At 34.2% G+C, this 115,343-nt stretch carries 124 protein-coding genes, 2 pseudogenes and 2 other annotated features (2 of these 128 running past the window's edge); of the genes and pseudogenes, 92 read left to right on the plus strand and 34 right to left on the minus strand.

Features of this window, described 5'->3' with window-relative positions; all coding sequences use genetic code 11:
- The 8 genes from cydD to BGI23_RS09595 form a co-directional block, all read left to right on the plus strand.
- Positions 1-174, plus strand: the 3' portion of a protein-coding gene (gene cydD / locus BGI23_RS09560; RefSeq protein ID WP_070805793.1) for a thiol reductant ABC exporter subunit CydD. Its footprint begins 1,542 nt before the window's first position; 174 of the gene's 1,716 nt are visible here — the last part of the coding sequence; its start codon lies beyond the left edge, outside the window; the stop codon is at positions 172-174.
- 2 nt (positions 175-176) lie between these two features.
- Positions 177-1,901 (plus strand): thiol reductant ABC exporter subunit CydC, encoded by a 1,725-nt coding sequence (gene cydC, locus BGI23_RS09565; protein ID WP_070805794.1) that lies wholly within the window; start codon positions 177-179, stop codon positions 1,899-1,901.
- A 162-nt stretch (positions 1,902-2,063) separates the two neighbouring features.
- The gene (locus BGI23_RS09570) at positions 2,064-3,212 is read left to right on the plus strand and encodes a hypothetical protein (protein ID WP_070805795.1); all 1,149 of its coding nucleotides are present in this window, start codon (positions 2,064-2,066) and stop codon (positions 3,210-3,212) included.
- 106 nt (positions 3,213-3,318) lie between these two features.
- Positions 3,319-5,880, plus strand: a complete 2,562-nt coding sequence (locus BGI23_RS09575; protein WP_070805796.1) for a glycosyltransferase — start codon at positions 3,319-3,321, stop codon at positions 5,878-5,880.
- A 19-nt stretch (positions 5,881-5,899) separates the two neighbouring features.
- A complete protein-coding gene (locus tag BGI23_RS09580) occupies positions 5,900-7,030 on the plus strand; it encodes an aminotransferase class I/II-fold pyridoxal phosphate-dependent enzyme (protein ID WP_070805797.1) in 1,131 nt (376 codons plus the stop codon).
- Entirely contained in the window at positions 7,023-7,589 is a 567-nt protein-coding gene (locus BGI23_RS09585) for an acyltransferase (RefSeq protein ID WP_070805798.1), read from the plus strand. Before BGI23_RS09580 ends, BGI23_RS09585 begins: the two co-directional genes overlap by 8 nt.
- A 184-nt stretch (positions 7,590-7,773) precedes the next feature.
- Positions 7,774-7,995 carry a hypothetical protein gene (locus BGI23_RS09590; RefSeq protein ID WP_000459099.1) on the plus strand — a complete coding sequence of 74 codons (222 nt, stop codon included), beginning with the start codon at positions 7,774-7,776 and terminating at the stop codon, positions 7,993-7,995.
- A 90-nt stretch (positions 7,996-8,085) separates the two neighbouring features.
- Positions 8,086-8,532 carry a DUF6376 family protein gene (locus tag BGI23_RS09595; RefSeq protein WP_000695229.1) on the plus strand — a complete coding sequence of 149 codons (447 nt, stop codon included), beginning with the start codon at positions 8,086-8,088 and terminating at the stop codon, positions 8,530-8,532.
- Between the two features lie 35 nt (positions 8,533-8,567).
- Here BGI23_RS09595 and BGI23_RS09600 read toward each other — a convergent pair whose 3' ends face one another.
- The 3 genes from BGI23_RS09600 to BGI23_RS09610 form a co-directional block, all read right to left on the minus strand.
- The gene (locus BGI23_RS09600; protein WP_001089868.1) at positions 8,568-8,906 is read right to left on the minus strand and encodes an EamA family transporter; all 339 of its coding nucleotides are present in this window, start codon (positions 8,904-8,906) and stop codon (positions 8,568-8,570) included.
- A complete protein-coding gene (locus BGI23_RS09605) occupies positions 8,899-9,240 on the minus strand; it encodes an EamA family transporter (protein WP_000805122.1) in 342 nt (113 codons plus the stop codon). Before BGI23_RS09605 ends, BGI23_RS09600 begins: the two co-directional genes overlap by 8 nt.
- 143 nt (positions 9,241-9,383) lie before the next feature.
- Complete coding sequence (locus BGI23_RS09610; protein WP_070805799.1) at positions 9,384-10,385, minus strand: S66 family peptidase; 1,002 nt, start codon at positions 10,383-10,385, stop codon at positions 9,384-9,386.
- A gap of 206 nt (positions 10,386-10,591) precedes the next feature.
- On the opposite strand from BGI23_RS09610, the gene BGI23_RS09615 reads away from it, so the two are divergent.
- Both BGI23_RS09615 and BGI23_RS09620 read left to right on the plus strand, forming a co-directional pair.
- Positions 10,592-11,545 (plus strand): D-alanyl-D-alanine carboxypeptidase family protein, encoded by a 954-nt coding sequence (locus BGI23_RS09615; RefSeq protein WP_070805800.1) that lies wholly within the window; start codon positions 10,592-10,594, stop codon positions 11,543-11,545.
- Positions 11,546-11,788: 243 nt separating this feature from the next.
- Positions 11,789-12,391, plus strand: a complete 603-nt coding sequence (locus tag BGI23_RS09620; RefSeq protein ID WP_172801680.1) for a nitroreductase family protein — start codon at positions 11,789-11,791, stop codon at positions 12,389-12,391.
- Between the two features lie 108 nt (positions 12,392-12,499).
- Here the strand turns inward: BGI23_RS09620 and BGI23_RS09625 are convergent, their stop codons facing one another.
- Positions 12,500-12,670, minus strand: coding sequence for a hypothetical protein (locus tag BGI23_RS09625; protein WP_011040231.1), 171 nt, complete (start codon positions 12,668-12,670; stop codon positions 12,500-12,502).
- A 676-nt stretch (positions 12,671-13,346) separates the two neighbouring features.
- Here BGI23_RS09625 and entFM point away from each other — a divergent pair.
- Positions 13,347-14,627 (plus strand): enterotoxin EntFM, encoded by a 1,281-nt coding sequence (gene entFM / locus BGI23_RS09630; RefSeq protein ID WP_070805802.1) that lies wholly within the window; start codon positions 13,347-13,349, stop codon positions 14,625-14,627.
- A 97-nt stretch (positions 14,628-14,724) separates the two neighbouring features.
- Here entFM and BGI23_RS09635 read toward each other — a convergent pair whose 3' ends face one another.
- Positions 14,725-15,489: an alpha/beta fold hydrolase gene (locus tag BGI23_RS09635; protein WP_070805803.1), complete on the minus strand. Its 765-nt coding sequence runs from the start codon at positions 15,487-15,489 to the stop codon at positions 14,725-14,727.
- Between the two features lie 239 nt (positions 15,490-15,728).
- Between BGI23_RS09635 and BGI23_RS09640 the strand changes: the two genes are divergently transcribed.
- The 3 genes from BGI23_RS09640 to hitS all read left to right on the plus strand — a co-directional run bounded on the left by BGI23_RS09640 (position 15,729) and on the right by hitS (position 19,313).
- The gene (locus tag BGI23_RS09640) at positions 15,729-17,489 is read left to right on the plus strand and encodes an ABC transporter ATP-binding protein (RefSeq protein ID WP_070805804.1); all 1,761 of its coding nucleotides are present in this window, start codon (positions 15,729-15,731) and stop codon (positions 17,487-17,489) included.
- Between the two features lie 88 nt (positions 17,490-17,577).
- Positions 17,578-18,255 (plus strand): envelope stress response regulator transcription factor HitR, encoded by a 678-nt coding sequence (gene hitR, locus BGI23_RS09645; protein ID WP_048557535.1) that lies wholly within the window; start codon positions 17,578-17,580, stop codon positions 18,253-18,255.
- Positions 18,252-19,313: an envelope stress sensor histidine kinase HitS gene (hitS, locus tag BGI23_RS09650; protein WP_070805805.1), complete on the plus strand. Its 1,062-nt coding sequence runs from the start codon at positions 18,252-18,254 to the stop codon at positions 19,311-19,313. Before hitR ends, hitS begins: the two co-directional genes overlap by 4 nt.
- Before the next feature lie 36 nt (positions 19,314-19,349).
- Here hitS and BGI23_RS09655 read toward each other — a convergent pair whose 3' ends face one another.
- Positions 19,350-19,934: a DUF3139 domain-containing protein gene (locus BGI23_RS09655; RefSeq protein WP_070805806.1), complete on the minus strand. Its 585-nt coding sequence runs from the start codon at positions 19,932-19,934 to the stop codon at positions 19,350-19,352.
- Positions 19,935-20,130: 196 nt separating this feature from the next.
- Here BGI23_RS09655 and BGI23_RS09660 point away from each other — a divergent pair, with 196 nt between their 5' ends.
- The 4 genes from BGI23_RS09660 to BGI23_RS09675 all read left to right on the plus strand — a co-directional run bounded on the left by BGI23_RS09660 (position 20,131) and on the right by BGI23_RS09675 (position 23,389).
- The gene (locus tag BGI23_RS09660) at positions 20,131-20,850 is read left to right on the plus strand and encodes a 3-ketoacyl-ACP reductase (RefSeq protein WP_000818985.1); all 720 of its coding nucleotides are present in this window, start codon (positions 20,131-20,133) and stop codon (positions 20,848-20,850) included.
- A gap of 312 nt (positions 20,851-21,162) precedes the next feature.
- Entirely contained in the window at positions 21,163-22,035 is an 873-nt protein-coding gene (locus BGI23_RS09665) for an aminoglycoside 6-adenylyltransferase (protein ID WP_070805807.1), read from the plus strand.
- Between the two features lie 117 nt (positions 22,036-22,152).
- Positions 22,153-22,980, plus strand: a complete 828-nt coding sequence (locus BGI23_RS09670) for a peptidoglycan-N-acetylglucosamine deacetylase (protein WP_070805808.1) — start codon at positions 22,153-22,155, stop codon at positions 22,978-22,980.
- A gap of 94 nt (positions 22,981-23,074) precedes the next feature.
- Positions 23,075-23,389 carry an SdpI family protein gene (locus tag BGI23_RS09675; protein WP_070807291.1) on the plus strand — a complete coding sequence of 105 codons (315 nt, stop codon included), beginning with the start codon at positions 23,075-23,077 and terminating at the stop codon, positions 23,387-23,389.
- Positions 23,390-23,436: 47 nt separating this feature from the next.
- Here the strand turns inward: BGI23_RS09675 and BGI23_RS09680 are convergent, their stop codons facing one another.
- Complete coding sequence (locus BGI23_RS09680) at positions 23,437-24,045, minus strand: NUDIX hydrolase (protein ID WP_070805809.1); 609 nt, start codon at positions 24,043-24,045, stop codon at positions 23,437-23,439.
- Positions 24,046-24,127: 82 nt separating this feature from the next.
- Here BGI23_RS09680 and BGI23_RS09685 point away from each other — a divergent pair, with 82 nt between their 5' ends.
- The 14 genes and pseudogenes from BGI23_RS09685 (at position 24,128) to BGI23_RS09750 (ending at position 38,535) form a co-directional block, all read left to right on the plus strand.
- Positions 24,128-24,769: a pyridoxamine 5'-phosphate oxidase family protein gene (locus BGI23_RS09685; RefSeq protein WP_070805810.1), complete on the plus strand. Its 642-nt coding sequence runs from the start codon at positions 24,128-24,130 to the stop codon at positions 24,767-24,769.
- A gap of 230 nt (positions 24,770-24,999) precedes the next feature.
- Positions 25,000-25,231, plus strand: a binding site (T-box leader).
- Between the two features lie 114 nt (positions 25,232-25,345).
- Positions 25,346-25,577, plus strand: a binding site (T-box leader).
- A gap of 154 nt (positions 25,578-25,731) precedes the next feature.
- Positions 25,732-27,027 carry a homoserine dehydrogenase gene (locus BGI23_RS09690; protein ID WP_070805811.1) on the plus strand — a complete coding sequence of 432 codons (1,296 nt, stop codon included), beginning with the start codon at positions 25,732-25,734 and terminating at the stop codon, positions 27,025-27,027.
- Positions 27,020-28,078 (plus strand): threonine synthase, encoded by a 1,059-nt coding sequence (gene thrC / locus BGI23_RS09695; RefSeq protein WP_070805812.1) that lies wholly within the window; start codon positions 27,020-27,022, stop codon positions 28,076-28,078. Before BGI23_RS09690 ends, thrC begins: the two co-directional genes overlap by 8 nt.
- The gene (gene thrB / locus BGI23_RS09700) at positions 28,075-28,968 is read left to right on the plus strand and encodes a homoserine kinase (RefSeq protein ID WP_000612677.1); all 894 of its coding nucleotides are present in this window, start codon (positions 28,075-28,077) and stop codon (positions 28,966-28,968) included. Before thrC ends, thrB begins: the two co-directional genes overlap by 4 nt.
- Positions 28,969-29,077: 109 nt before the next feature.
- A complete protein-coding gene (locus BGI23_RS09705) occupies positions 29,078-29,287 on the plus strand; it encodes a DUF6366 family protein (RefSeq protein WP_000712285.1) in 210 nt (69 codons plus the stop codon).
- 211 nt (positions 29,288-29,498) lie between these two features.
- Positions 29,499-31,796 carry a glycoside hydrolase gene (locus BGI23_RS09710; protein WP_070805813.1) on the plus strand — a complete coding sequence of 766 codons (2,298 nt, stop codon included), beginning with the start codon at positions 29,499-29,501 and terminating at the stop codon, positions 31,794-31,796.
- Positions 31,797-32,000: 204 nt separating this feature from the next.
- Entirely contained in the window at positions 32,001-33,002 is a 1,002-nt protein-coding gene (locus BGI23_RS09715) for an LCP family protein (protein ID WP_062821945.1), read from the plus strand.
- Between the two features lie 69 nt (positions 33,003-33,071).
- Positions 33,072-33,536, plus strand: a pseudogene (locus tag BGI23_RS09720) (sensor histidine kinase); the annotation flags it as partial.
- A gap of 100 nt (positions 33,537-33,636) precedes the next feature.
- A complete protein-coding gene (locus BGI23_RS09725) occupies positions 33,637-34,458 on the plus strand; it encodes a peptidoglycan-N-acetylglucosamine deacetylase (protein WP_000416558.1) in 822 nt (273 codons plus the stop codon).
- Between the two features lie 14 nt (positions 34,459-34,472).
- Positions 34,473-35,129, plus strand: coding sequence for a YkyA family protein (locus BGI23_RS09730; RefSeq protein WP_070805814.1), 657 nt, complete (start codon positions 34,473-34,475; stop codon positions 35,127-35,129).
- 159 nt (positions 35,130-35,288) lie between these two features.
- Complete coding sequence (locus tag BGI23_RS09735; protein ID WP_000119508.1) at positions 35,289-35,969, plus strand: MgtC/SapB family protein; 681 nt, start codon at positions 35,289-35,291, stop codon at positions 35,967-35,969.
- A 100-nt stretch (positions 35,970-36,069) separates the two neighbouring features.
- Positions 36,070-36,594: a GNAT family N-acetyltransferase gene (locus tag BGI23_RS09740; protein ID WP_083322696.1), complete on the plus strand. Its 525-nt coding sequence runs from the start codon at positions 36,070-36,072 to the stop codon at positions 36,592-36,594.
- Between the two features lie 267 nt (positions 36,595-36,861).
- Positions 36,862-37,068, plus strand: coding sequence for an alpha/beta-type small acid-soluble spore protein (locus BGI23_RS09745; RefSeq protein WP_000113545.1), 207 nt, complete (start codon positions 36,862-36,864; stop codon positions 37,066-37,068).
- A 237-nt stretch (positions 37,069-37,305) separates the two neighbouring features.
- Positions 37,306-38,535: a bacillibactin exporter BcbE gene (locus tag BGI23_RS09750; RefSeq protein WP_070807292.1), complete on the plus strand. Its 1,230-nt coding sequence runs from the start codon at positions 37,306-37,308 to the stop codon at positions 38,533-38,535.
- A 53-nt stretch (positions 38,536-38,588) separates the two neighbouring features.
- On the opposite strand, the gene BGI23_RS09755 is transcribed toward BGI23_RS09750, so the two are convergent.
- The gene (locus BGI23_RS09755) at positions 38,589-39,203 is read right to left on the minus strand and encodes a LysE/ArgO family amino acid transporter (RefSeq protein ID WP_044790733.1); all 615 of its coding nucleotides are present in this window, start codon (positions 39,201-39,203) and stop codon (positions 38,589-38,591) included.
- Between the two features lie 84 nt (positions 39,204-39,287).
- On the opposite strand from BGI23_RS09755, the gene BGI23_RS09760 reads away from it, so the two are divergent.
- Positions 39,288-39,455, plus strand: coding sequence for a DUF3933 family protein (locus tag BGI23_RS09760; RefSeq protein WP_070805816.1), 168 nt, complete (start codon positions 39,288-39,290; stop codon positions 39,453-39,455).
- A gap of 105 nt (positions 39,456-39,560) precedes the next feature.
- Here BGI23_RS09760 and BGI23_RS09765 read toward each other — a convergent pair whose 3' ends face one another.
- Positions 39,561-40,526, minus strand: a complete 966-nt coding sequence (locus tag BGI23_RS09765) for a patatin-like phospholipase family protein (RefSeq protein WP_070805817.1) — start codon at positions 40,524-40,526, stop codon at positions 39,561-39,563.
- A gap of 87 nt (positions 40,527-40,613) precedes the next feature.
- Positions 40,614-40,760 (minus strand): YjcZ family sporulation protein, encoded by a 147-nt coding sequence (locus BGI23_RS09770; protein WP_000540425.1) that lies wholly within the window; start codon positions 40,758-40,760, stop codon positions 40,614-40,616.
- 224 nt (positions 40,761-40,984) lie between these two features.
- Here BGI23_RS09770 and BGI23_RS09775 point away from each other — a divergent pair, with 224 nt between their 5' ends.
- From BGI23_RS09775 to BGI23_RS09790, 4 genes are all read left to right on the plus strand, one after another.
- Positions 40,985-41,737 carry a YwqG family protein gene (locus tag BGI23_RS09775; protein ID WP_070805818.1) on the plus strand — a complete coding sequence of 251 codons (753 nt, stop codon included), beginning with the start codon at positions 40,985-40,987 and terminating at the stop codon, positions 41,735-41,737.
- A 145-nt stretch (positions 41,738-41,882) separates the two neighbouring features.
- Positions 41,883-43,043, plus strand: a complete 1,161-nt coding sequence (locus BGI23_RS09780; protein WP_000520870.1) for a transglutaminase domain-containing protein — start codon at positions 41,883-41,885, stop codon at positions 43,041-43,043.
- A 105-nt stretch (positions 43,044-43,148) separates the two neighbouring features.
- Positions 43,149-43,346, plus strand: coding sequence for a DUF4083 domain-containing protein (locus tag BGI23_RS09785; protein ID WP_061658198.1), 198 nt, complete (start codon positions 43,149-43,151; stop codon positions 43,344-43,346).
- Between the two features lie 31 nt (positions 43,347-43,377).
- Complete coding sequence (locus BGI23_RS09790; RefSeq protein ID WP_070805819.1) at positions 43,378-43,839, plus strand: NUDIX hydrolase; 462 nt, start codon at positions 43,378-43,380, stop codon at positions 43,837-43,839.
- Positions 43,840-43,888: 49 nt separating this feature from the next.
- On the opposite strand, the gene nadE is transcribed toward BGI23_RS09790, so the two are convergent.
- A complete protein-coding gene (nadE, locus tag BGI23_RS09795; protein WP_070805820.1) occupies positions 43,889-44,707 on the minus strand; it encodes an ammonia-dependent NAD(+) synthetase in 819 nt (272 codons plus the stop codon).
- 271 nt (positions 44,708-44,978) lie between these two features.
- On the opposite strand from nadE, the gene BGI23_RS09800 reads away from it, so the two are divergent.
- The 4 genes from BGI23_RS09800 (at position 44,979) to galT (ending at position 50,190) form a co-directional block, all read left to right on the plus strand.
- Positions 44,979-46,859, plus strand: a complete 1,881-nt coding sequence (locus BGI23_RS09800; protein WP_070805821.1) for an FtsX-like permease family protein — start codon at positions 44,979-44,981, stop codon at positions 46,857-46,859.
- Between the two features lie 116 nt (positions 46,860-46,975).
- Positions 46,976-47,263 carry an AbrB/MazE/SpoVT family DNA-binding domain-containing protein gene (locus BGI23_RS09805; protein WP_000648330.1) on the plus strand — a complete coding sequence of 96 codons (288 nt, stop codon included), beginning with the start codon at positions 46,976-46,978 and terminating at the stop codon, positions 47,261-47,263.
- Positions 47,264-47,537: 274 nt separating this feature from the next.
- Positions 47,538-48,488 carry a serine protease gene (locus tag BGI23_RS09810; RefSeq protein WP_070805822.1) on the plus strand — a complete coding sequence of 317 codons (951 nt, stop codon included), beginning with the start codon at positions 47,538-47,540 and terminating at the stop codon, positions 48,486-48,488.
- 211 nt (positions 48,489-48,699) lie between these two features.
- The gene (galT, locus tag BGI23_RS09815) at positions 48,700-50,190 is read left to right on the plus strand and encodes a UDP-glucose--hexose-1-phosphate uridylyltransferase (protein ID WP_070805823.1); all 1,491 of its coding nucleotides are present in this window, start codon (positions 48,700-48,702) and stop codon (positions 50,188-50,190) included.
- 110 nt (positions 50,191-50,300) lie between these two features.
- Here the strand turns inward: galT and BGI23_RS09820 are convergent, their stop codons facing one another.
- A complete protein-coding gene (locus BGI23_RS09820; RefSeq protein ID WP_001259915.1) occupies positions 50,301-50,609 on the minus strand; it encodes an ArsR/SmtB family transcription factor in 309 nt (102 codons plus the stop codon).
- A 107-nt stretch (positions 50,610-50,716) separates the two neighbouring features.
- Between BGI23_RS09820 and BGI23_RS09825 the strand changes: the two genes are divergently transcribed.
- On the plus strand, positions 50,717-51,652 hold the full coding sequence (locus BGI23_RS09825; RefSeq protein WP_070805824.1) for an aldo/keto reductase: 936 nt from the start codon (positions 50,717-50,719) through the stop codon (positions 51,650-51,652).
- Positions 51,653-51,671: 19 nt separating this feature from the next.
- Positions 51,672-52,847, plus strand: coding sequence for an MFS transporter (locus BGI23_RS09830; RefSeq protein ID WP_070805825.1), 1,176 nt, complete (start codon positions 51,672-51,674; stop codon positions 52,845-52,847).
- A gap of 186 nt (positions 52,848-53,033) precedes the next feature.
- On the opposite strand, the gene BGI23_RS09835 is transcribed toward BGI23_RS09830, so the two are convergent.
- Together BGI23_RS09835 and BGI23_RS09840 are read right to left on the minus strand one after the other, a co-directional pair.
- Positions 53,034-53,258, minus strand: coding sequence for a hypothetical protein (locus tag BGI23_RS09835; RefSeq protein WP_000162601.1), 225 nt, complete (start codon positions 53,256-53,258; stop codon positions 53,034-53,036).
- 84 nt (positions 53,259-53,342) lie between these two features.
- A complete protein-coding gene (locus tag BGI23_RS09840; protein ID WP_000426320.1) occupies positions 53,343-53,690 on the minus strand; it encodes a DUF4257 domain-containing protein in 348 nt (115 codons plus the stop codon).
- Positions 53,691-53,886: 196 nt separating this feature from the next.
- Between BGI23_RS09840 and BGI23_RS09845 the strand changes: the two are divergent.
- The 5 genes and pseudogenes from BGI23_RS09845 to BGI23_RS09865 all read left to right on the plus strand — a co-directional run bounded on the left by BGI23_RS09845 (position 53,887) and on the right by BGI23_RS09865 (position 58,999).
- Positions 53,887-54,415, plus strand: a pseudogene (locus tag BGI23_RS09845) (DinB family protein).
- Positions 54,416-54,597: 182 nt separating this feature from the next.
- Positions 54,598-55,647 (plus strand): ribosome small subunit-dependent GTPase A, encoded by a 1,050-nt coding sequence (gene rsgA, locus BGI23_RS09850; RefSeq protein ID WP_070805826.1) that lies wholly within the window; start codon positions 54,598-54,600, stop codon positions 55,645-55,647.
- A gap of 204 nt (positions 55,648-55,851) precedes the next feature.
- A complete protein-coding gene (locus BGI23_RS09855) occupies positions 55,852-57,834 on the plus strand; it encodes a HAMP domain-containing methyl-accepting chemotaxis protein (protein WP_070805827.1) in 1,983 nt (660 codons plus the stop codon).
- A gap of 199 nt (positions 57,835-58,033) precedes the next feature.
- A complete protein-coding gene (locus BGI23_RS09860) occupies positions 58,034-58,339 on the plus strand; it encodes a hypothetical protein (RefSeq protein WP_000539567.1) in 306 nt (101 codons plus the stop codon).
- Between the two features lie 291 nt (positions 58,340-58,630).
- Positions 58,631-58,999 carry a DUF3979 family protein gene (locus tag BGI23_RS09865; RefSeq protein ID WP_000965086.1) on the plus strand — a complete coding sequence of 123 codons (369 nt, stop codon included), beginning with the start codon at positions 58,631-58,633 and terminating at the stop codon, positions 58,997-58,999.
- Between the two features lie 38 nt (positions 59,000-59,037).
- Here BGI23_RS09865 and BGI23_RS09870 read toward each other — a convergent pair whose 3' ends face one another.
- Positions 59,038-60,078, minus strand: a complete 1,041-nt coding sequence (locus BGI23_RS09870) for a YkvI family membrane protein (protein ID WP_048552123.1) — start codon at positions 60,076-60,078, stop codon at positions 59,038-59,040.
- Positions 60,079-60,319: 241 nt separating this feature from the next.
- On the opposite strand from BGI23_RS09870, the gene BGI23_RS09875 reads away from it, so the two are divergent.
- From BGI23_RS09875 to BGI23_RS09885, 3 genes are all read left to right on the plus strand, one after another.
- Entirely contained in the window at positions 60,320-60,763 is a 444-nt protein-coding gene (locus BGI23_RS09875) for a Dps family protein (protein ID WP_000105198.1), read from the plus strand.
- Positions 60,764-60,920: 157 nt separating this feature from the next.
- On the plus strand, positions 60,921-61,376 hold the full coding sequence (locus tag BGI23_RS09880) for a DUF3939 domain-containing protein (RefSeq protein WP_000488187.1): 456 nt from the start codon (positions 60,921-60,923) through the stop codon (positions 61,374-61,376).
- Positions 61,377-61,604: 228 nt separating this feature from the next.
- Positions 61,605-62,549 (plus strand): alpha/beta hydrolase, encoded by a 945-nt coding sequence (locus BGI23_RS09885; RefSeq protein ID WP_070805828.1) that lies wholly within the window; start codon positions 61,605-61,607, stop codon positions 62,547-62,549.
- A 45-nt stretch (positions 62,550-62,594) separates the two neighbouring features.
- Here the strand turns inward: BGI23_RS09885 and BGI23_RS09890 are convergent, their stop codons facing one another.
- A complete protein-coding gene (locus BGI23_RS09890; protein WP_070805829.1) occupies positions 62,595-63,596 on the minus strand; it encodes an LLM class flavin-dependent oxidoreductase in 1,002 nt (333 codons plus the stop codon).
- 105 nt (positions 63,597-63,701) lie between these two features.
- On the minus strand, positions 63,702-63,893 hold the full coding sequence (locus BGI23_RS09895) for a DUF3896 domain-containing protein (RefSeq protein ID WP_000805519.1): 192 nt from the start codon (positions 63,891-63,893) through the stop codon (positions 63,702-63,704).
- Between the two features lie 177 nt (positions 63,894-64,070).
- On the opposite strand from BGI23_RS09895, the gene BGI23_RS09900 reads away from it, so the two are divergent.
- A complete protein-coding gene (locus BGI23_RS09900) occupies positions 64,071-65,543 on the plus strand; it encodes a flavin monoamine oxidase family protein (RefSeq protein WP_070805830.1) in 1,473 nt (490 codons plus the stop codon).
- A 75-nt stretch (positions 65,544-65,618) separates the two neighbouring features.
- A complete protein-coding gene (locus BGI23_RS09905) occupies positions 65,619-66,203 on the plus strand; it encodes a GNAT family N-acetyltransferase (protein ID WP_001068756.1) in 585 nt (194 codons plus the stop codon).
- Positions 66,204-66,227: 24 nt separating this feature from the next.
- On the opposite strand, the gene BGI23_RS09910 is transcribed toward BGI23_RS09905, so the two are convergent.
- The gene (locus BGI23_RS09910) at positions 66,228-67,130 is read right to left on the minus strand and encodes an aldo/keto reductase (protein ID WP_070805831.1); all 903 of its coding nucleotides are present in this window, start codon (positions 67,128-67,130) and stop codon (positions 66,228-66,230) included.
- A 162-nt stretch (positions 67,131-67,292) separates the two neighbouring features.
- On the opposite strand from BGI23_RS09910, the gene BGI23_RS09915 reads away from it, so the two are divergent.
- On the plus strand, positions 67,293-68,243 hold the full coding sequence (locus BGI23_RS09915; RefSeq protein WP_070805832.1) for a CobW family GTP-binding protein: 951 nt from the start codon (positions 67,293-67,295) through the stop codon (positions 68,241-68,243).
- A gap of 97 nt (positions 68,244-68,340) precedes the next feature.
- Here BGI23_RS09915 and BGI23_RS09920 read toward each other — a convergent pair whose 3' ends face one another.
- Both BGI23_RS09920 and BGI23_RS09925 read right to left on the minus strand, forming a co-directional pair.
- Positions 68,341-68,811 (minus strand): GNAT family N-acetyltransferase, encoded by a 471-nt coding sequence (locus BGI23_RS09920; RefSeq protein WP_070805833.1) that lies wholly within the window; start codon positions 68,809-68,811, stop codon positions 68,341-68,343.
- Between the two features lie 135 nt (positions 68,812-68,946).
- Positions 68,947-69,897 (minus strand): metal ABC transporter substrate-binding protein, encoded by a 951-nt coding sequence (locus BGI23_RS09925; RefSeq protein WP_070805834.1) that lies wholly within the window; start codon positions 69,895-69,897, stop codon positions 68,947-68,949.
- Positions 69,898-70,163: 266 nt separating this feature from the next.
- Between BGI23_RS09925 and BGI23_RS28375 the strand changes: the two genes are divergently transcribed.
- Together BGI23_RS28375 and BGI23_RS09935 are read left to right on the plus strand one after the other, a co-directional pair.
- Positions 70,164-70,313, plus strand: a complete 150-nt coding sequence (locus tag BGI23_RS28375) for a hypothetical protein (protein WP_000540925.1) — start codon at positions 70,164-70,166, stop codon at positions 70,311-70,313.
- Positions 70,314-70,428: 115 nt separating this feature from the next.
- The gene (locus BGI23_RS09935) at positions 70,429-71,088 is read left to right on the plus strand and encodes an oxidoreductase (RefSeq protein WP_001042744.1); all 660 of its coding nucleotides are present in this window, start codon (positions 70,429-70,431) and stop codon (positions 71,086-71,088) included.
- A 29-nt stretch (positions 71,089-71,117) separates the two neighbouring features.
- On the opposite strand, the gene namA is transcribed toward BGI23_RS09935, so the two are convergent.
- Positions 71,118-72,155, minus strand: a complete 1,038-nt coding sequence (namA, locus tag BGI23_RS09940) for an NADPH dehydrogenase NamA (RefSeq protein WP_070805835.1) — start codon at positions 72,153-72,155, stop codon at positions 71,118-71,120.
- A 133-nt stretch (positions 72,156-72,288) separates the two neighbouring features.
- Here namA and BGI23_RS09945 point away from each other — a divergent pair, with 133 nt between their 5' ends.
- The 6 genes from BGI23_RS09945 to BGI23_RS09970 all read left to right on the plus strand — a co-directional run bounded on the left by BGI23_RS09945 (position 72,289) and on the right by BGI23_RS09970 (position 77,159).
- Positions 72,289-72,741: a methylated-DNA--[protein]-cysteine S-methyltransferase gene (locus tag BGI23_RS09945; RefSeq protein WP_070805836.1), complete on the plus strand. Its 453-nt coding sequence runs from the start codon at positions 72,289-72,291 to the stop codon at positions 72,739-72,741.
- Between the two features lie 25 nt (positions 72,742-72,766).
- A complete protein-coding gene (locus tag BGI23_RS09950; RefSeq protein ID WP_070805837.1) occupies positions 72,767-73,756 on the plus strand; it encodes a DUF2628 domain-containing protein in 990 nt (329 codons plus the stop codon).
- An 83-nt stretch (positions 73,757-73,839) separates the two neighbouring features.
- Complete coding sequence (locus BGI23_RS09955; RefSeq protein ID WP_070805838.1) at positions 73,840-75,501, plus strand: peptide ABC transporter substrate-binding protein; 1,662 nt, start codon at positions 73,840-73,842, stop codon at positions 75,499-75,501.
- Between the two features lie 58 nt (positions 75,502-75,559).
- Positions 75,560-75,976 (plus strand): FosBx1 family fosfomycin resistance bacillithiol transferase, encoded by a 417-nt coding sequence (gene fosB, locus BGI23_RS09960; protein WP_070805839.1) that lies wholly within the window; start codon positions 75,560-75,562, stop codon positions 75,974-75,976.
- 13 nt (positions 75,977-75,989) lie between these two features.
- Positions 75,990-76,535, plus strand: coding sequence for a short-chain dehydrogenase (locus BGI23_RS09965; protein WP_070805840.1), 546 nt, complete (start codon positions 75,990-75,992; stop codon positions 76,533-76,535).
- A gap of 12 nt (positions 76,536-76,547) precedes the next feature.
- Positions 76,548-77,159, plus strand: coding sequence for a phosphoserine phosphatase 1 (locus BGI23_RS09970; RefSeq protein WP_070805841.1), 612 nt, complete (start codon positions 76,548-76,550; stop codon positions 77,157-77,159).
- Positions 77,160-77,214: 55 nt separating this feature from the next.
- Here the strand turns inward: BGI23_RS09970 and exsB are convergent, their stop codons facing one another.
- The gene (exsB, locus tag BGI23_RS09975; protein ID WP_044790759.1) at positions 77,215-77,775 is read right to left on the minus strand and encodes an exosporium protein ExsB; all 561 of its coding nucleotides are present in this window, start codon (positions 77,773-77,775) and stop codon (positions 77,215-77,217) included.
- A gap of 181 nt (positions 77,776-77,956) precedes the next feature.
- Between exsB and cotH the strand changes: the two genes are divergently transcribed.
- From cotH to BGI23_RS10015, 8 genes are all read left to right on the plus strand, one after another.
- Entirely contained in the window at positions 77,957-79,033 is a 1,077-nt protein-coding gene (cotH, locus tag BGI23_RS09980) for a spore coat protein CotH (protein ID WP_000937983.1), read from the plus strand.
- A 105-nt stretch (positions 79,034-79,138) separates the two neighbouring features.
- Positions 79,139-79,756 carry an NUDIX hydrolase N-terminal domain-containing protein gene (locus BGI23_RS09985; protein ID WP_000216929.1) on the plus strand — a complete coding sequence of 206 codons (618 nt, stop codon included), beginning with the start codon at positions 79,139-79,141 and terminating at the stop codon, positions 79,754-79,756.
- Positions 79,757-79,860: 104 nt separating this feature from the next.
- A complete protein-coding gene (gene uptA / locus BGI23_RS09990; RefSeq protein ID WP_000881205.1) occupies positions 79,861-80,463 on the plus strand; it encodes an undecaprenyl phosphate transporter UptA in 603 nt (200 codons plus the stop codon).
- 96 nt (positions 80,464-80,559) lie between these two features.
- Complete coding sequence (locus BGI23_RS09995) at positions 80,560-81,939, plus strand: putative polysaccharide biosynthesis protein (RefSeq protein WP_070805842.1); 1,380 nt, start codon at positions 80,560-80,562, stop codon at positions 81,937-81,939.
- A 335-nt stretch (positions 81,940-82,274) separates the two neighbouring features.
- Positions 82,275-83,216 (plus strand): magnesium transporter CorA family protein, encoded by a 942-nt coding sequence (locus BGI23_RS10000; protein ID WP_000932396.1) that lies wholly within the window; start codon positions 82,275-82,277, stop codon positions 83,214-83,216.
- A 198-nt stretch (positions 83,217-83,414) separates the two neighbouring features.
- Positions 83,415-84,311 carry a permease gene (locus BGI23_RS10005; protein ID WP_070805843.1) on the plus strand — a complete coding sequence of 299 codons (897 nt, stop codon included), beginning with the start codon at positions 83,415-83,417 and terminating at the stop codon, positions 84,309-84,311.
- A 3-nt stretch (positions 84,312-84,314) separates the two neighbouring features.
- Positions 84,315-85,184 carry a TIGR03943 family putative permease subunit gene (locus BGI23_RS10010; RefSeq protein WP_000488049.1) on the plus strand — a complete coding sequence of 290 codons (870 nt, stop codon included), beginning with the start codon at positions 84,315-84,317 and terminating at the stop codon, positions 85,182-85,184.
- Positions 85,185-85,379: 195 nt separating this feature from the next.
- Positions 85,380-85,886, plus strand: a complete 507-nt coding sequence (locus BGI23_RS10015) for an acyl-CoA thioesterase (RefSeq protein WP_000141167.1) — start codon at positions 85,380-85,382, stop codon at positions 85,884-85,886.
- Between the two features lie 126 nt (positions 85,887-86,012).
- On the opposite strand, the gene BGI23_RS27275 is transcribed toward BGI23_RS10015, so the two are convergent.
- Positions 86,013-86,099, minus strand: a complete 87-nt coding sequence (locus BGI23_RS27275) for a YjcZ family sporulation protein (protein ID WP_000505094.1) — start codon at positions 86,097-86,099, stop codon at positions 86,013-86,015.
- A 160-nt stretch (positions 86,100-86,259) separates the two neighbouring features.
- Here BGI23_RS27275 and cls point away from each other — a divergent pair, with 160 nt between their 5' ends.
- From cls to BGI23_RS10035, 4 genes are all read left to right on the plus strand, one after another.
- Entirely contained in the window at positions 86,260-87,444 is a 1,185-nt protein-coding gene (gene cls / locus BGI23_RS10020) for a cardiolipin synthase (protein ID WP_000680142.1), read from the plus strand.
- Between the two features lie 30 nt (positions 87,445-87,474).
- Complete coding sequence (locus BGI23_RS10025; RefSeq protein ID WP_000340559.1) at positions 87,475-87,933, plus strand: spore coat protein; 459 nt, start codon at positions 87,475-87,477, stop codon at positions 87,931-87,933.
- Between the two features lie 186 nt (positions 87,934-88,119).
- On the plus strand, positions 88,120-88,299 hold the full coding sequence (locus BGI23_RS10030) for a hypothetical protein (protein WP_001045960.1): 180 nt from the start codon (positions 88,120-88,122) through the stop codon (positions 88,297-88,299).
- A 101-nt stretch (positions 88,300-88,400) separates the two neighbouring features.
- Positions 88,401-89,021 (plus strand): NAD(P)-dependent oxidoreductase, encoded by a 621-nt coding sequence (locus BGI23_RS10035; protein ID WP_070805844.1) that lies wholly within the window; start codon positions 88,401-88,403, stop codon positions 89,019-89,021.
- A gap of 24 nt (positions 89,022-89,045) precedes the next feature.
- Here BGI23_RS10035 and BGI23_RS10040 read toward each other — a convergent pair whose 3' ends face one another.
- From BGI23_RS10040 to BGI23_RS10050, 3 genes are all read right to left on the minus strand, one after another.
- Positions 89,046-89,528 carry a DUF456 domain-containing protein gene (locus tag BGI23_RS10040; protein WP_048552152.1) on the minus strand — a complete coding sequence of 161 codons (483 nt, stop codon included), beginning with the start codon at positions 89,526-89,528 and terminating at the stop codon, positions 89,046-89,048.
- A gap of 1 nt (position 89,529) precedes the next feature.
- On the minus strand, positions 89,530-90,837 hold the full coding sequence (locus tag BGI23_RS10045; RefSeq protein WP_000353746.1) for a hemolysin family protein: 1,308 nt from the start codon (positions 90,835-90,837) through the stop codon (positions 89,530-89,532).
- Between the two features lie 208 nt (positions 90,838-91,045).
- Positions 91,046-91,915: a hypothetical protein gene (locus BGI23_RS10050; RefSeq protein WP_000055302.1), complete on the minus strand. Its 870-nt coding sequence runs from the start codon at positions 91,913-91,915 to the stop codon at positions 91,046-91,048.
- Positions 91,916-92,159: 244 nt separating this feature from the next.
- Between BGI23_RS10050 and cbpA the strand changes: the two genes are divergently transcribed.
- The 4 genes from cbpA (at position 92,160) to BGI23_RS10070 (ending at position 95,528) form a co-directional block, all read left to right on the plus strand.
- Positions 92,160-92,807, plus strand: coding sequence for a cyclic di-AMP binding protein CbpA (gene cbpA / locus BGI23_RS10055; RefSeq protein WP_070805845.1), 648 nt, complete (start codon positions 92,160-92,162; stop codon positions 92,805-92,807).
- 442 nt (positions 92,808-93,249) lie between these two features.
- Positions 93,250-94,587 (plus strand): branched-chain amino acid transport system II carrier protein BrnQ4, encoded by a 1,338-nt coding sequence (gene brnQ4 / locus BGI23_RS10060; RefSeq protein WP_014297788.1) that lies wholly within the window; start codon positions 93,250-93,252, stop codon positions 94,585-94,587.
- 66 nt (positions 94,588-94,653) lie between these two features.
- Positions 94,654-94,983, plus strand: coding sequence for a chaperone CsaA (csaA, locus tag BGI23_RS10065; RefSeq protein ID WP_001263033.1), 330 nt, complete (start codon positions 94,654-94,656; stop codon positions 94,981-94,983).
- A 17-nt stretch (positions 94,984-95,000) separates the two neighbouring features.
- Positions 95,001-95,528, plus strand: coding sequence for a DUF1572 domain-containing protein (locus tag BGI23_RS10070; protein WP_016717285.1), 528 nt, complete (start codon positions 95,001-95,003; stop codon positions 95,526-95,528).
- Here BGI23_RS10070 and BGI23_RS10075 read toward each other — a convergent pair.
- On the minus strand, positions 95,501-95,806 hold the full coding sequence (locus tag BGI23_RS10075; protein WP_041184102.1) for a hypothetical protein: 306 nt from the start codon (positions 95,804-95,806) through the stop codon (positions 95,501-95,503). The genes BGI23_RS10070 and BGI23_RS10075 overlap by 28 nt on opposite strands.
- A gap of 1 nt (position 95,807) precedes the next feature.
- Complete coding sequence (locus BGI23_RS10080; protein ID WP_000770750.1) at positions 95,808-96,107, minus strand: hypothetical protein; 300 nt, start codon at positions 96,105-96,107, stop codon at positions 95,808-95,810.
- Between the two features lie 88 nt (positions 96,108-96,195).
- Between BGI23_RS10080 and spoIIP the strand changes: the two genes are divergently transcribed.
- From spoIIP to BGI23_RS10105, 5 genes are all read left to right on the plus strand, one after another.
- Positions 96,196-97,350, plus strand: coding sequence for a stage II sporulation protein SpoIIP (spoIIP, locus tag BGI23_RS10085; protein WP_001079296.1), 1,155 nt, complete (start codon positions 96,196-96,198; stop codon positions 97,348-97,350).
- Between the two features lie 223 nt (positions 97,351-97,573).
- Entirely contained in the window at positions 97,574-98,071 is a 498-nt protein-coding gene (locus tag BGI23_RS10090) for a GNAT family N-acetyltransferase (protein WP_044790771.1), read from the plus strand.
- A gap of 11 nt (positions 98,072-98,082) precedes the next feature.
- Positions 98,083-98,823 (plus strand): M15 family metallopeptidase, encoded by a 741-nt coding sequence (locus BGI23_RS10095; RefSeq protein WP_070805846.1) that lies wholly within the window; start codon positions 98,083-98,085, stop codon positions 98,821-98,823.
- Between the two features lie 23 nt (positions 98,824-98,846).
- On the plus strand, positions 98,847-99,293 hold the full coding sequence (locus BGI23_RS10100; protein ID WP_070805847.1) for an NUDIX hydrolase: 447 nt from the start codon (positions 98,847-98,849) through the stop codon (positions 99,291-99,293).
- A gap of 186 nt (positions 99,294-99,479) precedes the next feature.
- Complete coding sequence (locus tag BGI23_RS10105) at positions 99,480-100,955, plus strand: amidase family protein (RefSeq protein ID WP_070805848.1); 1,476 nt, start codon at positions 99,480-99,482, stop codon at positions 100,953-100,955.
- Between the two features lie 40 nt (positions 100,956-100,995).
- Here BGI23_RS10105 and BGI23_RS10110 read toward each other — a convergent pair whose 3' ends face one another.
- Complete coding sequence (locus tag BGI23_RS10110) at positions 100,996-102,213, minus strand: MFS transporter (protein WP_070805849.1); 1,218 nt, start codon at positions 102,211-102,213, stop codon at positions 100,996-100,998.
- A gap of 273 nt (positions 102,214-102,486) precedes the next feature.
- On the opposite strand from BGI23_RS10110, the gene BGI23_RS10115 reads away from it, so the two are divergent.
- The 4 genes from BGI23_RS10115 to BGI23_RS10130 all read left to right on the plus strand — a co-directional run bounded on the left by BGI23_RS10115 (position 102,487) and on the right by BGI23_RS10130 (position 105,584).
- Entirely contained in the window at positions 102,487-102,915 is a 429-nt protein-coding gene (locus BGI23_RS10115) for an NfeD family protein (protein WP_000741991.1), read from the plus strand.
- Between the two features lie 2 nt (positions 102,916-102,917).
- On the plus strand, positions 102,918-103,886 hold the full coding sequence (locus BGI23_RS10120) for an SPFH domain-containing protein (protein WP_000226264.1): 969 nt from the start codon (positions 102,918-102,920) through the stop codon (positions 103,884-103,886).
- A 324-nt stretch (positions 103,887-104,210) separates the two neighbouring features.
- Positions 104,211-104,801, plus strand: a complete 591-nt coding sequence (locus BGI23_RS10125) for a histidine phosphatase family protein (protein ID WP_070805850.1) — start codon at positions 104,211-104,213, stop codon at positions 104,799-104,801.
- A 6-nt stretch (positions 104,802-104,807) separates the two neighbouring features.
- Positions 104,808-105,584: a Cof-type HAD-IIB family hydrolase gene (locus tag BGI23_RS10130; RefSeq protein ID WP_070805851.1), complete on the plus strand. Its 777-nt coding sequence runs from the start codon at positions 104,808-104,810 to the stop codon at positions 105,582-105,584.
- A 7-nt stretch (positions 105,585-105,591) separates the two neighbouring features.
- Here the strand turns inward: BGI23_RS10130 and BGI23_RS10135 are convergent, their stop codons facing one another.
- On the minus strand, positions 105,592-106,053 hold the full coding sequence (locus BGI23_RS10135) for a DinB family protein (protein ID WP_000498022.1): 462 nt from the start codon (positions 106,051-106,053) through the stop codon (positions 105,592-105,594).
- A 171-nt stretch (positions 106,054-106,224) separates the two neighbouring features.
- Between BGI23_RS10135 and alr the strand changes: the two genes are divergently transcribed.
- Positions 106,225-107,400: an alanine racemase gene (alr, locus tag BGI23_RS10140; RefSeq protein ID WP_041184210.1), complete on the plus strand. Its 1,176-nt coding sequence runs from the start codon at positions 106,225-106,227 to the stop codon at positions 107,398-107,400.
- Between the two features lie 21 nt (positions 107,401-107,421).
- Here the strand turns inward: alr and BGI23_RS10145 are convergent, their stop codons facing one another.
- Genes BGI23_RS10145 through BGI23_RS10155 form a run of 3 tightly spaced genes read right to left on the minus strand, consistent with a single transcriptional unit; the run spans position 107,422 to position 109,917 of the window.
- Entirely contained in the window at positions 107,422-108,135 is a 714-nt protein-coding gene (locus tag BGI23_RS10145) for a class I SAM-dependent DNA methyltransferase (RefSeq protein WP_070805852.1), read from the minus strand.
- Positions 108,128-109,015, minus strand: a complete 888-nt coding sequence (locus BGI23_RS10150; protein WP_070805853.1) for a GNAT family N-acetyltransferase — start codon at positions 109,013-109,015, stop codon at positions 108,128-108,130. Before BGI23_RS10150 ends, BGI23_RS10145 begins: the two co-directional genes overlap by 8 nt.
- A 23-nt stretch (positions 109,016-109,038) precedes the next feature.
- Positions 109,039-109,917 (minus strand): nitrate reductase, encoded by an 879-nt coding sequence (locus tag BGI23_RS10155; RefSeq protein ID WP_070805854.1) that lies wholly within the window; start codon positions 109,915-109,917, stop codon positions 109,039-109,041.
- 385 nt (positions 109,918-110,302) lie between these two features.
- On the opposite strand from BGI23_RS10155, the gene BGI23_RS10160 reads away from it, so the two are divergent.
- Positions 110,303-111,511 carry a macrolide family glycosyltransferase gene (locus BGI23_RS10160; protein WP_070805855.1) on the plus strand — a complete coding sequence of 403 codons (1,209 nt, stop codon included), beginning with the start codon at positions 110,303-110,305 and terminating at the stop codon, positions 111,509-111,511.
- Between the two features lie 167 nt (positions 111,512-111,678).
- Positions 111,679-112,524: a YitT family protein gene (locus BGI23_RS10165; RefSeq protein WP_000755131.1), complete on the plus strand. Its 846-nt coding sequence runs from the start codon at positions 111,679-111,681 to the stop codon at positions 112,522-112,524.
- Positions 112,525-112,570: 46 nt separating this feature from the next.
- Here BGI23_RS10165 and pdxR read toward each other — a convergent pair whose 3' ends face one another.
- Complete coding sequence (gene pdxR / locus BGI23_RS10170; protein WP_070805856.1) at positions 112,571-113,971, minus strand: MocR-like pyridoxine biosynthesis transcription factor PdxR; 1,401 nt, start codon at positions 113,969-113,971, stop codon at positions 112,571-112,573.
- A 131-nt stretch (positions 113,972-114,102) separates the two neighbouring features.
- Between pdxR and BGI23_RS10175 the strand changes: the two genes are divergently transcribed.
- Together BGI23_RS10175 and BGI23_RS10180 are read left to right on the plus strand one after the other, a co-directional pair.
- A complete protein-coding gene (locus BGI23_RS10175; protein ID WP_070805857.1) occupies positions 114,103-114,525 on the plus strand; it encodes a GNAT family N-acetyltransferase in 423 nt (140 codons plus the stop codon).
- Between the two features lie 147 nt (positions 114,526-114,672).
- Positions 114,673-115,343, plus strand: the 5' portion of a protein-coding gene (locus tag BGI23_RS10180) for a metallophosphoesterase (RefSeq protein WP_070805858.1). It continues 457 nt past the right edge of the window; 671 of the gene's 1,128 nt are visible here — the first part of the coding sequence; its start codon is at positions 114,673-114,675; its stop codon lies off the right edge, out of view.

Genomic DNA, 115,343 nt, shown 5'->3' on the forward strand with positions numbered 1-115,343 from the left:
ATGTTACGTCTGTTTGAAGGTAAGTTAGTATTTCTTGCAACACATCGTCTTCACTGGATGAAACAAATGGATCATATTCTTATTTTAAATAAAGGGAAAATGATAGAAAGCGGAACGTATGAAGAACTTGTAAAGAATGAAGCATTACATTTTCGCAGGAAAGAGAGGGGATAGAGATGAGTAACTGGATTAAACCGTATATAGAGCAAAATAAAGGTAGAATGACTGTAACTATTTTCCTTGGTCTTCTTGGAGTTAGTTCAGGTGCGATGCTTCTTTTCATTTCAGGTTATTTAATCTCTAAATCTGCTCTTAGACCAGAAAATGTAATGGCTGTATATGTTCCTGTCGTTGCAACACGTGCGTTTAGTATAGGACAAGCGGTATTTCATTATGTAGAGCGTTTAGTTGGACACGATGTTGTATTACGCATATTAGAAAAGATGAGAACGAAACTATATGGGATAGTAGAGCCACAGGCATTATTTTTCCGTTCACGATTTCAAACGGGCGATATGTTAGGCGTATTATCCGAAGATATAGAGCATTTACAAAACCTATATTTACGTACAATATTTCCTAGCATATTAGCATTAGTTGTATATAGCATATTCGTACTTGTTATCGGTACATTTGACGTAGTGTTTGCACTTATTGCAGCATGTATGTTGGCTACTATCGTTTTTCTTCTTCCATTTATATCATTACTTTTAATGAAGAAACATCATGTTACTTTAAAACAAGGAAGAAACCGTTTGTACCAACAACTAACAGATGCTGTTTTTGGATTATCTGATTGGCAAGCAAGTGGTAGAAAAGATGAATTTATTGATAAGTATGTAGAGCAAAATGCTCAGTTGTTAAAAACGGAAAAAAGAATGAAGCGCTGGAATCATATTCGGGACAGTATTATTCAATTAGTAGTGGGTATTGTAGTTGTTTCAATGATTATATGGACTGGAAATGAGGCGGCGAGTGAACAGATTGCTCCTACCGTTATTGCGGCTTTCGTCTTAATGACGTTATCTGTCACAAACGCGTTAATTCCTCTGTCAGATGCTATCGATCGAATTCCATCATATGTAGAATCCGCTCATCGTCTCAATCAAGTAGAAGGTAATGGTGTTTTACAGGATGAAAAGGAATTACCTAGAGATAAAGATTATGTTGCACCAAAACATATAGACATTGAATTAAATCATGTATCGTATAGTTACCCACATAGTAATGAATTTGTATTGAAAGACGTATCATTACAAATAAAAGCAGGAAAAAAAATCGCCATTTTAGGAAGAAGCGGAACTGGAAAATCTACTTTGTTAAAATTGTTAACAGGTGCACTAAGCCCATTACATGGTGAAGTTTTATTGAATAGTGAACATGCTCATACGAATCTTTTATCAAAATATATTTCTGTATTGAATCAAAAGCCGCATCTATTCGATACGACAATTGGAAATAATGTTCGAATCGGCAAACCAGAGGCTACGGATGAAGAGATATGGAAAGCTTTAGAGAAAGCACAATTAGCTTCGCATATTGCTACTCTTCCAGATGGATTACAAACAAAAATGCATGAAATGGGAAAAAGGTTTTCTGGCGGGGAGAGACAACGAGTTGCTTTTGCTAGAACGCTAATGCAAGAAGCACCAATCATTGTACTTGATGAGCCGACGATAGGCTTAGATCCAAAGACAGAATTGTCTTTAATAGAAACAATGTTTTCTGCAACGGAAGAAAAGACAGTAATTTGGATTACGCACCATCTTGTAGGAATTGAACATGTAGATGAAGTTATCTTCCTTGATCGTGGTAAAATTGTGATGCAAGGAAGTCATGAACAACTTCTGAAAGAAAATGAGAAGTATCGAAAGCTTTATGAGTTAGATAAAGGAATATAGTTTGAATAAGTAATAATTGTGAAAATAGCTACGCCTAATGGTGCAGCTATTTTTGTTTTGAAATGAATATTCTATTCTTCTTTCATGTTGGATTGCAGATGTATATGATTGTTACGAATGAAAAATGGATTTCATATTATACATATAATGGAGGGGATATACATGAAGGAGCAGTATAAAATTATTGTTTTCTGTGATGAATTATCAGGGGGAAGGATTCAAAATGCATTAGACAAAAATAAATGTAAAACAATCGTTCATGTTGTAGACGTTTCAGCTATTGTTCAAATAGAAAATTCTTTTCAATATATAGTCATTTGGAGAATGGACGCAGAAAAACTTACAAATGAATTGATAAATAGGGGCGTGCAAAGTTCAAAAATTATTAATTTAATAAAATACATGTATGAATGGAGGAATAAATTAATTTCTATCTATCAAATAAATCCGGATCTTATGTCTTTATATATTGCTATGAAAAAAGCAAAGAGTGATCCAACGTATGAATTGTTTGCGACGGGCTTGTCTTATCCGCATTGTGGCATAAGTACGGAGATCCTCTCAAAAAAGTCAATAAAATTTACACTTCCATCGCAAGACCTGTACTATGATTATTTAATAGCGTCACAACTGCTATCAAACGATCATTCCTTTCAATATTGTTTGATAGGAATAGCCTATTTCTCTTTTTACTTTGACATGTCGTTATCATCTGAAGCATATAGAATTCACAAAGTATATTATCCATTGTTTCAAGACGGTCATCATACTGTAGTGCATTCTCCTCTACCCACTGATGGATTCTCACATCTAGATACCCCGAAACCACTTTCTTCTATTTTTAATTTGCATTTTGAATATATTTTATTAGACGAACTAAAAGATGAATCATTGATATTGCCCTGGATAAATGCTGAATGGAATATCACTCCTCTTCACATTCCTTTTGAAGAACACGGAAAAATAAGAGCAGCTTCACATGCTAAATTGTCATATCCTCATACTTTAGTTGAAAATAAAACAATTTTTAAAACATATTTAGAATTACTTTTAAAACATGATATAAAACCACTAATTGTTGTATTCCCTGTTACTTCACATTATTTCAATTGTAGTAGTAAGAAATTAAAAGAAGATTTTTATAAAGTTATAAACGACTTTCAAGCTCAATATTCTTTTGAAATTATAGATTTATTTGATTCACCATTATTTTGTGATGAAGATTTTTATGATAGTGATCATTTGAATAAAAAAGGTGCAAATAAAATGTCCATGTTATTAAATATGTTTATTCAGGAACGAAAAGTATGATATTTCGTTTCATGTCTGCATAAAAGTATATAGGCTCCATTCGGTTAAAGTGATGTGATTTTTGTGTCGCGTATATAAATAATATGCGAAGAGGTGAGAGAGTAAAATGAAAACTCGTATTGAAAGAACTGAAGAGGTGGTAGATCAACTTCCTTTGGTAAGTGTTTTAATTCCTACATATAATCGTCCTCGCTTTTTTGAAGAGGCGTTATGTAGTGTGCTGGAACAAACGTACCCTAATATAGAAATTATAGTTGGAGATGATAGTACGAATGACGAAACAGAAAAGGTGTTACAAAAATACTTATGTGATCATTCAAATATTATTTATATAAAAAACAGTTCAACTCTCGGACAATTTGAAAATGCACTCATGTTATTTCATGAAGCGAACGGTGAGTATATAAATTTTTTAATGGATGATGATATCTTTCATGTGGATAAAATTGAAAAAATGATGAAGTGTTTTTTCAATGATTTAGATAATGAAATTAAGCTTGTAACATCTCATCGTCAAGTAATTGATGAAAAAGGGAAAGAACTACGACATATTTATTCAACTGTCCGTTTATTTGAAGAGGATACGATTATAGAGGGAACAGAATTAGCAAATAGGGTAATTGTGGATCAAAAAAATTATATTGGAGAACCGACAACAGTTTTATTTCGTAAAAATGATTTACAAGAACCGTATGGGATTTTTGATAAGAGGAGGTATCTTTGTAACGTAGATATAGCTTCATGGTTATCTTTATTAAGTAAAGGAAAAGCAGTATATATAGCAGAGACACTTAGTTACTTTCGATTACATCCAGATCAACAGTTAAATGAATCTAATAAAATGATGGATGGGTTAGAAGATTTTTCACACAGTATTATAGCAGGCGAAAAATATGGTTTCTTATCCAGTGAAAAAGAGTTAGACAAAGCAATAACTAATTTTCTAGATTATGCAAGAAGGATAGTTCCATCATCGATACTATATACATTAGACTATTACCAAAAAATTAGAGCGAAGAAAATAAACATAGAAAAGAAAAAACAACATATAAATAATAATTCTTCTTTACCGAAAGTAAGTATACTTATTCCTGCGTACAATAGACCTTATTACTTGGAATTAGCACTCAACAGCGCTCTCAATCAAACATATGAAAATATTGAAATTATTATTTCTGACGACAGTACAAATAATGAAGTCAATGCTATGATTCAACCGTACTTACGTGAATATGAGTGTATTACATATGTTAAAAATGAAACGCCGTTAGTTGCCGAAAACTTTAATAAGTGTGTAGAACTTGCGAATGGGGACTATATAAACTTTTTATTAGATGATGATTTATTTCATCATGAAAAGATCGAGAGAATGATGAAATACTTTTTGACGTTAGAAAATATTTCATTTGTGACGTCATATCGTGAACTGATTGATGAGAATGGAGAGATATTACCACCTTCAACATTAAATATGAAAATCGCGAAAGAAACTACACTTTTTGAAGGAAAAGAATTAGGGAATTATATGTTAAAAAACTTGAAAAATGTAGTTGGTGAGCCGACAACTGTTTTATTTAATCGGAATTTGTTTGACGGGAAGTTTGGATATTTTAAAGGGAAGGCTTATTCTGCTATTAATGACATTGCAACTTGGCTAGACATGATGAGGAAAGGAAAAGTAGTTTATATACAAGAACCTCTTAGTTATTTTAGACAACATAGTGGACAAAATCAAAAACAAATGCATTTTATTTTAATGACAATTGAAGAATGGATTGAATTAATTATTGATGCATATAATAGTGGGTTTTTAAGTTCTGAAAGAGATTATAAAGAGAGCTTATCCTATTGTTTAGAGAATGCGGGATTTATAGTTAAGGATGCAGTAAGAAATGGAGAACTAGATCAAATTTATAATGAAAAGATTAAAAAGGGGTTAAACAAACTAGTTGCCCATATGTTTGAGAAAGAATGTTGTTATTGTCAATATTGCAATCAACAATTTGAAAAATTTTCACCTTGGCCGGCAGATTATGATTTTCCAAAATATAAATTTGAGATGTGGAATAAAGATACAGGGATATGTCCAGTTTGTAGTTCGATGGATCGTGAAAGGTTGTATCGTGTGTACATTGAAACGGAAACGGACTTGTTAAGTAGAAAATATACTATGCTTCATATTGCACCTGAAGCGAATGCAAGAGATTGGTTTAACGAGTATAAAAATATTACGTATGTATGTGGGGATTTAGAGCCAAAGGATCCATTAATGAAGGAAATTGATGTTACAAGCATTACATATGATAGTAATACTTTTGATGTAATTTTATGTAGCCACGTATTAGAACATGTTCTTGATGATGGCAAAGCAATGCGAGAGTTATATAGGGTTCTAAAACCAGGTGGATGGGGAATTATTCAAGTACCCATCGTAATGAATGTGGATTCTATTATAGAGAATGAATTAATTGTAACTCCACAATTGAGGAAATTAGCTTTTGGTCAAGAAGATCATGTGAGAATTTATAATCAATCAGGGTTCATTCAACGATTAATGAATGCGGGATTTAAAGTGGAATTATATAACCTAGCTGAAAAACAAGGGATGAAAAGTGCTAGGAAATTTGGATTATCTGAAACAGATATGCTCTATATTGTCCGAAAATGATAGGAAGGAATAGATAGATATGGAGAATATTCCTTTTTTACGTGCTTCAACTGTACCTGTAATTGAGTATTTGGATGAATTGAAGGAAATTGATACATCTCACATATATACGAATTACGGACCTATAAATCAACGTTTTGAACAAACAATTATGTCGGGATTTTTTCAGAACAGGGGAGCTGTTACAACAGTAGCAAACGCAACGTTAGGGTTAATGGCGGCCATTCAACTTAAGAAAAGAAAAAAAGGAAAATATGCTCTCATGCCTAGTTTTACATTCCCAGCGACTCCATTAGCGGCTATTTGGTCAGGATTGGAACCTTATTTTATTGATATCTCAATAGATGATTGGTATATGGATAAAACAGTACTTTTGGATAAGATTGAAGAATTAAAAGAAGAGGTTGCGATTGTTGTTCCGTACGCCACTTTTGGATCATGGATGAACTTAGAAGACTATGAAGAATTAGAGAAGAGGGGTGTTCCGGTTGTCGTAGATGCGGCACCGGGATTCGGATTAATGAATGGAAGTGTGCATTATGGACAGGATTTTAGTGGAATGATCGTATATAGTTTTCATGCAACAAAGCCTTTCGGAATTGGTGAAGGAGGGCTCATATATAGTAAAAATGAAGAAGATATACAACGTATTAAAAGGATGGGTAATTTCGGATTTGATACAAACCGTGAATGTACGATGATGGGGTTTAATTGTAAAATGTCTGAATATGCAGCTGCTATCGGGATTGCGACTATGAAAAAATGGGATGAAAAATTAAAAGAACGCACCCGTATTTCTGAATGTTATAAACAATTGTTACAAAGTAATGGATTAATGAAAAAAGGGTGGCAAGTCCAAAAGACAGAGGCAGTTATTCAACAATTTATGCCTATTCTTTGTCCAGAAGAAGTTCGCAACATACAAGTAATAGAAGAACTGAAAAAACAGAAAATAGAAGCTAGATTATACTTTTCGCCATCATGCCACCAACAAGTTCTTTTTAGAAACTATAAGTCTACAGATTTAACAACAACGAATAAAATAGCAAAACGAATAGTAAGTTTACCTTTATGGGAAGGAATGACGGAAGAAATAGTAGAACAAATTGTAATCTGTTTAGGACAGAAGGTGGTGTCGGCAGATGAATAGTTTTTATAGTCAAGAAGAACTAAAGAAGATTGGATTTTTATCTGTTGGGAAAAATGTATTGATTAGTAAAAAAGCAAGTATATATAATCCAGGTGTTATATCAGTTGGTAATCATGTAAGAATTGATGATTTTTGCATTTTAAGTGGCAAAATCACAATTGGAAGTTATTCGCATATATCAGCGTATACAGCGTTATATGGAGGAGAAGTTGGAATTGAAATGCATGACTTTGCAAATATCTCAGCTAAAACAATCGTATATGCAGTACTTGATGATTTCAGTGGAAATACTTTAATGGGGCCAACTGTCCCGAATCAATATAGGAATGTGGAAACAGAAAAAGTTATTTTTAAAAAACATGCGATTATTGGTGCTAATTCTATTATTTTTCCAAATGTAATTGTAGGAGAAGGTACGGCAGTCGGTGCGATGAGTATGGTAAAAGAGAGTTTAGATGATTGGTATATTTACGCTGGAGTTCCCGTAAGGAAAGTAAAACCTCGTCAAAAAAAGATGCTAGAGTTAGAAATTGATTTTTTAAAAAGCATTCATTCTTAACAAAAAAGAATGAATGCTTTTTATTTTTATCCCGCTATTTGCCGATAAAGAGTCGACTTGTGAGGGCTAATTAAAGTTTCACTTTATGATAGAGCAGAGTGTATCTTAACTTATGATGTTTTAAATTTTGCTGACCAAGGCAATACTGAGCCATAGTGAATGTAAAGTTGGAGGGCGAGCGTATATGTTTGATGAGGATGGGATTGTTTTAATTATGGAACCAGCTGATGAAAGAAACTTGAGGAGATTTATTTTTTCAGTGCCAAAGTCAGTGTATGAAAAGAAGGGGCTTACATTACACTATGGAACAGCTATAGGACAAGGGTATATGGATATAATTGAAGATATTATAAGCGTACATATAGAAATAGATGTTGTAACGATAATAGGGCATGTAAGAGGGTAAATAGCTATTTGAAAAAGGTTATAAACAATTTAGCTAGAAGTTATGTATAGAGAAAATTACAGACAATTATAAGTACGAAGGGGGTCTAAAATGAAAATAAAATCAATTGTATTAGTATTCATAGTTTCAATTGGTTTAATGGGATGTTCAATAGTGGAAGAAGGAAAGAACTCCATAGATTATGCTCAAAAGGCGACAGACTATGTAAATGAAATAAGTGCATTTGCAAATGATGCACCAGCATTAGCAGAAAAGGCCGTTAATGATAGCGAGGCTCGAAAAGAATTAGAAACGAAGCTTAGTGAAATTAAACAAGATATACCCGCATTCAATGAATTAACGCCACCTGATGTAGCAAAGGATCTTCATCAACAAATCGTCGGATATAACGAAAAGTTAAATACGTTAATTGATACGGCGAAGACAAAGATAGAAGAAGGCAAAGTGGATGTAGAGCAATTTAAAAACTCTGAGCTTATGCAGACGGTAGATCAAGTTCGAGATTTGAAAGATAAAGTGCAAAATTTAGGTCAATAGTAAAAAGCTCCGTTTGTGATAAACGGAGCTTTTTACTATTGGATACAATAAACGATTACACCAACGATAATAATCATGTTGCCGATGAGTTTACGTTTCGTTATTTTTTCTCCTAGGAAATACCAACCAAAAATTAATATGATGATATAACTTAAGGATTCTAATGCTGATGCTTGTTTTAATGCCATGCCCTTCATGGCGATAACATTTAATCCAGCGTTAATTACAAATAAAGAGTAGCCGATAATAACATAAGGATTCACATATTCTTTTATTCTAGAATCGTATTGTTGCAAAGTAGCTTTTTTTAATAATATTTGTGAGTAATTAGCTAAAATTATCCCGAAAATAAATAATAACATATAACTATTCATCTTTTGTCACCACCACAATTCCGACGATAATAATAGCTGCACCAAGTAAATGATTCCACTGAATCGTATCTCCAAATAGAAATACTGACCAAAGCATTGACCATAGTATAATAATCCCGCGATGTGAATATGCTTTTGATATTTCGAAATGTTTAATTACTTGTTGCCATAAAATTGCATATCCAAATAAAAGTATAACTAGTCCGAAATAAGCAATAAAAAATGAGATGGAAGCAATGGGAAATTTAGCCGCCCATTTCATGTAAACCATAATGATAGAATATATCAAAAAAGCTACATGTAAAAATAAGTAATTTTTAATAGTTGGTTTCATTTATTCACTCTCTTTTGCATATAAATATATATTTATACCTAATTTTTCTAATGATAGATATTGGAACGTATTGAGTTTAATCTTTCACATTCCAAATTATATAGTATCATGGCTTTTATTGTAAAACAATAAAAGCCATGTATTCATTTTTTCCAAGATTCTATAATATGTATCGTTTTATTTGTTGCATCCAACTCTACTTGAACACCGATAGGTATGGTAATCATTGGATGTGTATGGCAACAATCGAAGTCTGCTAGAAAAGGAATTCTTTGATTTTGAAGTACTTCTAATAGTATTTCAAAAGGTTTTCGATTTGTACCACAATCATCAAATTGCTCATGTTTTCCAAGAATAATACCTGAAATTTTATCAAATACACCGTTAATTTTAAGTAATGAAAAGCTTCTTTCAATAGTAGCTGCATCTTTTGAGCTATCCTCAATAAATAGAATATCGCCTTCTTGAATACATGGCATAAAAGAGCTGCCCCAAATTCCTTGGATTGTATTTAAGTTGCCGCCAATTATCCGTCCGGTAGCTTGTCCATTTGTTACAGAAATCCAATTATTTGGTCTAAGTTCTTTTTCTTTCGTTTTCTCTTCCCAATTAATAAATTCGTCTGACCAAAATAAAGGTTGTTTTATGTTGTAAGGAAGTGCTTGATCATGCAGTAATGTTTCTACAAAATATTTGTATGTATCATCTACAAAAGGCTCAAATTCTCCAAAGGAGGGAACGAGTGCCGGGCCGTAAAATGTAGGGAGTCCTGTTTTTGCATAAATTCCTAGTAATAAAGCAGTTGCATCTGAATACCCAATCATTATTTTAGGGTTATTTAGAAAAGCATCATAATCAATATAAGGTAATAAGGAATTTGAATTCATGCCACCAATTGTTGACATGATACAAGAAACATTAGGATTTCTTATTAAAGCATTTAGTTCCTCAGCACGCTCTTGTATACTACCCGAACGATAATAATCATATCGACCTGTTAGTGAACCTTCTAATATATGAAATCCTTTCTGTTGTAAGTAAGATTTCGCTCGTTCAAATCTTTTAGGAGAAGTGTAGGTTACTGGAGAAGAAGGTGAGTAAATCCCAATTGTGTCTCCGTATTTTAATGATTTTGGAAGTGGCATTTGTATGAATCCCTTCTATTAATAGTTTTATTCATAAGGATTTATCATTAAATATTCTTATATTTCGGTATTGTTATTGTAACATACATGTATTGAAATAATAATTGCTGTAGATGAATAAATATGCTTTTTACCTTGACGATATAAAGGGAAAGTTGTTATGGTTAAATGTGAGTGTATAAAAGGTTTGTTAAAGGAGTTTTGAAATGAAGCGGTTAAAATGGGGAAGGCTGACAGTCCTATTAGTCATTGTTTTAGGGATATGTTGGTTCTTATTCCAAGGAACTCAAAAGAGTGCAACAAGTATAGAGGGACAACCTTTACAAGTGGCAGAACTACCTAAAACAGGATTAGTTGAAAAAGTAGTCCCACCAAAGTACATACCACCGGAAATTGATGCAAAAGCAGCTATGATTATTGATGCGAGTAATGGAGATATTATTTATCAACATAATGAAAATGAGGCTTTTGCGCCAGCAAGTATGTCTAAGATGATGACAGCATATCTTCTATTAGAAAATGTACATAATGGGAAAGTTCGCTGGGAAGATCCGGTGAAAATGAGTGCGAAAGCGGCACAAACAGAGGGAGCGAGAATCCCAGTACAAGTTAATGACACATTAACTGTTAAAGATTTATATCATGCATTAATGATTGAGTCAGCTAATAATTCAGCTGTGGCTTTAGCAGAACATATGGCAAAATCGGAGAAAGATTTCGTTCAGCTTATGAATGCAAAAGCGAAACAGTTAAAAATGTCGGAACATGCTAAATTTGCAAATGCTTCTGGATTACAAGAGCCAGATGGAAGTGAAACAAAAATGACGGCTGGTGATATAGCAAACTTGGCGTATCATCTTATAAAAGATTACCCAGAAATATTAGAAGTGACTCACTTACGTCAAAGTCAGTTAGCATTTAATAATATTAATGTTATAAGTACAAATGATATGTTAAACAAAAATAATAAAGCTTTATATATAGAAGGAATAGACGGATTAAAAACAGGATTTACAGATAGCGCAGGGTATTGTTTTACGGGTACAGCAAAACAAGGTGATACTCGTATTATTACAGTTGTTATGGGAACAAAAGGTAAAACAAAGCGTTTTACAGAGACGAATAAGCTAATGTCTTATGCATTTGGTTTAGTTAATTAAGTGAAATACTGAGTTGGATCATCATATAAGAAAGGCAATTTGTTGTTACGTACTATCGGTAACAACAAATTGCCTTTTATTTTTTAGCACTAATAAAGTAAAAAGGTAAAAAATGTGAGTGTTATTATTTGAGTTTATTATTGTTTGTTTATATTATAAAGTTAGAAACTTATTAATGATAAGTTTTGAGGGGCATATGATGTGTACATAGGAAAAAGCCTCAAATGAAAATTGGAGGGAATTATGATGGCAAAAGATTTTTACTCAGCGATTGAAGACAGAAGATCTATTTACGCAATTAGTAAAGAACAAGTAGTTTCTGATGAAAAAATTCAAGAAGTGATTTATCATGCTGTAAAACATACACCTTCAGCTTTTAACTCTCAGAGCGCTCGCGTTGTCGTCTTGTTAGGAGAACAACATGATAAGTTATGGGATATTACGAAAGAAACGTTACGAAAAATTGTACCTGAAAATAACTTTGCATCTACTGAAGAAAAAATGAATGCATTTAAAAGTGGTTATGGAACGGTTTTATATTTTGAAGATAGTGAAGTGGTGGAACAACTGCAAGAAAAATTTGCATTATACAAAGAGAACTTTCCAATTTGGTCTCAGCAATCCTCTGGAATGTTACAATTTGCAATTTGGACAGCTTTGGAAATTGAAGGGTTTGGTGCTACATTGCAACATTACAATCCATTAATTGATGAAGAAGTGAGAAAAGAATGGGGAGTTCCAGAAAATTGGAAGCTTATTGCGCAAATGCCGTTTGGTAAACCGGTTGTACCTGCAGGTGAAAAAGAATACCAGCCTTTAGAAAACCGTGTGAAAATTTATAAATAATGTAGGAACGAGTGGGGGAATTGTTTATCCCCCACTAATTATTATTTGAACCAATCGGGGTTTTGCTACTTATAAAAAGGTGAACAGGGATACAACCTGTTCACCTTTTTATAAGTAGTAAGGATTTTTTTGATAGGAATTTTTCATCTGATTTTTTAATTCGTTTTTACGTGTTTCAATAGTTGATATTTTTTGTAAGGTAATAATTGAAACGAATTGAAAAAAAGCATAGTACAGTTCTATATTTTTATTTATAGGATCATCTATTATGTTTTTCATAAATATACCTCCCTTTTGATTCCACTATTTGCAAGCAATAAAACGCTCATCTTAAAATTCAGTTGCTTTCCGTGTAGGGTAAATAAAATGTGTATAGCTTAAAACGCTACTATATATATGATAATATAAATACCCTATAAATTCCATAGACGGTTAAAAATGGGTAGCGGAATGTGTACTTTCGTCAAATTAGAACAGAATTTTTGAAGTTAAATCTTACAAATCGTCAAATCTTTTAAAAGTGATAGATAGTATCAAAAATAGTTTTCTAAAAATATTATACTATTGATAAAAAAAGTGTTTTTTGTCATGATAAGAGTATACTTCATAGGAGGAACTATACTAGGAAATACATTCTTTGCATTGTGTTAGATGAATAGAATTTTTTTAAGTGGATAGAAAATATATACTAAGATAATGAATGGTATGTCGAATTTTCAATAAAATACATAAGAAATATAAAAAAAGCATTGCAAAAAGAGTAAATTTAATGGTAAAGTTCACATGAAGTTCACACAGATTTCACTTCGCTCGTTTAAAATGAACTCTGTGTGAAAAATAAAACTCTTGTTAAAAAATGGAACTTAATGAATATTTTACTTTGATAATATTGTAAAGTATTAAGTTTATAAGTTTTTTTTAAGAGGATAGTAGGGAAAGGAAGTAAAGACAACTTATGAAAAAAGTAATTGCAGGTTTAGCAGCAGCTTCAGTAGCAGGTGTTGCAGTTCCAGGTATGGATTCTGCTCATGCACAAGTTTCAAACGAAGCGCTAAAAGAAATTAATGGACAAACTCAAACACAAACGACTGTAACTGAAACAAAAACTGTAGAAACAAAATCCGACTTAAAATACACAGTAACTGCTGATGTATTAAATGTTCGTTCAGGTGCTGGTACAGGACATAGCGTTATTTCTAAAGTAAAACAAGGTCAAGTACTACAAGTAATTGGACAAGAAAACGGTTGGTTCAAAGTAACTGTAAACGGTCAAACTGGTTATGTAAGTGGTGACTTCGTAACGACTGGTGGTAAAACAGGAACTACTGTTCAACAAGGAACTGGTACTTACACAGTAAACGTTTCTTCACTTAACGTACGTACAGGCCCAAGTACATCTCATACAGTATTAGGCTCTGTAAATAAAGGTAAAACAGTACAAGTTGTTGGTGAAGTACAAGATTGGTTTAAAATCAACTTCAATGGTGGAACTGGATACGTAAGCAAAGACTTCGTAACAAAAGGTGGTTCTGCTGTATCTAACCAAACACAACAACCAACTACAAACAACAATACTACTACAGTTCAAACTGGTGGTTCTTATGTTGTTAACACTGGTGCTTTAAAAGTACGTACAGGCCCAGCTACATACAACGCTGTAATCGGTGGTGTAACAAACGGTACAGTATTAAACGTTACTGGCGCTGAAAATGGTTGGTACAAAATTAACCATAACGGCCGCACAGGTTACGTAAGTGCAGACTTCGTTAAGTTTGTAAAAGGCGGAGTAAACAACGTTACAAATAACAATAACGTTACAAATAACGTTCAACAACCAGGTAAAGACGTACAAAAACCAACAACTGGTGGAGATACATCTTCAATCGCTGGATTCGCTAAATCATTAAATGGTTCACCATACAGAACAGCTGGTACAACACCTGCTGGTTTTGATTGCAGTGGATTCATTCACTACGTATTAAATCAAACTGGTCATAAAGGCGCTCGTCAAACAGTTGCTGGATACTGGAGTTCTAAAACAAAAACTAGCAATCCACAACCAGGTGATTTAGTATACTTCCAAAACACTTATAAATCAGGTCCTTCTCACATGGGTGTTTACTTAGGAAACGGTCAGTTCATTAGTGCAGAAACTGATGCAACTGGTGTACGTATTAGTTCTGTAAGTAACTCTTACTGGAGCAAGCACCTATTAGGTTACACAAAAGCATACTAAGAAAAAGTAGATTATATACTTTTCGTATAGAGAAAAGGCTTTCCAGGGAAACTTGGGAAGCCTTTTTATAGTTTAATAAATTGGGATGTAATAGTTTTTACTGTAACTTCCCGTTTAAAAATCGAGCGTATAGATCATGAAAGTAGTTGGGACGGAATAAGTTTGCTGCATGTCCTGCTAACGGTATTTCTTTATATAAAACGTTAGGAAGAATGGACTTTAAATCAAAAAGACAAGATTTATAGAGATGATCATGTTCGCCCATTACCCATAGAATAGGGTGGGGAAGTGATTTTAATTTAGATTTTAAATCGAATTCTAACCGATGACGTAATGATTGAGCAATAATTGATGAATGTAATTGCAATCCGAACCGATAATAAATATTTCTTGAAATGACTGCGAACGGATTTGCCTTTAGTATGCCACTTGGAAAAATGGTATTTGCGTATTGAGAGAGCCATTTAGAGTAATCGTCTCCTCGCTTCTCCCAAAACTTTTGAAATACGTTATATAAAAGGGAAGGGTTATTATAATGTCCACCAATATGACAAATGCTCAAAACTTTTTCTGGATGCATTTGTGCAAAAATGGTAGAGATATAACAGCCGTAGCTTAAAGCGCAAATATGAGCTTTTTGAATGCCTTCTTTTTTGTATAAATTCAATAATTGATCAACGAGACGCTGTAATGAAAATTCGATAGCTTCTCCTTTATCATCGCCGTGACCTAATAAGTCATAAGTGATAATGTTGTAAGAGGCGGAAAATCGTTTATGCTCTTTTTTGAAAGCACGACGATTGCCGACTAAACCATGAATAAAAATAATTGTTTCCTTTTTAGAATGTATATTTGTTTGCAAAAAGGATACTCCTTTCAATAACTGGAGATTTATATAGTATTGTAAATTAGTTATCTATCATTCACATAGAACAATATTAAGTACCAGGTAATAATATCAGATATTTATATCTGTTGTAAAGATGAGTTTTTATGTATATTTTGTAAAAATAGAAAAAGTGTGTTTACATTCAGTTTACATTTGTATTGTATTCTATTTTTAGAAAGAACAGTTTTGTTTAACACGAGGAGATGACAGAAATGGAAGTTAGAAATGAAATAAAGAAAAAAGGGAGTTGGAGGCAGTTTTTACGCCTTATTCAAGATACAAATCCTCCGAAAGGGATTCTTGTTTTTGCGTTATTCATGAGTTTGCTTTCTACGGGAGCGAGTTTATTTATTCCGATGTTAACAAAAGGATTAGTAGATAATTTTTCACTTTCGTCAATTAGTACAGGACAAATTGTTGGGCTAGTTGCATTCTTTATTATGCAAACTATAGCTGCAGGATTATCTATATATTTACTAAATTATATAGGACAGAAGATTGTAGCCGGACTGAGAGAACGTTTGTGGAAAAAGGTACTTATATTGCCAGTATCTTATTATGATCAAAATAGAACAGGCGATACAATTAGCCGAATGACAAATGATACAGGTGTTGTGAAGACATTAATTTCTGAGCATTTGTCAAATTTATTAACAGGCGGTATTTCAATTGTCGGATCATTAATCGTATTATTTGTTTTAGATTGGAAAATGACACTTTTACTTTTAACGGTTATTCCATTATCAGTACTGATCTTAGTTCCACTAGGACGAAAAATGTATAAGATTTCAAAAGCACTTCAAGATGAAACTGCTTCTTTTACAAGTGTGCTAACGCAAGTATTATCAGAAATTCGTTTAGTGAAATCTTCGAACACAGAAAAAAGAGAATATGAAACTGGAAATAAAGGTATCGAGAAGTTATTGCAATTTGGTTTGAAAGAGGGAAAAGTGCAAGCGTTAATTTCACCAGTTATGTCGTTTGTTTTAATGGCATTGCTTGTTATTATCGTAGGATATGGCGGGATGCGAGTTTCTAGCGGTGCATTAACAACTGGGGAACTAGTAGCGTTTATTTTATATTTAGTTCAAATTATAATGCCGATGAGTCAATTATCTATGTTCTTTACACAATTCCAAAAGGCAATTGGTGCAACGGAAAGAATTAATACAATTTTAGAGTATGAAGTAGAAGATCATGAAACTGGTGTGAAGGTTACAAATGCTAAGCAGCCAATCGTTCTTGAAAATGTATATTTCGAGTATAACGAAGAAGAGCAAGTGTTAAAGAATATTGATTTCACAATTGAATCAGGAAAAGTAACAGCAATCGTAGGGCCAAGTGGTAGCGGGAAAACGACATTATTTTCACTATTAGAACGTTTTTATGAGCCAACTAGCGGTGCTATTAAATTAGGGAAAGATGCAATTACGAACTATTCATTACAATCATGGCGACGTCAAATCGGTTACGTTTCACAAGATAGTCCGTTAATTGATGGAACGATTCGGGATAACATTTGCTACGGTGTTAAGGGAGAAGTGACAGATGAAGAAATTGAAAAAGTAGCAGCGATGGCATATGTGGATGCATTTATTCATGACTTGCCAAATGGATATGAAACAGAAGTTGGAGAACGTGGTGTGAAACTTTCTGGAGGACAAAGACAGCGAATTGCCATTGCCCGAGCGTTACTTCGAAATCCACAAATTCTTATGTTAGATGAAGCAACTTCTAGTTTAGATAGTAAATCAGAGTCTGTCGTTCAAAAGGCATTAAATAACTTAATGAAAGGCAGAACAACGTTAGTTATTGCACATAGACTTTCTACTGTAGTAGATGCAGATAAAATTATCTTTATAGAAAAAGGGAATCTTACAGGTAGTGGTACACATGATGAATTGTTACGCACACATGACATGTATCGTGAATTTGCAACGCAACAATTGAAAATTAAAGAGGGCGTATTATAAAATGAATCATCAGTGGGGCTTATACTCCGCTGGTGATTCATTTTTAAAAGTTATATAAAAGATGCTACGTAGAAAGGAGAGGTTTTCTTTGCTACCAAAAATTTTAATAGTAGATGACGATCCACATATTAGAGAACTTGTTTCTGTATTTTTAGAGAGGGAAGGATTTCAAACATATGAAGCAATTGATGGTCTAGATGCACTTCAAAAAATAGATGAAGTGAAAGTTGATATGGTTATTCTTGATATCATGATGCCGAATATGGATGGATTTGATGTATGTTTTGAATTAAGAAAATACTATGATATTCCGATTTTGATGCTAACTGCTAAAGGAGAAACATCTCAAAAAGTAAAAGGGTTTCATCTTGGTACGGATGATTATCTTGTAAAACCATTTGATCCGATAGAACTAGTAGTGAGGGTTAAGGCGTTATTGAAACGTTACCAAATTACAGTGTCGCAATCAATTCAAGTTGGAACTGTACTGTTAAATCGTAAAACATTTGAAGTTACAATTGGAGAACAAACGGTTACGTTACCGTTAAAAGAATTCGAATTGCTCTTTACTTTAGGCTCTAAAGCGGGGAGAACTTGTTCGAGAGAGCAATTAATTGAAGATGTATGGGGATATGATTTTGAAGGGAATGAACGCACACTAGACGTTCATATAAATCGGTTACGTGAGAAGTTTCAAGAAGAGAAGTCGAAATTTAGTATTAAAACAATAAGGGGTTTAGGATATCGCTTAGAGGTAAGTAAATGAGAAAAAGAGAACGAATGAGTAAATTCAAGATGCTGAAAGTAACGGGAGCGATAATAGCACTCTTTTCTTTTCTTACTATTATTTGGTCTACAGCATTTTATGTATTATCTAGTATATTGGATGCCCTTGCAATACATTTATCTCCTTTTGTTACCTACCTCATTAGTGACATACTCAGTTTTATATTTATGATTCTTCTTTGGATATTAATTGCAGTATTAATGAGACCGAAGCGAGAGGCGATGATTTGGACTATTATTGAACCGATACAAAAAATTGCAAAAGGGGACTTCTCCGTAAAAATACGAAATGAAGAGAAATATGATGGAGAAATTGGTGTGCTCGTAAAAAGCATAAATGATATGACAGATGAACTGAATGCGATGGAGAAAATGCGCCAGGAATTTGTATCGAATGTTTCTCATGAAATACAGTCACCATTAACTTCTATAAAAGGATTTGCTAGAGCACTACAAGACGATAATCTTTCCGAGGAAAAAAGAAAGCATTACCTTACCATTATTGAAACGGAAACAACGAGATTATCTAAACTAAGTCAAAATTTACTGAAACTAACTCTTTTAGAGTCGGAAGAATATACACCAGAAAGGACGACTTATCGATTAGATCAGCAGTTAAAGCAAATTGTGTTAAATAGTGAACCGCTCTGGGCTGAAAAAGAAATTGAATTAGACCTTGATTTAGAAAAAGTACAAATAAATGCCGATCAAGAAAGTATGAGTCAAGTTTGGATTAATTTAATTCATAATAGTATTAAATTTACTCCAAGTAGCGGTACGATTTCGATCAAGCTAAAAGAATATGAGACATTAGTGGAAGTGCGCATTCGTGATTCGGGGATTGGGATATCTGAGGAACAGAAACAACATATTTTTGAACGTTTTTATAAAGCGGACTCTTCACGAAATCGTGCTTATGGAGGAAGTGGCTTAGGCTTGGCCATTGTAAAAAAGGTACTCGACCTTCATCAAGGAGAAATAAAAGTCGAGAGTGAGGAAGGGAATGGGACGGAATTTATTGTTTGTATTCCGAATTAGGAAGAGAAATAGTGTTAGGAGGAAACCCTTCTAACACTATTTCTCTTTAAAAACACATTTCCCGTTAATGCAACTATATTGATAAGCTTTTCCTTCGTTATTCATACGGTATGAGTAGTCTGATGCTATATCTTTCTTAAAGTCAACATATGCCTCTGCACCGTTTTTATCGTCATCGATATCAACGAATTGAACATGGCGTATAGAATAATCTTTCTTTTCACTTAAACCTCTTTCTTGTAAGTTTGTATGAATACCGTCTACTAACTCGTCAAACAATGACCAGTTTAAATTAAGATTTTCAAATGACTCAGTATGTCTTCCTAAAATACCGTTGTCTTGTATTATTTTATTATTATCGTATGTATAAGAGTATGTAAAATAAGGTTCGTCTTTATATACGACTTCCGCATAATAGCCGATATTATAAAGAGGAGTATATTTTCCGGTTATACTTTGTATTTCTTTTTGCTTATATCCTTTTATAGTATGGAGATATTCGTCAGTATCTTTTTCTATTACTTTATAATGTAGTGGATTACCAAATATAAAGTACATAGCTAAAAATATGATACATAGTCCGACTGCAGTTAGTGGCAAGAACCATTTTTTTCTTTTCATATACATACACCCTCCTATGTGGGGTTTGTTTCTATTTTACATGAATTATGGAAAAAACATGATAATTATAAATAAAAAATCCCTATAGTTACCTACAAGTAACCTACGCACATGAAAGTGCATCATTGCCTTTTTACATAAACATAGATACAATTTTAATATAATACATAACTGAGATGATTAAGGAGTGTTATACTTGGCAGAATTATTACAAGGCAAAAATGCTTTAATTACAGGAGCAGGTAGAGGGATTGGTCGTGCTGTAGCGATCGCTTTAGCGAAAGAGGGCGTAAATGTCGGTCTTTTAGCTCGTTCAGAAGAAAACTTAAAAGCTGTAGCGAAAGAAGTAGAAGCAGAAGGCGTAAAAGCTGTTATTGCGACTGCTGATGTTTCCTCATATGAAGAAGTGACTACTGCGATTGAGACGTTAAAAAACGGTTTAGGATCTATCGATATTTTAATTAATAACGCTGGTATTTCTAAGTTCGGTAAGTTTTTAGAACTAGACGTTGCTGATTGGGAAAAAATCATTCAAGTAAACTTAATGGGTGTATACTATGCAACTCGTGCAGCTTTACCAAGCATGATTGAACAACAATCTGGTGATATCATTAACATTTCATCTACAGCGGGACAAAAAGGTGCACCTGTAACAAGTGCATATAGTGCTTCTAAATTTGGTGTTCTTGGCTTAACAGAATCGTTAGCGATGGAAGTTCGTAAACATAACATTCGCGTAACTGCTTTAACTCCAAGTACAGTAGCAACAGATATGGCTGTAGATTTAGGATTAACTGACGGAAATCCTGATAAAGTAATGCAAGCAGAAGATATTGCAGAGTTTATCGTAGCGCAGCTGAAATTAAATAAACGTACATTTATTAAATCAGCGGGACTTTGGTCTACTAATCCGTAAGGGATAAATGTATAAACAAAAGAAGGGATATTTATTCTATAATGGAGTAAATGTCCCTTCTTTATTTTTCTGTTTATAAGACGGAATTTTCGGTATAATCAAATATAGATAGTAGAAAAGTATGGTATTTACATGAGTACGATTGAGAAATGGACGGCTGTTGATCAATATGTGAGTGATGTGAGGAGGAAAAAGGGATGAAAAAGAAATTTCAAAAATTATAACATGTATCGTATGCAACACAGCTAGCTCGTGGGCCTCCAACATACTTGAAAAGATAAGTTTATATTAAAAATTGGAGGTCAGGAATAGATGAGAACTGAAAAAGAAATGTTAGACTTAATTATAAATACAGCAAAAGAGGATGAAAGAATTCGAGCTGTCATTATGAATGGGTCGCGTGTAAATCCATATGTGAAAAGAGATTGTTTTCAAGACTATGATATTATGTATGTTGTAAAAGATATACAATCCTTTATGTCTAATCATAATTGGATTCATAGATTTGGAGAAATAATGATTGTACAAATGCCGGAAGAAATGTCATTAGTTCCACCAGATGGAGACGGAAAGTTTCCTTATTTAATGCAGTTCATGGATGGGAATCGGATTGATTTAACACTAGTGCCAGTTGAATTAATAAATAATTTCGTTGGACAAGATAGTTTAAGTAAGTTACTTCTCGATAAAGATAATTGTATAGAAGAATTCCCGCCAGCAAGCGATAAAGATTACTTAATAAAAAAGCCTACAAAAAAAGAGTTTTTAGATTGCTGTAATGAATTTTGGTGGTGTAGTACGAATGTGGCAAAAGGATTATGGAGAGAAGAGCTTTCTTATGCGAAAGGAATGCTTGATGGTCCAGTGCGAGATATGTTCATCGTAATGCTAGAAGGGCATATTGGTATGAAAACAGACTTTACAGGTAATGCAGGGAAGTTTGGAAAGCATTTTGAACAGTATATGGAAAAAGATATGTGGGAGCAATTTAAAAGAACTTTTTCTAATGCAGAATATGAAAACATATGGGAGTCATTCTTTGTCATGGGTGATTTATTTAGGGAAGTGGCGAATGAAATTGCTAACACATATGGGTATCGATATCCGCAAGATGATGATGATAAAGTGACGAACTATTTAAAACACGTGAAAGCTTTGCCGAAAGGTAGTACATCAATTTATTAATAATAGTAAGCAGTAAGACTGTCCAAATTACGGACAGTCTTATTTTTGTTTATGAATAACAATTTCTCTAACAAAGTGCAGAGGAATCACATATGAAAATTTAGGGAGGTTTTTATCATGTATTATTTTTATTCGCCACAAATGTTTACTCCATATCAATGGGGACTAGAACGAAATGTTTCGTATGCTTATATGCCATATAACTCATTTTATTATGGAGACTATATAAACTTATTGCCATACGCATATACCCCTCAAAATTATGAAGTACAAATGAAAGCAGATGAGCGTGGATCGTGGACGCCATTTTCTTGGGTTGAAAAATATGCGTACGCATTTTCAGGACCGTACAATAAAGCGGAAGTTGCTCTTACATTTGATGATGGACCGGATTTAGAATTCACGCCAAAAATATTAGATAAGTTAAAACAACATAATGTAAAAGCGACTTTTTTCCTGCTTGGTGAAAATGCTGAAAAGTTTCCAAATGTAGTAAAGCGTATTGCGAATGAAGGGCATGTAATTGGTAATCATACGTATAGCCATCCTAATTTAGCGAAAGTAAATGAGGATGAGTACCGTAATCAAATTATAAAAACGGAAGAAATATTAAAACGTCTAGCCGGCTATGCTCCTAAATTTATACGCCCGCCGTATGGTGAAATACTTGAAAATCAATTGCATTGGGCAACTGAGCAAAATTTTATGATTGTACAGTGGAGTGTGGATACAGTTGATTGGAAAGGTGTAAGTGCTGATACGATTACAAATAATGTGTTAGGGAACTCATTTCCTGGTAGTATCATACTTCAACATTCAACTCCAGGTGGACATTTGCAAGGATCTGTAGAGGCGCTAGACAAAATGATTCCGCAGTTAAAAACGAAAGGAGCACGTTTTGTAACACTTCCAAGCATGTTTCAGACATCGAAAGAAAGAAAGTGAATGTGTTATGAATTGGAAAAAATAGGGTCGTATCGTATAATAAGAGTGTAAGTTAGGGGGGATATAATTGAGCTATGCATTAGTAAACATAGGAATGAGCATATTGATTGGTGTTATATTTATACTTGCTGCACTTATTCTTCGGAAAAATCCACCAACAGATATTAACGCTGCATATGGTTACCGTACGAAACGATCTATGAAAAATAAGGGACTATGGGATGCGGGGAACAGGTATAGCGCAGAAGTGATGAAACAAAATGGATTCATTATGATGTTGATAGGAAGTTTTATTAGTATACTGTTTAAATATCCCCATACAACGTTAGCGATAATGATCTTTATGCTAGTACTAATTATTCGCTTATTCATACGAGTAGAGAAAAAGTTGAAGACACTTGAGCAATAATGAAAAATAGGACTCCCGACCGATATTAGTAGGGAGTCCTATTCTATTTACAAATCATTATTTTTTAGTAATTCTTTTCCTTGCTCTATAACAAATTCATAGTATGCAATATCATATGGATAAATATCTTCAAATGTTATTGTTATCGGCTTATTGTTTAAAACAGAAATAGCTGTAAAAGATGAAATCTCTCTTTTTAATAGTTGTAGAAAAGAAGTTGCATGTACTTTCATCACATCATCTACTTCTTCACCTGGTGCGAATGGAAGTGGATCGATGACATTGTGAAAATACATATGGCAAAACTCGCGATCCGTAAGATTTGAAATTTCATAATCTATTGTAAAGATTCCTTTGTATGCTAAATCGGTCGTTTGAAAGGAAAGGCCTAATTCTTCTTCAATTTCACGAAGACCGCCAATTTGTACATCTTCATCATGCATTATATGTCCAGCTGAAGTAATATCCCATATACATGGGGCTTCTTTTTTATTTTTAGAGCGTAATTGGAAATATAAGAACATATCTTCATCATCTTTTTCTACAAACCAACAATGAAATGTTTCGTGCCAATCACCGTCACGGTGCACTTCATCACGTAATTTCTTCCCAAGTGTATTTCTTTCAGAATCAAATATCGTTAACCACTCTGTCATTTTAATTCCCCTTTCTGCAAATTTTATTATACAATAATTGTATTGAATTTTGGGAAAATAAAGAAAAAAGGGGTCGTTATTAGTGGGAATAGAGAGTAAGAAAATAAAATCGATTATTTCAACAGAGGAAGAATTACGGGGAATATTGGGGCAACCAAGTGAACGAGCTTTAAAAAAAGTTATTTCATCATTAGACCACCATTGCGTAGACTTTCTGTCTAAATCTCCTTTTCTAGTATTATCTACAGCAAATAAATTAGGAGAGTGTGATGCTTCACCGAGAGGAGATGCACCTGGATTTGTTTACGTATTCAATCATAATAAAATTATCATTCCAGAAAGGCCAGGCAATCGTCGTATAGACTCCATTTTGAATATTATTTCCAATCCACGTGTAGGATTAATCTTTTTTATCCCAGGACTTGGAGAGACTCTCCGAATAAACGGCCGAGCGTATATTACAAACGACGAAGCCATTTTGCAAGAAATGCAGGCAAATGGGCGCAATCCGTTACTTGGTGGAATTGTCGTTGAAATAGAAGAGTGTTATATTCATTGTGCAAAAGCTTTTATCCGATCTAAGATGTGGGATCCAGAATCATGGTTGAATAAAAAAGAGTTACCTTCAGCAGCAAAAATGTTGCTGGAGCATGCGAAAGTGAATGCTTCAGAAGAAGATGTTGCACGTTCTTTAGAAGAAAGTTATACAAAAAGATTGTATTAATAAAATTATATTAATATATTTTTATCGAGTATCTATGTGTTTTAAAATGGGATATTTATATATAAACTCTTAATTTATAAGTAGAGAAAATTATAAATAGGTAAATCGATCTGTAAATGAATAACGCTATTGTAAAATATAATAAAAGGAGTTTTTGAAAATAGTTAGTAAAAATAGGCTTGCTTTTTAAAAAGTTGATAACTATAATAAGTTAACAAATAGACATGAACGAAAAAGTAACGATAAGGACACGGAATCATTTTTACGGTTTACAGAGAGGGAAGCCAAGGGTGTGAGCTTCCTAACACGAGAAATGATTTTACCACCTTTGAACTTCAATAGTGAACGAGTAATCTAGTAATTATTGACGGAATCAGCCGTTATCTGAACTTGAGCAATCTAGAGAGAAATACGTCTAGGTTGGAACAAGGGTGGAACCACGAAAACACATTCGTCCCTTTCCTAGGGATGAGTGTGTTTTTTTATAGTTTTAGAGATTGAAAATTGAAAATAATTAAAAAATAGTATTGATTTTGTTTTTTATGCGAGTATAATGAGTTAACAAATAAACATGAACGAAAAGTAACGATAAGGACATGAAATCATTTTTACGGTTTACAGAGAGGGAAGTCAAGGGTGTGAGCTTCCTAACACGAGAAATGATTTTACCACCTTTGAACTTCAATAGTGAACGAGTAATCTAGTAATTATTGACGGAATCAGCCGTTATCTGAACTTGAGCAATCTAGAGAGAAATACGTCTAGGTTGGAACAAGGGTGGAACCACGAAAACACATTCGTCCCTTTCCTAGGGATGAGTGTGTTTTTTTATTACTTTGAAAGGAGGTGCTGTAACATGAAACGATTTGTACGTACGGAAATAACCACCACCTGCATGATTGAAAAGCAGAGTAAGGTGATTGATAAAGATAAAAAATAAAATTGTAGGAGGAGATTAGAAGATGAATAATGTTGTTAATGTAGGGGTGTTAGGATTAGGTACGGTCGGAAGTGGTGTTGTCCATATTTTGAAAGAACATTATAAAAAAATTGTACTTGATACAGGGTATGAAGTGAAAGTGAAGACAGTCGCTGTACGTGATTTAGAAAAAGAACGTGATGTTTGTATTGATGGAATCGTAGTAACAAGTCATGTTGATGAAGTTCTAAATGATTCAAATATTGATATTGTAGTAGAGGTAATGGGCGGAATTGAAGAAGCGAAGCAGCATATTGTTAAGGCTTTACGAAATAAGAAACATGTCGTAACAGCAAATAAAGATTTAATGGCTGTATACGGTGCAGAACTTCTCCAACTGGCGAACGATAATGATTGTGATTTATGTTATGAGGCAAGTGTAGCGGGCGGTATTCCGGTGTTAAGAGGGTTAACAGACGGATTAGCATCAGATCAAATTGAAAAAATAATGGGGATTGTAAATGGTACAACAAATTACATGTTAACAAAGATGAGTCAAAATGGATGGTCGTATGAAGAGGCTTTACAGGAAGCACAAAAATTAGGTTTCGCAGAATCAGATCCGACAGCGGATGTAGATGGGCTAGATGCGGCGAGAAAGGTAGCGATTCTTGCAAACTTAGGTTTTTCGATGAATGTTTCTTTAGATGATGTGCAAGTAAGAGGGATTCGAAAGGTCGAAAAAGAAGATTTACAAATGGCTGAAAAGTTAGGGTTTACAATGAAATTAATTGGTAAAGCAGAGAAACAAGGATCAGCCATTCATTTAAGTGTAGAACCGACTCTTTTACCTAGTCATCATCCATTATCGAATGTAAATAATGAATTTAATGCAGTATATGTTCACGGTCAAGCAGTAGGGGAAGTAATGTTTTACGGACCTGGAGCTGGGAAGTTACCGACTGGTTCTGCTGTAGTAAGTGATATTATTTCAATCGTTAAAAATATGAATCAAGTTCAGAAAAATAAAAGTGCGTTAAAAGAACCAGAGCCGTACGAATTACAGGGAGATGAAGAAGTCGTTTCGAAATATTTCTTGCGTATTTCATTACGAGACGAACCAGGGATGTTGCAAAAAATAACAGAATGTTTTGTTAATTATTCCGTAAGTTTAAAAGAAGTGATTCAGTTACCTTTAAATCGTGAACTTGCAGAAGTCGTTGTTGTAACACACCAAACTTCAAAGTATCAATTTGAACGAGTTTTAGGAGCGATAGAAGATGTCGCAAGTGAAATAAACAGTTATTACATTATTGAGGAGGAAAAACAATATGTATAAAGGATTATTAAAACAGTATGCTTCTTATTTACCAGTGAATGAAAATACACCTGATGTGAGCTTAATGGAAGGGAATACACCGCTTATCCCGTTATTAAATATATCAAAACAATTAGGAATTCAGTTATACGGTAAGTATGAAGGAGCGAATCCGACAGGTTCTTTTAAAGATCGTGGTATGGTAATGGCAGTTGCGAAGGCGAAAGAAGAAGGTTCAGAGGCCATTATTTGTGCGTCAACAGGTAATACATCAGCATCGGCCGCAGCATACGCGGCACGTCTTGGAATGAAATGTATTATCGTAATCCCAGAAGGGAAAATTGCACATGGAAAATTAGCGCAAGCAGTTGCCTATGGTGCTGAAATTATTTCAATAGAAGGAAATTTTGATGATGCACTAAAGGCTGTAAGAAATATTGCTGCAGAAGAGCCAATCACATTAGTTAACTCGGTAAATCCTTATCGAATTGAAGGGCAAAAAACAGCAGCATTTGAAATTTGTGACCAGTTGCAAAGTGCACCAGATGTGTTAGCGATTCCCGTTGGGAATGCCGGGAATATTACAGCATACTGGAAAGGTTTCTGTGAATATGAGAAAGAAAAAGGCTATAAGAAGCCAAGAATTCATGGATTTGAAGCGGAAGGAGCAGCTGCTATTGTAAAAGGACACGTCATTGAAGAACCTGAAACAATTGCAACTGCGATTCGCATCGGTAACCCAGCAAGTTGGTCATATGCAGTAGAGGCTGCTGAGCAGTCTCACGGTGAAATAGATATGGTATCAGATGAAGAAATTTTACATGCATATAGATTATTAGCAAAATCGGAAGGGGTTTTCGCTGAGCCGGGATCAAATGCTTCATTAGCTGGCGTAATGAAACATGTTCAATCTGGAAAAATCAAAAAAGGAGAAACAGTTGTTGCAGTTTTAACTGGAAACGGCTTGAAAGATCCTGATATCGCAATTTCTTCTAATACATTAGACATTGCAAGTGTTTCAAATAATATAGAACAAATTAAAGAGCATATTAAAGGGGTGATTATGTCGTGATACCATTAAGTATTCGTGTTCCTGCTAGTACAGCGAATGTTGGACCTGGATTCGATTCAGTAGGAATAGCTTTGTCATTGTATTTACATGTAGTAGTAAAAGAGAAATCTAATAAATGGCAAGTGATCCATTCCTTTGATGAGTCGATTCCGACAGACGATAAAAATTTAATCGTTAGCACGGCATGTAAAGTTAGTCCTTCTTTATCACCTCATATAATAGAAGTTACTAGTAATATCCCACTAACAAGAGGTCTAGGAAGTAGTGCATCAGCAATTGTAGCTGGGATAGAGCTTGCGAATCAACTAGGCAAATTGAACTTAACGACTGATCAAAAAGTTCAAATTGCTACAAATTTTGAAGGTCATCCTGATAATGTTGCTGCTTCTATATTAGGAGGAACTGTAATCGGAGCACTTGATGGAAAGAATGTTTCGGTTGTAAGAATTGAAAGTAAGGAATTAGGCGTAATATCTCTTATTCCAAATGAAGAGCTAAATACAGATGAAAGTCGCTCTGTATTACCAGAGGTATTTCCGTTTCATGAAGCTGTTAAGGCTAGTGCAATAAGTAATGTATTAGTAGCTGCTTTATGTCAAAAGAAATGGGAAGTTGTAGGGGAAATGATGGAGAGAGATCATTTTCACGAGCCGTATCGTTTAGAGCTTGTACCGTTATTACCATCTATTCGTAAATGTGCAAAAGAATTCGGTGCATACGGTACAGCGCTTAGCGGTGCAGGGCCATCTATTTTTATATTAACGCCGTATGAGAAACGTCAAGAAATTGCTGAGCAATTAGCGAGAGTATTTACGTCTATGAAAGTGTGTGAGCTAGAAATTGATCATAGAGGGATTACTGTAAATAAGGAAGAACATATTGGATTATAAAAAAAAGCTAGCATCGCTAGCTTTCTTTATATTGTAAATATGTTTGCGTATAAAAGAAAAATATTAATGTACAATTTAGTAAATAGTGTATTAATTTGGAGGTGATCATATGAAGAAAGAGTCACCGGAAGAAAAAAGGGAACGTATAAGGCAAAGTGAATTGAAAAACAATCCTACCGGTTCTTTACAGGATGGACTCAACAGAGCTGAAACGGGAAGTCCAGTTGATATGACGGGTGGTATGAATTGGAAAGGTACAGCGCTAGTAATTTTATTGCTAGTTTTAGCGTATATTATATACACTTATTTTTTTAGTTAAGAAATGCATGTTAAAGCTTTGAATGATTTGCTTTTATAATTAGTGAGGATGAAAAAACACGGTTATTGTACTATATATATTAAGCAGATTATAGTTGTCCATATATATTTATTTTTAATCCCAAAAATAGAGCTAGCATTATGCTGGTTCTATTTTTTTGCCACATTCCTGTAACAAAGCCTCTGTATATTCAGTGGTGGAGGTGCAGAAGATGAAAAAAATGATAGCAATATGTCTTCTTACAACGATGTCATTTTCGACTTTAGTCGGATGTGATGTAAAAGGTAGCAATACTGTTCAAGAGTATAAAATAAAGAAAGCGACGTATAAAGAGTTTACTTATGATGTAAATCCAGAGACTTTCACGTTAATTGTAGAACATGATGGCGTAAAGGAACTGGTATCACAGCCTTTACCGAAAATGAAGGTGTCGAATGTAAAAAAAGATAAGGATCGTACATCTTGGGAATATCCAGATCAAAAAGTAAAAGTGAATGTAGAGAAGAAAAAAGATCACTTAAATATTGAAGTGGAATCGACTGGTGCAGAAAGCTTTACTTGGCCGAAAGTACAAGCTGAAAATTATATACTTCCGTTATGGGAAGGGAAGCAAATTTCGAGTAATGATGAAAATTGGAAGAAGTTTTTAAAGGATGATGCATATTCATTTGCTGAATCATTTTCTATGAAGTTTTTCGCGTTAAATGGTTCGAAATATTCAATTGTATATATCGCGAACAATATGTTTAATAATGAGGTGAAATTTCATTCGGATCCGAAAATCGGGTTTGATTTTATACATGAATTTCCGCGTATAAATAAAAATAAAACATATGGATTTCAAGTATATGTGACAAATAATGATGCAGTAAGTATTGCTAAACTGTATAAAGACAATATCGCTCGAAAAGGTGAATTTAAAACATTAAAAGAAAAGGCTAGAAAAAATAAAGAGATAGAAAAGCTTTACGGTGCAGCTCATTTTTATTTTTGGAATCAAAATGGCTTATCAGAAAGTAATGTAAATTGGCCAAAGCTAAGAGAGAAAATAAATAGCCCTTTGTTTAGCCATATAAAAGAGCTTATTCAAAAATATAGTTCAGAGCCTGGGGAATTGAATGTATTAGATCAAGTAAGTAAACAAGATTTCATTGATAAGTATCAAAAAAATGTTATTTTACGTTATATAAACGAAGTGTTATCAATGAAAGAATTTTATAAAGGTGATATTTTTCAAAACGTTAATCAGGAAGCTAGTGTGCTATTAAAGAAAGGTGTAGGTCACTTAACGAATACAGAATTGTATAGCTTAAATAAGCATTTATTAAAGTCGCTACTTGGTGATGCGGTTGAAGAGGTAAGTAAATGGGGTAATGCAGATGGAACGGACATACTAAAGGAAATGAAAGAGGCAGGAATAGAAAAAGCGTGGATTGGTCTGCCAAACTGGGAACAAGGATTTATGCAACCTAATTTCGTGACAGAAGCTAAGGAAATGGGGTATTTAGTTGGTCCGTATGACTCATATCATTCCATTCACGAAAAAAGTGATAAAAATTGGAACACAGCATCCTTTAATGACCCATCATTATACGAAGAGGCTACTGTAACGAAGAAAAATGGAGAAAAGGTGCAAGGGTTTTTAGGTAGAGGGCGAAAATTAAATCCAACTTTATCTCTGCCTAGTGTAAAAGAACGCATGAATGATATATTACAAAATGGTCCTAAATATAATTCATGGTTTATTGATTGTGATGCGACAGGTGAAATTTACGATGACTATTCAGCGAAACATATAACGACACAAGAGCAAGATTTAAAAGCACGTTTAAAACGAATGGACTACATTGCGCAAGAAAAGGGTATGGTCGTTGGTTCTGAAGGCGGAAATGATTTTGCTAGTAGTACGATTGCATTTGCTCATGGTATTGAAACGCCTGTAATTAAATGGGACGATGAAGATATGAGGAAAAACAAAACAAGTCCGTATTATGTAGGCGGATATTGGTCACCGAATCAAAATGTTCCAGAAAAATATGCAAAACAAGTACCGTTAAAAGAAGAGTATAAACAAGTGTATTTAAATCCTGTATATTCAGTACCGTTATATAAATTAGTATACAATGATTCTATAATTACAACGCATCACTGGGAATGGGGAAGCTTGAAAGTAAAAGATGAGGTCGGAAACCGTATGCTATACGAATTATTGTATAACGTTCCTCCGTTGTACCATTTAGATGAAGTAGAGTGGAATAAGCATAAACAAGAAATTACGCAGCACCTGAAAGTTTGGAATGAAGTTCATGAAAAGGCAGTAAAAGAAGAAATGACGAACTTTGCATATTTGTCAGAAGATAAGTTAGTACAATCAGCTTCGTATGGAAAAAACATTGAAATTATTGTGAATTTCTCAAATGAAGAGATAGAAACACAAAAGACGAAAATAAAAGCAAAATCAGCTTTCATTATTAATAATGGAAAGCAAACTATGTATACACCAAACTAATAAAATTATAATATATGAATTTAAAAACAATTTTATATAAATAGTGACTTGCCAAAAATAAGCACGAGAGTATAATGTGAAATGGAGTACATATTGGATTTGCGCAGTAACCTTACAAAATTGTAAGGTAATTGAAAGGAAATTCAATATGAAGGTTAATAGACTTGCATTATAATTGGGAAAGAGAAAGAGAGGCGAATGGATATGAGCTCTGAATTAGAACAGAATACGAGAAGCAGTAAAAAACGTTCTAAAAGAAAGTCAATAAAATGGTTCATTTTAATTCCGTTTTTCCTACTTATTTTTGGTGGAGTAGGATATGGATCGTTAATATATAATAAAGCAAAAGCAGTAGTAAGTGATGCATATGCACAAATTGATAAATCATCGAAGCGTGATAAAGAAGTTGAACCTTTAAAGGATAACATTTCAATTCTAATCATGGGTGTTGATGGTAGTGAAATGAGAAAAAGTCAATACGGAGAAGCTGTTCGAACAGATGCACTTTTATTAGCAACAATTAATAAAGATGATAAATCAGTTAAATTAGTAAGTATTCCGCGTGATTCACGTGTATATATTCCATCTAGAAAGAAATTAGATAAAATTACACATGCACACGTATTTGGTGGTGTTGAAAGTACACGCGATACAGTGGAAAGATTTTTAAATGTTCCTGTTGATTATTATGTGAAGTTTAACTTTGAATCATTCGTACAAATTGTCGATTCACTTGGTGGTATTGATATTGATGTACCAGTTACTTTCACTGAACAAGATAGTAAAGACCAAGCAGGTATGATTCATTTAGAGAAAGGCTACCAACATTTAAATGGAGAACAGGCACTTGCGCTTGCAAGAACGCGTAAAATTGACAGTGATGCAATGCGTGGTCAAAGACAACAACTTGTAATTGAAGCAATTGCTAAAAAAGCGATGTCTGTTCAATCTATTAGCAAAATGGGCTCTTTACTTGATGCGGTTGATAAAAATATGAAAACGAACTTAACTTTCGATGATATGCTTGCTATTACGAAAAATATGGCAGGATCTAATTTGGAAATGGAAAAAATGCAAGTGGAAGGTACGGATAAACGTATCGGAGGCATTTATTATTACATTCCAAATGAAAAAAATGTGAAAGATATTTCGAAAAAATTAAATGAACATTTAGGTGTAACACCAAAGCCAGTTCGAAATGAATAATAAAAAAAGATTGGTCTTTGCCAATCTTTTTTTATCGAGATGGATTTGTAACTTTTCTGTAACGATTTTTTATACTTAAATCATTACAATTTATATAAACAAAAGGTGCAATTATACGATATACTAGAGGAGAAGATTTGGCAATTAACTCCTAATGCTGAAGAGAAGCAAATGCAATTCATCAAAACTATAGAACGAATCGATTTGATAGGAGATCGAAATAGACTAAAGTAAATTTTCTTGAATATTGTTCAAAATGCCATTAAATATTCACATAAAAATGGTAAAGTATATATTGAAGCGACTAAAAATAAAGGACAAGCAGTGATAAAGGTGAAAGACGAAGGGATTGGAATTGCTAAAGAGCATTTACCGTATATAGAACAGTCATTTTACCAGATTAATAATTATGCTACAGGTGCGGATCTTGGTTTAGCCATCGTTAAAAAAATGGTGGAGCTTCATGGAGGTACAATAAATATTATAAGTAAAGAAGGAATAGGAACGACCATTTTGATAAAACTCCCATTATAATACATATAAAATCTGTTTATATAGTGTAATAAAATAAATAGATGTATAATTATATTGGGTGATTTATATATAAGATTAATAGGGAGAGGAATTCGATAGAATGGAAAAAGTTTTTAAAATTAAACGAGTAGTATTCGTTTTAATAGCGATTGCAGCAGTAGCTATTGGGTATTTCATGTTTCAATCCATTACTTCACCAGCAAAGGCTGTTGCAAAACAAGAAAATGTAGTACAACTCGCAAGTGAACAACCGAAAGTAGAAATGAATAAAACGGCACCAAGTCGTTTTAATGGTAAGGAAAGAAAAGTTGCTTATCTTACATTTGATGATGGCCCGGGGAAATATACGGCTGAATTATTAAATACGTTAAAACAACATGATGCGAAGGCGACATTCTTTTTAATTGGAGCGAATGTAAAAGAGTTTCCAGATTTAGTGAAACGAGAAAATGCAGAAGGTCATTATGTAGGAATGCATAGTATGACGCATAATTTTGCTAAGTTATATAAAAATGGCGAGTATGTAAATGAGATGAAAGAAGATCAAAGCTTAATCGCCAATATTATTGGGAAATCACCTAAATTAACACGTCCACCATACGGTTCAATGCCTGGATTAAATGAAAGTCTTCGAAATAAAGTGGTAGAGGGCGGCTTTAAAGTGTGGGATTGGACAATTGATTCATTAGATTGGAAATATAATAAAATGCAAGTTGATGCAGCTGCAGCACAAATTGCTCAAAATGTATTAACAAATGCAACAAAACCACAAGAAGTCATTTTAATGCATGATATTCATCCGCAATCAGTTGCTGCTGTGCCAGCAATTTTAAAAGGGTTAAAAGAAAAGGGTTATGAGTTTGAAGCTTATCATGAAGAGAGTCACTTCCCAGTGAATTTCTGGCATGATAACCGTATGTAATGGAGGAATGAACGTTGAAGTATGGAAAAGTAGCAGTAGTTGGAGCACTATCAGTAGGACTATTAACAGGTTGTTTCGGTGAAAAACCAGAAGAAAACCTATATACAGCTTTTGAAACAGCGGCGACACAAGAGAAATCATTAGTTGATGAAGCGAAAAAATTAGAGAAGTTAGAGAAGGAAGGCCAAGAACTATATTCTCAAATTTTACAAGAAGGTAAAGATCATAATGACGCTGTTATGAAGAAAATAGAGCAGGCTACTGCCAATGTAGATAATCGTGAAAAAACTTTGAAAAATGAGAAAGAAATGCTAGAAAAAGCTCAGAAAGAAACGAAATCTGTTCAAGGAAATATAGAGAAGCTTGAAGATAAAAAGTTACAAAAACAAGCGAAAGCAGTAGAAGAGTCGTATAAAAATCGTTATGATGCATTCCAAAAGATGAATGAAAATTATACGAAGGCGTTAGCGACCGAAAAAGAATTGTATGAAAAATTAAAAGTAAAAGAAACGAAATTAAAAGAGATTGGTGAAAAAGTTAAGGCTGTTAATGAATTAACTATGGAAGCACAAAAATCAAAAGAGCAATTTAACAATTTTACAAAAGAGTATAATGACAGTAAATTAGCATTCTACAAAGATGCAGAGATTAAGATTAAAGATAAGAAATAAAGAAGAGTTTTAAGAGTAATAAAAAGCCGGAGAAACATCGTCACAAATGTTTTTTCGGTTTTTTACGTTAAATGAATAGAAAAGACTGGAATTGATATCATAAAAGAGTTATAGTGAATTATTCCAAGGGAAACATTGTAAAGTAAGGAGACTGGAAATATGTCATATGAATTTTTACTCAAATTAGGTTTAGCACTCTTTTTAGGATTATTCATCGGGATAGATAGGCAGCTAAAGAATAAACCACTTGGTGTGAAAACAAGTATGGTTATTTCTGTAGCAAGTTGTTTAATTACGATGGTTTCAATTGAATCTGTACATGTATATTCTGTTCCAGGGCATACAAATATGGATCCCATGCGTTTAGCTGCTCAAATTGTGAGTGGAATTGGTTTTCTTGGAGCAGGTGTTATTTTAAGAAGAAGTAATGACGTTATTTCTGGATTAACGACCGCCTCTATGGTGTGGGCTGCTTCAGCTTTAGGTATTGCGATTGGAGCAGGATTTTATTTACAAGCGACGGTCGCTATGATTTTAATTATTTTAGCAATTAATGTACTTCCGCAACTTGTGAAAATTGCAGGACCATATTCATTAAGACAAAAGGACTTGTCTATTAAAATTACTGTAAAAGAGCATCATGAGTTAGATGGTATATTTAAGCAGATTAAAAATTTAGGAATGCATGTAAAACGCGTGAAGATTAAAGATATAGATAGTGGAGCATTTCAGCAATTAGAGATGGTTATTTTAGCTCCAGAAGATTTATATACAACTGAGCTATATAGTTCACTAAAAGAGATAGATCGTGTTGTTTCAGTTGAAGTGGAAAGTAGATAATTGTAAGAAAAAAGAGTGAAGTGAATTGAATTCACTCTTTTTTTGTTTGGATTTTTAAGGAAGTAAATTGATATAATGATGAGTAAGCAAGGGGGGAGAAATGATGGAAATACATATTAGAAGAGCGATAAGAGATGATATACCATGTATAGCAAAGGTCCACGCTGATAGTTGGAAAACGACATATAAAGGCATATTCCCTAACGAGATTTTAGAAAATATAACATATGAGCAACGGGAAAAACAATGGGAAAATATTTTTCAAAAAGAATGTAATCATCAATTTAGATTTGTAGCAGAGACGTTAAATGGAGAAATAGTTGGATTCATCGATGGAGGAGCAGAAAGAACTGGTACATATAATTGTGATGGAGAATTATATGCGATTTACCTTTTACAAGAGTATCAAGGCATGAAAATAGGACAAAAGTTATTTCAAGCTTTACTATCTGAATGTACAAACAATAATATGCAATCACTTATAGTATGGGTTGTTACGAATAACCCTTCTAAAACGTTTTATGAAAAGTTTAATCCAGAAAAAATTGATACAAAATTTTTAGAAAGATTACAGGTGGAAGAGACAGCGTATTATTGGAAAGATATTAATAATATTATTATGTAAAGTGTATGTTTGAAAAAGGTATACCAATTAAAGTATACCTTTTTTGTTTCACTCGAATGGTTTGGACATAATGCGAAAGATATATGAAAAGAAGAAATGAAAGTTTTAACAAATAGAAATTTAGAAGTAGTAACTTCTTAATATAAAATGATGTAAGAGTCTCTCATTGTAGAGACTCTTTTTTTATAAAAAATAATAACCAAAAATTACCATGTATTTAAATTAAAATTTAACACAATTTATATATAAATAAGGAGGTGATTGGTAATGGCTAGAAATCGTAATTCTAATCAATTAGCATCACATGGAGCACAAGCGGCTTTAGATCAAATGAAATATGAAATTGCACAAGAGTTTGGTGTACAACTTGGCGCTGATACTTCTTCACGTGCAAACGGTTCTGTAGGCGGTGAAATTACAAAACGCCTTGTAGCGATGGCAGAACAACAACTTGGTGGCGGATATACTCGCTAATTGTAGAAGGTTATAGGAGAAAGGAAGGATTCTTCCTTTCTTTTTTTTTTCAATTAATTGGTATGGATATATTGCGAACAGGATTCAAAGAATAGGAATAGTACTATATTTTCCCCAATTTCTTTTGTTGTGAATGGGAAGTAGTAAAGATGTAATAGCCCTGGTGGAATGAAAAATCACGTTCCAGCAGGGCTATTATATGGTAAGAAATATATGATGAAAGGTTCCGAAGTCAACATGTTAAAAAAAGAAAACTGTTGTTTAATTGCGCTTGCATCAGTTCCACTTGTTATGACGTTAGGGAATTCAATGCTTATTCCAATCCTGCCGACTATTGAAAAGAAATTACATATTTCATCATTTCAAGTATCCATGATTATTACAATATACTCTATTGTAGCTATTTTACTTATACCGATTGCTGGTTATTTATCAGATAGATGGGGACGAAAGATGGTAATGGTTCCGAGTTTGCTGATTGCGGCTATAGGAGGAGCGATAACTGGTTGGGTATCTTGGAAAGTTGATAATCCCTACACTTGGATATTAATCGGTAGAGCGATTCAAGGTATTGGTGCTGCTGGTGCGATGCCAGTTGTTATACCGTGTGTTGGTGATTTATACAAAGATGAAAAACAAGTTAGCACAGGTTTAGGAATCATCGAAACATCCAATACGTTTGGGAAAGTGTTGAGCCCTATTTTAGGGTCTGCTCTGGCTGCCATTGTATGGTTCTTGCCGTTTTGGGCGATTCCAGTTTTATGCGTAGTATCAATTGTTTTATTACTTGTTCTAGTAAAGGCAAAGAAACAAGAAGGAGAAGTACCGCCACTTAAAGAGTTTATCAAATCTATTCTCGCTACGTTTCGAGAAAAGGGAAGATGGTTGATTGCCATTTTTGCATTAGGTGCAATTATTATGCTTATTTTATTCGGAATTCTCTTTTATCTGTCGACTATACTGGAATCAAAGTATGACATTCATGGTATATGGAAAGGGTGTGTACTTGCGATTCCGTTACTTGTACTGTCACTTAGTTCATATATGGCTGGCAAAAAAATTGGAGATAATCAAAATGTGATGAAGAAGTGTATTTATATTGGTTTTTTAATGGCTGCTGCATCAGTTATCATTCCTTTATTTATAAAAGGGATTTATTTACTAATTCTTTGTCTCGTTATTATGGGGATAGGAATTGGTATGGCACTCCCATGTTTAGATGCTCTTATTACACAAGGGATTGAAAAGGAGCAAAGGGGGACGGTTACGTCATTTTATAGTTCTATGCGATTTATCGGTGTAGCAGCTGGACCACCTCTATACTCTTTTTTCATGAAAGGTGCTGACCATGAAGTGTTTTATGTAACAAGTATATGCGCTGTTATCGGTGCTGTTATAGCGATCATTTGGATTAAACCAGCAAAAGATGCAAAGAACGTAAAACAGAAACCGGAACCTACTTCATAATTTGAAAGAGAATTGCATGATGTTTTCAGTAACATGCAATTCTCTTTCGTTCATTAAGAATAAATAACTTGTTTTAACATATAAAGCGCGACACCCCATATGATGAGACCAGAAAATTTATTTAATAACACGATTGTCTTTCCGGTTGAGTCCATTCTTTTTAGAAATTTCCCCGCGAAAGCTAAGCTTATAAACCAAATCCACGAAACGATAATAGTTGCAAGTGTGAAAGCCCATTTTTCACTTCCTATGTATTGAATAGAATTTGTTCCGATTACACCGATTGTATCTAAAATTGCATGTGGATTTAATAACGAAACCGATGCAGCAAAAAGGATTTGCTTTTTTAATGGCATGCTGTTTTCTTGTTTTATATCGTTGGAAGGGTTACTTCTCCAAATAACAAAGCCCATATATAGGAGAAAGAAAAATCCAATTATATATAACGAGTTAGTTAGCCAAGAAAAAGTAAGGAGTACAAGGGAGACACCTTGCACCGCAATCAATATGAGTAACGTATCACATATTGAGGCAGTTAATACGACAGGGGCTGTCCTCCAAATGTTTGGTTGGCTCGCACCTTGATTAAAGACGAAAACATTTTGGACGCCTAATGGAATAATAAGACCAAATGCAAGAATGATACCATGAATAATTGCCTCACTCATCATATTACCTCCTATTTAAATTTATTATGATAGTGTATATTGTATAGAAGAAATGAAAATTTGTATCCATAAGAGGAGAAAGTAATGAAACAATATGTAATTTGCCAAATTATCAATGGAGAAAAATATTTAGCTGCTTATGCGGAGACGAAGCAGGAAGCAATTGAAAAAGCAGAATTGTTAGGATTACGAACGGGAAATCGATACACCGTTATTACTGCAGAGGAAGCAGTAGGGTTAACGTACCCTTAAACAACGTATAATAATGATACAGAAAGTAAATAAGCCTAGTAATATATTATTACTAGGCTTATTTTTTTGAAAGCGTTACGTGTTCTCGTATGAAAAGTAATAATATTATGAGTCAAGTTGACGGAAATAACGATTTGATTTTCGATCCTGATTTCCGTTTCTATAGTCATCAATATATTGTCTGAAGTTCCACGATTGTAAAAACTTATTTGCAGCATTGTAACCAGAATTGTATAGCCACTCTTTTTCTTCCTTTGTTAAATCGAAGTTTGTACTTGTAATGGCTCCTGTTGGAATTGTAATTGTTCTTGCTTTTGATTCCTTGTCTAAATGACGTAAATCATGGGCTTGCATCATTGTTTTAAAAAGTCCTTTGAACATAGAGATAGGCTCGTTGTAGTGGGCGGGGTCAGCTTGAATCTCATCTTTTACGAAATGAAACCCAAAAGTCGGCCAGCGGGGAGAGGTAGGAGAGTCGAAAATCCAAATTGGATAATTGCTTAAAATTCCTCCATCAACCATATAACAAGGTTGCTTCCATTTAGAGGTTCTCCATTTTACGGGCTCAAAGAAGAAGGGGATTGTACTACTCATTCTTACAGCTTTAGCAATAGAAAAGCGATAATTTAAAAATCCGTAGTTTGGTAAGTCATCGGGGAAGATAACCATTTTACCATTACTTATATCAGAAGCAATAATTTTAAGCTTATTTAAATCAGGTAAATCTGTAAATAAGTGAACTCCTTTTTTTCGCAGTAATTCTTCAATCCATTCTTCTATAAAAATATTAGAGTAAATACCAAGACTAGTCCATGCGCTTAATCCTTTGCCGATAAATGGAATTCTGTCAATAAAGGTTTTCTTCGTAAATTTATTATAATCAATGTCAGTTATAATCGTTTTTAACTCTGAGCAAGAATATCCTGCTGCTAGGAGCGCGGCGATAATGGAACCAGCTGATGTTCCAGCTACACGCTCCCATTCATAGCCTTTTTCAGCTAACGCGCAAATTGCCCCTACATGCGCAATTCCGCGTACACCGCCTCCTTCAAAAACACCATCAATCTTCATCCATCATACTTCCTTTCGCATAAAGTATTTGAAAATGGCAAAAAAGCACGTATTGTACGTGCTTTTTTACAATAGTTTTTAAATTTACTAGCAGCCTACAAAGCCGCCCCAACAGCTAGCTCCAATGATGATTAGAAGGATAAATAAAACGATTAATAAAGCGAAACCTCCATAACCACATCCACCGCAACTACCGCCGTAGCCGTAACCGCCGCAACTATATCCGTAACCCATGTGGAATTCCTCCTTATATTAAAGATAAAAATGAACGAGGGGAAAATGTACTGGAAGAAATAATGAACTATCGTGTTTGTAGGAACAATGTATACTATGCTTTTTTTAACTTGTTCGCGTATGTAGGAAGAGCCCGTTTTTTTGGAGGCTTGTTGTTTTTATAAAGAATGGAGTATAATTTTTGTGCGATGATACAAATAAGTATGTAAATATAAGGAGAATGTATGAATAAACAAATTGAAGTATTAATTGATAAATATGGGCTCACACATTTAAAAGAGGAACTTATGAATACTGTATTTCCTTGTATAAAAGTTGTGCCAAAGCAGGCGGAAACAGTAGCGATAGGTAGTTCGAAAATGGGAGGGATTCCTGACTTACCAGCTACATTTGAATACCCAACGCATAAAGGAAATCCGTTACAGTTTATCGCTCAATTTAATTTAAATGATTTACAAAATGTTGGTATAGATCACGATTTTCCTGAGAAAGGGATGTTATATTTCTTTAGCGTTGAAAATTACTTTGAAGAAGATGTGAATCCAACCGAAGCGGGACGTGTGCTTTATTATGATGTTCCTGTTGAGCAATTACGAAGAGCGGATGAATTGCAAACGAATTATAATCAGTGTGCAACTACTTTTGAATTGACATATAAATTGCCAGAGCTCTTCATTGAAGATGAGGCTGATTCAGATCGATTCTTACAATTGCTTGAAGAGTTAATTCCAGATAACTACGATAACCATCAAATATTTGGTGAGCCATTTTCTGTACAAGATGAGGTATTGTACGAAACTGGACAGTATATGGAAATAGACCCGCAGCAAATGACGCTTTTATTCCAAATTGATTCAGATACTAAAAATTGTAATATGATGTGGGGAGATTTAGGGATGCTTTATTTCTGCATTGGAAATGAAGACTTGAAAAATCGACGTTTTGAAAATGCATGTTGTGTATTACAAACTTGTTAATGAAGAAGGTTGTTCTTATAAAAAGAACAGCCTTTTTACAATGTTAAATATGCATAATCTCATATGACCTATACGAAAAAGTATTGTATACTCTGAAACTATACGATACTTTTTCGTATAGTTATAGAATGTAAGGAGTGACATGATGGGAAAGACAAGTAAGTATGTGACAGCTGCCGCACTTTGTTCAACGATAGTAATGGGAGGCTTACAGGCTTCATCTGTATCTTATGCTGCTACGAATTCAACTGTAGCGACATCACAATCAGATGCAAAGTTGTTAAATGATTTTAGAAAAGAATTAAAAAAACAGGTTGATAATCGAGAAGAAAATATTACAATCACATATAAAACAAAAGATGGAAATGCTAGAAATGTGATGGACCAATTGTACGGCGAGTTTAATAAAGTTGTAGATGCAGATGAGTATGTAAAATATAATGTAGCGTCTACTAGATATTCTATTAAAGGATTACCAGGAAACTATACGTTTACACTGCAAGTTAAGTACCGTGAATCAAAAGAGCAAACACAATATGTAAAATCTCAGGCGAAAGCGATTATCGGCTCGATTGTAAAACCAGGAATGGATGAGCATGAGAAAGTAAAAGCTATTCATGATTACGTTGTAAAACATGTATCGTATGATACGTCTTATGGAGCATATACAGCATATGAAGCGTTAGCGAATCGTTCTGCCGTTTGCCAAGGATATACGTTATTAACATATGAATTACTAAAAGAAGCGGGTATCCAAAACCATATTGTAACAGGTACAGGAAATGGACAAGCTCACGCATGGAATTTAGTGAACATTGAAAACAAATGGTACCACCTTGATACTACATTCGATGATCCAGTGCCAGATAAAGCTGGACGTGTAACATATTCATATTTTAATATGTCTGACGAGCAGTTAAGTAAAGATCACGAATGGGATCGTAGCAAATATCCAGCGGCAACTACAAGTTATTTCAGTGAATTAACAAATAAAATAAAAGCTGGTAGCTCAAAAACTGTCGTATATGAGCAGATGTTAAAAGAAACAAATCTACAATACTTATCTGCAGAATACGGAGCAGAAAATTATAATGAATTTAAGAAAAAGTTACAGCAACAGTTTGCAGCTAAACCAGAAAAAGTAGAAGTGCGATATAAGCAGTCCATGGATGGGACGATGCAAGATATAAAGAAAGTATTAAATGAAATAAATTGGCCAAAAGGTGCAAAGCGTGTGTCTTATCAAGTAGCGCCTTATAGTGCATTGGCGGGTTATTCATTAGCTACAATTACGTTTACGTATTAAGCAATGGGAAAAAGCATCTGTAAAAGATGCTTTTTTTATTTATTGATTACTTTTTAATATTAAGAATTATGTGATAAAATAAAAGGATAAGGATGTGAATGCGGAATGAACTTGTTCGAAAGTAATATATTTACATTGATATATACTTGTTTAGTAATCGGACTTGTCGTTTTATTTTTCCTATCATTTACTTTGTTTATAAGAAGAGTATTGCAAAACAGCGTTGCAAAAAAACAACATGTGATGCATATGAATAAGAAGCTAGATCGAATTATTGAATTGCTTGAGAAAGATAAGAAATAGTGATAGAAGATGTATGAAAAGGGGAAAGAGAATGGCCAATTATATAAAAGAATTACGTGAAAAAGTAGGGCATGATTATGTTTTCTTAAACTTTGCCGGTGGTTTTGTATTTAATAAAGAAGGAGAAGTATTACTGCAAAAAAGAGGAGACTTTAACGCTTGGGGCTTTCCTGGCGGGGCAATGGAAATTGGAGAATCGGCTGCAGAAACTGCAATTCGAGAAATAAAAGAAGAAACCGGGTATGATGTAGAAATAAATGAGCTTATTGGAGTGTATACAAAATATTTTCAATCATATCCAAATGGAGACAAGGCACAGTCAATTGTGATGTGTTTTTCATGCTCAATAGTTGGAGGGAATAAAAAAATAGATGGTGATGAAACGTTGGATTTGAAGTTTTTCCCGTTAGACGACATGCCACCGTTATTTTGTAAACAGCATGAAGATTGCCTGCAAGATTTATTGGAGAAAAGAGTAGGGGTATATCGTTAACATATAAAAAAAGAAGCTAAATGAGATTAGCTTCTTTTTTATGTTTTATTTATTTCCACCAATCATCAAACATTGATGCTGGTACTTGTCTTTTATGCTCACTCACTGTGTAACGTTTTTCAATCTTTTCTGCAACGTCAGCTGGAACTGTTTTACCTTCTAAATAGTCATCAAGTTGATCATACGTAATACCTAACTCTGTTTCATCAGCTTGACCTGGCTTTTCATCTAATAAATCAGCTGTTGGCATTTTTAAGTAAAGTCGCTCGTCCGCACCTAATTCTTGCAATAGAGCGCGTCCTTGGCGTTTCGTTAATCCCGTTAATGGTAATAGGTCTGCACCACCATCTCCGAATTTTGTAAAGAATCCTGTTACAGCTTCTGCAGCGTGATCTGTTCCGATAACAAGGAGCCCTTTTTGTCCACCGATTGCATATTGTGTAACCATGCGGATACGTGCTTTTACGTTACCTTTATTGAAATCTGTTAACGATTCATCTAATAAGTTTGCGTATTGATTTGAGAAAGCATCAACAGTTGAAGCGATATCAAATGCAACAGATTGATCAGCTTGAATAAATTGTAATGCTAATTGCGCATCATCTTCATCTTTTTGCACTTTATAAGGAAGGCGCACGGCGATAAACGTTGCATTACCACCTTCATTACGAATTTCCTCCACTGCAAGCTGAGCTAAACGTCCAGCTAATGTAGAGTCTTGTCCGCCACTAATTCCAAGTACAAATCCTTTCGCACCTGTTTTTTTTACATAATCTTTTAAGAAATCAACACGTTTACGGATTTCTGCTTTCGGATCAATTACAGGTTGAACGTGTAATGCTTTCATAATCTGTTCTTGCAATGTCATTATGTTTTCCTCCTATTCATATTAAAGCGGTAAATAAGTTTATATGTATATTGGTACATACTTCTATCCTTTATTATTTCGCAAAATTAACGAATATACAATAGGATGTGTGTATGAATATGAATGTAGTCATTATAATGAAACTGCATCGTTTAAGCAATCTTTTTGAAACCTTTCAATAATGTAAGGTTTTTGTCATTTGAATCGATGGAAGGGATTTCCGTACTTTACTAATATAAGAACATAGTTAGTAGAAGGGCGGAGAAGTAATATGAATATTAGAGAACTCGCATATCGGAATGTGACGCGAAATAGACGAACATATTCAGCATATTTTTTAAGTAGTGCATTTGCTATTATGGCCTTTTTTGTTTATTCGTTTTTTGCGTTTCATCCGGCATTAAGTGCTGGAGAATTGGGACGATATGTGTTCGTAAGTATGTCTTTTGCACAGTCCATTATTTACTTATTTACATTTTTCTTTATTTTATATTCGATGGGAATGTTTTTAAAAACGAGAAAGCGTGAACTAGGAATTTTAATGATGTTAGGTATGACGAAATATCAATTAAAGCGTCTTATCTTTTTTGAAAATATTATGATTGGAATAGGGGCAATTATTTTTGGGATACTTGCTGGAATGCTATTTTCCGGAATATTAATATTTATAGCTCCAATGATATTAAAGTTAGATATTTCCTTACCCTATTACATTCCAATGAAAGCCATTGTTGTAACGAGTATGATGTTTTTCGTATTATTTATGATCATTTCATTGTTTAGTGCAGGAATGATTCGAAAAAATAAAATTATGAAATTGTTTAGAGGATCGGCAGAAGCGAAGCCGGAACCGAAAGCATCCATTATTTCTTCTATATTAGCAGTTATATTGCTTAGTGCCGGATATGCAGGAGCGCTTATGTCACACGGTGCAATGGTATTTATCATGATGATTCCTGTTACAACGGTAGTCATTATTGGTACGTATTTGCTGTACAAGCAGTTGAGTGTTTTTATTATTAGACTATGTAAAAAAAGTAAACGTTTTTATTGGACACAGACAAATATTATTACATTGTCAGATTTAGCTTACCGTATGAGAGATAACGCAAGAATGTTCTTTATTGTAACGATAATTTCAACTGTAGCATTTTCAGCAATAGGTACATTAGTTGGGTTTACATCAATGACAAAGGCGATTATGGAGAGACCAATTGCGTTTCACTATCATTCTAAGCAAGGAAATAGTAATGAATCACAGCATTTGAAGATGATTGACGAAGGGTTAAAGAAACATAGTATAGCAGCTTCAAAAACTAATATTTCAACGAAGAAAACGGAGGAGCAGTCGTTAAGAAGCACCACGTTTATAAAGGAATCAGACTATAAGGAATATGCGAAGTTAACAGGAGAACCCTTTCATGCGGTATCAAAAAAAGAAGTTTTATTTTTGGCAGTTGATATACCAGGACCACCGATGAAAGAAAGAAAAGAAATTACGTTGCCGCATTTGAATGAACCTTTAAAAGTGAAAAAAATTAATACGTCTTCATTAAGTAAAATAATAAGAGGTAACGTTTATGTAATCTCTAACAAGCAGTATGATGCATTACAAGATGGATTTAAAGAGGAAAAAAATTATGTATACAAAACAGAGGGAACGAAAGATGAAATTGAGGTTGGGAAAGAACTAACGCATCAGATGAAACCTTATGAAGAACATGCAACGTTTAGTGCAGAAGAGTACGCACAAAACCAAAGTTTACAAATTGCAGGACCAATTCTATTTGTAGGTTTCTTTATCGGTATTGTATTTTTCGTATGTGCAGGAAGCTTCCTTTATTTCCGTTTGTTTTCTGACTTGGAGGATGATACTCGTTTGTTTGAAATGATTCGAAAAGTAGGCTTAACAAGTGGAGAATTATCGAAAGTAGTTACAATCAGGTTGGGACTTTTATTCTTCGTTCCAATAGGTGTTGCAACATTACATGGGGCAGTAGCGTTAACTGCACTCGGACAGATGTTTGAGTACTCACTATTTAAAGAAAATGCGATTGTATTAAGTATTTTCATAGTAATTCAAGTTGTATATTTTTTACTGATTCGATTTCGTTATTTAAAACAATTGAAAGAGAGATTACGTATTCGTTAAATGTGTTTTTTTAACTTGAGTACAAAATTTTCTAAAAAGAGGCAGGTATTACCAAAAAGTGATAAAATGGAAAAAGCGAGGTGAAAAAATTAATAAATAGTAAGGGAGGAAGTAATATGAAAGCAACAGGAGTTATTCGAAAAGTAGACGAATTAGGACGAATTGTAATTCCTAAAGAATTACGTGATGTATTGGGAATACAAATTAAATCACCGCTTGAAATTTTCGTAGAAGAAGACAAAGTCATTTTACAAAAATATCAACCTTACAATGCTTGTCAAATAACAGGTGATGTTTCAAATCAAAACATATCATTAGCAAATGGAAACATTACTGTTAGTATAGATGGAGCGAAATATTTAATAAAAGAAATAGAGAAGTTTTTAAACAAGAGTGAGGCTTAGTCTTAATTTATATTATTTTAAAAATTTCATATCATTCTTGAAAGACAATAAAAGGACCAATTTAGTGGTCCTTTTATTTTGGTTATTGGTTGTACCAATCGGATTTTTGATGTCTACAAATTACGAGATAAATAAAAGAGTAGTATAAATTTCGTAAGCCTTATTGAGAAATATTTTTAAGGAAGGAAAACGAAACAACTAAAACGAATGTTACATGTAAGCATTTTCAAAAGTGGTCTGAAATGAAAATAATATATTTTCAGGAGGGATTACGATGAACAGTAGTACAGCGAATAAACAAAAAGGTATACAATTGATTCCTTTTACAGTAGATAAGGTAGTTGAACAAGTAAATGAAATTCCACCAGGTGTACAACTCATTCATGCTCCACAAGTATGGGAGAAGAGTGCAAAAGGTAAAGATATTGTTGTTGCCGTATTAGATACAGGGTGTGATATGAATCATATAGATTTAAAGGATCGTATTATCGGCGGAAGAAATTTCACGAAAGATTACGAAGGAGATCCAAATATTTATCTTGATAATAACGGACATGGTACTCATGTAGCTGGGACAATTGCAGCGACTGAAAATGGAGTTGGTGTTTTAGGAGTGGCACCACTTGCTAAAATGTTAGTGTTAAAGGTTTTAGCAGGAGATGGTTCTGGAAGTTATGAGCAAATTATTGAGGCGATACATTATGCTATAAATTGGAGAGGGCCTAATAAAGAAAGAGTTAGAGTCATTTCCATGTCACTTGGTGGCCCGCAAGATGTTCCAGAATTACATGAAGCAATTCAAAATGCGGTAAAGCAAGATGTTCTCGTCGTATGTGCTGCTGGGAATAATGGAGATTGTAATGATAATACGGAGGAACTAGATTTCCCAGGTGCATACTCAGAAGTAATTGAAGTCGGTGCCGTCAATTTAGAGCGGAAAATCGCATGTTTTAGTAATTCAAATCAAGAAATTGATTTAGTGGCACCAGGCGATGAAATATTATCTACGTATCCTGAAGGGAAATATGCGGTATTAAGTGGAACTTCTATGGCCACACCGCATGTCGCTGGAGCGCTGGCATTGCTCATAAAGCAGTGTGAAAGGGAATATGGTAGAAAGTTATCAGAACCAGAAATATATGCACAACTTATTAAAAGAACTGTACCTTTAGGATATGAACGTACATCTGAAGGGAATGGATTAATAGATTTATTGAAAGAATAACAATTACTAAAAACCATCTCATATTTTTATGAGATGGTTTTTAGTGTGGTTTTGTTGCATGTAACGGAGACTCTAGTATTGAATTCTTTTTCGCGAAATGTATATTAGGCTGGTGGTTATCTCGTACGTCTGTCCATAAAATGATAAAAGGTACATGGAACTGGTATCGCAATAACCTAAAACGCTATGAGACTAGAGGAGGTAAATGCTGATGATATATCAAGCTATCCAGCAGTTAATTGATCGTGCTATCAAAATTCAATTGATTGAACAAGAAGATGCAATATATACAAGGAATAAAATCCTTTCCTTACTTCGTTTAGATGGCTTTGTAGTGGAAGCACCAGCTCCTGGGCCTGCAAAGAAAGTAATTTCGGAGTTGTTGGAAGAGTTAATAGAATATGCTTGTATGCATAAAGTCATTGAGGAAGTACTGGATGAGAAGGAGATTTTAGCAAGTACAATTATGGATGTTTTTATGTCCAAACCGTCCGTTATCAATACTCTATTTTATGAAAAATACGAACAAAATCCGAGGGCTGCGACAAATTACTTTTATGAATTAAGTAAAAACAGCAACTATATACAAATAAAGCAAATTGCCAAAAATATAAATTATAAAGTAAATACGGAATATGGTGCCATTGATATAACAATTAATTTATCAAAACCGGAAAAAGACCCGAAACAAATTGCTAGAGAGAGAGTATCGGAAAATACAAATTATCCAAAATGTTTACTCTGTATTGAGAATGAAGGATATAGAGGCAGAACTGGACATCCTGCACGCTCGAATCATCGTATGATACGAATGAACATTACAGATGAAAGCTGGTTTCTACAGTATTCTCCGTATATATACTTCAATGAACACTGTATTGTATTGTCCTCAGACCACCGAGAAATGAAAATTGATCGTCAAACATTTTTACGTTTGTTAAAATTTGTAGAAAAATTCCCGCATTATTTCCTCGGTTCCAATGCAGATTTGCCAATTGTAGGAGGATCTATTCTAACACATGATCACTATCAAGGTGGAAACTATGAATTTGCTATGGCAAATTCATCGAACGACCTAATTTTTGAACTAACTAACTTTCCAAAAATGCAATGTTCGATTATTAAATGGCCTATGTCAGTTATTCGCTTAAGAAGTAACGACATAGAACAAATAGTAAATGCAGGGGAGTACATATTAGAGAGGTGGAAGAGATATGATGATCCGTCTGTTAATATATTTGCATTTACGAATGATGTTCCGCATAATACGATAACTCCAATTGCTCGTTACCGGAATAGTATGTACGAATTGGATCTTGTTTTGCGGAACAATCGTACAAGTGAAGAACATCCTCTAGGTATTTTCCACCCTCATGCGGAAATACAACATATAAAAAAAGAAAATATCGGTCTAATTGAAGTAATGGGGTTAGCTGTACTACCTGCGCGTTTAAAAACAGAACTTCAGGAAGTGGAAAAATTTTTACTTAACATTCCAAGTGATATTCCAACGCCTCATATACGATGGGCAGAACAATTAAAAATCAAATATGACAATCGGATATATGAACAAAATGTACAGGAGATTATAAGAGAAGAAGTGGGAAGAAAATTTATACAGGCGCTTGAAGATGCTGGTGTTTTTAAACGAGATGACGAAGGGATATCGGCGTTTAAACGTTTTATTCAAACTTTAATTTAGGAAGGGACTTGGTAGTTATAGTGAAGAACAAAATACTCAATGAATAAAACCTCACAGTATTAAAAGAATAGAAAAACTAAACAACATCTCATATTCCTATGAGATGTTGTTTAGTATGGTTCTGTCGCATGTATTATGACATCTAATAAACCGGGGAATCTAGCATTTAAGTCATCTTCACGAATTGAAATGAAACGTTGAGTTCCTTCAAGGCGTGTATACATAACACCGGATTCACGTAAAACTTTGAAATGGTGTGATAAAGTTGATTTCGCGATTGGAATGTTTAACGCGCCACAAGATTGTTCGTTTTTTTCTAGTAGCATAGTTACAATTTGTAAACGAATTTGATCGCTAAGTGCATATAGAACAGAAGAGAATTGAATTTCTTCTCGATTTGGATGATAGAGAGTACGCATTTTTTCACCTGCTTGTATAAGTTAATATATTTGCACTATAACATATAAAGTGGTATATTTCTATTGTTCGAATATATTCGAACAATAGAAATATAGGGGGAGAAAAAATGAAGTATACAAAATTGCAAAAGGCAGGACTACATATTTCAAAATTGGGGTTAGGAACAAACGCTGTAGGGGGACATAATTTATATGCTGATGTGAATGAGGAAGAAGGAAAACGATTAATAGAAGAAGCTATGGGGCAAGGGATTACATTTTTTGATTCAGCAGATTCATACGGTTTCGGTAGATCAGAGGAATTGGTGGGAGAAGTATTGAAAGGAAAACGCCATGAAGTTGTACTTGCTACCAAAGGTGGAATACAACCGTTATTAAATGGAGAGGTTTATATGAATAATGAACCGAGCTATTTAAGAAATGCTGTAGAAAATAGCTTAAGAAGATTACAAACTGATTATATTGATTTATATTATTTACATTTTACAAACCCAGAAACAAGTTACATAGATTCAATTGGAGAACTTACTCGCCTAAAAGAAGAAGGGAAAATTCGTTCAATTGGAATATCTAACGTAAACGTAGAGCAATTAAAAGAAGCGAATCAGCATGGGCACATAGATGTTGTACAATCACCGTATAATATGTTAGATCGTACTGCTGGGCAAGAACTTTTGCCATATTGTATAGAATCAGGTATTTCATTTATTCCTTACGGGCCTCTTGCTTTTGGGATACTAGGTGGTAAATATACAGAAGATTTCAAATTGAATAAAGGAGATTGGCGTCAAAGTGTAAATCTATTTGAAGAGAATACATATAAGAGCAACTTTAAGAAAGTTGAAAAGTTAAAAGACATAGCTAAAGAAAAGGATCTCGAATTATCGCATTTAGCTTTAGCATGGTTATTAAACCAAAAAGGAATTGATACTGTTATTCCTGGTGGGAAACGAGCGGAGCAAATAAGAGAAAGTGTAAGAGCGGTGGAAGTTTCATTGAATGAAGATGTCATGAAAGAGATTGAATCTATTTTAGAAGATTAGTTGAAAGGAGAAGATTTAAATGAAAAGAGTACTAGCTGTATTCTTTACAATCATGTTTATGATCGGTACAGATACTTTCTTAATTTCACCACTGTTACCCACATTACAACAGGTGTATCATATTTCAACTGAGTTGTCAGGGTGGATGGTGAGTTCATATGCTTTAGGATATGCTGCATTTGCACTTATCGCTGGTCCTATATCAGATGGATTAAATAGAAAAAAAGTGATGGTAATAGGAATGAGTTTTTTTGCGTTAAGTACGTTTTTATGTGGGATTGCACCGAGTTTTCGATGGATGCTAGCATTTAGATTTTTAGCAGGTGTAAGTGCAGCCTTTGTATCTCCACAAGTGTGGGCATCTATTCCGCTGCTTATAGAGAAGGAACAAATTGTAAAGGCAATTGGGATTGCAACAGCAGGATTGTCACTCTCTCAAATTTTAGGACTGCCAGTTGGATCATATTTAGCAATGATACACTATACAACACCATTCTTTATCATTGGTATATTATCAGCGCTACTTGTTATTGTTATTTATGGAGTATTACCAGAAATACAACCGGTTCATATAAGAGAAAAGAAAACAAATATCTTAAAGCGCTATAAACAATTACTTTCAGATTCTAAGGTTTCACTTTCTTATTTTGCATATTTTGTTTTTCAAACTGGTAATTTTGCTGCATTTTCATTCTTCGGTGTGTGGCTGTCTATTCAATTTGGCTTGCAAATTCATGAAATAGGAACAGCTATGCTCGTATTAGGATTAGGAAATTTAACTGGTAATATTTTTGGACCTAGAATCGTAAATAAAATTGGTTATAACCTTTCATTCTATGGTGGAATTATATTTACAGCAGTTCTATATACATTACTTCCTCATGTAAACAACATTATAATTGTGGAGTTTTTATTCTTTGTTTTGTTTTTTGTGACAGGAATTTTGTTTGTATTAATGATGAGGCACTTACAAAACATATCTATCGTAGCAAGAGGAACAGGAGCGGCTCTAGCTAATGCTTCTATGTATATGGGTCAAATGATTGGAGCGGCAATGGCAGGAATGTTATTTGCAGCGTCTCACAATTTTATATTTGTAGGTAGTTTTACTGCGTTATTATATATTTTAGCTTTATTTCTGTTTAGAAAAAGTGAAAGACTAACTGAGAATCGTGAAACAGGAATTGCGTCATAAAGTCTTTACAAATAAAAAAAGCCCAAAAATAAAAATCCCTATAGAGATAGGGATTAATATATCGGCATATAGCTCCTTGGAAAAGGATATACTGAGTATAACATATAGGACTACTTATAATTGTGAAATAGATGTGAAAGTAATGTGAAAAATAACATAATAAAAAGCACTGTTTTAGCTAATGAACTAAAACAGTGCTTTTCTCTTTGATTGAACAGTTGCTGCATTTTCATCATGTATGCCTGCATCTTTAATAATTCGTTGTTTAGCTTTATTTAATAGATGGTTTACTGCTTCTCCAAAATAGTTAGCTTCGCTTTTTGTGCGGGCTTCTCGTAAACATTTATAGTTTTCTAGCAGTTCCTCTTTTTCAGTGTCTGTTAAGAAATCTTCTATTTTCTTTTTTGTCATACGAAACACCCTTTCTTCTGACAAACGACGCAATAGAAAATATTTATTGTTTATTATAGCAATAATTTTTAAAAAAAGTATAGACTAACGTCGCAATAATTTGTCAATTTCTTGAATCTTCTCATCAGCTTTCCCAATTTGTGTGTTTTTAGCCTGCTCACCACCAAGCGCTTGATGTAGTAAAAAAGTCTGACCGGAAATAGCAGTCACAATGGATACTTTAATAATTTCTTTTATTAAGGTGACATCGAATAAAACGAGTCCAAGAAGTGCAGCTAGACTGCCAGTGAAAATATCAGTCAAAAACCCAAAGTGAAAAAAAGTTTTCAAACGGCGTGGAAGCAATAACTTACCTTGGTTATTGATTAGATGGGAAACGAAACCGGTAATGCCACCAACGAGAACAGCAGTTAGCCATTGATACATTTCCATCGAATCCACTCCTTTTAGTGAATAAGATTCGATTATTTTATATTGATTCCTTTTAATATTTCATAGAAACATATTGAGAAAGTTTGTTTGGGGGTATTACGTATTCAATTTAGTTATAACAGAAAAATCTGATATATTTCAGTCTATTATATGAAGCTGTTATTCCTTAATATGAATACAGAAAGGGGTGCGTGATATGAATATAGATTACCGAATAAGAAGTGTGGATGGTTATACAAAAAATATAGGGGAATTAGTAAGCATGCTGGAGCATACAAGGGCTGTAACATTCCTGGAAATAAGAGATCTATCGGTTGAGCAATTAGATTTAATGATACCGAGTGGAGGGAATTCCATTGGAGCGTTACTAAAGCATATAGCAGCTATTGAAAAAGCACATCAGCTTATTTCATTTCAAGAGCGTGACTTTACAAAGGAAGAATTAGAAATATGGAAAGACGCACTCTATTTAGGAGAATCGGGGAAAACGATTCGTGGTCATGAAATAAAGTATTATGTACAGCTTCTACAAAGTGTTCGAGAAGAATCACTGAAGTATTTGAGTGAACAAGGTGATGAATGGCTTATGTCAGAAAGAAAGTGGCCTAATGGTGTAGCGGCATAACCAGTACTATTTGTAGTTTCACGTGCTAGAAGATGAGATTAGTCACCGTGGGCAAATTAGAATGATGAAAAATAAATTATTTGAAAATTACGTTAAATAAGGTAGCTTTTTAAATAAATATTCCATATAATGAGAGTAATTAAAATGAGAACGGGGTGATGTATTATGGCGAAAATAACTTATATGAATCATAAACCAAATACAAAGGTGGATGGAAAGGGCGATACTATATAAGGGAGCGCACGATCCTTCCACTTAGCTTACACTAGGGAGGATATCAATTTGAATCAAAATATTTTAGAATCGTTCGGCTGGGATTCTTTCTTTGAGGAACAAGCTGTAGAGAACTTTGAGGTAGGGCGTATTTTACTTGAGCATAAGCATATATATCGAATTATTTGTAATGATGGTGAATATATGGCAGAACTGTCTGGAAAGTTTCGGCATGAAGCAGTAATGAAGGGAGATTATCCAGCAGTTGGTGATTGGGTGTATATAAAGAAAATAGAGAATGAAAAGAAAGCAATTATTCATCGTATTTTTCCAAGAAGAAGCTCTTTTTCTAGACAAGAGGCTGGTAATCGAACGGAAGAACAAGTAATAGCGGCAAATGTAGATTATCTATTTTTAGTGAATGCACTGAACCATGATTTTAATGTAAGAAGAATAGAACGTTATTTACTATTAGCATATGAAAGCGGAGCAATGCCTGTTATTGTTTTAACAAAGAGTAGCTTATGTGAAGACGTGGAACAGAAAATTGTAGAAACGGAAGCCGTGGCAATTGGTGTTCCGATCTTCGTCGTTGATAGTGTAGAGCATACTGGTATCGAATCGTTAAAGCAATTTGTTTCTTCAGGAAAAACAATTGCTTTAGTCGGGTCATCGGGGGTTGGGAAATCCACTTTGTTAAATGCGCTCATAGGGCTTGAAGTAGCAAAAACGGGAGATATTCGTGAGGAAGATAGTAAAGGAAGGCATACGACAACGCATCGTGAATTGTTCCGATTACCGAGTGGTAGTTTAGTTATTGATACTCCTGGTATGAGGGAGTTGCAGCTTTGGGAAGGAAGCGATGCAATTCAAACAACATTTTCTGATATTGAAGAACTAGCAAAAACGTGCCGTTTTAGGGACTGTAAGCATGAAAATGAGCCAGGGTGCGCAGTGCATAGTGCAATTGATAACGGAATGATTACGATAAATCGTTTGCAAAGCTATAAAAAATTACAAAGAGAACTAGCGTATTTCATGAGAAAACAAGATGCTATTCTTGCAAGAGCAGAGCGTGATAAATGGAAAAAGATTTCTAAACAGCATAAAAAAATATGAAAAGTCAAAGGGTGATTCCCTTTGGCTTTTTACATTTGTAAATTTTATAATAATATTATTCATATATATAGACAAAGGGAATTTAATTGTTTAAACTTTACAAAGTATTCATCATAGTAGGTTATGAAAATAATAATTAGGGAATGGGAAATATTTATAGTTCACTAAATTTAACTTTTGAAATTGAAAAGCAGGAGGTTTGTAATGGGTAGACTATTAAATTCGTTTCGTGATATGAAAGTAGCAAAAAAACTACTAATTTCATTTTTCGTCATTTTAATTGCGGCTGTCTCTATTATCGGAGGCATGTCTTATCAAACAGCTAAAAAGAATTTTGAATCACAAATTACGAGTAGTGCTCACGACAATATAAAAATATTAGATAATTTAATTAATCAAATGATTGAGGCGAAATTTAATGATGTAAATAATTTTGCGCGAGTGATTCAAGGTAATATGTATCAAGGGGATAATCAGGATGAATTAAGAAAAATGCTATCTCAATATATCAACTTGAATAAAGATGTGGAACAAGTATATGTTGCGGGCAATGATAAAAAATTTGTACAAGAACCAAATATACAAATGGCAGCAGACTATGATCCAACAGAACGTTCTTGGTATAAAGATGCGGTAGCAAAACAAGGTGGTATTGTAATTACTGAGCCGTATAAGGCAAAAGGAAATGGACATATTGTCGTAACGATTGCAAAACAAGCAGAAGATAAAAACGGTGTTGTAGCGGTAGATTTAAGTTTAGATAATTTATTAAAAACAACGAAGTTAATTAATATCGGTAAAAAGGGATATGCTTTCATCTTAGATGGGAAACAAAAAATAATTGCACACCCTCAAGAAAAATCAGGAGAAAAAGCAGCCGATTCTTGGGCGAAGAAAATTTATGAAGATAATCATGGTGCTTTTTCATATACGTATGACGGTAGCGAAAAGCAAATGGTATTTACTACAAATGTAAAAACGGGTTGGAAAATCGGCGGGACGATGTACTCAAATGAAGTAATTGAAGCTGCGCAGCCTGTATTTTATAATATGTTAATTGTTATGTTTATTTCATTAGTTATAGGCGGGGCTCTTATTTATTTCGTGACACTTTCTATTACGAAGCCATTAAAAAGATTAGTTGCCACTTCTAAAGAAATAAGTGAGGGAGATTTAACGCAAACAATTGATATTCATTCTAATGATGAAATTGGCCAACTTGCAAAAGGATTTAATGAGATGACTGATGCATTACGAACGTTAATCGGAAGAATTAATACTTCAGCTGGACATGTTGCAGCAGCATCAGAAGAGCTCACGGCAAGTGTAAGACAGGCGAGTGAAGCGACTGAGCAAATTACAATGGCAATGGACGAAATATCAAGCGGGGCAACAACGCAAACGACAAGTGTAGAAAATGGTGCAATGTTACTATTTGATGTAACAGAAGGCATTCAGCATGTAGCAAATAGTTCATCATCAATTAGTACGGCTTCTGCTCATACTCGTGAAAAAGCAGAAAATGGTGGGAAACTAGTCGGAAAAACAGTAAATCAAATGCAGTCAATTGCAGAATCTGTTTCACAATCAGATGAGGTTATTCAGTTACTAAATAATAAATCAAAGCAAATTGGTGACATATTAGAAGTAATTCAAAATATTGCAGATCAAACAAATCTTCTAGCTTTGAATGCGGCAATTGAAGCTGCAAGAGCGGGAGAACACGGAAGAGGATTTGCAATTGTTGCAGATGAAGTACGTAAATTGGCGGAGAAGTCTAGCGTATCTTCTAGTGAAATAAGTAAATTAATATGTGAAATACAAGATGACATGAGTAAGACGGTAAAGTCTATGGGTCATGTAAATGAAGAAGTTCAATCTGGACTTGTTATTGCAAATGAAACGAAGCAAAACTTTACTGAGATTTTACAATCTACAAACGAAATTGCCGATCAAATTAAAACGATGGTTGAAACGGCTAACGGGATGTCAAAAGGTGCAAATGAAGTGTCTATTTCGGTAGGACAAATTGCAATGACAGCGCAGAATAATGCGACGAGTACTCAAAACGTTGCAGCATCAGCAGAAGAACAATTAGCGTCCATTGAGGAAATTAGTTCTGCGGCGGGTACATTATCTCAAATGGCTGAAGAATTACAAGGGTTAATTGAAAGATTTAAAGTATAATAAAGGACAGACTACCCCAAAATCGCATACTGCTATTTTGGGGTAGTCTGTTTTTACTATGTAACATGAAATGTGATAGAGAGTATGTTTATGATGTTTCAAGGTATATCATGTATAATATTTGTCGAAAAATAGAGGTATTTGTTAACTTTATGTATAATTATAATCATATAGAATGCAAATAAAGGAGATTATTAATATGGGAGTGTACTGGGGGACCAAAAGACATTCTTGGCTTAGTTATGTCTCATTTTGGTTAAGTATTTCGTTTTTCATTGTTTTTCTCATTGAAGTGTTTATTTTAAAAGCACTTTCAAATAGTTCGGTGCAAATTGTTAAATACTTTTATTTTATATTTGTACCAGTAAACATCTTTCTTAGTTTAAAGTTACTCTTTAAGAAGAATGAAAAGAAAGCATTACCTATTTTTAGTTTCATTGTATCATTAGTATTTACAATTTTAATACTAGTATTAGCATTAGCAGCTACTGGAAAGTTCTTTTAAGGAGAGTGATGTAAGTCACTCTTCTTTTTTTGTTATTGTAAGGAAATACTAAGCGGAGGGTAAGAGTGCATTTACTTATGCTTGGTAGGATTGTAAAGATTTAGAGGTATATTAAGAAATACAATGAGAGACAATTTATATAGCAATGAATAGAATCAGCTGTTTTATATGCAGTATGAAGCAAATGAATACGGTAAAAACGGCGATATATGGTACAATACATATGGATATTGATAGAGATAAAGGGTATATAAAATACTCATCGTTTTTTAGTAAGAGAGGGGTTATCTTATGCTATACGAGGATTTGATGACATTGTTTCAAGCAGCTCCGAAAGAAGAAGGTAGAGGCGGCTGGAAATATATAATCCAGGAACGAAATGATAAATATGAAATTGTTAATGAAATGTTGAAAAATCAAATGAGTGTTGAATTGTATTTTAATGAATATGATGAGGTGAAAATCACTTTATATAAAGATGGAATGCCTATTTCGACGATGCAAAGAATTGCGATTTCAAAAGTTGAATTAGATGAAGAAGAAGAAGGGATTCAATTCGTTTTAGAACGTATGCCTAGTCGGATGATTCGGTTGCAATTAAAGCCGTATTTAGCACTCGAAATGGGGCCGTACTGGGAAGTGTGTGATGATTGTGAATGAACATATAAAAGAAGCATCCAATAACATGGATGCTTCTTTTATGTTTTTTGAAGTTGTTTAAAAGCAATAATCGGAAGTAAAACGATGCTGACCCACCCGATTATAGGATATAGAATGTGGAGTAATTCACTGTAACCAACGTAACTAAAGCAATAGCTTATTAGTAAAATGAAGAAAATAATATTGTTATTTTTCCAGCCAGTGATGGATTGCATTTGTTTTGTCATTCCGAACACATTGCCAACTAAAGTTGTGAATACTTCACCGAAAATAATAAGAACAAAGAAAAAGTGAAAAGTGGCATTGAATTTTCTTATGACTTCAGCCATTGGAATGTTATATTGATAAAATTGGTCGACTGATAAGATAGCTAAATGGCTACATAATAATATTAAAGAAAGTCCTGCCCCACCTAAAATACCGCCCCATAAAATGGCCTTTCGATCTTTTACTTCACTGGCTAACGGGACGAGGACGCTTTGGGCGAGAGAAAGATTTAAGGCGACATATGTAATAGGACTAGTTATCCACTTCATATTCCAGCTTTCTGCAGGAATAGTGTTACTAATAGGAGTTGTACCGTGAAAAAACGTTGTAATAGCAAGTCCGATAATGAAAATCATCATAATAGGTACGACAAGTGTATTAACTTCAAAAACCCCTTGTAATCCGCGACTACCTATAATGAGACAGGCGATTACTGTAATGAAAATACCGAGTTGTCTTGGTAAACGAAGTTGCTCTTCAAATACCGCTCCAGCGCCTGATAACATAACGCTCGTTACACCAAATAATACGAGTAATAATAGTGTATTTACAACATTTCCAAATACATCCCCAAATAAGTATTTGTTAAATTCTTGCGCTGAAAATGCACCGATTTGCGAGGAGAGTAACATCATCTTTGTGCCAAGCCAAATAAAAAAAAATCCACTTACACATATACCAATAGTTCCATAAAATCCGTTCACTGTAAAAAATTCAACAATTTCTCGTCCAGTAGCAAATCCAGCTCCAACGACTGTTCCAATATAAGTAGCAGCGACTTTCTTTGCTACTTGCCATTGTTGATTGTCCATGTTATCCCTCTTTCTACTACGATGAGCTTGATTTACTATTATGCATATGTATGAGCTTGGACAATTAGACGTATGAACTGTTAGAAAACATACATGAATGAAAAGATATTAGGGAAGTATTAAAGGTGTTAAAACTTTGTTACATATGAGCCAATCGTTCGAAAGGATAGGAAAAGTATGGTAATATGTAACTAGGTTCTTAAAAGACAAACATTATGAAATGATAAGAGGAGTGGATTGTATGAGTACGAAAACAAATGTTGTTGAAGTATTAAACAAGCAGGTAGCAAACTGGAATGTGTTATATGTGAAACTACATAATTATCATTGGTATGTGACAGGACCACACTTCTTTACATTACATGAGAAATTTGAAGAGTTTTACAATGAAGCTGGAACGTATATTGATGAATTAGCAGAACGTATTTTAGCATTGGAAGGTAAGCCGTTAGCGACAATGAAAGAATATTTGGCAACATCTAGTGTGAATGAAGGGACAAGCAAGGAATCTGCAGAAGAAATGGTGCAAACATTAGTGAATGATTACTCTGCATTGATTCAAGAATTAAAAGAAGGCATGGAAGTTGCTGGTGAAGCGGGCGATGAAACATCAGCGGACATGTTGTTAGCAATTCATACAACATTAGAACAACATGTATGGATGCTAAGTGCGTTCTTAAAATAAAGTGAAACTTTAATCAGTGGGGGGGGCTTACTGCCCATTAAAGCGGGATAAATATAAGAATATAAAGAAAAAAGTCATTGAAAAATTCTTTCAATGACTTTTTTGTGATTTTTCAGTTTTCTTTTATGCTATAATATAGTAAAAAGGAGGCGATGCGATGTTTCGCTTTTTCAAAACTGGAAAAGAAGAGCGTGAAATTACGAAAGATGAATTGGAACAAGCGATGGCCAAGTTTCTAGAAAAGAATGCTAATATCGTTTATACAGTATTAGTAAATGATGATTATACAGTGAATTATGATTTGTTAAAGCCGTATTTACCTGCATTTCCAACAAACCATTTTCTTATTACGAAGGAAACGCTTGAGGTATTTGAACATACAGAAGAAAATCTAAACCTAGTTAAAGAAATTGATATTGTACAAAAGGCAGTAGATCAATATGTAACAGAAAAAGAAATGTTTCCAATTGTAGAAGGTAGTGAAGATCGCCTCATATGCGGAATGAAACTAGGACCTTACTTAGATCGTATATTAAAAAGAGACTTATATATTTCAGAAAAACATTATTTAGTTTCAAGTAAACCAGATAGAAAAAAACAAAAGAGTGGGTAGATGTAGTGAAAACAACAATAAATATATTGTTGTCTTTTTTTTGGGGTTATTAAATTATTGATTTTTCAGTTTATTAAACTTTTTACTAAACTTATTGGATAAAGAGGAGTAACGATTAAGTATCACGCCAAGAATAGAGTATTGTTAGCATGAGTTTTATACAAAGATTACAGAATGGTATAAAGGTTTGAAAAATAAATATTATAAAAGGTTACGGGGGATGGGTGCATGAAAAATAGTATGACTTACATTCAATTATTAAATGAAACGTTACATTGCTATGCAAGTAAAGGAAGTTTGGAAGCATATACTTATATAATGGAGCATGCTAAAGGTATAGTAGGGAATGAGGCTCAAATATATAATTTTAAATATGCATTAGCGAGTGCAGCAGGACTTGAAGAAGAAGCGTTGCATTTAATGAAGGAAGCTATTATAGAAAAGGGTTTTTGGTATGGAAATGAGTATTTAATTTCGGACGACGATTTAAAACCACTACATAAATTTGAAGAGTTTCATCAAATGGTTCAATTATGTAAAGAAAGAGAAGAGTTAGCAAAGAAAACAGAACGAGCAGATGTGAAATATATAGACAGTAAGAAAAAAGAAAAACTATTTATTGCAATGCATGGTGATCAAGAAAATATAGGAATAATAGAACCATATTGGAAATCTGTTTTGGCACAAAATTATACGTTAGCTTTACCACAGTCTTCGAAAATCCAGTTTTCAGATGGGTTTGTATGGGATGATTTACATAGAGGGAAAGAAGAACTAAAAGAGCATTACGATAAGCTTATAGAGAACCGTACAGTAGAAAATGTAATAATTGGCGGTTTTTCTGCTGGAGCAAGAGTAGCTCTATATACAATTTTACAAAAAGATATAGCTGTGGATGGGTTTATTTTTATGGCACCGTGGCTTCCAGAGGTTGAAGAATGGAATGAGTTGCTGGGAGTACTACAGGATAAACATATAAAGGGATATATAGTCTGCGGTGATCAAGATGAAGATTGTTTCGAATGCGCACAGCAATTTGTACAATTATTAAGAGATAAGAATATAGAACATAAGTATAAAATTATACCTAACTTAAATCATGATTATCCTATTCACTTTGAAGAGGTATTGAAAGAAGCTATTGAATATATAGGGAATGAAAACAATAAGTAGTAAGAAAAGGAGATGCATCATATGTGATGTATCTCCTTTTTAAAATTATAAATTAAAAGCATTTGCCAATAAGCGATAAGAATTCAATTTATCTTCAAATCGATGAGTAATTGTGACAATCATAAATTCATCAGTATTGTACGCTTTGCTTAAGTTTACGATTTGTTCTTTCACAGAAGAGGGATCACCGACAATCATACGTTGACGATTTTCTTTTATACGGAATAAATCATAAGCGCTGTATGAATAATTTTGAGCAGTTTCGATAGAAGGTGTACCAGTTGTACGCTTTCCTTGTTCTAGTAATAAGATTGATAAATCTAAACTAGAAGCAATTTTTTCCGCCTCTTCAGTTGTTTCACCGCAAATAACAAAAATAGCTACGATTGATTTTGGTTTATCTCCTAAATAGGAAGGTTGGAATTGTTTTTGATAGGCCTCCATTACCTCGGGTCCACCGTATCCGTTTATGAACTGTGCGAATGCAAAAGAAGCACCTTGTTGTGCGGCAATCTTTGCACTCTCTCCGCTAGAGCCAAGCAACCACATGTCAGGAGATGTGGGAATTACAGGAGTAGCCTTTAAATTTGCATAATGATGGTTTTCTGGTACTTGATCATGTAAGTACATTGCAACATCTGCAATTTGCTCTGGATATTGATCAAGTGAGAGCATTTTTCCTTCTTGAAGTGCGCGAGTTGCAATGGGCATACCACCAGGTGCTCTGCCGACACCAAGGTCAATACGATTCGGATAAAGCGCTTCTAAAACACGGAAATTCTCAGCAACTTTATACGGACTATAGTGTGGCAACATGACACCACCCGAACCGACTCTCATCCGCTCCGTTTTCGCTGCAATATGAGAAATAAGTATTTCTGGACTTGAGCCAGCAAGGCTTACAGAATTGTGATGTTCTGATACCCAAAAGCGTGTATATCCGAGTTTTTCAGCTTCTTGCGCAAGCGTAACTGTATGTGAAAAAGCTTTGGCGGCCGTACTACCATCTGAAATAGGGGATTGGTCTAATACACTTAATTTGATCATAGAATATACCTCTCAATCTTAATGTACATCCTATTATATATTTACTTACGAAAAATGCGTAATGAAATGCTCAAAATAAAAAGTGGATAAATTATATATCCACTTTTAACGTGAAAATCCTCGTTCATAATGATTCATTTCGACTACATTTAGAATATATTCGTAGTTATCAATCTCAAGTTTTAGTTGTTCACGTTCTTTTTTAGATAGATGCATATTACTAAGTTGGTTGCATAGCTGTTGTTTCTTTTCTTCTAAATACTTTTTTGTAGCATTGTAGTCGTAAGTTGGTTTCATTTTCAACCACTCCTTATTTGCTGTTGCTATATTATACGAAGCGTAAAGAGATGTGAGAGCTATCTCTTATGTATTTTTAGTGAATATTCAACTTGCTCTGTTGTTATGTTTATAGAAGTTTATGAATAAAATGCACTAAACGACTAATGCCCATTTGATGAAGTAAGGGGTGGAATTGTGCAGAAAGATATAATGTATAACACAGAGATGGATGAAACATTAAAAATTATAAATAAAGGATTAAAGAAGACGACGAGCCCGAAGCAAATTATTGTAGTAGGGGCCGGCATGGCTGGATTAGTTTCGGCATCTTTATTAAAAGCTGCGGGACATGAAGTGAAGATTTTTGAGGCAAACAACCGGGTAGGTGGCCGCATAGAGACAGTTAGAATGGAAGATACCGGTTTATATTTGGATGTAGGGGCGATGAGAATTCCGTATTCGCATACATTAACGATGGCATATATAAGAAAATTTGGGCTACAGGTAAGCCCTTTTATTAATAGGAATGAGACTGATATTATTTACGTAAACGGCCGAAAAACGACATTAAAACAATATGAAAAAGAGCCAAGTATATTAAAGTATCCTGTGGAAATCAATGAAGTTGGGAAAACGTCTGAGGAGCTATTATTGTTAGCGGTACAGCCTATTATAAATTTTATTAAAAAGAACCCAGAGAAAAATTGGGATGTTGTAGTAAAGGATTTTGGGAGATACTCTACAGGACAATTTTTAAAATATCACCCTTATCAATATAATACTTACTTTTCACCAGTAACAATTGAGATGATTGGCGTTTTGTTGGATTTAGAAGGTTTTTTAGAAAGGTCATTCGTTGAGACATTACGTTTTTTATACATTATGCAAGAGGAGAGCGGATTTTGTGAAATAATAGGCGGTAATGATAGATTGCCAAAATCTTTTTTACCACAATTAGAGGAAGATATTATATATAATCAAAAATTAATGAAGCTACATCAGCGTGATAATGGTGTGACAGCTTTCTATCGAAACGAAGAAACGTTTGAATATAGTAGTATTACAGGGGACTTAGTTATTGTTACCATTCCGTTTTCGACAATGCGGTTTGTAGAAGTAGATCCATTTGATTCTATATCTCATGAGAAATGGAAAGCAATTCGTGAATTGCATTATATGCCAGCGACAAAAATAGGAATTCAATTTAAAAGTCGATTTTGGGAAGAACAAGGACAGTTAGGTGGCAGAATTATAACAGATTTGCCAATTCGTTACGCATATTATCCAAGTCATGGAATTGGAGAAAAAGGACCTGCTATAATGTTAGGCAGCTATACATGGTCTTATGATGCGTTGTTATGGGATGGGTTATCAAAGGGTGACCGTATTTATTACACATTACAAAACTTAGCAACGATATTAGGCGGTCAAGTATATGATGAATTCTTATCTGGTATATCAAAAAGTTGGACGTTGGATCCATATGCACTTGGAGGGTTTGCTCTATTTCAGGCAGGTCAAGAATCAGAGTTGCAACCAGCGATTGTCAAACCAGAGGGAAGAATATTCTTTGCTGGAGACCATACAACGTTATATCACGGATGGATACAAGGGGCAATTGAATCTGGCGTTCGTGTTGCGGTAGATGTAAATGAATTAAATGTATAAAATTCAGAAATTTCTTTACTGTATAGTTTGAGATGGATATTATTATATATAAAAGAATTATAAGGAGTGTTAAAAGTGAATCCGTTATTATTCGATTTTCCTTCTGAATTTTATACTGAAAGGCTATGTATTCGAATGCCGAAACCGGGTGACGGTAAAGTTGTATACGATGCCATACAAGCATCTATGCAAGAATTAAAACCTTGGATGGTTTTTGCACAGAAAGAGCAAACAGAGGAAGAAGTAGAAGTGAGCATTAGAAAATCGCATATTCAATTTTTGCAGCGTGAGGATTTAAGGTTACTAGTTTTTTCGAAAGAAACAGGTGAGTTTATTGCATCAGCTGGATTGCATCGTATTAATTGGGATATACCTCAATTTGAAATCGGGTATTGGATTGATTCAAGGTTTAGTGGACAGGGCTATATGGTAGAGGCTGCAAAGGGGATAACGGATTTCGCCTTTTCTGAACTAAAAGCAAACCGCATAGAAATTCGTTGTGATGCTTTAAATAAGAAGAGTAGAGCGATCCCTGAAAAATTGGGCTTCAAATTAGAAGGTACGTTAGAAAGTGCGAGTGTTGCAGTAGATGGAAATGGATTAAGAGATATGTGTGTCTTTGCTATGACGAGAAATACATATGAAAAAGAAGAGCTGTAAAGAAACGGCTCTTCTTTTTGTGTATTATGGTACAGGATGTCCGTTAGAGCTTTCAAAAATTGTAAACCATTGTTGACGGTCTAAGTTAACTTTTGTAGCAAGAGCGGCCGTTTTAACACGATCTAATTTACCAGAGCCAACGATCGGCATCATATTAGCTGGATGTGCAAGTAACCATGCATACATAACAGTATCGATGCTAGTAACACCTAGTTCAGTAGCGACTTTTTGAACGGTTTCACGTACACGTACAGCGCGTTCTGATTGACCAGTAAAGATTTCTCCGCCAGCAAGAGGTGACCAAATCATTGGGTTGATTCGTTTCTCCTGACATAAATCAATTGTTCCTTTTTCAAAATGCTCAAGTTGCAGTGCAGATACTTCAATTTGGTTCGTAATAAGCGGGAAATCTAAGTATGCACTTAACATATTAAATTGAGAAGGTAAGAAGTTAGATACCCCAAAATGACGAACTTTTCCTTCCTGTTTTAAGCGTGAGAACGCTTCTGCCACTTCATTTGGATCCATGAAAGGATCAGGACGATGGATAAGTAATACGTCAATATAATCTGTATGTAAATTTTTAAGTGATGCTTCTGCACTTTGAATAATATGTTCTGCACTAGTGTTATAGTGAGCAACATATCGCTCTGGAAATTTCGGTGATGGGGGAGCGATTCCACATTTTGTGATGATTTGCATGTTTTCACGTAAGGAAGGCTTTAGTTGTAACGCTTCTCCGAACAGTCCTTCACACGTATAGCCACCATAAATATCAGCATGATCAAAAGTAGTAATTCCCATATCCATACAATCTTCAATGAAAGAAAGTAATTCTTGTTTTCTCATATTCCATTCTGCTAAACGCCAAAAACCTTGAATAATACGAGAAAATTCAAGCGTTTCGGCCATTTGAACTCGTTCCATTATAGTACCCCCTTGATGAATGATTATTTTTGAAAAGGCTTTCTTACTATATATTATTATATAGTTAGAGGGGCGTACAAACAATAAATATGTTTTGCTACAAAAACGATTATTTCTATATGATATAATGTAGAAACATATAGCTATAAGGAGAGGTACAAAATGATTCCAGTAACAATATTAACTGGTTTTCTTGGATCAGGGAAAACGACATTATTAAATCGCATTTTATCAGAGAATCACGGTCAGAAATTAGCGGTGATTGTAAATGAAATCGGGCAAATTGGTATTGATAATCAGCTGATTATGAATGTCGAAGAAGAGATTATGGAGATGACGAATGGATGTTTGTGCTGTACTGTACGTGAAGATTTACTCGTTGCTTTAAAACAATTACTGGATGTAAAAACAGAAGGGAAAATGGACTTTGATGGATTAGTAATTGAAACGACTGGTCTTGCAAATCCAGGCCCGATTATTCAAACATTCTTTTTAGATCCAGTCATTCAATCTGCATACCAAATTAACGGCGTTGTAACGGTGGTTGATAGTTATCATATACATAAACATTTTGAAAAAGGGTTAGAAGCGAAGGAGCAAATTGCATTTGCTGATGTTGTATTAGTGAATAAGTTAGATTTAATTGAAGAGAGCGAAAAAGAAAACCTCTTGCATGAACTTCAAGGAATAAACCCGACTGCGAAGTTAATTCAGTCGACTAACTGTGATGTAGATATTCCATCATTACTACAAATTCAAACGTTTAAAACGAAAGATACGTTACAAATTTATCCTCATACAGAGCATAATCATCTAGAAGGTGTAAAATCATTTGTACTACGCGAAGAGCGTCCGTTAGATTTACAAAAACTAAATGAGTGGATGTCAGCTGTCGTTCAAGAACTAGGAGAATATTTATATCGCTACAAAGGAATTTTATCGATTGATGGAGTGGATAAACGTATCGTTTTCCAAGGCGTACATACGTTATTTGCCGCTTCGTACGATAGAGAGTGGCAAGAGGGCGAAGATCGAGTAAGTGAAGTTGTTTTCATCGGAAAAAATATTAATAAAGAATGGTTCCAAGCACATTTCGAGGAGTGTGTGAAATAAGTCTGCGCATATTGCAGGCTTATTTTTTGGATTAACTAAGCGTTTTGTAGAAAAATGATAGATTGCAAAAAACGAAGGATAATAAAAAAGCCTGTTTTCACAGGCTTGTATGTTCATCTAAAAGTAACTCCATTACAACACCTACAACAGGGCCTTCATCATCAATATCGCCATTTAAACGGAAGCCAAATGACTCATATAATCCCATTGCGGGTTTGTTGTCTGGATGTAAACTTAAATAAATTGTTTTACATTCAAATTTATTTTGTAAGAATTGAATAAGTAAGCGAAGGAAACGTTTTGCGTATCCTTTTCCTTGATAGCGTTGGTCAATCATAAAGCGGTCTAACCATACGCTTTTACGTTTTTCCCAATACCATCCATACATTGCATATCCTACAAGTGTTTCTCCATCATATAAACCTACTGACGTTCCGTTTCCCTCATATAATGATTCTGCTAAAGAAAACGCATTGCTTTCAATAAATTGCTGCTGGTCTTTTGCGACGTTTAAAGCAGCTACCGAACGCCAATTTTTTTCTGTTACTTCACAAATGTGAAGAGTCATAATTCCAACTCACCTTCTAAAATGATATAGCTTGAAAGCTAATATGGATAATTTTACTTGTTATTTTGGTCAAGTCAAGCAGAAACACATAAAAAAGAAGCTGAATGTCGTATTCAGCTTCTTATCAAAAGTTGGTTAGTTAGTAGCTTCTTTCAATGTGTTTACGTTTTCTTCCATTAAAGTGAAGTAATCTTTATTATTTTTCGCATCGTCTTCAGAAATAGTAGCTAAGTGATTTAAGCGTAAAATCTTTGTACCTGTTTCTTTTTGAATAACGGATGCTACTTTTGGAGTAGAAAATGTTTCAAATAAAATATATTTTAGATTATGTTCTTTTACTGTTTTTGTAATGTCAGCAAGTTGTTTTTGAGATGGTTCATCAGAAGCTGAAATACCGGCGATAGCAATTTGTTTCAGGCCATAGCGTTGTTCCCAGTATCCATAAGCCGCATGAGAAACTAAAATATCTTTCGTTTTTGCATTCGCAACTGCTGCTTTAAATTGATCATCTAAATCAGTAAATTTTGTTTGAAGTGCTGCAAAGTTTTTTTCGAACTCTTGTTTATGGTCAGGTTGTAATTCTACAAGTGCATTTTTAATTTTTTCTGCTTGTTTCATTGCTAGAGTAGGGTCTAACCAAATGTGTGGGTCTTTATCGTGATGATGTTCATCCTCTTTATGGCCCTCTCCGTGATCATGATGCTCTTCTTCAGTAGAAGTACGCAGTTCAATACCTTTTGATGCATTTACAATTTTAACGTTTTCTTTTTGTAATGATTTTTCCATTTTTTCAGCAAATGGTTCTAATTCAGCGCCGTTATAAACGAATAAATCGGCTTTTGCAACTTGCACTGTTTGTTTTTGACTTGGTTCAAATGTATGAGAATCTGCACCAGGTGGGTAAATTGCTTCAACAGTTACATAGTCGCCACCAATTTTTTTTGCGAAATCTGCAAGAGGAAAAATAGTTGTATAAACAGTTAGCTTTCCGTCTTTCTTCGCATTACCTTCTTTTGTATTTGAGCAGCCAGTAAAAATTAAAGTGAAAATAAGTAAGAATGAAAGTATAGTCAATCTTTTAGGCATGAAGTTCTCCTCTTTTCTTTTTTTACGGATATATTTTCCCCGATTATAGAAAAAAATATCATTTTAATACAAAACGGAATAATTACGTTTTAGTTTGCGAACTTAGTATAATACATCTTTTATAAAGTTGCAATAAATAATAATCATTCCGATTTGATTTTGTTATAAAGTTGTCAAATATAGATGTGTTATTTTTGCGGATACATGCATATGTGACAACGCTGTGTTCATATATATGAAAGGAGGGTGTAGAGGGGGATGAGTGCTTGGGTTACTTAATGGAAGCTATTTTATTGATATTAGCGGTAGTATTACCGTTAGCCTTAGTTTTAATTTTTTTAAGAAGATTAATAAGTAATTTAGGAGATGCATCAACCGTAACAAAATTACGAGAGAAAGATGAGAAAAAAGAGTGAGTAAAGCACTATGCGTACGCATAGTGCTTTACTTGTGGTAAAATGAGAGAAGGAAACTCCTAAAAGTTGTATGTTACTGAAGGAGAGAAAAGTAAAATAAGAGGTATATGCATATATGAATAAGCGAACAGCGTTAGTACTTGGTGCAAGTGGTTTAGTTGGACAAGAGATAACGCGTCTATTACTTGAATCAGATTACTACGATTCGGTTACTATTTTTGTAAGAGAACCAATCCAATGGCAACATGAAAAGTTACAGCAAAAACAAGTGGATTATTTGGCATTAGAGGAATATAAAGAGTTCTTTGCTGTAGATGACGTATTTAGTTGTCTAGGAACAACAATTAAAAAAGCAAAAACGAAAGCTAATTTCAAAAAGGTAGATTATGAATATACGTTACGAGCGGCTTGTTTAGCTGAAAAACAAGGGGTGCAAAATTTCCTTGTTGTGTCCTCAATGGGAGCGAATCCTAAATCGTTTTTCTTTTACTCACAAGTGAAAGGAAGAATGGAAGAGGAATTGCAAAAGTTAGTAATCGGTGGTATTCACATTTTTAGGCCATCTTTATTAGTAGGAAACCGACAAGAATTTCGCTTTGGTGAACGAATGGCGGAAAAATTATCTCGTATGATTCCTTTTATATTTAAGGGGGCATTCAAAAAGTATAAACCAATTTCAGCTAAAGATGTGGCGAAAGGGATGTATATAACTGCATTGCGAGAAGAATCAGGTATCCATATTTATAATTCGAATGAAATTACAACGATAGAATAAATAAAACCGAGAAGAAAAGCTTCTCGGTTTTATTTATTTGTACTGATTTTCCCAGGCGCTCGCTCGTATTGATACGGTTCTTCTAATTCAAAGCCAAGTTCATTGGCGGCTATTCTTGGGAAGTAAGGATTGCGAAGTAACTCACGTCCGATAAAAATTAAATCTGCTTCGTTATGATTTAAAATTTGCTCTGCTTGTGCCCCGGTCGTAATCAATCCAACTGCACCAGTTGCAATGTTAGCATGTTCTTTAATATGTTTAGCATATTGTACCTGATACCCAGGGTAAACATCGATGTGCGCAGGTACAACAGCCCCAGAGCTACAATCGATTAAATCTACTCCTTGTTCTTTCATCCATTTTGTATATTGTACATAATCTTGAACTGTTAACCCGTCAGGATGATAATCATTTGCTGAAATACGAACAAATAGCGGTCCGTTCCAAACTTCATTTATCGATTCAATGATTTTGCGTAAGAAACGATATCGATTTTCAGGTGAACCACCATATTCATCAGTCCGCTTATTGGAAAGTGGAGAAAGAAATTCATTAATAAGATAACCGTGAGCACCGTGTATTTCAATAACGTCAAATCCAGCTTGTTTGGATCGTACTGCAGCTTGCTGAAAAGCTAATACAGTATCTTTAATTTGGTGTTTGCTCATTTCTATTGGCATTTTCATTGTTTCATTAAATGGAATGGCTGAAGGAGCTAACGCATCTGTTTCTAATTCTGCTTTTCTTCCAGCATGAGCGAGTTGAATGGCAGCTTTTGCACCATTATCGTGTATAAAAGTTGTCGCTTTATGTAAGCCTTCAATTAAACTGTCATCCCAAATGCCTAAGTCTTTATTTGAAATTCGACCTTCAGGTAACACGGCTGTTGCTTCAATCATAACTAAACCAACTTGACCAGCAGCTCTTGTTCCATAATGAATAAGATGGAAATTCGTTACTTGGCCATCCTCGTTTTTCGATGAATACATGCACATAGGTGACATAACAATCCGGTTTTTTAATGTAACGTCTTTAATTGTATAAGGTGAAAAAAGTTTGTAATTCATCCAATAGCCTCCTAGATTGAATTTTCTTACATTGTATCATTCTCGTTTTTGTTTCTCGAATAAAACGCTTATACGAAAAATTTTGTCTATTCGTGTTACAATAATGAATATGAATTGAATTGGAGGATGACATATGTACCAAGCTTATTATGATAGTGAATTAGGCTTGCTAGAAATTACAGCGAACGATAAAGGAATTACGTCTGTTATATTTGTTGATGAGAGACAAGAAGAACATACAAATGAAATGATAGATCAATGTATAAATGAGCTCGATGAATATTTTAAGGGGAATAGAAAAGAGTTCACAGTCCCGTTGTCTCCTGAGGGAACAGCATTTCAAAAAAATGTATGGGATGCGCTCTATACGATTCCTTATGGCGTAAGTGCTTCATATTTAGATATTGCAGAGAAAGTCGGAAATACGAAAGCTGTACGAGCAATAGGAGGAGCAAATAGTCGCAATCCGATTTCAATAATCGTTCCGTGTCATCGAGTAATAGGAAAGAGCGGGAAACTTGTTGGGTATGCGGGCGGTTTATGGAGGAAAGAGTGGTTATTAAAACACGAAGGTATTTTGAAATGACGTATGGATGGGAAGAGGGATTGTTTTGAAATGTATAAATTGTGGGCAACTTTGCGAGGGAAATCAGTTAAATTGTGAAAGTTGCCAGCGGACTTTGCATACTGAACAGAGTGAAGGAAGTTCGCTAATAGACAAGGAATTAGAAGTATATGTAGGGAGACAATATCCGTATTACAAAAGGAAATGGGAGCTTGAGGAAAAGCGGATTGCTAGGTGGAGCTGGAATGGTTGGGCAGCTATTTTCAATGTAGGTTGGCTCGGATATCGTAAGTATTATTTACCTGCAGCTGTATTTGTAGTGTTATTATTAGCGTGTGATGCGTTTTCTTATTATATGGGCTTCAACGTAGCATTGCCGATCATTAATATGGTGCCTCTTACGTTTCTATTACTCGTTTTTATTTTATTTGGAATGGCGATTTTTGCGAATGGATTATATTATCAATTTGCAGAAAGGCGTATATATCGAATAAAAGCAAGAGAAATTCAAGATGGATCGGTTGAAAAGTACCTCATTCGTGATAGTGGTGGAACGAGTAAAATGGGAGCAACAATTGTTACGATTTTAGCGGTTGCTAGTATTTTTATCAGCCATTTCTTCTTCCCGACTGATCGAGATATTATTCAAAAAGTTCGTACAAGCTCTCTATATGAATATCCATTCTTTTCAATTGGTGAATCGTTTGAAAATTATTTTAGAAATCCGGGTTGGGCATATTATCGTGGCACTGAAGGATTAGAATTGGTAGAGTTCCAAGGGGATAGTCCGGATATGCCAAGGAAAAAGGTTACGATCCAATTTGTTGTTGATTATAAATTGGGTGAGATTGAGCCATACTCACTTATGATTAATGGCGAATCTAAAAATGAGGAAGAATTTTTAAAGATAATGGACGAAATATTTAAAGTTCAAAATCCATTTGACATAGAGGATGGATTACAAGTAAAAGAAATAGAAAAAGAAGTGGATAGTAGAGCTCTCTATCCGCTTCTTTTTTTGTATATACGAAAATAATATTTGAAATAATCTGAATCTTTTGTATAATAATATGTATTATACTGGCTTTCATTTATACATATAGATTGGGGGAAGGAAAAATGAAGAGAAAGGTAACAACGATTGCTGCAGTTGCATTATCGACTAGTGTATTAGTTGCAGGTTGCGGAAATGGGGAGAAGGCATCTACAACGAAGAAAGAAACAGGTAAGGGGGCAGCAGATAAGCAAGTATTAAACTTACTAGAAACAGCTGAAATTCCTTCAATGGATACGTCAAAATCAACAGACTCTGTATCATTCCGTGCCTTTGTAAATGCAATGGAAGGATTATATCGTTTGGATAAGGATAATAAACCAACTCCAGGTATGGCAAAAGACGTGAAAATTAGTGAAGATAAAAAGACATATACATTTGAATTACGAGATGCAAAATGGTCAAATGGTGATCCAGTTCGAGCGCAAGATTTTGTATATGCATGGCAACGTACATTAGATAAAGCAATGGCAGCTGAGTATGCATTTATTTTATTTGATGTGAAAAATGCACAGAAAGTAAATAAAGGAGAGTTACCGTTAGATCAATTAGGAGTGAAAGCGAAGGATGATAAAACGTTAGTAGTAGAATTAGAACAACCAGCACCATATTTCCTTGAGCTTACTTCATTCCCAACATTCTTCCCTTTAAATGAAAAATATGTGAAAGAACAAGGAGATAAATACGGATTAGAAGCAGATAAATTATTATATAATGGACCGTTTACGATGAGTGAATGGAAACATGAAAGAAGTTATCAGTTAAAGAAAAACCCTAATTATTGGGATAAAGATACTGTGAAGTTAGAAGAAATTAATGTGAATATTGTGAAGGAAACAAGCACAGGAGTAAATTTATATGATAGTGATCAAGCGGACCGTGTTATTTTAACTTCTGAATTTGTTGATAAATATAAAAAGAATAAGCCAGATGAATTTAAAACGAAGTTAGATCCACGTATGTATTTCTTAAGATTTAACCAAAAAAATGCAACGTTTAAAAATCAAAAGGTTCGTGAAGCAATTGACCTAGCATATGATAAAAAAGGAATTGCAAATGTTATTTTAAATGACGGATCACTGCCAGCATATTTCTTAGTACCTGAAAAATTTACGACAGGACCAGATGGGAAAGATTTCCGTACTGTAAATAAAAATTTCCGTGACAGTAAAGATAATGCAGCAAAAGCGAAAAAATTATGGGAAGAAGCAAAGAAAGAACTTGGCCAAGATACAATTACAGTCGAATTACTAAATGATGATAACGGTAGTCGTAAAAAAGTAGGAGACTTTATTAAAGAAGAGTTAGAGAAAAATTTACCTGGTATTAAAGTGAATTTAAAACAACAGCCATATAAGCAGAAGTTGGATTTAGAAAAGAAATTTGAATATGAATTCTCGTTATCTGCATGGAGTCCAGATTATCCAGATCCAATGACTTATATTGATATGTTTGTTACTGGAAGCTCATTTAATGAAATGGATTATTCTAATCCAAAGTATGATGAGTTAGTAGCGAAATCAAAAGGAGAACTATTAAAAGATGATAAAGCACGCTGGAATGCACTTGCAGAAGCGGAAAAAATCTTAATTGGTCAAGATGCTGCCATTTCTCCTACGTACCAACAAAGTACCGCATACTTAGAGAAACCATACGTAAAAGGTATTGCAAATCATACGTTTGGTGGGGACTTCAGTTATAAATGGGCATATATTACAAAAAAATAGTATAATAAAAGATGAGCGAATTTTCGCTCATCTTTTATTTGTATAGGAGGAATTAGAGTTGTTAAAAGGAATCAATCATCTTTGTTTTTCAGTATCTAATTTAGAAGATTCTATTACATTTTACGAAAAAGTATTGGAAGGAGAATTATTAGTTAGAGGAAGAAAACTTGCATATTTTAATATATGTGGAGTATGGATAGCGCTTAATGAAGAAATACATATTCCAAGAAACGAGATTCATCAATCTTATACACATATTGCGTTTTCTGTTGAACAGAAAGACTTTGAACGTCTACTGCAGCGATTAGAAGAAAATGATGTTCATATTATACAAGGAAGAGAACGTGATGTAAGGGATTGTGAATCTATCTATTTTGTTGACCCAGACGGGCATAAGTTTGAATTTCATTCAGGGACATTGCAAGACAGACTTAATTATTATAGGGAAGATAAACCTCATATGACATTTTACTAAGGAGGAAAAGAAGTTGCATGCGCTAGTAATTGGTGGAACAGGAATGTTAAAGAGGGTGTCTATGTGGCTTTGTGAGCAAGGGTTTCATGTTTCTATTATTGGAAGAGATGAAGTGAAATTAGAAAATGTTAAACGGGAGAGTACTACACCTGAAAGTATCACATGCCTTCCGTTAGATTATCATAATGATGACGGTGTAAAGTTAGCTATTAAAAACACAATTGAGAGGAATGGCCCAATAACATTAGTTGTCGCATGGATACACGCAAGTGCAAAAGATGCGTTATCACTTATTTGTAGAGAATTAGACTTGTCGTCTGAAACATACGACGTTTTTCATATTTTAGGCAGTAAAGCGTCGAGAATAGCCTCACAAAAAATAGGCGGTACGCGATGTAGCTATCATAGAATAATTTTAGGTTTTATATTAGAAGATACATACGCAAGATGGCTTACTCATGAAGAAATATCGGATGGGGTAATAAAAGAAATTGAAAGTAAATGTAATGAATGGATTGTAGGACGAGTAGAACCGTGGGAATTGCGGCCAACATGGTAAGGGGGAATTGAAGTGAAGACAACGGTATATGTAACAAGGCATGGTGAAACGGAATGGAATGTAGCGAAGCGAATGCAAGGACGGAAAAATTCTGCTTTAACTGAAAATGGTATACTGCAAGCTAAGCAATTAGGAGAGCGAATGAAAGATTTATCTATTCATGCGATCTATAGTAGTCCGAGTGAAAGAACCCTTCATACTGCAGAGTTAATAAAGGGAGAACGTGATATACCGATAATCGCGGATGAGCATTTCTATGAAATTAGCATGGGTATATGGGAAGGACAGACAATTGATGATATAGAAAGGCAATACCCAGACGACATACAGTTATTTTGGTATGAACCACATCTTTTTCAGTCAACATCAGGAGAAAATTTTGAGGCTGTTCATAAAAGGGTAATTGAGGGGATGCAGATTCTTTTAGAAAAGCATAAAGGAGAAAGTATATTAATTGTTTCTCATGCGGCAGCGGCAAAGCTACTTGTAGGACATTTTGCAGGTATTGAAATAGAAAATGTGTGGGATGATCCATTTATGCATAGTGCTAGTCTAAGTATAATAGAATTTGAAGATGGTGAAGGTGAAGTGAAGCAATTTGCAGATATAAGTCATTTTCAATAAAGCGGGATAAACATAAAAAAGGCCGCAAAACGGCCTTTTTTTCTAGGCATAAAAACTAACAATTACGTTTTTTATACCAGAAGTGATCAAATTTCTTGTGTTTGCAAGATGGGAATTTATGTCCGCCTTTGCAATCATTCCATTTGTGTCCATCATCGTGACAGTCTTTACCATGATCGCATGAATCATCGCAAGAGCCACCGTGTCCATTCGGGAAGAATTCGCATTTTTTACAGTAACATCGTTTCGTCCAGTAAAATTTCTTTTCAAAGCGTACACATTTTGTAACGAACGTACAATGTTTTCTACGAGTACGTTTTGTAACTAAAACGCATTCTTTTCTACGTGTTACTTTCGTAACGAACGTCCATTTTTGAACGCGTACACGAGTACATTTCGTAACAAATGTCCATTTTTTAACATGCGTACATTTTGTAACGAACGTACAATGTTTCACGCGAGTACATCTTGTTCTTGGACATTTACAATCGTCGCTACATTCTATTTTTGTAGTACAATCATCATCGCATTCAAAAGTACTTGGATCTTGGTGTAAGAAATCCTCCATCCCAGCACTTTTGATTTCTTCAACCGCTTTTCTAATATCACGTTTCATAGAAATCCTCCTTATCATGTATTCAGGTGAAAAGGTATTCTTTTTCCTTAACATGATATGAGATATGACGTCTTTCTGAACAGGACAAGAGTGTAATTTTATATAAATAGATGATAGCGGATGTATGGACAAGGCGAGTTGCATACATTGAATGAAGAGAACTGAGAAGGGATGAGAAAACATGCTACCTTCATATGATTTTTTTATTCATCCAATGTACTTAGTGGAATTGAAAAAAGACATTTGGTCAGACAGTCCAGTACCAGCAAAATTAACTTATGGAAAAAAGAAGTATGACATTGATATCGTATATCGGGGTGCTCATATTCGTGAATTTGAGAAGAAATCTTATCATGTTATGTTTTATAAACCGAAAAAATTTCAAGGTGCGAAAGAGTTTCATTTAAATTCTGAGTTTATGGATCCGTCTCTCATACGAAATAAATTATCTTTAGACTTTTTTCATGATATTGGTGTACTTTCACCGAAATCACAACATGTGTTTATAAAAATTAATGGTCAAATTCAAGGTGTATATTTACAGTTAGAATCAGTGGATGAAAATTTTTTGAAAAATAGAGGATTACCGAGTGGTTCTATTTATTATGCGATAGATGATGATGCGAATTTTTCTTTAATGAGTGAGAGAGATAAAGATGTTAAGACCGAGCTTTTTGCAGGTTATGAATTTAAATATTCGAATGAAAATAGTGAAGAACAGCTGAGTGAATTTGTATTTCAAGCGAACGCTTTGTCAAGGGAAGCTTATGAAAAAGAAATTGGAAAGTTTTTGCATGTAGACAAATATTTAAGGTGGTTAGCTGGCGTCATTTTCACGCAAAACTTTGATGGTTTTGTTCATAACTATGCACTATATCATAACGATGAAACGAACTTATTTGAAGTGATACCGTGGGATTATGATGCGACTTGGGGGCGAGATGTACAAGGGAGACCACTTAATCATGAGTATATTCGTATTCAAGGTTATAACACGTTAAGTGCAAGATTGTTAGATATACCTATATTTAGAAAACAATACCGAAGTATTTTAGAAGAAATATTAGCAGAACAATTTACCGTTTCATTTATGATGCCGAAAGTAGAAAGTTTGTGTGAATCGATTCGTCCTTATTTACTACAAGATCCATATATGAAAGAAAAATTAGAAACATTTGATCAAGAAGCTGATATGATTGAGGAATATATAAATAAAAGAAGAAAGTATATACAAGATCATTTACATGAATTGGATTAATTTTGAAAGAGATTGGAACATTATCAATCTCTTTTTTTGTATAATAAAGATGTATTGGTAGAATTGACGTAATATGTACTTAATAAAGAATGGGGATGTGGAAACATGACAGTAAAATGGATTGAGTGGGCAAAACAAATACAATCTATAGCTCAAGCGGGTTTAACGTATTCTAAGGATGTGTATGATATAGAACGTTTCCAACAATTACGGGATATTTCTATTTCGATGATGTCACATTACACTAAGACAGATTGGGAAGTTGTAGAGAAGTTATTTGCAAGCGAGACAGGCTATCAAACACCTAAAGTTGATATAAGAGCAGTTGTTTTTCAAAATGAAAAGTTATTATTTGTGAAAGAAAAAAGTGATGGGAAATGGGCATTGCCAGGTGGATGGGCTGATATCGGTTATACGCCGACAGAAGTAGCAGCAAAAGAGGTTTTAGAGGAGACAGGGTTTGAAGTAGATGATTTTAAGCTACTCGCTATATTTGATAAAGAAAAACATCAACCATCGCCTTCAGCAACGCATGTATATAAAATTTTTGTTGGATGTAAAATTATTGGTGGTGAAAAGAAAACTAGTATTGAAACAGATGATGTGGAGTTTTTTGGTGAGGATGAACTGCCTAATTTATCGATTGCTAGAAATACAGAAGAGCAAATTAAACAAATGTTTGCCTACATAAAAGAACCTCAGAAAGAAATAGTAATAGATTAATAATGCGTATGTCGGTGATATTGTTGGCATGAAGATATTGGCAGAATGCAACCTTTATGTAATAATGGGATGGTATGTGAAGAAAAAAGGAGATAGAAAATAAAATGTTAGCAAGCATAATAGATCAGTTATTGCAATTTTTTGCAAGTTTAGGTTACTTTGGAGTAGCGCTAGCTTTAATGATTGAAATTATCCCGAGTGAAATTGTACTTTCGTATGCTGGCTTTTTAGTCGCAGATGGTAAAATTAGCTTTGTCGGTGCAGTTATTGCTGGAACAATCGGTGGTACTTTAGCCCAAATCTTTTTATACTGGCTTGGATACTACGGAGGACGTCCAGTTGTAGAGAAATATGGGAAATATCTGCTTATTAATAAACACCATTTAGACATAGCAGAAAATTGGTTTAAGCGTTACGGAGCAGGAGTAATCTTTTCGGCACGTTTTATCCCAGTCGTACGTCATGCAATTTCTATTCCAGCAGGATTAGCTAAGATGCCATTAAAACTATTCACACTGTATACAGTAGTTGCGATTATTCCATGGTCAATACTATTTATATATTTAGGTGAAAAGCTTGGTGGAAATTGGCGACATATTAAAGAGTATGCATCTGATTACACACATTACATAATTATAGGAGCGATTCTCTTTATTGCTCTATACTTCGGTTTAAAGTATTTCAAAAAGAAAAAAGCGGCACGTTAAAGTCAATGATTTTTCATTGGCTTTTTTGTTTGTTTCGGTTCTAAAAAAAAGGAGTTGTCCATAATGTGTAATAATAAAGCGTAGCGGAGGAATGTGATGAAAGGGTCACCGTTTATACGTGGAACGATATTTTTAACAATGGCAACGATGATATCTAAAATGTTAGGGTTTATATATGTTATACCATTTACAGCTATGGTCGGTACGAGTGGGTACGTGTTATACACGTATGCATATCGTCCATATACGATTATGCTCAGCATTGCGACGATGGGATTACCACTTGCGGTTTCAAAGATGGTATCAAAATATGATCAACTAAATGATTATCATACGGTTAAGAGAGTGCTGAAAAGTGGAATGGTGTTTATGTTTATAATGGGAGTTATTTCGTGTTTTACGTTATATATGCTAGCTCCGCATTTGGCTAAACTTGTAATCGATGGAAATGATCAAACGGGGAATAGTGTAGCGGCGGTCACTACTAATATTCAAATTGTCAGTTTTGCGTTAATACTTGTACCAGTAATGAGTTTATTAAGGGGCTTTTTTCAAGGGTTCCAATCGATGGGGCCTTCTGCTCTAAGTGTAGTTGTAGAGCAATTTTTTCGGGTATTAACCATTTTGATAGGAAGTTTTGTCGTTTTATATATTTTAAAAGCCTCTATCTCACTAGCTGTTGGTATTTCAACATTCGGTGCTTTTATGGGAGCGGTAGGTGGACTAACTGTTTTAAGTGCGTATTACATAAGGAGAAGAAAGCACTTAAAGAAAAAAGAAATGGCAAGTATACCACAAACAACGAAATCTTTTTTCTCACTCTATAAGGAGCTCTTTACATATTCAATACCATTTGTTGTGGTTGGTTTAGCAATTCCGTTGTATCAGACGATCGACACATTTACAATTAATAAATTGCTTATACAAATGGGATATATGCAAGGAGAAGCAGAGAAGATTAATGCAATAATTGGACTTGTTCAGATGGTTGTACTTATCCCAGTTTCCGTTGCGACTGCTTTTAGTATGTCACTCGTACCTGAGATGACAAAAGCTTATACAGCAGGAAATGTGAAGTTACTGTACAAACATTTTACGAGGACGAATCTATTGGTAGTAGGGATTACAGTACCAGCGACAATTGGAATGATGGTGTTAGCAAAACCAGTATATACTCTTTTATTCGGTGCCGGAAATGATCCGGAGATGGGGCGAATTATATTACAGTATTATGCTCCTGCCTGTATACTATTTTCTCTTTTTACAGTAACTGCTGCGATGTTACAAGGAATTAATCAGCAACAGAAAACAGTGCTAGGATTAGTGATTGGTATTATTGTGAAGATAATTTTAAATATTGTATTGCTACCGTATTTCGATTATGTAAGTTTTATTATTTCAACATACGCAGGTTATACGATTTCAGTTGGCTTTAACTTGTGGATGCTTTCTAAATATGTTATAAAGGCAACATAAGCTTTTTAAGGCAGAGAGCACTCTGTCTTTTTCTTTGTTTATCCCGCTTTAACGGGCAGTAAGATCCTCACCTTAAAATTCAGCGAAAGAAAAGAAGTTTGGTTGGGGGCGGGCTGCCCGTAAAAGCCCGATTGGTGAGGGCTGAAAATCAGTGGGGGGATGAAGCCCCCCACTGATTAAAGTTTCACTTTATAATATTTTTCTTATAAAAACGTTTTCAAAATAATTTTTCTATTGAAATTTAAACGTATGTTTCATATGCTGAGAATGGCGGTTCAAAAACTGTTGTTTAAGAGAGGTAGATTCCTACATGTAAAAAGAATCGGGGTGATAGTATGTTAAATATTTATTTAACAGACCGAAACGGAAAACTACAAGAGGTTGAGGAAATGCAAAAGGGTTGCTGGATTAATGTACTTCATCCAACGGAAGAAGAAATTCAATATCTAGTACAAACTTTAAATGTAGACTTAGATTTCATTAAAGACCCTTTAGATGATGAAGAACGCTCTCGTATTGAAAAGGAAGACAATAATACTTTAATAATCGTGGATATTCCAACGGTTAGACATGATGAAGAAGGAAATTCGATTTATGACACGATTCCAATAGGTATGATTGTAATGCCAGATTGCTTTGTGACAATTTGTTTAGAAGAAAATCCAATTTTTGAACGTTTTATTAATCAACGTATTAAAGAATTTTATACGTTTAAAAAGACACGCTTTGCACTTCAGCTCTTATATACAATTTCTACTTATTATTTAAGATACTTAAAGCAAATTAACAGAAAAACAATTGATTTAGAGCATCAATTAAATCAGTCGATGAAAAATAAAGAGATTTTCACATTGCTAGGTCTTGAAAAAAGTTTAGTTTACTTTACAACATCATTAAAAGCGAATAAAATCGTAATTCAAAAATTAATGCGTAACAGTACATTTTTAAAAATGTATGAAGACGATCAAGATTTATTAGAAGATGTATTAATCGAAAATAAACAGGCGATTGAAATGGCGGAAATATATAGTCACATTTTAAGTGGAATGATGAATACTTTTAGCTCCGTTATATCAAATAATTTAAACAGTGTTATGAAGCTGTTAACGTCTATTACAATCATATTATCATTACCAACGATGGTTTCTAGTTTCTTTGGAATGAACGTAAAGGTTCCGTTTGAAGGTGAGGCTCAAGGTTTTGTAATTGTACTTATAATATGTGCAACATTATCTTGCGCTTTAGCATTTGTATTTTGGAAGAAACGTTACTTTTAACGGTAAGAAAGCTGCTCTAGCATAGTTGCATAACTGCGCTAGAGCAGCTTTTTTGCTATGAAATCGAAAGTTTCGAATAGAATAAAACCTATAAAATGTAATGTATATGAGAGGGCTGAATTCCGTATAAGTCTTGTTCAATTCATAAAATGGGGTTAAAATTACATATTGTTAATGAAAAGTTGGAGGAAATACATCATGGAATTGTTTCAATTACCGAAAGCATTCCTGCAAATGAATACAATCTTTATCTCCATATTGATCGAAGCACTTCCTTTTGTGCTCATTGGTGTATTTATTTCAGGATTCATTCAAATGTTTGTGACAGAAGATATGGTAGCAAAATGGATGCCGAAAAATCGATTTCTGTCTGTTTTAATGGCTACTTTTTTAGGTATGATGTTTCCGGGCTGTGAATGTGGAATCGTTCCGATTGTTAGGCGATTAATCGGAAAAGGGGTTCCGCCATATGCTGGGATTGCATTTATGTTAACTGGGCCAATTATTAATCCGGTCGTATTATTTGCAACATATGTTGCCTTTGGAAGTAATATGCACATGGTATGGTATCGTTCTATTGTAGCGATTATCGTAGCAATTATCGTTGGAATTATATTATCATTTATGTTTAAAGAACATCAATTACCAGATGATCACTTCCCAGAAGTGAATCATAAGCGTCCATTACGTAAAAAAATGTGGGATGTATGTACGCATGCTGTTGAGGAATTTTTCTCGATGGGAAAATATTTAGTATTAGGTGCGTTAATTGCAGCGGCAGTTCAAACGTTCGTACAAACTTCAACACTACTTGCTATAGGGCAAGGGCCGTTCTCTTCACCTGCTGTTATGATGGGACTTGCTTACATTTTATCACTTTGTTCAGAAGCAGATGCGTTTATTGCTTCATCATTCCAAAGTACTTTTTCAACAGCATCACTTGTCGCGTTCCTCGTATATGGACCGATGGTGGATATTAAAAATATGTTTATGATGCTTGCGACATTTAAAACGAAATTTGTAATTGTCGTTACAGTTACAGTTACACTTGTTGTTTATGCAAGCTCACTACTCATTTATGCGATGGGGTGGTAGGTTATGTTTCGAGCATATATATTATTAGGTTTTACAATCTTAATCGCGCAGCTTCATATTTCAGGTAATATTACGAAGTATATTAATATGAAGTATGCCTATTTATCAACAACAGCAGCTATTATTTTAGGTTTCTTAACGATCGTTCAAATTATTATCGTTTTCCAAAAAGAACATGAGAAAGAACAAGGAAAACAGGATTGTAGTTGTGATCATAGCCATTGCGGGCATGACCACTCAAAAGATGAGAATACATGGTGGAAAAAAGTATTTTCGTACACATTGTTTTGTTTTCCGATTGTTTCAGGATTATTTTTCCCGATTGCAACGTTAGATTCTGATATTGTTAAAGCGAAAGGGTTTCACTTTCCTGTTGCACAAGCGGAAAGTACAGATCCATTTATGAGAAGGCAATTTTTAAGACCTGACACGAGTATATACTACGGAAAAGAAGGATACCGTGGTGTAATGGAGAAAGGGAAGAAAGAGTTTGTAACGAAAGATAGTGTTACTTTAAATGATGAAAACTTTCTAAAGGGAATGGAAACAATTTATAATTATCCTGGCGAATTTACTGGGAAAAAATTATCATTTAAAGGTTTTGTTTTCAAAGATGATTCTTCTAAAAAAGAACAATATTTCTTATTCCGTTTCGGTATTATACATTGTGTAGCAGATTCAGGTGTATATGGTATGTTAGTGAAAAAACCAGAAGGGGTAGAATGGAAAAACGATGATTGGATTCAAATAGAGGGAGAAATTTCTACTGAATTCTATCAGCCGTTCCATGCGAATATTCCTGTTTTAGAAGTAACGAAATGGAATAAAGTTGAACAACCGAAAGAGCAATATGTATTTAGAGGAGCCGATTGATCACATCGGTTCTTTTTTATGGACTAAGAGTTCTGAATGTTGTTAATATTAAATGAGTAGTTGTAATAGGCTCATACTGTTCAAGTTTGAATGGGGAAGGGAACTCTTGCCAAACTTCTTTGCTCTAGCCGAATTTTGTGGTGGGATTCTTATTGTCTACAAATAGCGGGTTAAATAATTAAAGAGGTGATAACAATGACTGAAGTAAAGGGAAAAACAGCTAATGAGTCCAGAGTGTTTAAAACGAGCCGAGTATTTCCAACAGATTTAAATGATCACAATACGCTATTTGGTGGAAAGATATTAGCCGAGATGGATATGGTTGCTTCTATTTCAGCAACGAGGCATGCAAGAAAAGAATGTGTCACAGCCTCTATGGATTGGGTAGATTTCTTACATCCTGTTCGCTCTTCAGATTGTGTTAGTTATGAATCCTTTGTAATTTGGACGGGTAGAACTTCTATGGAAGTATTTGTGAAGGTAGTAGCGGAAGATTTAATTTCAGGTGAGAAGCGTATCGCAGCAACGTCTTTTGTTACTTTTGTTGCACTGAGTAAGGAAAATAATCCAGTTCCTGTGCCGCGAGTAATCCCTGAAACAGAGGAAGAGAAAGAATTGCATCGCATTGCAGTGTTACGTGCAGAACAACGTCATATACGTAAGGCAGAGAGTAAGAAAGTAGCTACATTACTAACTTTTTGAATTGAATATTTAGTTGTTAAAGGTATTATAACAGAGCGAAATGTTCTTCATATGAAAAGCGGACACCTAAAAATAGGTGTCCGCTTTTATAGTTTTTCTATCCGCATATCATGTGACAATAACTACTTAGCAGAAGCAAGCAGCACCGACGATGATTAAGAGGATAAATAATACGACTAATAGCGCGAATCCATTACCATGTGCGAAGCCCATTGTTATTTCCTCCTTTTATTTTAAGATACAACATACAATATGCAAATGAGCTATCGTTTGATATGGACATATATCATGCAATGACATATTTTCTTGAATGATATTGTATTAAAAAAGGGAAGATATAGAAATAACAGTAAGTGGAGAAAGGAAAATATCCATGAAACACTTTTTCGTTGTAATCCTTTGTGTAATAGGTGTATTCATTTGGATGAACATCGATGTGGAAATGGGGAAAAAAATGGCTAGTGAATATGAAGTAGGACAAGTTCGATTAGGTGAATTTCAACTGTATACGAACGGTGAAGAGTTATATACGAATTTATTTGAGGATATACGTAATGCGGAGAAGTACATATATATCCATTTTTATATTGTAGGTAAAGATGAAATAAGCAAAGAGTTTTTGCAGTTGCTCGAGAAAAAGGCATCTAGCGGAGTAGAAGTGAAATTGTCAGTCGATCGAATAGGTGGATATAAGCTGAAGAAAAAGGTAATTCGTCAACTACAAAGCAATGGTGTCCAGTTTACGTTTAGTAAAAAACCTAAATTGAAACATTTATTCTATTCGTTGCATCAGCGAAATCATAGACGAATTGTTACGATAGACGGAAAAGTATCATATATCGGCGGCTTTAACATCGGAAAGGAATACCTTGGACAAGATCCGAAATTTGGCCAGTGGCGTGATTATCATGTGCGAGTTAAGGGGAATGGTGCCACGGATATGGAAAGAAAATTTGCTGCTGACTGGAAAGAAGATACGGGAGAAAAAATGCCTGTACATGAAAGTCTACCTGCAATTGGGAATGTAAAATATCAATATTTATTTTCAGATGGAAAAGGGTTATGGGAAAAATATGGAGCGTTTTTAAAGCAGGCTAAAAAGTCTTTAATTATTGCTACACCATATTTTGTACCAAGTAAAGAAATGATGAAAGAGTTAAAAGGTGCATTAAACCGCGGTGTCAATGTGAAAATTCTCGTACCATTTAAAAGTGATGCAGTATTGTTAAAACAAGCTGCCTATCCGTATTTGAGAGAGATGAACCATGCTGGGGCGGAGATCTATCAATATCGGAATGGTTTTTTTCACGGGAAAGTAACAATCATTGATGGAGAAATTGTTGATATAGGTACAGCGAATTTTGATAATAGAAGTTTTTATTTAAATTGTGAATCTAATTGTGTCGTATATGATAAAACAGTTGTTGCTGACGTATGGGATCGACTAAAAGAAGACTTCCATAAATCAAAAAGATTTTCGGAAGAAGATTTTGAGAAAATTAGTAAATGGGATTGGTTTTTAGCAAGAATAGCAAATGTTATAGCATCATATTTATAGCATATAGACAAAAAGTAGGGAGGCACTTTCATGGATTGTATGAAAGAATTGATGAGGTATAGTTATATGCTTATATATAAGGTTGGGGAGTATACAGGACAGGTAAGAGACGAAGAATTAAAGGAGCTATTACAGCATCATTTACCATATATGTTGCAAGCATATAATGAACAAGTGAATTTTCAAGAAGGAGAGAATGTACAGCATATAACTTGTGAACCAATTTCATTTCATTTTCATGAAATGGAAAAGGAAACTGATAGTAAATATACAGGTGATATTTATATTGCAACTTGTTATATTTCGCATTTGAAACGGTTAGCGTTAAAGTTTGCTCAAGTGGCAGTTGAAGTTGCAAATCCAGAATTTCGCTCGTTTTTAGAAAACTGCTTCCTGAAAATGAATCGTTATGCCTATAGTGTATGGCAATATGTCGTGAAGAAAGAGTATAAGATTAAACATGTATATGAAAATGAGAAATTTGCATAAGAGACTAAGGCGGAAAGATAGGCGCCTTAGTTTTTTACTTTTCGTGGAGAAAAATGACTATATGTACATAGTTATTATCAGAAAATTTACAAATATTTACCGTTTATTTACTATTTTTCAATCTTTCCTTTAAAAATAGAGAGTAATATGGGATTGTACATATTCTATCAAAGGGAGGAAACGCAAATGAACAAATGGGTTAAATCATTAACTGCTATGGCACTTGCAAGTTCTTTATTAATGGTAGGTTGTAGTAAAGGTGAGGACAAGAAGAAAGAAGACGATACAACAACACAACAAGAGGATAAAAAGGATAAAGAAACAAGTGGAACTGAGAAGTCTACGGATTCTAAAGAAAAGAAATAATGTAATAATAGAGCTTCCTCTTTTATGTGAGGAAGCTTTTTTGTTGTAAATTGATTGAGATTATTGAAAAATAGAGAAAGAATGAAAGAGGGGGAAAACAAATGAAAGTATGTATATTGGGAGCAACAGGGCGAGTAGGTTCAAACATAATTAAATTAGCATTAAAAGATTCAGCAGAAGTGACTGCATTAGCGCGTGATTCAAGTAGAGTAGAAATAAATCATGAAAGATTACGAGTTATAGAAGGTAATGTATTAAATGAAAATGATATAAAGAAAGCGATAGAAGGAAGCGATATAGTAATTAGTGCACTTGGAACGGATCAAAATGGGACGTTAGCGAAGAGTATGCCACAAATTATAAAGAAAATGGAAGAAGAAGGAGTTCGTAAAATCATTACAATAGGAACAGCCGGTATTTTACAAGCAAGAACAAATCTAAATTTATATCGTTTTCAATCAACGGAATCAAAGAGAAAGTCGACAACAGCAGCAGAAGATCATTTAGCTGCATATAAGATACTTAGTAGTAGTAATTTATGCTGGACGGTCGTTTGTCCGACGCATTTAATTGACGGTGATGTGACAGGTATATATCGAACTGAAAAAGATGTATTACCAGAAGGAGGAGCAAAAATAACAGTTGGTGATACAGCGCAATTTACGTGGAATCTGTGTAGTGAAAACCAATATGAGAATAGCCGGGTAGGTATTTCCTATTAAAAAACCATCCCGAAATTGGGATGGTTAAAAGACGATATAACATACAAATATGATAATCATAATGATTTGGAGAATGGCTTTCGCTACTGTACTGCTTAAAAAACCAACTACAGTAGCAACTCCTACTAGAAAGGCGTCTTTTGGCGCTTTTTTATGCATGAGTTCTGTAATAAATACAGATAAGAACGGTATGATAATTAAACCGAATGGTGGGAAGAAGAAAGATCCGACAATGATAGAAATCATACCGACACGTTCTCCCCATTTAGAACTTCCATATTTTTTTAAGAAATATCCATTTGCAATAAAATCAGCAACGAAAATGAATAGTGTGAAAATGACTTGAATAATCCAAAAAGAAGTTGTTAGTTCTCCACCATTTATACCGAAATGGTAAATGAAATATCCAGCCCAGACAGCGAGGATGCCTGGAATGATAGGGTAAATAAAGGCAAGAAATGAAACAATAAAACAGGCAATGATACAGATTGTTAATAATACTATCACTTTATAGCTCCTTCTTCGTGTCTAATTTATGTACCGCAATTTTTTTCACTTGATGTCCATCAAGTTCTAGTGCTTTAAACTGAAAACCGGCAAATTCAATGGAATAACCAGCCTCAATATTTAAGTCCACTGCTTGAGAGAGGAGCCAACCTCCAATTGTATCTAAATCACTATCATCAATATGTAGGCCAAACATATCATTCACTTCAGAAATGAGCACCTTACCGTCTAAAACAGTAAGCTTCGGCGTACGCTTTTCAATCATAGGTGATTCATCCGCATCAAACTCATCTTGAATTTCTCCAATAATTTCTTCGAGAATATCTTCCATTGTTAAAAGTCCAGCCGTACCACCATATTCATCCATAACGATTGCCATCTGAACGCGATTCTTTTGTAGATGAACTAACGTTTTGCGAATTGGAACAGTTTCAAAGACAGTTAGTACTGGATGTATGTAAGATTCAAGTGGCTTATGAATGCCCTTCGTTTGATCATGAAATACTTCTTTCGTATTGATCATACCGATAATATCATCTTTATCTTTTTCGATGATAGGGTAGCGTGTATACTTTTCAGTTGCGACGATATCCATATTTTCTTCTAACGTATTTTCAGTAGATAAGCAAATCATTTCTGTACGAGGGACCATAATTTCTTTCGCAACTCGGTCGTCAAATTCAAAAATATTATTTACATATTTATATTCGGCTTGATTTATTTCGCCGCTTTTGAAACTTTCACCTAAAATGAGTCGTAGTTCCTCTTCAGAATGGGCCAGTTCATTTTCTTTCGCAGGTTCTAAACCGAGTAGTTTTGTGAAAAAGATAGCCGTACTATTAAGTAACCAAATGAACGGGTACATAATTTTATCAAATAAAATAAGTGGTCGTGCAAACTTAAGCGTGATTGCCTCTGCTTTTTGAATTGCAAAAGACTTTGGAACTAATTCACCTAATACAACATGGAAAAATGTAATCACGCTAAAAGCGATAATAAAGGATAAAGTATTTGCCATTGTTCCAGTAATATTAATCTTTTCAAAGAGCGGTCGTAGTAAATGTTCCACAGTCGGTTCACCAAGCCAACCAAGCCCTAAAGAAGTGATTGTAATCCCGAGCTGACAAGCTGATAAATAAACATCTAAATTAGATATGACACTTCTTGCAGCTAAAGCTTGTTTATTGCCTTCATTTGCAAGCTGGTCAATTCGACTTTTTCGTACTTTTACAACAGCGAATTCTGATGCAACGAAAAAGCCGGAAATAAGGATAAGTACAATGATGAGAAAAATATTTAATATGTCCAAGTGTATTCTCTATTCCGTCGCTTGGAATAAAGATGTCACCTCCTGCAATTATGTTATACTTTTATAATAAATCCAAATGAAAAGAATAGTCAAAGAAAAAGGGTAAATATTGGTATGTTTCTGCAATGGTTTTTGAATTTGCTGTTATTTTGTCCGCTATACAAAAGGAATAACCCTCTACTTTCAGATTCTAGAGGGTTATTTCAAATTAAGGTTTTGGAATACTTCTCGTTAAAGCGTATGATTGTTGTTTAAAGTGGTTTGTCGTCCATAGTGTTTGAAGGAATGAGAGTATACAATACGGGATATACAAAAGTAATAAGCTAATTGTAACAATAATAGGTGCATTTCCGCCGAATTGAACGATAAATTGCAATAGTCCACTTGCGTGAAAAACGCATTCCATAAAAACGAATGAAAGAATAATGGAACCTAAAATAGATTTATGATTCGAAGTAAGCGCTAAAAACAATGTATCTACAAGGAAAGAAGCTTGTTTTATTTCATATTCATTTGTATTACTTAAGAAAGGAATCCATTTTTTTATTGCTTGCATAACGATAATCATGGAAGTACTACAAACGATGATAAAAGATGAGTAGTAAGGAATCTTTATAAATTTTGTGATGTATAGGAGTAGTAATAAGACTGCGCATTGTAATAATACAGTACATAAAGAATAAGGAATCCATCTTAATAAAGAAGCGAACTTTTTAACCGATTGAGGTGCTTTAAAAAATAAATGGCCAATCCCTAAGCTGATGAAGAATCCGATTGCAAGAGTAAAGGTAAAACGAACAATCGATAAAAAATATATTTCCCACATGTAAGGGAATAACGGTGTTGATTGATTAGCAGTATGTACCATCTGATTTGCTGAGAAAAAGATAGATTCGTGCATCCAATCAATCTTTGGAATTGTCATCGAAGAAAGTTGTGCGAAGTTATGGAAAATGCTTATAAAGCCGGTGATGTATGAGTATTTATGTGTAATGAATAAAGTTGGAATAGGACTAATGATAAATATAATGAGAACACCAACGATAAATTTATATATATGTGAGCGCAATAAAGACATGTAATCACCTACTCTTTGAATATTCAGAAAATTCTTATTCTTATTTTAGCTTTTTTCGGAGTAAGTTACAATATATTTTTCTTAAAGAAGTTTAGTATTGTAGTGGATAGAATTGAATGAAACGTGAATAAATTATGACAAGAAAATGAATAATTTTCAGAAAAATAAAATAAATTATTTATTTTTTTCTGAAAATATAATATAGTTATGGCACAGAAAGTATTTTAACATAAGGAGGCTGTTTATGAGGATTAAAGGGAATTATGTGCCGAAAAGGGAAGTTTTATTTTGCTCAAGTTCAATTACAGTAGGGGAAGCGCTAGGGCATTTAAATAAAACTGGTTATCGTTGTGTACCAGTTTTAGATGAAAAAAAAGAGAAATATTTAGGGAATATATATAAAGTAGATATTTTAGAATATAAAGGTTCACTGGAAGAGAGTGTATTACAACTATTAAACGATAAAGAAGGATATGTCAGAGAAGATTCTTCGTTCTTTAAAGTATTTTTTACAATAAAAAAATTACCTTATTTATCAGTAGTTGATGAAAAAAGAGTCTTTCTTGGGATTTTAACGCATAAAAAAGTTTTTGAGCTATTAGAAGATGCTTGGGGCGTTCATTCTAGTAAATATTCTGTCATGATTGGGACACAAGATTATAATGGGGCTATTCAAAAATTATCGACAGTATTAAAAAAATATACAGGTATCCAAAGTTTAATGACTTTTGATAATGATGCCTTATTAGTTCGTAGAATTATGTTTACATTAGGAGAAGAGTTTAAAGATGGTGAATTAGAGACGTTATTGAAAGATTTAGAAGATCACGGATTTAGAGTGGTGTATGTGGAAGAGATGAAAAATCCACGTGAAGTTGAAACGATAGAATAATATGCAAAAGCCGTCTAATTATGTTGGATGGCTTTTGTTATGTTATGTGTATAAAATTATTTGAAAATAACGATAGGATAATAAGTGAGTCTGAAACAATATTTGTGCAAAAGAATAAAAAATGTAGATAATTTTGATTTTCAAAAAAGTCAATTTGAAAATATGTTTTTATTTTTCAACTAAATATGTTACTATATGTGTGATAAAAACAAAGAGGTCTGACAACTATACTCCACGCAATACCACTCTAATGATTTAAAAATTCAAAAAAATCAAAAATCAAAATTAATAATTAGAGTAAAAATAAGGGGACTGGAGAAATTATGGAGAAAGACACTGCTTTGTAAGGGGCATATTTTATCAGCTTGAACAGAGAGGAGGATGCATAGCATATTGTGAAAATAGAGATAAACAATGAAAAAGTGCTATGCAAATGAAAAGCATGAAGGGACGTTTAAGGCCAGGTGATACGGTAGCAATTGGTTTAATGTTATTTGCACTATTTTTAGGGGCAGGAAATTTAATTTTTCCACCAGTTTTAGGGCAACAAGCTGGAGAGAATGTTTGGGTTGCTACAATTGGATTCCTTGTAACGGGAGTCGGATTACCCCTATTAGCTGTAACAGCTGTCGCGTTTGTAGAGGGGGACTTGAAAGCGCTATCTTCTAGAGTTCACCCTATATTTGCGTTTGTTTTCCCATTAATTAGTTATTTAGCGATTGGACCTTTTTTCGCGATTCCGCGTACGGGAGCCGTTTCATTTGAAATGGGTATGAAGCCATTTTTATCAGAAGCATTAGTTTCCGAATGGTACATGCTATTTCTTTTCACTATAATTTTCTTCGGAATAACTTGGTATTTATCTTTAAATCCATCAAAATTAGTGGATTGGTTCGGGAAATTTCTTACACCATTGTTAGTATTAATTGTTGCTGTAATTGTCGGAAAGGCAATTGTTGATCCGATTGGAGAACCAGCTGCACCGCTAGAGGCATACAAGGAAAATGCTTTCTTTGGTGGATTTATTCAAGGATATTTAACGATGGATGCAATTAGTGCGCTTGTATTTGGAATTGTAGTTGTACAAGTTATCCGCTCTAAAGGAATAAAAGAGAGTAATCAAATTGCAAAAATAACAGTAGTATCAGGTATTATCGCTGTACTTGGTTTAACGTTAATCTATTTATCACTTGCTTATCTTGGTTCAACAAGTACATCACTTGGGGTATCAGAGAATGGTGGGCTTATTTTAACAAATGTTGTAAATGAGTTATATGGAACAAGTGGTAAAATTTTATTAGGACTTGTTATTGTACTTGCTTGTTTAACAACTTCTGTTGGATTAACATCAGCCTGTGCTGGCTTCTTTACAAACTTATTCCCAAAACTTTCGCATAAAACAATTGTAACAATGGTATGTGTATTTAGTTTAATTGTATCTAACCTAGGTTTAACACAATTAATCGCAGTTACTTTACCAGTGTTAATGATCATTTATCCAGTTGCAATCGTATTAATTGTACTTTCTTACTTCCATAAATGGATTGGGAAGCGTAATACCATTTATATTGGAGCTATTTTAGGTGCGTTGTTAATTAGTTTCTTTAACGGTTTAGAAAGTGCGAATATTAAAATTGACGCGATTTCTAACGTACTACAAATGTTACCATTATATAAAGAAGGAATAGGATGGTTAATCCCATCATGTATTGGCGGGATCCTCGGTTTCTTCTTCTATAAATCAAATGAATCAAGTGAATTACAAAAGAAAGGTGCTTAGGCGCCTTTCTTTTTTTAAAGGGGATTTTTTTGTTTTGTCTAAGTAATAAATGAAAGGAGTGATAAAATGGCTAATTTTGAAGATTTTTTAACTTTGGATTTACGGATTGGGACTGTAACACATGCAGAGGAATTTAAAGAAGCGAGAGTTCCAGCGATTAAACTAGAAATTGATTTTGGAGAGCTGGGAATGAAGCAGTCAAGTGCTCAAATTACGAAGAGATATAACCCAGAAGATTTAATCGGTCAGCAAATCGTTGCTGTTGTAAATTTTCCGCCAAAGCGTGTAGCGGGATTTAAATCAGAAGTACTTGTTTTAGGAGGAGTACCTGAAGCGGGTGATGTTGTATTACTGCAGCCTAATATGGAATTACCAAATGGAACAAAAATTAGTTAATGTAAAGGCGGGGGAACATGGATATTGGACGCGAATACGTACAGTGTGCCATTTCAAATTTTGAAGCAACAAAGAAACAAGGGGAACGGGTGCTTTCACAATTATCATATGAACAGATTGAATGGTCTTCTCATGAAGCAACAAATAGCATAGCAATTATAATTAAGCATCTGCACGGTAATATGCGTTCTAGATGGACGGATTTTTTAACATCTGACGGTGAAAAAATAGATCGTAACCGAGATGCTGAATTTGAAGGTGGTTATTCTTCTAAGAAAGAGGTACTCGCAGCATGGAATGAAGGTTGGGAATATGTTTTTAAAACGATGAATGCACTAACGTCAGAACATTTATTGCAGACGGTATATATTCGCGGTGAAGCGCATACTGTCATGCAAGCAATTGAAAGACAAATTTCTCATTATGCTTTGCATATTGGACAAATGATTTACATTGGTAAAATGTTAAAAGAAAATGAGTGGGAATGTTTAAGTATTCCTAGAGGAAAGTCTAACTTTCATTTAGAGAAAAAACGTTCAACATAATAATAGGAAAGAAACCGATATAAAATTGGAAGTAAGAAAACAAGCCAAATGATAGATGGCTCTACAGTCATAAGAATGCTACCAACAATCAGCCCATATATAATAAGAAAGAAATTAATAAGTGTATTCACAGGGATAAATCGTGAGAGAAACACTTGCTGTCGTTTAAAACAATCACTATGAAATACATAAAAGCGGAAGTACCATGTGGTAGTAATAAGATCTTTCTTTCGCGTAATTCTTTTTTTGCATGTATGACAGATGAACGGTGGTTGCATTTCATTGCGCTCCATTTTTTATATTTGTAATAATGTAGGACAAAAGTAGGTATAAAGTGTATATCCCTATATACGCTCCTGATATAAGAAAAAATGGATTTAGTAAAATCCCATGGATACTTGTCATAAAAACTAAGTCTTGTATTAAAACATCATATATATGAATAGAAATGATTGTACCGAGTGCATAAAGTGCTAGATATGCTGAAATATGTAACGCAACACGGATGGTAGGATGCTTAGCAAGCCAATAAAAAATAAATGATAGTACAACGGGTAGTGTTCCTATTAGTAGTTTCAATTCATTTCACCTCATTAACAATATAGCCTGAATTTAGACGGTCTATTCTCTAGAGCTTGTACATAACTTGAAATAGAGAGGTGATAGTATGAATCGAGGCTTTTTTTATGTGAAATTCACGAGTGTACGTAAGTTAGTATTATTTATTATTGCTACAGTACTAGCGACTTTTTTTCTTATTAGTATGATGGTAACCTCTATGAAAGAGACAAAGTCAACGTATTTATATAATTGGTTAAATGAGTTATCAATGAATGGTTACATGTACGTTCTTGGGAAAGAGAATCATTATTTTACACAGGAATATCGAAATTTAAATCAAGATTTTTCAATATCTTCGTTTCTCTTTTCTATGGCTACGAATATTCGTTTTAACGATGTACGCAGTTTTGTCGGTAAAGAGCTACCTGGTTTCGGTAAGTACGATACAGAAATTGTTATTGCGGGTGAAGGAACAAATTATTCTAACTTGCCTATAGAGTCGAGCGTTCCACTTGAAGAAGTAGTAAAAGAACGGACTGGAGAAGGTGGACAGGCTCAAAAGCCGGATACGAATAAAGAGAAAAAGCAACCAGCTCAAACGACAGGAAAACGACAAGTTGCATTTATTTATCATTCGCATAGCTGGGAATCTTATTTGCCATTATTGAATTTAACAAATGATCCAAATCCGAATAAAGCCACAAGTTCCGTAACGAATATTTCAATAGTCGGCGACCGATTTCGTGAACAATTAGCAAATGAAGGAATCGGAGCAACTAACGACAAGACTGATGTTGGGCAAAAGTTGATTAGTAAAGGATTAAATAGCAATAGTTCTTATAAAATGTCACGGGAAATTGTACAAGAAGCAATGGCCGGCAATAAAGAATTACAATACTTCTTTGATCTACATCGTGATAGTGCTCGGAAAAATGTCACGACAAAAATAATCGGTGATAAATCATATGCGAAGCTTGCGTTTGTAGTAGGGAAAGGTAACAAAAACTATGAAAAAAACTTGCAATTAGCAACGGCATTACATGAGACGATTAGTAAGAAATATCCAGGCGTTAGCCGCGGTGTCATTCAAAAAGGATTCCAAACAGGAAATGGTGTCTACAATCAAGATTTGTCAGGACAAGCGATATTAATTGAAGTTGGTGGCGTAGATAATACAGAGGAAGAACTAAATCGATCGATTGATGCGCTAGCTAAAGCGTTTGGTGAATATTTTTGGCAGGCAGAAAAGGTGAATGGATAAAGTGAAACATAAATTAGTGGGAGTCTGAAAAACGTAAGTGTAATACTTACGTTTTTTCTTTGTAATGATGAGATGTCACAGAATAGACATAATTTTCCGTTGTTATAGTGATATCGAAATTTGTCAAATTATACTGGGAGATTTATAAAGGGATTTTCGGGAAAGTAGAGAAAATCTTTTTACAAGGAAAGCTTTTTATTATGAAACTGGTAGGGTGATTGAAGTGATTAGGGAAATCCAAATAGAAGATGCAGCATCATTTTTGCAATTAAGTAAGCAATTAGATGAAGAAACGAAATTTATGTTATACGAACCAGGAGAAAGAAAATTTACAGCCAAGCAACAAGAACAAATGATTCATCGCTTTATAGAAAATAAATATACAACAATATTCGTAGCAGTTGAAGAAGAGAGAATAGTAGGATTTATTTTAGTGAATGGAAATCATATTCAAAGAAAGCGACATGTAGCAAGTATTGTAATTGGTATTTTGCAAGAGTATAGCGGGCGAGGTATTGGGACTAGATTGTTTAAAGAGGTCGAGAAGTGGGCAAGATTACAAGATATATGGCGTTTAGAATTAACGGTAATGGCCCACAATACAAGAGCTCAGGCACTATATAAAAAAGTTGGATTTGAGAAAGAAGGTGTCAAAAGAGCTTCTCTTATTATCGATGGAGAGAACATCGATGAGTATGAAATGGCCAAATTATTAAAATAAGAGGTCGTTATATGAAAAAAAGATGGATACTACTTGGTATCGTAGCGATGATACTCATTGTTGGAGTAGCAGGAATTAATTATAAAATGTATAAGGATAAGCAGGCGCGCGAGGTGAATGTAAATAACATATTTCCGAAAGCGAAAGAAACGATTGCGAATATGGATGGGGATATTGCGGTAATTAGTAATCCGAATTCGATGCTTGTGCTTGTGAATAAAAGTAGGCGTTTACCAGATGGGTATAAACCGCCAGATTTAGTTATTCCGAAAGTGCGCTACTCAAGTGAAGGTGATCAAGAAAAGAAAAAAATGAGGAAAGAGGCAGCTGGTGCGCTTGAGGAAATGTTTCAGCAAGCGGATAAGGAGCGTATTTTCTTATTTGCAGTTTCTGGATTTAGATCTTTTGATCGACAAAAAGCGTTAAATACAATGTATAAAAAACAAGATGGAGAAGCAAAAACAGCAATGTCGAGTGCAGTTCCTGGAACGAGTGAACATCAAACGGGGCTTGCTATGGATATTACATCGCAATCTGCTAAGTTTCAGTTAGAGACAATTTTTGGTGAAACGAAAGAAGGGCAGTGGCTTTCTGAAAATGCCCATAAATTTGGTTTTGTCATTCGATATACGAAAGAGAAGGAGTCGCTTACTGGTTATCGATATGAACCATGGCATGTGAGGTATGTGGGGAATCCACAAGCTACATATTTATATGAAAATCAACTCACGCTTGAAGAAGTAGCGCAGTGAACAATTGAGGGGAGAGAAGGATTATGACGGTGTTATATAAGAAGAAAGTACACGCATATGTGACAAGAGAAAGAGAAGGAGCTATGCAACTGCTTGTTTTTAAACATCGTGATACACCTGAAGCTGGTATACAAGTGCCAGGGGGAACAGTTGACGAAGGGGAAACGCTAGAAGCAGCGATTTTACGTGAAGTACAAGAAGAGTCTGGGTTACGTCATTTATGCATAGAACGATTCCTAGCTGATTACATCATACATGTGAGAGAAAAAAAGGAATATGAAAAACGCCATTTCTTTCACGTAACATTACTAACAGATGTAAAAAATCGTTGGGAACATATTGTAAGTGCCGGTGAGGAAGATGAAGGCTTAGTATTTTGCTATGAATGGATTGATATTGCAAAATGCCCTGAATTAGCGGGGAAACAAGGTGAGTTTTTACATTTGTTAGATGAAGTATACGCACAGTAATAAAAGAGTCTGAAACGTAAATTCATTCGTTTCAGACTCTTTTTATTTTTCAGGAAATAAAAGGGTTTTATATTAGTGAGTTGAATTCTATTAAAGGAATTGAAGTTGTATATGCGAGGGGCGGAGAAAATGAAAAAGTAATAGAGTCATGTTATTAATAAAAGGACTTATAGAAGGAGAATGAAAATGGAGATGCAGTTCAATGCACTATTACACAAAGAATTAACAATTTATGATATACAAGCAATGATGGAAGCTGGGCAATTAACTTCAAAAGAATTAGTTATGTATTACCTTCATAGAATCGCAAAGTATGATCAAGACGGACCGAAAATCAATTCTATTTTAGAAATCAACCCAGACGCTATCTTTATTGCAGAAGCGTTAGATCATGAAAGAAAAACAAAAGGTGTAAGAGGTCCACTACACGGTATACCTGTTTTACTTAAAGACAATATTGAAACGAATGACTCTATGCATACAAGTGCAGGTACAATTGCGCTAGAACAACATATAAGTAGTGAAGATGCATTTCTCGTTACGAAGCTGCGAGAAGCAGGAGCAGTGATAATAGGGAAAACAAATATGACAGAATTAGCAAATGCAATGTCATTTGAAATGTGGGCTGGATATAGTGCAAGAGGTGGGCAAACAATAAACCCTTACGGTACGGGTGAGGATGATATGTTTGTTGGTGGCTCAAGTACAGGATCTGCCATAGCAGTTGCTGCTAACTTTACAGTAGTATCGGTTGGAACAGAAACAGATGGTTCTATTTTGAGTCCAGCTGTTCAAAACTCTGTAGTCGGTATTAAACCGACTGTTGGTTTAATTAGTCGTAGAGGTATTATTCCATTTACGTATTCGCAAGATACAGCGGGGCCATTTGCTAGAACAGTAACAGATGCTGCTATTTTGCTAGGGAGTTTAACAGGGATAGATGAGAAAGATGTAGCTACTCGTAAAAGTGAAGGGATAGCAGAACATGATTATACAAAGTATTTGGATGTTAACGGTTTAAATGGAACAAAGATTGGTGTATATAACAACGCACCAAAAGATTATTATAAATCTGGTGAGTATGATGAGAATTTGTTTAAGGAAACAATTGAAGTATTACGTAGTAAGGGTGCGACAGTCGTAGAGGATATTAATATTCCATCTTTTCATAGAGAATGGAGCTGGGGAGTATCGCTCTATGAACTAAAGCATAGTTTAGATAACTATCTTTCGAAATTACCTTCTACTATTCCAGTACATTCTATTTCAGAGTTAATGGAGTTTAATGAAAATATAGCAGAAAGGGCTTTGAAATATGGACAAACTAAGTTAGAAAGAAGAAAAGATTTTCCTAATACGTTAAGAAATCCAGAGTATTTGAATGCGAGATTAGAAGATATATATTTTTCACAAGAACAAGGCATTGATTTTGCACTGGAAAAATATAATCTTGATGCGATTCTGTTCCCTTCTTATATAGGCTCCACTATATGTGCGAAAGCAGGTTATCCGTCTATAGCAATACCTGCGGGATATATGGATAACGGGAGACCATTTGGAATTACGCTTGCAAGCACTGCTTTTCGTGAGGGGACTTTAATTAAACTCGCATACGCTTTTGAACAAGCGACAAAGCATCGGAAATCTCCTAACTTATCATAAATAAATAGGGCAGGAAATCCTGTCTTATTTATTTTGTTCATTAAAGTAACATGTTTTTTTGCTTTGTCTTATCATATTTTAATAAGTTAAATGATAAACAAGCAGAGCACAATATAAGGATTGAAGCGAGAATATAGATTGTACGAACACCGAACAAATCGGTAATAATGCCAACACTCAGCATAGAAAGGCCAGAAGCTGTTGAGAGAAGAGCGCCGTGAGCTGTATACATCTTTGATAATAAAGATGGAGCGACGCTGGATTGTAAAACAGTTGTTTGAGAAATATCTCTAATTTGGTAACATGGGCCCATTAGAATGCATAGGAACAGCGCAATAAATCCGCTACTTGTTATACCATATAAAAATGTAAGAATACTAAACAGAAGAGAGCCTATCGCCATAGAGCGTATTAAATTGTTTTGAATGTATGTACTTATTTTCCACGCTAATAGACCGCCAATTAACGTCCCAACATAATAACTTGTATTAATAAATCCCCACCATTCTTCTCCTTTATGAAGGACAGTTGTTACATAAGCCATCGTAATAGCACCGATCCATATCGTCCCTGCAAAAGTTTCAATTAAGTCCATACATGTAACAGTACGGAGAGAAGGGTTTTGAAATAAGAGCTTCCAACCTTCCAATAAAGTATCACCTTTTGAAGAAGAAGGCTCTATTACTCGTTCAGTATGTATGGATCGTAATGAAAAGTGTAGTGCAACACATCCGAAAATCATCAAAATATTATTCATCATGAGTGTAGAAGAAGCACCGATAAGAAGCACAATAACACTTGTAAATGAATAAGCAGCGGCTTGTGCAATTTGTGTGGAAAAGGAAAAAATACTATTTACTTTTACTAATTTTTCTTTCGGTGTAAGGTGCGGAAGAATACCGTATAGTAATGGAGCGCTCCAGCCACTACATAATGAAATGAAAAAAATGAAAATGAATAGTACTACAATGTTTGTGGAAAGGACCGGGAATAATATCATTAATAAAAATAATAGAGCAGTTTTTATCCATTGTAGTGTAAACAGTAATGAATAAGATGGAAAACGATTCAATATAAGTGGTGCAGATGTATTTGCTATAAGATTAGTTATGACTTGTAATAATGGAAAAAGAGCAGTTAATGTAGCTGATTTCGTTGTGATATACATATGAGTTGTAATAATCATTACGTATACGATGTCAGCGAGAGTAATGCATATTTTCGATCCTAAATAGTAAGTCAATGAACGTTTTTGCAATAAGTACACACCCTTTCTGGGGGAAATATGACAGTAGTTATAATAATTATAATTTGAAAAATAAATTTTGAAAGAATTAAATTTTTTGTCACTTTTTGAAAGGGATTTTCATGTATAATGAAGAATATATTAATATAGTATTTTAATAATACTCATTGTAACAGTGAAAATGTACAATAGCTTGTAGTAAGCGCCCATGTATGAGAAAGGGCGGATAAACCATTCTTTTCTTCATATACATATAGAAAATGAGAAAGAAAGTGAGGGTTGCAAATGGCTGCTTGGGTAATTTGGTTTATAATAGCTGGTATTTTATTTATTGCGGAAATGCTGTCGATTACATTTTACATGCTTTGGCTTGGAATTGGAGCTGTTGTCGGAGGTCTTATTGCTTTGTTTGTTCCTGAAGCACTACTGTTACAAGTTGTTGCTGGTGCGATTGTAAGTTTAACATTGACTTTCTTTACGAAAAGAATATCAAAAAACTTTCGGGAAGCAAAAGGTTTTACTGATACAGTAGATATGCTTGCAGGTAAAAAAGGGATTGTTATGCAAGCGATTACAAATGAGGCGAACGGCATTGTGAAAGTGGATGGAGATACTTGGACAGCTATTGCAGATGATCCAATTGATGCCGGAGAAAAAGTTATTGTTATAAAGAGGCATAGTACTATATTACAAGTAAAAAAGGAGAGTGAATAAATATGGTAGCATTAACGTTAACGATTATTTTTGCACTAATTGTTGTTACATTTATCGCATTAACAATTAAAATTATTCCACAGCAAAAAGTTGGAGTCGTTGAAAGATTTGGTAAGTTTCAGCGGGTTATGCAGCCGGGATTAAATTTATTAATTCCGATTGTGGATCGCGTTCGCGTATATCACGACTTGCGTATTCAACAAACGAATGTACCACCGCAGAAGGTAATTACGAAAGATAATGTACAAGTGGAAATTGATACAATTATTTTCTATCAAGTCGTTGAACCGGAACTTGCGACATATGGTATTTCGAACTATGAATACGGTGTACGTAACATTACTTCAGCAACGATGCGTCAAATCATTGGTAAAATGGAACTGGATGAAACGTTATCTGGTCGTGAAAAAATTTCAACAGAAATTCGCTTAGCACTTGATGAAGCTACAGAAAAATGGGGCGTTCGCATTGAACGTGTTGAAGTTGTCGATATTAATCCGCCGAAAGATGTGCAAGCATCAATGGAAAAACAAATGAAAGCAGAGCGTAATAAACGTGCGATCATATTAGAAGCTGAAGCTGCAAAACAAGATAAAGTCCTTCGTGCTGAAGGGGAAAAGCAAAGTAAAATCTTAATGGCTGAAGGGGATAAAGAAGCACGTATTCGAGAAGCAGAAGGTATTAAAGAAGCAAAAGAATTAGAAGCGCAAGGGGAAGCAAGAGCGATTGAGGAAATTGCGAAAGCAGAACAAAATCGAATTGAATTACTTCGTGAAGCAAATTTAGATGAGCGTATACTTGCTTACAAATCATTTGAATCATTAGCTGAAGTTGCGAAAGGGCCAGCAAATAAAGTCTTTATTCCATCTAATGCAATTGAAACACTTGGTACTCTCGGGGCAATTGGAGAAATCTTTAAAGAAAAACAAGCGAAGAGATTACCTTCTTCAGATACACCAAACGAACAATAAGAGTGGAAAGAGAAATGGGAAGCCGTTTCTCTTTTTATTTTTTATGATTGCTTTAATTTATCCCGCGTTAACGGACAGTAAAACTCCCACCTCAAAATTCAGTTGGAGCAAAGAAGTTAGGTGGGAGATCGACTGTCCGTAAACGTCCGATTGGTTCAACTAATAATCAGTGGGGGATGAATAAAACCCCCACTGATTAAATTTTCACTTTATAGATTACTTTGTTCATTCTTAGATGGATGGGGATTGTTTTTATTGTTTTGAAAAATTTTAATAATATGTTAAAATTTAACCTTAGTTTTAAGGAGAGAAGGGGGAATAAGAATGCAAATACTACTAATACGCCACGGAGAATCAGAAGCTGATATTTTAAACGTACATGAAGGACGAGCTGACTTTGAATTAACAGAAAAAGGAAGAAGGCAAGTGCAAAGGCTTGTACAGAAAGTGAAAGCAGATTTCCCGCCAGATTTCATTTGGGCAAGTACATTAAAACGGGCTCGCGAAACAGGTAAAATGTTAGCAGAAGGAATTGGATGCCCAATTCAATTAGAAGAGGAATTAATGGAGTTTAATAATGGAGTGCAAGCAGGTCTTTCGTTTGAAGAAGCAAAGAAATACCCAGAGCCAAAGTTCCTTCATGATCGTTTTGAAAACGGGGAATCATTTATTGAATTTAGAATGAGAATAGAAGGAATCTTTTCTAAAATCGTGACAGAGAATACATATGACCGAATTGCAATTGTTGCACATGGTGGTGTAATAAATAGTCTATTACGTGCGTTTTTCAAAATGCCCATTTCAATGGATTATTATTTTAAAATGGGAGATACGGGAATAAGCTTAATTGAAATGGATGGCGAACAAAAAACGGTACATTTTATTAATGATACGAATCATTTGGACGGGATGTAAAGACCTATGTACAAGATAGTGTTTTTTGATGTTGATGGAACACTTTTAAGTGAGATTGATAGAAGTATGCACGACAGCACAAAGGAAGCGATACGAAGATTAATGGATAAAGGGATTCACGTAGTTGTTACTACAGGGAGACCATATAGCTTATGTTCGCAATTTAAAGAGCTGGGCATACATACAATTATTTCTGCAAATGGTGCACATATTAAGTGTGAGGAAACGGTTCTACATAAATCAGTACTTTCAAGTGAAATCGTTCATGATATCTCAGAGTTTGCAGAATTACATGGTCACGGTATTTCTTATTTTACCGAGGATTTTACAATGAACGGAATAGCGTCAGATAATGAGCGTGTAATGCAAGCGCTTAGCGAGACGTTGAATTTAGAGAAGTATCCGGAAAAAAGCAGGGATTTGTCAGAAGAAATCTATTGTTTATGTCTGTATGCAGATGAAATAGAAGCTCAAAAATTTCTTGAAAGATATCCAGCACTTACGTTTGAACGTTTTCACGGTTACGTTATGAATGTGCTGGAAGATAATAAAGTATCGAAGGTAACTGCGATTCAAAAGGTATTAGAACACCTAAACATTTGCAAATCAGAAGCCATTGCTTTCGGCGATGGTAGAAATGATATTGAGATGTTGCAGTATGTAGAATTAGGTATTGCGATGGGGAATGCTGGAGAAGAGTTAAAAACAAGAGCTGATTTTGTTACAAAGAAGGCGAGTGAAGGTGGTATTTTATTTGCCTTAGAGAAGTTTCATATCGTCTAACATACCTTTATTGAAATAAAGGTATGTTAGGATCTTTTATATGCTCACATAGTAAAATATGAACTTGTCCACGATGATGATAAAAGTGTGTAACAATTTCCAGCAACCATTCAAAGCGTGAATAAGAAATACCCCAATAAGCAGTCTTAATTTCTGCTAATTGTTCATTGGAATAAGATAAAAAAGTTTTAGAAAGTAAATCGTAGCCCTGTATCATCGTTTGTTGTATTTGCATAATTGTTTCGGGTGTTTGTTCTTTATAGAAAGTATGTAGCTCTTTTTCTGTAATACCATTTAAAATGAGTAAATCAGCATGGCAAATAAGAGAAAGATGTGCACACATTTCAAATAATGATCGCTTCGAGTGAATTGGTTGTATTTTTAATTCGTCTTCTTTATATTGGTTAAGCATTTGAATAGAAGTATCGACAGCAACTTTCAGTTGATGCAATGCAGATTGTACAAACATTGTAATTCTCCTCTTCTCCGTATATAATAGTTTCTTGAGGGTATTATATCGTACTCAAAATTCCGAAAATTCTAGTAGTTTGACTAGCATATTGAAAAGTATTATATTGTAAAAGGTCATATGAAACGTGAAGTAGAATGGAATGCAATTATTGAGTTAGGAGTTAGACCAATGAGTTTGAAATATGGAAGAGATACAATTGTTGAAGTTGACTTAAATGCAGTAAAACATAATGTAAAAGAATTTAAAAAACGTGTGAATGATGAAAATATTGCAATGATGGCTGCTGTAAAAGCAAATGGGTATGGCCACGGAGCAGTTGAAGTTGCGAAAGCTGCTATTGAAGCTGGAATAAACCAGCTTGCAGTTGCATTTGTAGATGAAGCGATAGAGTTAAGAGAAGCAGGAATTAACGTGCCGATTTTAATTTTAGGCTATACGTCAGTAGCAGCTGCGGAAGATGCAATTCAGTATGACGTTATGATGACTGTTTATAGAAGTGAAGATTTACAAGGTATAAATGAAATTGCAAACCGTCTTCAAAAGAAAGCGCAAATTCAGGTGAAAATTGATACAGGAATGAGTCGCATTGGTTTACAAGAAGAAGAGGTTAAACCATTTTTAGAAGAATTAAAACGTATGGAGTATGTAGAGGTAGTAGGAATGTTTACACATTACTCTACGGCAGATGAAATCGATAAATCATATACGAATATGCAAACAAGTTTATTTGAGAAAGCTGTCAATACAGCAAAAGAATTAGGAATTCATATTCCATATATTCATAGTTCAAATAGTGCAGGTTCAATGGAACTTAGCAATACATTTCAAAATATGGTTCGTGTCGGTATCGGAATTTATGGAATGTATCCTTCAAAAGAGGTAGATCATTCAGTTGTTTCTCTGCAGCCTGCGTTGTCGTTAAAATCAAAAGTAGCCCATATTAAGCATGCGAAGAAAAATCGCGGTGTAAGTTATGGGAATACGTATGTAACGACTGGTGAAGAATGGATTGCCACTGTACCGATTGGTTATGCTGATGGCTATAATCGTCAGTTATCTAATAAAGGGCATGCATTAATAAATGGAGTTCGAGTACCTGTTATTGGCCGTGTTTGTATGGATCAGCTCATGTTAGACGTTTCCAAAGCAATGCCAGTGCAAGTAGGAGACGAAGTAGTATTCTACGGTAAACAAGGTGAAGAGAACATCGCAGTAGAAGAAATAGCGGATATGTTAGGTACAATTAACTATGAAGTTACATGTATGTTAGACAGAAGAATCCCGCGAGTGTATAAAGAAAATAATGAAACGGCTGCTATTGTAAATATACTAAGAAAAAACTGAATCGTTATGATTCAGTTTTTTTTATTTTTGACAAATGAAAAATGCTCTGTTTGTACCGTGTGATTGAATGTCCTTAAAACCTACGGATTCTATCGAAGAAATTATTTCTTCATTGGAATAACAAGCTTCTTCAAAAGAAAAGTCACTTCTTGTCCAATTATTATCTATGTCATGTTGAAATAGTATAAAGTTCATGACTGCTTTTTTATTGTCATTATCATATGTAGAATCGATTGTACAAACATATTCCGTTTCTGAAATGTGAAAGGAAGCGCTCCAGTTTTCTAGAAAACCTTTTTCCATATTCATATCAAATACGAATGTACCTTCACTATGTAATATAGAATAAACATTACGAAAAACACTTTTTAATTCATCTAATTTTAAAATATGGTTTAAGCTATCGCCAGTAGAGATAACATATTGAAATTGCTCATTTATATTGAAATAGCGAGCATCATCGACGATAAAGGCTGCGTCTGGAGCGTTTTGACGTGCGTATTCAATCATTTGAGCAGAACCATCTATACCAGTTACTACAAAATGATTCTCAATTAATTTCTTAGTAAGGTGACCAGTCCCGCAGCAAAGATCTAAAATATGAGAATGTGGTGGTGCATATTGTAAAATGAGTTTTTCCAAAAGTAGATAGGAGTGTTCAGCATAATGCCCCCAATGTTTATTGTAAATGGATGCGAAAATATCATAATCAGAATAAATTAGTTTTTTAGACACATGCACTCACCTCGAAATTCATTACATTATAATAATCATACTTCGTTTTTATTTCAAAACCACATTGTGTATACAATTTTAAAGCATGGTTATTTTTCGTTTCGACGTCTAATTCAATTGTTGAAGCTCCTTTTGTAATAAGGGTATGTACCATGGACATAAGAATACCTTTTCCGTATCCTTTACCTTGATAGAAAGGATGAACGGCGAATCCTGATAGTATAGTAGATTGCTCTTGTTTAGAAACTGTAATTGTTCCTATCACTTTTTCATCGATAAGAGCACTGTAAACTTGATGGGAAGATGAATCCATCATCTTTTGTAACCATGTAGCGGTGTTTTCTACTGAATCTCCAAACGCTTTACTAGAAATTTCAATCAGATCAAGCAGTGATTTTGAAGATGCAAGAGTAAGTTGTATAGCATTCTTCGTTCTTTTTTGCGCTCCATTTGCTTTGAACTCCATACTATATTCACTATATAAATAAGGCAGCTTCATATGTATTGCAAATGCTTTCCCAGAAGCAGACTCCCCATTCATAATAAGAAGTGCTTCGTCTGCCTCTCTTAATCGTATTTCTTTCATTGCGGTTTGTAAAAGAGTAGTACCTATATATTGTTTCCTATAGTTCGGATGAACAAAGCCTATTAACTCAAGTTTAGTAGTTCTTTCAAAGTCATACATACTTAATGCACCGACTAATTGAGTATCGTCATAGAGTAAAAAGTCATGTATCTCTTCTTTATTACGAGCAGTTAAAAAGTTTACATGTAAATCTGAAGAGTAATCAATTTGATCGTGTTGCCCGCAAATATGAGTTAAATCTTTCATTTGCTGAATTTCGTTTACTGTTAAAGATTTCTTTCGTTCAATATTCATTTCACAATCCTTCACCTTCGCATTTAAAAATAGGATGGATGACTTAGCCACTTTTCTAATTCCACACTGCCCTGAACAGATAATAAACGGTACAAATATCGATAAGGACGTCTACATTCTACAAGATTAGGAATAGGCATGATGGTTTCATAACCTTGTTTAAAAGCATGAGCTTCCTTTTCTGTAAATACATATTCTAAGCCGATAAAATCAAATTCTCGGGGAGCAACTGCATAAGCTTCTGTATCTACTAAACCTGTAATAGTTGTACCATCTGATAAAAACTGAGTAGGGTCCATATCAATTAAAACGAGCGTTGCTTCCTTTGGTACCGGTAAGGAAGAAAGTTGTTGTTCAAAAGTAGGAAATGCGTTACGGATGCTCGTATTATCGGAATAAAACCTATTTACAAGTTCTTTACTGACTTTTAATATGTGAGACTTACATTCTTCTAGTGGAACTTGGAAAGTACCTGATGGATTTCCTATAAACTTTGCTTGAAACGAATGAATTTCTGCTAGTCCTTTTCCAAGGCTGAATAAAATTGAATCAGATTGTCCGACAAAGGATTGCAGCGTACTTCCTGTTAGTTTTTCGACACTAACATACTTCCGGCCATTTAAAACATGTTTTTGCAAAATAGTGGGGATGGGCAAGTTAGTATGCTTTTTCAATAATTCGTGTATATGCTCTAAATGATGTACGTTCCTTGGATCGATTCCAAAAAGGTTTTTACATCCCCACCAAAAATCATTGTTTGGTTCTTCAGTCATTTTTGAGGAACGAACAATAACTTCTTCAAATGCTGTTTTAACAAGAAACACATCGCTTGCATGTTCTTCATAACCTGGGTGTAAAGTTTGAATAGATAAAATAGGTGAAGCGAATAGTTGTTGTAGCATGAAATTGCTCCTTTTTCTGTAAATTCGATAAATTCATTATATAACAGAATGTGTACGAAGTGGATAATGATAGGGACAACATAGAACTTAAATAAATTTACGGTGAGAAATCAGTGTGAAAATTATATTTTTCTACTTTTGTATGAATTATCAAAATAATTTTTCGGATGATAAATCTGTAAAAATACAAAATATAAATCTCATATTTTTCAGTAAATGAAGAACTAAGCACACTTTCAATAGGGGTATAAAGTAGGTTATGAAAAATATTTCTCAATAATAAAATGAAGAGAAAAATGTGAAGAAATAGAATAGATTCCTTTATAATAGTTTTAAATTAATTAATATAATTAATTATTAATAATATTAGATAGGAGAGGATATGATGGCAAACGTACTCGTAATAAATTTCCCAGGAGAAGGTCATATAAATCCGACTTTAGCTATTGTAAGTGAGTTGATTCGGCGAGGGGAGACAGTTGTTTCGTATTGTATTGAAGATTATAGAAAGAAGATTGAAGCAACAGGTGCACAATTCCGAGTGTTTGAGAATTTCCTCTCTCAAATTAATATTATGGAGCGAGTAAATGAAGGTGGGAGTCCTTTGACGATGCTGTCTCATATGATGGAAGCATCAGAACGTATTGTTACTCAAATTGTAGAAGAAACAAAAGGGGAAAAGTACGATTATTTGATATATGATAATCATTTTCCAGTAGGACGTATTATAGCCAATGTTTTAAAATTACCTAGTGTCTCTTCTTGTACAACGTTTGCTTTTAATCAGTACATTACTTTTAACGATGAACATGAATCAAGAGAAGTAGATGAAATGAATCCATTGTATCAATCTTGTTTAGCGGGAATGGAAAAATGGAACAAACAGTATGGAATGAAATGTAATAGTATGTATGATATTATGAACCATCCAGGTGATATTACGATTGTGTATACTTCAAAAGAATATCAGCCGCGTTCAGATGTATTTGATGAATCGTATAAGTTTGTTGGTCCATCAATTGCTACGCGTAAAGAAGTAGGGCGATTTCCTATGGAAGATTTAAAAGATAAAAAATTGATTTTCATTTCTATGGGAACAGTTTTTAATGAACAACCTGAGCTATATGAAAAATGTTTTGAAGCTTTTAAAGATGTAGAAGCGACAGTCGTATTAGTTGTTGGTAAGAAGATAAATATAAGTCAATTTGAAAACATTCCTGATAACTTTAAGGTGTATAATTATGTGCCACAATTAGAACTATTACAGTATGCTGATGTATTCGTGACACACGGCGGTATGAATAGTTCGAGTGAAGCACTATATTACGGTGTCCCGTTAGTTGTAATTCCGGTAACAGGAGATCAGCCTTTAGTTGCGAAACGAGTAAATGAAGTAGGGGCTGGAATAAGGCTAAATCGTAAAGAACTCACTTCTGAATTGTTACGAGAGTCTGTAAAGAAAGTGATGAATGATGTAACGTTTAAGGAAAATAGTCGTAAAGTTGGAGAGTCACTTCGAAATGCTGGTGGATATAAAAGGGCAGTTGATGAAATATTTAAAATGAAAATGAATTCGTACTTGAAACTTAAATAAATGCTTGAGGCACACTTACTACAATGGGTAAGTGTGCTTCAATAAAAAATTACATAAAAATCACTATAAAGGTGAAACTTTTGTGTATATAAACTGATATCTTTGTATTAGTAGAGAAATTACGTTAAAATAATACTAAGAAAATATATAAGTTTTGGGGGTAATGAATGAAGAAAGTATTTGAATACGTATTATTAACAATTGGCTCAATTATTGTAGCAGGTTCATTAGAGCTTATTTTAGCGCCTAATGGATTAGTAGATGGCGGGGTAACAGCCATTGCTATTATGGCGAATAAAGTTGCAGGATTGCCGCTTTATGGAGTGTTCTTGGGGATTAATATCCCGATTTTATTATTTACTGCAAAAGTAATGGGAAAGAAGTTCTTTATCCGTACGTCCTATGCAAATGTTGTGACAACACTCGGATTGATTTATTTGAAACCATTTCCAGCAATTACAACTTCTGAATTGTTAATTGTTCTTTATGGAGGAGTTCTATTTGGTGTTGGTGTAGGGATTGTAGTAAAAATGGGCGGAGCAATTGATGGATCAGAAATGTTAGCTGTTTGGATGAATAAACATTTTAAAGTGCCGATTAGTACATTTTTACTTGCTGTAAATGCGGTTATTTTCATCTTTGTTGCCATTTTGTTTTCAATTGAACAAGCGATGTTCTCATTAGCAATTTTCTATATTGTTACGAAGATGATTGATTTCATATTAGATGGCATTAATCAAGGAAAGAGCGTTATGATTATTTCTGGTAAAAATAAAGAAATAGGCGATCTACTTATGAAAGAATTGCAATTATCCGTTACGTATCTACATGGAGAAGGTGGTTTTTTAGGAGAACATAAGAGAATCATTTATTGTATTACAAACCGTTTCATTTATCCGAAAATGAAAGATCTCGTTCTCTCTGTAGATCCAACTGCTATAATTGAAGCGTCTTATTCAACAGAAACAACTGGTGTCAAACGTCCGGGAAGGGCAGCGAGGTCAGAAAAATAGTGAATGAAAATAGCTCCACGTAAGTATAACTTACGTGGAGCTATTCTTATGTAGGGAACCACGCTTTTTTCAGTAATTTGACAACAGTTTTGATACAATCTTCTGGAATACTGCCAAAACCGAGCAATACATATGACTCCTCCCTCACATTATGAACAGAATCGTATGTGGAGAGAGGGTATAACTTAATACGTTCTTTTGCAGCTGCATGAATAAGTTCTTGTTCATTCATCCCGTTATGAACGTGAAGTACAATATGAAGTCCGGATTGTTCACCGAGTATATGCACGTTATTTCCCATTTCGTTTGTAATAGATTTAATTAAATAAATATGTTTTCTTTTATATAACGTACGACTTCGGTTAATATGACGTTCCCAATCACCGCTTTGAATAAAGGTAGCAAAGGTAAGCTGTTGCATGGTAGAAACCGTTTGTTTATACATACCACCGAGTTCTTTATAGGTTTTTAGCAGATGAGGTGGTAAAACGATATATCCCATTCGTAAAGAAGGCAAAAAAGATTTCGAAAAAGTTCCCATATAAATAACACTTTCATTTGAATCTAGCCCTTGTAAAGAAGGAATAGGTTTTCCTATATAGCGAAATTCCCCGTCGTAATCATCTTCAATAATATAACCATTACAATCATTCGCCCATTTTAATAACTCGAGTCTTCTAGATAATGGCATAATGATTCCGAGTGGAAATTGGTGAGATGGAGTGACATATGCCACATTGGAACCCGATTCACGTAAAGCGGAAATATGAATCCCTTTATCGTCTAAAGGGATCGGGTGAACAGGAAGGCCAGAACTTTGAATCATAGCAGATATACGGTGAAATCCAGGGTTTTCGATTCCGTATTCTTTTTTTGAACCAAGTAGTTGAAGGAGTAGCCAAAGAAGAGGCTGCGTACCTGCTCCAATAATAATTTGATCAGGTGAAGAATGTACCCCGCGAGCATGATATAAATATTTTGAAATATGTTCTCGTAGAACGAGCTCACCTTGTGGATCCTCTTTAGCAAATAATTCATTTTCATACTGAAATAAAGTTTCGTGTAATGCTCTTTTCCAGTTTGTTATGGGAAAAGCTTTTTGATCAATAAGTCCTTGACTACAATCATAATCATATTGTTCTTTTTCTTTATTGTTAGCACTGTTTGACGCAATTTGTTGTTTCTTTTGAATGACATCAATATCAACTTCCGCAACAAAAATTCCACGTTTCGGTTTGCTTTCTACATATCCTTCAGCTAGTAGTTGTTGATAAGCAGATTCAACTGTAATACGGCTCACATTAAGTTGCATAGCTAAATTTCTGTGAGAAGGTAGGCGTGTACCGGCAAGTAGTAATCCATGAGAGATTTCTCGTTTTATATATTGATAAATTTGTAAGTAAATGGGTGTTTTACTTTGTAATACTAATGGGATAGTCAGATCCATGTATAGACGCTCCTTTTTTAAACTGGCCTTATAAAAAAGAATAGAACTGTCACTTAAGCTAAGGGCAGTTGCTTTCTATAATGATGATATAACATTTAGAAAATTTTATAAATAGTAAGGGGAGAATCATAATGAATATTAAAGAAGTAGTAACAGAAGCGGATTTATACGATGTATTTTCTGTATTACAGCAATTGCGAACAAAACTTTCAAGAGAAAAAGCAAGTTGTTTATTTCAAAAAATGAAAGAAGAAAATTATAAACTATTTTCGCTGCGTAACGAAGAGAATGAAGTTGTTAGTCTAGCTGGTGTAGCGATTTGTACGAATTTTTATAATGAGAAACATGTTTTTGTGTATGACCTTGTAACCGCGGAAGCTCACAGATCAAAAGGGTATGGTAATGTTCTGCTGTCATATGTAGAAAAATGGGGGGAAGAAGAAGGGTGCAGTTCTATCGTACTTACATCTGCATTTCCAAGAATTGATGCACATCGTTTTTATGAAAGAGAGGGTTTTGATAAGGTAAGCTATTCTTTTTATAAAGAGTTATAATACTAACAAGGTTCCGTGTGTAAAAATATATGGAACCTATTTTCTTTTTCAGATTTGAGCTAGGGACAGGTCTAGCGATATGATTTGTCGAATATTAGAAATTTAAAATGGAATCTTGAATTTAGAGAATGTTAGGGGCGTTTATACTTGGAAAAAATAAAGAAATTATCTATACCAAATGATGTAAGAGTCATCATTATTTCTGATATTCATGGAGAATTAGATCTTTTTAAGGAACTACTACATAAAGTTAATTTTCAAGATGAAGATTATTTAATTATTAATGGCGATCTTTGTGAGAAAGGAAGAAATAGTATTGGTGTCGTAAACTATGTGATGGATCTAGTAGTTAGTAAGCCAAATGTGTATGTAATAGAAGGGAATTGTGAGGTTGTAGTTGAAGCACTTGTAAACGAAAATCCTGCGCTAATAAATTATTTATGTACGAGAAAGAATACAATTTTAAATGAATGGCTAGCACAATTGAATGTTACCGTTCATGAAGAAAGTGAAATTTGTGAAGTGAAAAACATATTGATGGGTCATTTCTCAAAAGAAATAAAGTGGCTAACAGAATTACCAACAGCGATTGAAACGGAAGATTATATCTTTGTACATGCTGGCCTTGAAGATAGAGAGGATTGGAAAGAAACAGAACGAAAAAATGCGATAGCAATGCCGGAGTTTTTCAATAAATCACATAGAGCACATAAATATGTAGTTGTCGGTCATTGGCCTGTTGTAAACTATTCAGACAAAGCACCGTCTAACAATCCAGTTATTGATAAGGAGAAAAAGATGATTGCGATTGATGGGGG

The sequence above is a fragment of the Bacillus sp. ABP14 genome, from assembly GCF_001831375.1.
In the GTDB taxonomy this organism is placed as follows: Bacteria; Bacillota; Bacilli; order Bacillales; family Bacillaceae_G; genus Bacillus_A; species Bacillus_A paranthracis.

What these genes read in the sequence shown, in the direction of transcription:
- BGI23_RS09985 (WP_000216929.1), top strand. Translation starts at nt 79,139, where the DNA reads ATGACAGTAAAATGGATTGAGTGGGCAAAACAAATACAATCTATAGCT.
- BGI23_RS09895 (WP_000805519.1), bottom strand. Translation starts at nt 63,893, where the DNA reads ATGAAACCAACTTACGACTACAATGCTACAAAAAAGTATTTAGAAGAA.
- BGI23_RS10150 (WP_070805853.1), bottom strand. Translation starts at nt 109,015, where the DNA reads ATGAATATTGAACGAAAGAAATCTTTAACAGTAAACGAAATTCAGCAA.
- BGI23_RS09925 (WP_070805834.1), bottom strand. Translation starts at nt 69,897, where the DNA reads ATGCCTAAAAGATTGACTATACTTTCATTCTTACTTATTTTCACTTTA.
- cydC (WP_070805794.1), top strand. Translation starts at nt 177, where the DNA reads ATGAGTAACTGGATTAAACCGTATATAGAGCAAAATAAAGGTAGAATG.
- BGI23_RS09675 (WP_070807291.1), top strand. Translation starts at nt 23,075, where the DNA reads ATGAGCATATTGATTGGTGTTATATTTATACTTGCTGCACTTATTCTT.
- cbpA (WP_070805845.1), top strand. Translation starts at nt 92,160, where the DNA reads ATGAGGATTAAAGGGAATTATGTGCCGAAAAGGGAAGTTTTATTTTGC.
- BGI23_RS09625 (WP_011040231.1), bottom strand. Translation starts at nt 12,670, where the DNA reads ATGAAAAACATAATAGATGATCCTATAAATAAAAATATAGAACTGTAC.
- BGI23_RS10050 (WP_000055302.1), bottom strand. Translation starts at nt 91,915, where the DNA reads ATGTCTTTATTGCGCTCACATATATATAAATTTATCGTTGGTGTTCTC.
- BGI23_RS09735 (WP_000119508.1), top strand. Translation starts at nt 35,289, where the DNA reads ATGTCATATGAATTTTTACTCAAATTAGGTTTAGCACTCTTTTTAGGA.
- BGI23_RS09870 (WP_048552123.1), bottom strand. Translation starts at nt 60,078, where the DNA reads ATGGACAATCAACAATGGCAAGTAGCAAAGAAAGTCGCTGCTACTTAT.
- exsB (WP_044790759.1), bottom strand. Translation starts at nt 77,775, where the DNA reads ATGAAACGTGATATTAGAAAAGCGGTTGAAGAAATCAAAAGTGCTGGG.
- BGI23_RS09605 (WP_000805122.1), bottom strand. Translation starts at nt 9,240, where the DNA reads ATGAAACCAACTATTAAAAATTACTTATTTTTACATGTAGCTTTTTTG.
- BGI23_RS09825 (WP_070805824.1), top strand. Translation starts at nt 50,717, where the DNA reads ATGAAGTATACAAAATTGCAAAAGGCAGGACTACATATTTCAAAATTG.
- BGI23_RS09765 (WP_070805817.1), bottom strand. Translation starts at nt 40,526, where the DNA reads ATGAAGATTGATGGTGTTTTTGAAGGAGGCGGTGTACGCGGAATTGCG.
- BGI23_RS09910 (WP_070805831.1), bottom strand. Translation starts at nt 67,130, where the DNA reads ATGGAACGAGTTCAAATGGCCGAAACGCTTGAATTTTCTCGTATTATT.
- BGI23_RS09690 (WP_070805811.1), top strand. Translation starts at nt 25,732, where the DNA reads ATGAATAATGTTGTTAATGTAGGGGTGTTAGGATTAGGTACGGTCGGA.
- BGI23_RS09820 (WP_001259915.1), bottom strand. Translation starts at nt 50,609, where the DNA reads ATGCGTACTCTCTATCATCCAAATCGAGAAGAAATTCAATTCTCTTCT.
- BGI23_RS09640 (WP_070805804.1), top strand. Translation starts at nt 15,729, where the DNA reads ATGGAAGTTAGAAATGAAATAAAGAAAAAAGGGAGTTGGAGGCAGTTT.
- BGI23_RS10125 (WP_070805850.1), top strand. Translation starts at nt 104,211, where the DNA reads ATGCAAATACTACTAATACGCCACGGAGAATCAGAAGCTGATATTTTA.
- BGI23_RS10070 (WP_016717285.1), top strand. Translation starts at nt 95,001, where the DNA reads ATGGATATTGGACGCGAATACGTACAGTGTGCCATTTCAAATTTTGAA.
- spoIIP (WP_001079296.1), top strand. Translation starts at nt 96,196, where the DNA reads ATGAATCGAGGCTTTTTTTATGTGAAATTCACGAGTGTACGTAAGTTA.
- alr (WP_041184210.1), top strand. Translation starts at nt 106,225, where the DNA reads ATGAGTTTGAAATATGGAAGAGATACAATTGTTGAAGTTGACTTAAAT.
- BGI23_RS10120 (WP_000226264.1), top strand. Translation starts at nt 102,918, where the DNA reads ATGGTAGCATTAACGTTAACGATTATTTTTGCACTAATTGTTGTTACA.
- BGI23_RS10155 (WP_070805854.1), bottom strand. Translation starts at nt 109,917, where the DNA reads ATGCTACAACAACTATTCGCTTCACCTATTTTATCTATTCAAACTTTA.
- BGI23_RS10075 (WP_041184102.1), bottom strand. Translation starts at nt 95,806, where the DNA reads ATGCAACCACCGTTCATCTGTCATACATGCAAAAAAAGAATTACGCGA.
- cotH (WP_000937983.1), top strand. Translation starts at nt 77,957, where the DNA reads ATGCTACCTTCATATGATTTTTTTATTCATCCAATGTACTTAGTGGAA.
- BGI23_RS09775 (WP_070805818.1), top strand. Translation starts at nt 40,985, where the DNA reads ATGAATAAACAAATTGAAGTATTAATTGATAAATATGGGCTCACACAT.
- BGI23_RS09715 (WP_062821945.1), top strand. Translation starts at nt 32,001, where the DNA reads ATGAGCTCTGAATTAGAACAGAATACGAGAAGCAGTAAAAAACGTTCT.
- BGI23_RS10000 (WP_000932396.1), top strand. Translation starts at nt 82,275, where the DNA reads ATGTTAAATATTTATTTAACAGACCGAAACGGAAAACTACAAGAGGTT.
- BGI23_RS09780 (WP_000520870.1), top strand. Translation starts at nt 41,883, where the DNA reads ATGGGAAAGACAAGTAAGTATGTGACAGCTGCCGCACTTTGTTCAACG.
- BGI23_RS27275 (WP_000505094.1), bottom strand. Translation starts at nt 86,099, where the DNA reads ATGGGCTTCGCACATGGTAATGGATTCGCGCTATTAGTCGTATTATTT.
- BGI23_RS09875 (WP_000105198.1), top strand. Translation starts at nt 60,320, where the DNA reads ATGAGTACGAAAACAAATGTTGTTGAAGTATTAAACAAGCAGGTAGCA.
- BGI23_RS09740 (WP_083322696.1), top strand. Translation starts at nt 36,070, where the DNA reads ATGATGGAAATACATATTAGAAGAGCGATAAGAGATGATATACCATGT.
- BGI23_RS09725 (WP_000416558.1), top strand. Translation starts at nt 33,637, where the DNA reads ATGGAAAAAGTTTTTAAAATTAAACGAGTAGTATTCGTTTTAATAGCG.
- BGI23_RS10175 (WP_070805857.1), top strand. Translation starts at nt 114,103, where the DNA reads ATGAATATTAAAGAAGTAGTAACAGAAGCGGATTTATACGATGTATTT.
- BGI23_RS09585 (WP_070805798.1), top strand. Translation starts at nt 7,023, where the DNA reads ATGAATAGTTTTTATAGTCAAGAAGAACTAAAGAAGATTGGATTTTTA.
- BGI23_RS09860 (WP_000539567.1), top strand. Translation starts at nt 58,034, where the DNA reads ATGGGAGTGTACTGGGGGACCAAAAGACATTCTTGGCTTAGTTATGTC.
- BGI23_RS09885 (WP_070805828.1), top strand. Translation starts at nt 61,605, where the DNA reads ATGAAAAATAGTATGACTTACATTCAATTATTAAATGAAACGTTACAT.
- galT (WP_070805823.1), top strand. Translation starts at nt 48,700, where the DNA reads ATGATATATCAAGCTATCCAGCAGTTAATTGATCGTGCTATCAAAATT.
- BGI23_RS09805 (WP_000648330.1), top strand. Translation starts at nt 46,976, where the DNA reads ATGAAAGCAACAGGAGTTATTCGAAAAGTAGACGAATTAGGACGAATT.
- entFM (WP_070805802.1), top strand. Translation starts at nt 13,347, where the DNA reads ATGAAAAAAGTAATTGCAGGTTTAGCAGCAGCTTCAGTAGCAGGTGTT.
- BGI23_RS09615 (WP_070805800.1), top strand. Translation starts at nt 10,592, where the DNA reads ATGAAGCGGTTAAAATGGGGAAGGCTGACAGTCCTATTAGTCATTGTT.
- BGI23_RS09620 (WP_172801680.1), top strand. Translation starts at nt 11,789, where the DNA reads ATGATGGCAAAAGATTTTTACTCAGCGATTGAAGACAGAAGATCTATT.
- cls (WP_000680142.1), top strand. Translation starts at nt 86,260, where the DNA reads ATGAAACACTTTTTCGTTGTAATCCTTTGTGTAATAGGTGTATTCATT.
- BGI23_RS09665 (WP_070805807.1), top strand. Translation starts at nt 21,163, where the DNA reads ATGAGAACTGAAAAAGAAATGTTAGACTTAATTATAAATACAGCAAAA.
- pdxR (WP_070805856.1), bottom strand. Translation starts at nt 113,971, where the DNA reads ATGGATCTGACTATCCCATTAGTATTACAAAGTAAAACACCCATTTAC.
- BGI23_RS09880 (WP_000488187.1), top strand. Translation starts at nt 60,921, where the DNA reads ATGTTTCGCTTTTTCAAAACTGGAAAAGAAGAGCGTGAAATTACGAAA.
- namA (WP_070805835.1), bottom strand. Translation starts at nt 72,155, where the DNA reads ATGAATTACAAACTTTTTTCACCTTATACAATTAAAGACGTTACATTA.
- BGI23_RS09655 (WP_070805806.1), bottom strand. Translation starts at nt 19,934, where the DNA reads ATGAAAAGAAAAAAATGGTTCTTGCCACTAACTGCAGTCGGACTATGT.
- BGI23_RS09770 (WP_000540425.1), bottom strand. Translation starts at nt 40,760, where the DNA reads ATGGGTTACGGATATAGTTGCGGCGGTTACGGCTACGGCGGTAGTTGC.
- thrC (WP_070805812.1), top strand. Translation starts at nt 27,020, where the DNA reads ATGTATAAAGGATTATTAAAACAGTATGCTTCTTATTTACCAGTGAAT.
- BGI23_RS09750 (WP_070807292.1), top strand. Translation starts at nt 37,306, where the DNA reads ATGTTAAAAAAAGAAAACTGTTGTTTAATTGCGCTTGCATCAGTTCCA.
- hitS (WP_070805805.1), top strand. Translation starts at nt 18,252, where the DNA reads ATGAGAAAAAGAGAACGAATGAGTAAATTCAAGATGCTGAAAGTAACG.
- BGI23_RS10115 (WP_000741991.1), top strand. Translation starts at nt 102,487, where the DNA reads ATGGCTGCTTGGGTAATTTGGTTTATAATAGCTGGTATTTTATTTATT.
- BGI23_RS09995 (WP_070805842.1), top strand. Translation starts at nt 80,560, where the DNA reads ATGAAAGGGTCACCGTTTATACGTGGAACGATATTTTTAACAATGGCA.
- BGI23_RS09865 (WP_000965086.1), top strand. Translation starts at nt 58,631, where the DNA reads ATGCTATACGAGGATTTGATGACATTGTTTCAAGCAGCTCCGAAAGAA.
- BGI23_RS10035 (WP_070805844.1), top strand. Translation starts at nt 88,401, where the DNA reads ATGAAAGTATGTATATTGGGAGCAACAGGGCGAGTAGGTTCAAACATA.
- BGI23_RS10015 (WP_000141167.1), top strand. Translation starts at nt 85,380, where the DNA reads ATGACTGAAGTAAAGGGAAAAACAGCTAATGAGTCCAGAGTGTTTAAA.
- csaA (WP_001263033.1), top strand. Translation starts at nt 94,654, where the DNA reads ATGGCTAATTTTGAAGATTTTTTAACTTTGGATTTACGGATTGGGACT.
- BGI23_RS09745 (WP_000113545.1), top strand. Translation starts at nt 36,862, where the DNA reads ATGGCTAGAAATCGTAATTCTAATCAATTAGCATCACATGGAGCACAA.
- BGI23_RS09890 (WP_070805829.1), bottom strand. Translation starts at nt 63,596, where the DNA reads ATGATCAAATTAAGTGTATTAGACCAATCCCCTATTTCAGATGGTAGT.
- BGI23_RS10130 (WP_070805851.1), top strand. Translation starts at nt 104,808, where the DNA reads ATGTACAAGATAGTGTTTTTTGATGTTGATGGAACACTTTTAAGTGAG.
- BGI23_RS10165 (WP_000755131.1), top strand. Translation starts at nt 111,679, where the DNA reads ATGAAGAAAGTATTTGAATACGTATTATTAACAATTGGCTCAATTATT.
- BGI23_RS09955 (WP_070805838.1), top strand. Translation starts at nt 73,840, where the DNA reads ATGAAGAGAAAGGTAACAACGATTGCTGCAGTTGCATTATCGACTAGT.
- BGI23_RS10010 (WP_000488049.1), top strand. Translation starts at nt 84,315, where the DNA reads ATGTTTCGAGCATATATATTATTAGGTTTTACAATCTTAATCGCGCAG.
- BGI23_RS09575 (WP_070805796.1), top strand. Translation starts at nt 3,319, where the DNA reads ATGAAAACTCGTATTGAAAGAACTGAAGAGGTGGTAGATCAACTTCCT.
- BGI23_RS09755 (WP_044790733.1), bottom strand. Translation starts at nt 39,203, where the DNA reads ATGAGTGAGGCAATTATTCATGGTATCATTCTTGCATTTGGTCTTATT.
- BGI23_RS09800 (WP_070805821.1), top strand. Translation starts at nt 44,979, where the DNA reads ATGAATATTAGAGAACTCGCATATCGGAATGTGACGCGAAATAGACGA.
- BGI23_RS09570 (WP_070805795.1), top strand. Translation starts at nt 2,064, where the DNA reads ATGAAGGAGCAGTATAAAATTATTGTTTTCTGTGATGAATTATCAGGG.
- BGI23_RS09785 (WP_061658198.1), top strand. Translation starts at nt 43,149, where the DNA reads ATGAACTTGTTCGAAAGTAATATATTTACATTGATATATACTTGTTTA.
- BGI23_RS09710 (WP_070805813.1), top strand. Translation starts at nt 29,499, where the DNA reads ATGAAAAAAATGATAGCAATATGTCTTCTTACAACGATGTCATTTTCG.
- BGI23_RS09610 (WP_070805799.1), bottom strand. Translation starts at nt 10,385, where the DNA reads ATGCCACTTCCAAAATCATTAAAATACGGAGACACAATTGGGATTTAC.
- BGI23_RS09680 (WP_070805809.1), bottom strand. Translation starts at nt 24,045, where the DNA reads ATGACAGAGTGGTTAACGATATTTGATTCTGAAAGAAATACACTTGGG.
- BGI23_RS09760 (WP_070805816.1), top strand. Translation starts at nt 39,288, where the DNA reads ATGAAACAATATGTAATTTGCCAAATTATCAATGGAGAAAAATATTTA.
- BGI23_RS09855 (WP_070805827.1), top strand. Translation starts at nt 55,852, where the DNA reads ATGGGTAGACTATTAAATTCGTTTCGTGATATGAAAGTAGCAAAAAAA.
- BGI23_RS09600 (WP_001089868.1), bottom strand. Translation starts at nt 8,906, where the DNA reads ATGAATAGTTATATGTTATTATTTATTTTCGGGATAATTTTAGCTAAT.
- BGI23_RS09835 (WP_000162601.1), bottom strand. Translation starts at nt 53,258, where the DNA reads ATGACAAAAAAGAAAATAGAAGATTTCTTAACAGACACTGAAAAAGAG.
- BGI23_RS10160 (WP_070805855.1), top strand. Translation starts at nt 110,303, where the DNA reads ATGGCAAACGTACTCGTAATAAATTTCCCAGGAGAAGGTCATATAAAT.
- BGI23_RS10105 (WP_070805848.1), top strand. Translation starts at nt 99,480, where the DNA reads ATGGAGATGCAGTTCAATGCACTATTACACAAAGAATTAACAATTTAT.
- BGI23_RS09810 (WP_070805822.1), top strand. Translation starts at nt 47,538, where the DNA reads ATGAACAGTAGTACAGCGAATAAACAAAAAGGTATACAATTGATTCCT.
- BGI23_RS09935 (WP_001042744.1), top strand. Translation starts at nt 70,429, where the DNA reads ATGAATAAGCGAACAGCGTTAGTACTTGGTGCAAGTGGTTTAGTTGGA.
- brnQ4 (WP_014297788.1), top strand. Translation starts at nt 93,250, where the DNA reads ATGAAGGGACGTTTAAGGCCAGGTGATACGGTAGCAATTGGTTTAATG.
- BGI23_RS09790 (WP_070805819.1), top strand. Translation starts at nt 43,378, where the DNA reads ATGGCCAATTATATAAAAGAATTACGTGAAAAAGTAGGGCATGATTAT.
- uptA (WP_000881205.1), top strand. Translation starts at nt 79,861, where the DNA reads ATGTTAGCAAGCATAATAGATCAGTTATTGCAATTTTTTGCAAGTTTA.
- BGI23_RS09670 (WP_070805808.1), top strand. Translation starts at nt 22,153, where the DNA reads ATGTATTATTTTTATTCGCCACAAATGTTTACTCCATATCAATGGGGA.
- BGI23_RS10100 (WP_070805847.1), top strand. Translation starts at nt 98,847, where the DNA reads ATGACGGTGTTATATAAGAAGAAAGTACACGCATATGTGACAAGAGAA.
- BGI23_RS09595 (WP_000695229.1), top strand. Translation starts at nt 8,086, where the DNA reads ATGAAAATAAAATCAATTGTATTAGTATTCATAGTTTCAATTGGTTTA.
- BGI23_RS09590 (WP_000459099.1), top strand. Translation starts at nt 7,774, where the DNA reads ATGTTTGATGAGGATGGGATTGTTTTAATTATGGAACCAGCTGATGAA.
- BGI23_RS09830 (WP_070805825.1), top strand. Translation starts at nt 51,672, where the DNA reads ATGAAAAGAGTACTAGCTGTATTCTTTACAATCATGTTTATGATCGGT.
- BGI23_RS09705 (WP_000712285.1), top strand. Translation starts at nt 29,078, where the DNA reads ATGAAGAAAGAGTCACCGGAAGAAAAAAGGGAACGTATAAGGCAAAGT.
- BGI23_RS10095 (WP_070805846.1), top strand. Translation starts at nt 98,083, where the DNA reads ATGAAAAAAAGATGGATACTACTTGGTATCGTAGCGATGATACTCATT.
- BGI23_RS10135 (WP_000498022.1), bottom strand. Translation starts at nt 106,053, where the DNA reads ATGTTTGTACAATCTGCATTGCATCAACTGAAAGTTGCTGTCGATACT.
- BGI23_RS10025 (WP_000340559.1), top strand. Translation starts at nt 87,475, where the DNA reads ATGGATTGTATGAAAGAATTGATGAGGTATAGTTATATGCTTATATAT.
- BGI23_RS10005 (WP_070805843.1), top strand. Translation starts at nt 83,415, where the DNA reads ATGGAATTGTTTCAATTACCGAAAGCATTCCTGCAAATGAATACAATC.
- BGI23_RS10030 (WP_001045960.1), top strand. Translation starts at nt 88,120, where the DNA reads ATGAACAAATGGGTTAAATCATTAACTGCTATGGCACTTGCAAGTTCT.
- BGI23_RS09915 (WP_070805832.1), top strand. Translation starts at nt 67,293, where the DNA reads ATGATTCCAGTAACAATATTAACTGGTTTTCTTGGATCAGGGAAAACG.
- BGI23_RS09580 (WP_070805797.1), top strand. Translation starts at nt 5,900, where the DNA reads ATGGAGAATATTCCTTTTTTACGTGCTTCAACTGTACCTGTAATTGAG.
- nadE (WP_070805820.1), bottom strand. Translation starts at nt 44,707, where the DNA reads ATGACATTGCAAGAACAGATTATGAAAGCATTACACGTTCAACCTGTA.
- BGI23_RS09945 (WP_070805836.1), top strand. Translation starts at nt 72,289, where the DNA reads ATGTACCAAGCTTATTATGATAGTGAATTAGGCTTGCTAGAAATTACA.
- BGI23_RS09920 (WP_070805833.1), bottom strand. Translation starts at nt 68,811, where the DNA reads ATGACTCTTCACATTTGTGAAGTAACAGAAAAAAATTGGCGTTCGGTA.
- BGI23_RS09840 (WP_000426320.1), bottom strand. Translation starts at nt 53,690, where the DNA reads ATGGAAATGTATCAATGGCTAACTGCTGTTCTCGTTGGTGGCATTACC.